This is a genomic window from Yoonia sediminilitoris (assembly GCF_003058085.1).
Lineage (GTDB): Bacteria > Pseudomonadota > Alphaproteobacteria > Rhodobacterales > Rhodobacteraceae > Yoonia > Yoonia sediminilitoris.
Genome location: NZ_QBUD01000011.1, coordinates 1 through 110,676, shown reverse-complemented (window position 1 = coordinate 110,676; position 110,676 = coordinate 1). Strand labels below are relative to the sequence as shown.

Here is a 110,676-nt window from a genome sequence, read left to right as displayed (position 1 = left end):
TCCGCTGTGACATGACGGTCTTGACCGTCGCCGACCAGCAGTGCTGCAAGCGTCAGTCGCTGGCGGGTCGGACGCAGCCCCGCCCCTGCAAGCCAATGCGCACTTCGCTCTGTTTCAACATCCATCATGGGTCGCCACTCTCTTTGATTTGGCACATATAGCGGAAAAGACACCCGAAATTCAATTGCAATTCGCGCATGGCAAGGTACGTAGAGCCCGCGCTTGCTCTTTCAAACCCCTCGATGATAGACGTCGTAAAATTTAGTTCAAGAGAATGAGACCAGCACCATGGCGGACTTTCCATCCAGTTTCACTAAGGAAGACTTGCTCAAATGCGCCGCAGGCGACCTGTTTGGCCCCGGAAACGCGCAATTGCCAGCCCCCCCGATGCTCATGATGGATCGGATCACCGATATCTCTGGTGATGGTGGTGCGCATGGAAAAGGACATGTTGTCGCAGAGTTCGACATCACCCCCGACCTTTGGTTTTTTGAATGCCACTTCCCCGGCAACCCGATCATGCCCGGCTGTCTGGGGCTTGATGGCCTGTGGCAGCTGACCGGTTTCAACCTTGGCTGGCGCGGCTGGCAGGGGCGCGGCTATGCGCTGGGTGTCGGCGAGGTCAAGCTGACCGGCATGGTCCGCCCTGATCGCAAAATGTTGACCTACAAGATTGATTTCACCAAGGCGCTGCAAACCCGCCGTCTCACCATGGGCGTGGCCGATGGCATCGTTGAGGCCGATGGCGAAGTCATTTATCAAGTCAAGGACATGAAGGTCGCTTTGTCTGAAAACTAGGCACCTGAACGAGCTTAAACGAAAAGGAGTGCGCCCATGCGCCGCGTCGTCATCACCGGTCTTGGCATCGTATCGCCCATTGGCAACAATGCGGCAGAGGTCACGGCCGCCCTCAAGGCGGGCCAATCGGGGATCGAAGCCTCGCCCGAGATGGCCGAGCACGGCTTTCGCAGCCAGATCGCAGGCACGCTCAAGATCGACGTGGCCGACCATATCGACAAACGCACGCTGCGCTTCATGGGGCCCGGTGCAGCCTATGCCCATATCGCCATGCAGCAGGCGATCGCTGATTCCGGACTGGAAGAGGCCGTGATCTCGCATCCGCGCACCGGTTTGGTCGCGGGTTCCGGCGGGCCGTCCACGTCGGCGATGCTGGCGGCACATGAGGTCGTCAAGAAAACCGGCGCGACCAAGCGAATCGGCCCGTTTGCAGTGCCCAAATGCATGTCGTCGACCGTGTCGGCCAACCTGTCGACGGCCTTCAAGATCAAGGGGATCAACTATTCGATCACCTCGGCCTGTTCGACAAGCCTGCACTGCATCGGTAACGCGGCCGAACAGATCATGATGGGCAAGCAGGATGTGATGTTTGCAGGTGGCGGCGAAGAGTTGGACTGGACCCTGTCGTGCCTGTTTGACGCCATGGGGGCCATGTCATCGAAGTATAACGATACACCTGAGAAAGCTTCCCGCGCCTTCGACGCCAACCGCGACGGTTTTGTGATCGCGGGCGGCGGCGGCATCGTGGTTCTGGAGTCGCTTGAACATGCACAAGCACGCGGGGCCAAGATATATGCCGAAGTGACCGGCTATGCAGCCACATCGGACGGGCACGACATGGTGGCCCCTTCCGGCGAAGGCGGCGAACGGGCGATGCGGCTTGCTCTGCAAACGATCCCCGAGGGCCGCAAGGTCAGCTATATCAACGCACATGGCACATCGACCCCGGTGGGCGATGTGGGCGAAGTCGAAGCGGTGCGCCGGGTCTTTGGGCAGGGGGCGACACCGCCGATCAGTTCAACCAAATCCATGACCGGACACTCCCAGGGGGCAACCGGCGCGCAAGAAGCGATCTATTGCCTGTTGATGCTGCAGGATGATTTCATCGCCCCATCTATCAATGTGGAAACGCTTGATCCCGCCCTTGATCCGTCCGAAATCGCGACGGTTCTGGTCGAAGATGCGGGCCTTGATACGGTGATGACAAACTCTTTCGGGTTTGGAGGCACAAACGGGTCGATGTTGTTGTCCAAGTTTCAGGAGTAAGTCGTCATGACCATTTCAATGCAAGGCAAACGCGGTCTGGTCATGGGCGTGGCCAACGAGCGATCCATCGCATGGGGCATTGCAAAATCCATGTCGGAAGCTGGCGCCGAACTTGCCTTTTCCTATCAAGGCGAGGCCTTTGGCAAACGGCTTGAGCCGCTGGCCCAGTCGGTCGGATCCGACATGATGGTCGATCTGGACGTCACAGACGATGCCAGCATGGACGCGGCGTTTGGGATGCTCAAGGACCAATGGGGCAAGCTGGATTTTCTGGTGCATGCCATTGCCTATTCCGACAAGGAGGAATTGAAGGGCGGTATTTCACAGACCTCGCGCGCGAATTTCCAGAATTCACTGACGATTTCCTGCTATTCCTTCATTGATGTGGCGCGGCGCGCGTCCGAAATGATGCCCGACGGAGGCACCCTGCTGACCCTGACCTATGAGGGGTCAAACCGGGTGACGCCCTTTTATAACGTCATGGGCGTGGCAAAGGCCGCGTTGGAAAGCGCCACCCGCTATCTGGCAAATGATCTGGGGCCCCGCGGCATTCGGGTGAATGCGATCAGCCCCGGCCCGATGAAAACACTGGCCGGGGCCGCCATCACTGGCGCCCGCCGCACCTTTCGCCATACGCAGGAGAATGCCCCGATGCGGGCCAATGCGACACTGGAAGCGGTCGGTGGCACGGCTGTCTATCTGGCATCCGACGCCGGTGCCTGCACCACTGGCGAGATCATCCGCGTTGATGGCGGCTTTCACGTTCTGGGCATGCCCCAGATCGAAAATATGTCCTAAGCACGGGATGGGTTAAGACCCATCTTACGGTCTGGCAAACTCACCCCGCATCAATTCCGACGATTTCGATGGCAAAGGTCAGATCCTGGCCAGCCAGCGGGTGATTGGCGTCCAGCGTCACCTCTGCTTCGGTCACTTCGGCCACGACGACCGGCACGACCTGCCCTTGTGGCGTCTGCATTTGCAACTGCGTTCCCGGTGTGACCGGAATATCCTCGGGGATTTCACTGCGCGGAATTGCCTGACGCGCATCTTCATTGACGGGGCCGTAGGCCTTGTCGCAGTGCACTTCAACTGTCTTGGTGTCCCCAACCGCCATGCCGGGAATAGCCGCATCCAGACCCGGAATGATCTGCCCGCCACCTACAACAAACTCCAGTGGTTCACGCCCTTGCGAGCTGTCAAACACATCTCCGCCCTGCAATGTGCCGGTATAGTTGATACGAACTGTGTCGCCTTCTTTTGCCTGTGTCATCGCTGATTGCCTTTCCTTTTTCGGATTCGTCAACGGGCATACGTGCCCAAACCCGACATTGCAAATCTCTTTCCCCCTTTCCCCCCCAACGTCGCCATGACACCATCTGAATCGCGAGAGGGGACAGCGATGCCGATGACAACCTGTGTTTTTGATGCCTATGGCACCTTGTTTGATGTTGGCGCCGCCGCGGCCCAGGCGGCGCGCGAACCGGACCATGCCGCATTGGCCGACGTCTGGCCGGCCATTGCCCGTGACTGGCGACTGAAGCAATTGCAATATACGTGGCTGCGTGCTGTCGCAGGCCAGCATTGCGATTTCTGGCAGGTCACGCAGGATGGTCTTGATTGGGCATTGGAGGCCAGCGGGCTTGACAATGCAGCGACCCGCGCTCGTCTGCTGGAGCTTTATTGGGAATTGCGCGCCTACCCCGAAGTCCCCGCCATGTTGCGCAGCCTGCGCGACCGCGGCATGAAGACCGCCATTCTGTCTAATGGATCACCCGCAATGCTGGAAGGCGCCGTTAATTCCGCCGCGCTCGGCCCGCTTTTGGATGCGGTCCTGTCTGTCGAAGATGTGCAGGTTTTCAAGCCACACCACTCTGTCTACGATCTGGTCGGGGATCATTTCCAATGTGCCAAAACCGAGGTGTTGTTTGTATCCTCCAACGGCTGGGACGCAGCAGGTGCCGCAGGCTATGGGTTCCAGACCGCGTGGGTCAACCGCGCGGGGGAACCGATGGACCGGTTATATGCCACACCGCATCACATACTGCCTGACCTGACCACCATACCGGAGCTGATTTAATGCCGACTTTTCAAAGCACTGACGGGCTGACACTGAATTACAGTGACGCAGGCACAGGCACGCCAGTGATCGCGCTGGCAGGCCTCACCCGCAACGGGCGCGACTTTGATCATGTGGCTCCGCTCTTGCCCGTCCGGCTGATCCGGCCGGACTATCGCGGACGCGGGCAATCCGACTGGGCAGACCCCGCCAGCTACACCATCCCGCAGGAAGCCGCTGACGTGTTGGCCCTGATGGATCATCTGGGGCTGGCGCAGGCTGCAATCCTCGGCACGTCGCGCGGCGGGCTGATCGGGATGATGCTGGCCGCAACCGCCAAGGACCGCCTGCTGGGTGTCGCCCTGAACGATATCGGGCCAGAGATCGCGCCCAAGGGTCTTGACGTCATCATGGATTACATCGGGCGCAACCCCGCGCAGAAAACCTATGCCGAAGCCGCCAAATTCCGCGACCAGCAGTGGACCCATTTTACCGGAGTCCCGATGGACCGCTGGCTGGCCGAAGTCACGGCCCATTACCGCGAAACACCCGACGGGCTGGTCATACGCTACGACCCCAAATTGCGCGACGCGGTGGTCGCGGCGGGGGCGCAACCGACCCCCGACCTGTGGCCACTTTTCGATGCGCTCGACGGTCTGCCGATCGCTCTGATCCGGGGGGCCAATTCGGACCTGTTGACCGCGGAAACTGCCGCCGAAATGGCCCGCCGCCGCCCTGATATGATCAGCGCAGAAATCCCGGGGCGCGGCCATGTGCCTTTTCTGGATGAACCACAGGCAGTTGCCGCGCTGCACCAATGGCTGGAACTGATCAAATGAACATCGACATGATTCGCGCCGCAGCCACCCGGTTGCAGGGCCACGCACGGCGCACGCCGATCCTGACCTCGCCGTTTCTGGACGACATCGCGGGGCGCAGACTTTTCCTCAAGGCAGAGTGTCTGCAACACACCGGGTCGTTCAAGTTTCGGGGCGGCTGGTCAGCGGTGTCGGCGCTTGGCGACAACGCGCTGAAAACAGGGGTTATCGCCTTTTCCAGCGGCAATCATGCGCAAGGGGTCGCACTGGCGGCCCGCGAACACGGCGCACCCGCCGTCATCATCATGCCCGCAGATGCGCCGACGATCAAAATCGAAAATACGCGGGCATTGGGGGCCGAGGTTGTGCTGTACGACCGCGCCACCGAAAACCGCGATGCTATCGGCGCACGGCTGGCACAGGAACGCGGACTGGTCCTGATCAAACCTTTTGACGAACCGCAGGTCATCGCAGGGCAAGGTACCTGCGGTCTGGAAATCGCCAAAGACATGAACGCCTTGGGCGTAACAGACGCCGATGTGGCGGTGTGCTGCGGCGGCGGCGGGCTGACGTCGGGGATTGCGCTGGCGCTAGCGGCAGACGCGCCCACCCTGCGGGTCAGACCGGCAGAACCCGCAGGTTTTGACGATGTCACAAGGTCGCTGGCGTCTGGCAGGATTGAAAGAAACAGCCGCATGTCAGGCTCGATCTGCGATGCCATCATCACACCGCAACCCGGCGATCTGACCTTTCCGATCATGCAGGCTCACTGCGGCCCCGGTGTGGTGGTCACAGAGGATGAATGTCTGGCCGCCATGGGGCTTGCGTTTGAACGGCTCAAGATCGTGATTGAACCGGGCGGTGCGGCGGCGCTGGCCGCTGCCCTGTTTCACCCCGATGCTTTTGCGGGCGATGCCATCGTGGCCGTGGCCACCGGCGGCAATGTCGACCCGGCAGTTTTTGCCCGCGCGTTGGACACCCTGACATGACACGTTTCACAATTGCCAGTTTCAACGTCAAAAACCTGATCGAGGCCGATCAGGAATATTACCGGTTCGAGGAATACACACCCGAAGAATACGCGTGGAAACGGGCGTGGCTGGCCGATCAATTGCTGACCATGAACGCCGATATCGTCTGTTTCCAGGAGATTTTCAGCGAAGCATCCCTGCGCGATCTGGTGATTGAAACCGATGAACTTGGACAGGCGGCCAATGATGCGGTCATTCCCGACAGGTCCAAGCGCTATGCGCGCAAGGCAATCTTTCGCAAACTCGCGTTTGAACCCTATACCGAGGCCGCACTCGCGTTTGCCCCCAATCTGCTGGACGGTGGGCCGGGGCAGCGCAGGCCCGGTGTCGCCATTTTGTCGCGCTTTGGATTTGCGGGCGCTCCAGAGATCATTCAGGACCTGCCCGAACCGCTTGATATTCCTTTTTCAGACCTTGATGGCAGCGACGGCGGGCACTACCGGATCAAACGGCTCAGCCGCCCTGTCCTGAAGGTCAAAATCCCAGTTGGCGATACCATTGTCACCGTCTTTAACTGCCACCTGAAATCCAAATTAGGCGAATTGCCCCGACCAGAAGGCGCACCCTTTCCGCCTGCGGCCGATCTGGTGAATTACGACCCTGCCGCGCGTGCGATGGGATCACTGCGCGCCGGTCTGCGCCGGATGGCAGAGGCCTGGGTCTTGCGGCGTGCCATCCTGTCCGAGCTTGAGACAGGGCATCCTGTCATGGTCCTTGGCGATTTCAACGATAGCGAACATGCGGTCAGCTCAGAGATCATCAAGGGAGAAACGCCTTTCAAGAACTACGCATGGATGCGACGGCACGACGCGCAGACCAAGCGTGACCGTTATTCCGACGCCGAAAACGAAGTGATTCAAGAGGCGATTGGCAAAGTGCTGCTGTACTCTGCCGAAAAGCTTTTCGTGCGCAAAAGCCTGCGCGATATGGTCTATACATCGGCCTTTGGTGGCGTTTTTGAGAGTATCGACCAGATTTTGTTGTCCCGCCATTTCCACCCTGACAGCCCGGACAGGATCGGCGAAATGGAGTATTTCAGTGTGCTGAACGACCATTTGACCGATGGTTCTCATCCCGAGGCGCCCTATAACAAACTGGCGTCCGATCACGGGCAGATCATGGCGCATATGGTATTGGGGACCGCTGCACCATGATCCTATCCAAAAGGGCAGGTTGTCCAGAACCACAAATGTCAATTCTCTGCGTCGCGGGAGGGTTGTCGCTGACCCGTGACGGTAGTGTGCGACAACGAGTGAAAGCCGCGCCGGGTTGGGACAACCAAGCGCGGCTTACGCTTTTTCAAAGGAAATTTTCATGAAAATAGACCGTGATGGCGTGAACCTGCAAGTCGAGGTTTCAGGCCCCGAAGATGGACCTGCTATCGTTTTCTCAAACTCATTGGGAACAACGCTGCACTTGTGGGATCAGGTGATCCCGCTTTTGCCAGAGGGGCTGCGTCTTGTGCGCTATGACATGCGCGGGCACGGGCAATCGGACGTGCCCGACCCGCCCTACACGATGGGCCAGCTGGTCAGTGACGCCGAAGCGGTGTGTGACGCGCTCAATGTTCGTGACTGCCTGTTTGTGGGCCTGTCGGTCGGCGGCATGATCGCGCAGGGACTGGCTGTCAAACGCCCTGACATCATCCGCGCGATGGTCTTGTCAAATACCGCAGACAAAATCGGTAACAAGGCGCTTTGGGAAGACAGGATCAACGCTGTGACCCAACAGGGGTTGGCAGCGATAGCCGACGGCGTGATGCAGCGCTGGTTTGGCAGTGATTTCTACGGCACACCTGCAATGGCCCAATGGCAGCAGATGCTTAGCGACACGCCCGCCGCCGGGTACGCAGGTGTCTGTGCGGCCATTGCGGGCACTGATTTCTATACACCCACAAGTGGGTTGCGCATCCCGACACTGGGCATTGCTGGGTCGCAGGACAAAAGTACGCCCCCCGATCTGGTCCGCGAAACGGTTGACCTGATCCCCGGATCGCAATTCGCGCTGATGCAACGCGCAGGCCACCTGCCCTGCGTCGAGAACCCCACCGCCTTTGCGGAATTACTGAACAAATTCATCGCCGACACAGGGCACCTTTGATCCCTGATGGCGGCGGGCAAGACAGGACTTGCATAAGCCCTGTGACCGTCTAATTTCGGCCCATGAAAAACTTGCCCGTCACCTTCATCCTGATCACTGTGGTCATCGATTCCATGGGAATCGGCCTGATCATGCCGGTGATGCCGGAACTGATCAAAGAGGTTGAAGGCGCAGACTTGAGCACCGCCGCCGTCTGGGGCGGGGTTCTGGCAACAGTCTTTGCCGCGATGCAGTTTTTATTCGGGCCAACCGTGGGCAGCCTGTCTGACAGGTTCGGTCGCAGGCCGGTTTTGCTGTTCTCATTGGTCATCATGGCATTTGATTACGTGTTGATGGCCGTCGCGGGCACGATCTGGCTGCTGATCATCGGGCGGATCATCGGCGGCATCACCGCTGCCACCCAAGCCACCTCCGCCGCCTATATGGCCGATATTTCCAGGCCCGAGGACAAGGCCGCCAATTTCGGGCTGATCGGGGCCGCCTTTGGGGTGGGCTTTGTGCTGGGGCCGCTGCTGGGTGGGGTACTGGCCGAATTGGGGACGCGCGCGCCCTTCTGGGCCGCGGCGTTCCTTGCTGCTGCCAATGCCGTCTTTGGCTATTACGTCCTGCCCGAAACCGTGACCGACCGGATCAGGCGGCCATTCCTGTGGCGGCGCGCCAACCCGCTCGGGGCATTCACCAACATCGGCAAGCTGCCCGGCCTGAATCGGCTGATGCTGATCACCTTTGTCTATACGGTCGCCTTTTTTGTCTATCCCGGCGTCTGGGCCTATTTCGGGGTCGAACGTTTCGGCTGGAGCCCGGGCATGATCGGCCTGTCGCTGGCGATTTTCGGCATTGGCATCGCAATTGTGCAGGGGTTCCTGATCAAACCGATCATGAACCGGATTGGCGAGCGGAATACTGTGATCTTTGGTCTTTTGATCGACGTCTGTGCCTTTGTGGCCCTTGGGTTCGTGACAAATGGCTGGATCGCGCTCGCGCTTACCCCGCTGACGGCGCTTGGATCGGTCGCCGGGCCTGCCTTGCAAGGGATCATGTCGCGCACCGCATCCGACGATCAACAGGGTGAATTGCAGGGGACGGTCACGTCGATCAATGCCGTGGCAACCATTGTCGCCCCTCTGATCGTGACCCAGACCTTCTGGTATTTCACCGCCCCTGAAAACCCGTACTACCTGCCCGGCGCGCCGTTTCTTTTGTCTGCTCTGCTGACCATCGGCTGCGTGCTGGTGTTCATCCAGACGCCGCACCCTGCGAAACCGCGTGTCGTCGCACCCTAACCTCAGAGGAAATTCATGACCCACATCAAAGCCGCCGTTTGCCGTGAATTCGGCGCACCACTCCGGATAGAGACGATCCAGCTTGCGGCCCCGCAGATGGGCGAAATCGAAGTCACGCTGAAAGCCTGCGCCGTCTGCCATTCCGACATTTCCTATGCATCAGGTGCCTGGGGCGGGACCCTGCCAGCCGTCTACGGCCACGAGGCCGCGGGGCATGTCACAGCTGTCGGAGACGGCGTGCGCGGGCTGGTGGTTGGCGATCCGGTCGTCGTGACCCTGATCCGGGCCTGCGGCACCTGTCCGTCGTGCGGCGGCGGCAATCCGGTGATCTGCGAAAGCGGCGAGACCGGCAATCCGCTGACAACGCCAGATGGCGCGCCGATTGAGCAGGCAATGAACACCGGCGGTTTTGCTGAAAAAGTGGTCGTGGACCAAAGCCAGGTGGTCAAACTGCCCGAAACCATGGCGATGGACGCAGCCGCCCTGCTGGCCTGCGGTGTCATCACAGGCGTGGGGGCCGTCGTGAATGCGGCAGGTCTGCGCCCGGGTCAGGACGTTGTAGTGATCGGCGCAGGTGGCGTCGGGCTGAACGCCATTCAGGGCGCGCGCATCGCCGGAGCCCGCCGCATCGTTGCGGTGGACATGTCAGAAGAAAAACTTTCCATTGCGCGCGAATTCGGGGCCACGGACGGGGTTCTTGCCACGGACGACAAACCATGGCGCGCCGCCAAAAAGGCGATGGGCCGGGGTGCTGATGCAGTGATTGTCACGGTCGGGGCGATCCCCGCCTATGACGCCGCCGTGCGTTATCTGGCCAATGGCGGCAAGGTTATCATGGTCGGCATGCCCCATTCCGGCGATATGTCGTCTTATGAACCGGTGATGTTGGCCGCCACTGGCCAGGGCCTGGTTGGCTCAAAAATGGGGGATGTGGTGATTGCGCGTGACATCCCGTGGATGGTGGACCTCTACCAGCAAGGACGCCTGAAACTGGACGAGCTGATCTCGGGGCGCTGGACGCTTGACCAGATCAACGAAGCGATTGCCGACACCAAAACCGGCAGCGCCAAGCGCAATGTCATTGTCTTTGAGTGATAAATCCTGATCGGAAAACACGGTAGACCAGCGCGCACCGGCATGCTTGTGTGCCTTTTGACATCAACGAAAGCGACGCCATGAAACTCGCCGACCTCGACATTATCGTGACCGCCCCGCCTGCCCCCGGCTGGGGTGGGCGCTATTGGATCATTCCCAAGGTCACGACGGACACAGGCATTGTCGGCTACGGCGAGTGTTACGCCTCTTCCGTCGGGCCAGAGGCGATGAAGGCGGTCATCCGTGATGTGTTTGAACGTCATATGGCGGACGAAAACCCCGAAAACATCGAACTGATGTTTCGCCGTGTCTATTCGGCGGGGTTTACCCAGCGCCCTGACCTGACTGTGATGGGCGCGTGGTCAGGTCTGGAAATCGCCTGCTGGGACATTCTTGGCAAAGACCGTGACAGGCCCGTGCATGCGCTGATCGGCGGGCGCATTAATGACCGGATCAGGGCCTATACCTATCTTTATCCCCGTCCCAGCCATCCACTGCCAGACTTCTGGGCCAGTCCTGACATGGCCGCAGAGGTGGCGCTGGATATGGTCGAAAAGGGCTACACGGCCGTCAAATTCGACCCCGCAGGTCCCTACACGATCCGTGGCGGCCATATGCCGTCGATGCATGATATTTCGCTGTCAGTTGCTTTTTGCAAAGCCATTCGCGAGGCTGTGGGCGACCGCGCTGATCTGCTTTTTGGCACGCATGGCCAGTTCAGCAGCGCGGGGGCTATCAGGCTGGGGCAAGCCATCGCCGCCTATCAACCGCTCTGGTACGAAGAACCGGTGCCGCCCGATAGTGTGAACGACATGGCCAAGGTCGCGGCAAAGGTCGGCATTCCCGTTGCCACCGGTGAGAGGCTGACGACCAAGGCGGAATTCGCGCCAATCCTGCGAAGCGGTGCCGCCAGCATTCTGCAACCGGCCTTGGGCCGCGCAGGTGGTATCTGGGAGGCCAAGAAAATCGCCACGCTGGCCGAGGTTTATAATGCGCAGGTGGCCCCGCATCTTTATGCAGGCCCCGTCGAATGGGCCGCCAACATCCAGCTTGCTGCTGCCATTCCCAATATCCTGATGGCCGAAACCATCGAAACGCCGTTTCACGACGCGCTGATCAAAGGGGCGATCAAGGTGGAAGGCGGCTATATCCCTGTCCCTACCGCCCCCGGTCTGGGCATCGACTTTGACGAGGACCTCGCGCGCGCCCATCCCTTTACCGATGACGGCTTGCATCTTGAAATGCAAAGCGACCCGATTGGCTATCACAGTGTCAACAGCTTTGGCGGCGGCGCGCCGGTGAAGCAGTAGGACCGGCGTTCCATGCGCCCGCCAGCAGGCTAAAGGGTTTCGCGAAAAAAGCGTCAGTCGCAAGATTGGCGGGGTTCACTCTTTTCAAAGCTCTTTCCCTCGGCCAATGTTGGTTGCATGAAATTCCTGCGTCAGTTCGCCGCCCGGATTGTGGGCCAGTCCATCCGTATTTTTGCGCGGGCCATCACCGCAGTGCGCGCCGATTGGCAGGGAATCGAACCTGTACCCAAACAGCGCGTCTATTTCGCCAACCACACCAGCAACGGTGACATGCCGATGATCTGGGCCTGCCTGCCGCCTGCGATGCGCCGCACCGTGCGGCCGGTGGCGGCTGCGGATTACTGGCTCAAGAACAAGATCCGCGCCTTTGTCGGGCCAGAAGTATTCAACTGTGTGCTGGTGGACCGCCGACCCGAAGTGAAAGACAAACCGATGGACAAGATCATCGCGGCACTGGACGAGGGGTCATCGCTGATCATCTTTCCCGAAGGCAACCGCAACATGACCGAAGATCCGCTGCTGCCCTTCAAGGCGGGGCTTTACAACATGGGGGTCGCGCGGCCCGATGTTGATCTGGTGCCCACATGGGTCGCCAATCTGAACACGATCATGCCAAAGGGCGAAGTGATCCCCCTGCCCCTGATCTGCACCGTCACCTTTGGTGCGCCGATCCATGTGCAGGACGGCGAAAGCAAGGATGATTTCCTCAGACGCGCGTCCGATGCGCTGGTGGCCCTTGCGCCGAACGTGCCATCATGAGCACGACCGTTAATGATATCCTGCTGCTGGCTTTCGCCAGTTTTGGCATTCTGGTCACGATGACATTCGTCGGCGAAGTGTTACGCGCCAAGCTCGCCCCGGGCGAGGTCAACCCGGTCCTCGATACCTACATGACCCGCGTTCAAAGCTGGTGGGGCATGGTCGCCTTCATCGGGCTGGCCCTGCTGATGGGCAAGATTGGCGTGATGGTCCTGTTTGCCTTTGCGTCCTTTGCCGCCTTGCGCGAATTCCTGACCCTGACCACCAAGGCGCAGGCGGATCACATGTCACTGGCGCTGGCGTTTTTTGTGGTTCTGCCGTTGCAGTATGTGTTCGTGGGCTTCGGTCTTGACAGGCTCTATACTGTTTTCATCCCGGTCTATGCCTTCTTATTGCTCCCGATCGTGTCCGCCCTGCGCGGCAACGCCGAACGCTATCTGATCCGGGTCGCAGAAACCCAATGGGGCCTGATGATCGCTGTCTTTTGCGTCAGCCATGTGCCCGCATTGATGACAATCGACATTGCCGGATACGCAGGCCGCGAAGTGCTGATGATTGCTTTTCTCGTGATTGTCGTCCAGTTGGGTGACCTGCTGGAATATTTCTTTGGCCGCCGCATTGGCAAGACACGCATCGCCCCCGGCCTATCCCCCAAAACATGGGAAGGCGTCATTTGCGGTGTGGTCTGCGCGATGCTGATCGGGGCGCTGATCAACTGGACGACCCCGTTTGGCGTTTTCGGGGCGATGGCGATGGCGGGGCTGGCATCGACGGTGGGCATGTTCGGCAGCCTTGTCTTTGCCGCGATCAAGCGCGACCGCGGCGTCAAGGACTGGTCGCACCTGATCCCCGGTCAGGGAGGGTTTGTCGACCAGTTGGACAGCGTGATTTTCGCGGCCCCGATTTTTTATCATGTGACAAAGTATTTTTACGGTTAGCGTCGCGCACCGAATTGTGGCAGCTTTGACAAGTTTTTGGCGACCAGCGTGCCGACACCGCCCACCTTGTGCCGCCGGATGGCGCGGTAATCCTCGCGGCTCTTGCGCAGCATTTGCGCAAAAGACTTGTTGCTTGTGCCACCGATACGCATCCGCACCATGACATGCGGGATATAGGCCAACCGGACACGGCCTTGGGTCAGCCAGCGCAGCATGCTGTCATAATCCCCCGAAATCCGGTAGCTGGTGTCATAAAGTCCTGCCTTCTGGAACACGCGATAACGCAAATACAGCGTCGGATGCGGCGGCATCCAGCCGCGTTTCAGCCGCTGCTGCGCAAATTCGCCCGCCTTCCAATAGCGGATCACCCGGTTGGCATCCTCGCGCGACACATATTCCAGATCGCCATAGATGCCATCAATATCGGGGTCCGCGAATGCGTCTGTCACACGGGCCAGCACGTCTGGGCCTGCCAGATAATCATCAGCATGCAAAAGGCCAACGATGTCACCTTGCGCGCGGGAAATGCCCATGTTGATCGCGTCATAAATCCCCGTATCGGGTTGCGACAACAGCGCCATGCTTGGATGGCCATGGTCGCGCAGATAGTCCAGCGTGCCGTCAGTGGATCCACCATCCTGCACCACATGTTCAATATCACGGTGGGTTTGGGCGCACAGGCTTTGCACGGATTGGGCCAGTGCATCGCCGCCATTTCTGACGGCTGTCACAACAGAGATTTTCATGCGGCAACCTTTCTTTGGATGTCAGCCTCGACCGCGATACCCAGCACGGTCCGGATTGCGTCGGGGGGGCTTGCGCCCGTGGTTTTCATATGGGCGCGGACCTCGGACAGCTTGGCATCGACCAGATAGCGGTACCAAAACCCTTGCAGCACATGAAACGACCGGCCCTGCGGCCCGTCGAGAAAACCCAGGCGGGCAATGTAGCGGTACAAAAAATACAACCCCGCACGCAGACCACCGGGCAACCGCCCATAGATATGGTCCTTGACCCAGCGTTTTGCGCCCGCTTGCCCGTCATTGAGACGGTCGCGACCGACCTGCGGCAAAAACCTGTATTGACAATTGAGAATATCAACGACCTCGCGGCTGGCATATCCGTTGTGCTTGTCAATCCACCAATCAAGCGGCTTGCGGTTGTCATCAATGATACAGCCTGACCATGCCACCGTGCCCCCGGTGACAATGATATGTTCATCCATCCAGCGGTCTTCGCAGCGCCCGCGCCCATTGCGAAAAAGGCGCAGCATCGCAGTCGGAAACAAACCACCAAACCTGATAGGGCAGCCCTGAAAACACATGCGACGGCCCACATGGACCCCGTCAACCGCGTCAGAAATTTTCGCCAGACCATTTTGGATTTGCGCGGCAAGCTCCGGCGTCACGATTTCATCGGCATCAAGCCGCAAGACCCAGCCTGATGCGCCCCCGATCTGATCAAGTCCCCAATTGAACTGTGATGCATAGTTCCGCCATGGGTTCTGCAAGACGCGGGCACCTGCCTGCTGCGCCAGTGCAACCGTCTGGTCGGTTGAGCCGCTGTCAACGACCAGAATTTGTGTCGCAATTGCGCGCACCGACGCGATCGCGCGGGCGATGTGCAATTCTTCGTTCTTGGTCAGGATGATAGCGGTCAGTTCGGTCATAACTTGGCCCGCACCTGCATCGGATTACCGACCCCAAGCTGTCCTGCGGGCAAATCACGCATCGCCACGGCACGCGCCCCCAGAATGGCCCCGGCCCCGATCCGCACATCAGGCCCGACAAAGGCATCGGCGCAGACCCACGCATCGGCCCCGACAAAAATCGGCAGACGCAGAAGTGGTCGCGCGGGGTCGCGATGGTCGTGACTGCCCGCGCACAGATGCGCATATTGCGATACGGTCGCGCGGGCCTCGATATGGATCATTCCCAGCGCATATAGAATGGCCCGGTCGCCTACTGCGGCCTCGTCATCAATGCGCAGATGCCAAGGCATGGTAATCCGCACAGTGGGGTGGATATGGACCGCCCGCCCGATCTGCGCACCAAACAGGCGCAACAGCCATACCCGCCAAGCCCAAAGCGGGCGCGGGCTGAACCGAAACAGTGGCAAGGACAGGCCCCAGCACAGGCGGGCCAACTGGGTTTGGAAGGACCAGACGCGGGTGCTTCGGTTTGCGCGTATGTCCGCCTGCGCACTCATGCTGTCACCAGTGCTGAAGGTGCCACCAGAAGGCGCTGGTAAAGGGCGCAAAAGGCGGCAGTCATGGCCGAGGAGGAAAAGCCGCGGCGCATCCAGTCGCGCCCGCATCGCCCCATCGCAGCAAGGTCCTGCCCTGCCAGTTGCGTAATCTCGTCCCGCAAATCATGATCATACAGAGACATGCAGCGGCCACACTGCATGCGCTGTAATCCCGTCCAAGGGGTCGCTGTTGTGGTCAGGACGGGTACGGCGTGCGCCAATGCCTCTGCCACAACGATCCCGAAGTTCTCTGAATGACTGGGCAGCACGAACAGGTCAGCGTTCGCAAAGGCCGCGGTTTTCTGTTCCCGCTCTACATGGCCGTGAAAGCGGATGCGCGCCCCCATGGGCTGCGCAAGACTGCGAAGCGCTTGGACATAATCGGCATCGCCTGTGCCGTAGATGTCCAAAGTCACCGCCCCGGGCAAATGCGCCAGCGCGTCAATCAGCAGGTCTATACCTTTTTTGGGGTGTATCCGCCCCAGACAAAGCAGGCGCAACCCGTTGCCTTTTCGGGGCGCGCGCAGCTGCAAGGTCGGAATCGCCACACAATTGGGGATCATCGCTGTCTGAATATCCGGCAGGCGGGTCACACTTTCTGCGGCCTCTGCGTCAGATGTCACATGCAACACCGTATCGCGCGGGCGCAGCAGCTGTGCCAGACGCTCAAACGTTGCCTTCGCACCTTTGCGCGGGGCATCCTCCCAGCTTGCCGTCGCCTGAAGCGCGCCGCGTGGCGACCAGACCAGCGGTTTGCCCAACGTGCGCGCAATAGCCATCGTTGGCAGCGTCGGGAAATTATAGGTGGCGGTCAGATGAACCACGTCGGCCCATGCAACAGCCGTCGGTAATCGCGCCAAAAGGCCGGGTGCAATGCTGTGGCCCGCCACCCGTCGCGCATAGTCCACCCTATAGGGCAATTCTGCCGGTGCCACCCTGTCGCGCGGGGCGGGGCTGGCCGCATCCGTCGTCAGGACCCGGACAACAAAGCCCGGCGTCTGGTCGAGCCCGTCGCAAATCGCCTTTGTTGACCAGATTGGCCCACCCCATTTTGTTGCAGGGAAATAAGACGGTGCAACATGGAGGATTTTCACGCGCGTGCCCCTATCACAGAGATATAATCAGGCTCCTCGGATTCGTCGCGCATATCATCGCGATAGCGCAGGATGCGCGCCGGATTTCCCCCGACAATCGCCATTTCGGGCACATCATGCACCACCACGGCACCCGCCCCCACCACCGCACCGCGCCCGATGCGGCGGCATTGCGGCATAATGACTGCGCGCATGCCGATCCAGACATCCGCGGCAATGGTTTTGGGCAGCATTCGTGGGGCTGCGCGTGGGTCGAGCCCGTGATCATGGGTGTAAATCACCACGCCTTCCGAAATCAGCACGCCTGCCCCAAGGGTCAGCCCGCCAGTGGTATCCAGATGCACATCGCGGTTGATCTGCACACCGTCCTCGATAATTAATGGCGCGTCCGACAGTTCGGCAGAGGCATTGCACCCGCGCCAGAAATAACAATCCTCGCCCACGCTGACCCTGTCCGGGCTGGCAAAGCGGACCCCGGGCTGAAACCGCGACCCCCGCCCGACAGTGGCAAGGGTGGCCCGATGCATCCGTGTCGCGGCAAGCAGGCGGATGCGGCGCAAGGCAGTAGCACCGGCCCGACCCGCCCAATAGACCGATTTGAGTGTTGATCTAAGCAACATAGAGACGGCTCCGATTTTGGTGAAAGGGGGGAATCCAAAGGGCATAGCGGACCATGAAAATCCGGATCATCGCAATGATAAGAACGCTTTGCGCAGCCGCCCCGACGATGAACGCACTAAACGAGGATTGCAGCGTCGCCTGAACGAACGGGTAGAAAACCAGTGGGTAGAACACAAAAGCGCCCTGCCGGAATGCGGCGAGGGGCGAGAGCAGGAATTCTTCACCCTTGCGGTAAACCCAACCAAGGATGAAGCCCACACAAACACCTGCCCAGCCAAAGTTGATATAGGCTTCACCGGGGCCGGTGACGTTATGGGCACCGCCGGTATAGACCTGCATCACCTCGCGCTTAAAGAATGCACCCAGGTCAATCGCAGGCTTGTCAATCCAGATTGCCCGCGGCACCCAGCCAAAGCTCCACCAACCATAGCTTTGCCCCAGCAGCATCTGGCCGGTTTCAACGCGGTCTGTGACCATGACAGCGGCGTTGATATCCAGAAAATAGGTGGACCCCACGATTTGACGCAGCAACAGCCCACTGGTTGACCCGATCTCAACACCAAGGCGCAACTGCGTCATATATCCCGACACAGCCCCAAGGCAGAGCAGCGCCACACCCGCCGGTACCAGTCTGCGCGCAGACAGACGCATGCCCAAAATCATCGCTGTGGCAAGTGCGAAAATCATCAATTCTACCAGTTCGAACCGGTCGCCGGACAAAAGCGCGATGAAGACCAACAATCCACCCAGACACAGCGCCAGCGCGGCAATCCAGCGGCTGCCGGTGACAATCGCGTGCGCCAGCAACATCACAAAGGCGCATTTGGGCACAATAAAGAACGTCTTGATCCCCGCCAGCGTCGCCCCGACGCCATTTGCATTGACGTTGATCTGCTTGTCGCTGTTCAGCGCCGTGACCACCCCCGGATCAAGCGCAGAGACACCCCGCGCCTGCAAGATGACGGCGATGGTGCCCGCAGCAAACCCCACTGCGACAGCAACCAGCCAACCCGTCCCCTGAATATGTCCCGCCATGATGCGCGCGGCGGCAGCGGCATCGGCCCGGCTGGTGCGCGCGCACGCCACCCGGTATCCTGCGCACAGCATCAACACGAACAGCGTCAGATAAAGCGCACCAAGCTGGTCCCCCCAAGAGTTTTCCACAAAACGCCGGAAAAACGCGAACTGAGGGAAAATAGCATATGTGCTGACCTTCAGCAGGAACCCGAAAAAGCAGAAGTAAGCAACCAGATGCATTGGGGATACCAGACGGATGATCCCGTGCCTTTGCCCTAAAACCAAAGGCACCCAACAGGCCAGCACGCCCAACGCAATAATCAGGAGGTTTTCCATACCGCCCCCTTTTTCCGCGTAAAAAGCGCCATCAGTGATGTATCAATCCCACCCCTTTGCAGCACGATCCACCATAAAAACAGCCCGCCTGCTGTCACGCCAGTCACATAAGCCAGCCCATTGGCCATCAGCCCAAGCGGCGCGGCCAGAAGGGCCACTAAGAGGTAGATCCCGATGCTCAGCATTCGGGACAGGACAGCGAAATGCGCCAACTGGCAAAGCGTGGCGACGGTAAAGCTTGCCGCAAAGCTAATTTGTACAAGCGCACTGCCCAGCAAGATCAGGAACAAGTGATCGCCCGCGTTTTCCCATTGCTGCAATCCAAAGGACCGCAGCAAAAACATGACCAGGACCGCGCCAACCAACAGGCCAATCCCGGGAATGATCGCAATCTGACTGGCGTGAGCGCTGTGTCGCGCAAGCGCTGTCCGGTCGCCCGCCCCGTGCGCCGCGGCCACTGGCACCGATGTCACCCATGTGGCCACGCTGACGGGCAACACCACCAGATTGGTGATCCGGCGCAGCAAGGCATAAAGCCCGATCTGTTCAGGTGACAAAAAGGCACCGCCGACGATGATGTCTGCCTGCGCGGCCCCCATACCCAACACTGAATTGGCCCAAAGTGCATTAGGAAACGGCCGCGCTTGCGCGCCTCCGATAACCTCGGCGCGTTTTGGATGGCGCAAACACCAGATTCCCGCCGGAATGATCGCGCCACCCAGCAGGAAGGCTGCTGTGGCCACGATTGGCGCGCTTTGCGCAGCAGCAGCAAAACCGGCAACCCCGAGGGCAAGCTGCGGCCCACTGTCGCGCAGGAACATCGACCATGACACGCTGCCCAGCGCGCGCATGACGCTGGCCAGACATTGAGAAAGATGAACTGCAAAAGCTGCGCCAAAAATGACGGCCCACTGCATTGTGGGCAACAGGACTGACATCAGCCACCAGCCCGCCAGACACATGCCCGCCGGATAGACCAGTGTCATCATCCACAAACGCCCTATCGGGATCTTGTCGCCATCGGACAAGGCGCGCAGCAACAACAGCGGCGCACCAACGCCGATGATGCCCGACACCAAAAGCGCCAGCCCCCATGTCACCGCCAACTGACCATAGACACCAAGACCCAGCCACCCGGCCAAGCCCACCATGATAGCAAAATTGATACCCACGATGACGCCACGCAGCGCAATCAGCGGGGCTGCACTGGCCTTTGCCAATCTCGACAGATAGGACAATATCATTGATGTGACGCTCGCTTTAGCACGCCGTTCTGACGCTACACTCAAGCTTCATTCGTCATTCATTGTGATTAACATGAGGTTAACCCTTGCGTGGTGAATTGGCCCTAGTGCAGCAAAAGGCGAAGCCATGGCAAAGTTGGTCGAAGATACCACGCTCAAGATTCAGAACCTGTCCGCGATCGAGGTCGAGCGGATCGAGCCGCTGGACGTGATGCAATTGGTGCGCAGGGTCTGGCAGGGCAAGCTGCTGATCACCGGCACGACGTTGCTGGCTGTGGTCGCGGCGGGCTATTACGCTTTTGCGATTGCCAGCCCCCGTTATGCGGCCACGGCAACACTGGAAATTGATGCGCGAACAGGGCCAATGTCGGCAGTCGAAGATCTGGCGCGCGGGTTGACGACAGACCAAAGCAGTCTGAATACCGAAGTGGCGATCTTGCGGTCGCGGCACCTGTTGGAACAGGTGATTGCCGCGTTGGACTTGCTGAATGACCCCGCATTCAACCGGCATCTGACGCCGATTCCCCGCTGGTCGGTCACGGGCATGCGCAATCAGGCACGCAACCTTCTGACCGGACAGGTCCCGCCGCCGCCCACCAAAGCGGCAGTGGTGGACAAGACCGTCGAAAACCTGACCAACGCGCTGCGCGTCGATGTGCTGCGCGACACCTACATTTTCCGCATTACCGCCCAAACCGGCGATCCGCAAAAATCGGCAACCATCGCCAATACGCTGGCCCAAACCTACATCGCCGACCAGATCACATCAAAGCAGCAGGCAACCGAATCGGCGGTGAACTGGCTGTCTGAACGGGTCTATGACCTGCAAATCGAACTGGAGGCCAAGGAAACCGCCGTCAACGATCTGATCATGTCGCACCAGGCCAACGATACCGCCGTGCTGGAAGCTCTCAGCCGTCAGTCCATTGAAACGCAAAACCGTTTGCAGGACACCCGCCGCGCCATGCAATCCACGCAAGGCAAGCTGCTTGACCTTGGCGCAGAGCCCGCAATATCGCCCATATCCACCGGGAACGAACGGGCGCGACTGGCCGCATCACTGTCACGGTTTGCCGAACAGGAGGCGGCCCTGAAGTTGTTTCAAGACAGTATCGACCAGCAATTGGACGAACAATCCGCAACGCTGGTAAGACAGCAACAATTGCGCCGCGAAGCTGACGCAACACGGGTGCTTTATGAAACATTTCTGGCCCGGCTACAGGAAACCAGCATCCAGCGCGGCTTGCAGCATGCAGACAGCCGCATCCTGACGCATGCCACCGCTGGAACGTATGTCGCCCCGCGCAAACTGTTGATTTTGCTTATGGCGACACTTCTGGGCTCCGCGTTGGGGGTGGCAATTGTGCTGCTGCGTTCGGCCCTGCGCAAGGGGTTTGTGAGTGCTGAAGGGATGGCATCAACGACCGGGGAACAGGTCCTGACGCAGGTGCCGCGCCTGAAAATCCGCAAGCCCGGGCAACTTCTGGATTACCTTAACGCCAAACCAATGTCGGCGGCGGCAGAGGCATTCCGCAATCTGCGCACGTCACTGCTTTTGTCTGATCCGGACCGGGTTCCGCAGGTCATTTTGTCCACATCCAGCGTCGCGGGCGAGGGCAAGACAACCCAGTCCATCGCGTTGGCACATCACCTTGCCAGCCTAAAGAAGAATGTCCTGCTAGTGGAAGCGGATATCAGGCAGCCCTCGTTCCTGCGTTACCTCGATTGCAACGGGCATGATTTTGGGCAGGTCGTCGCGGGTCAGATTCCACTGTCTCAGGCCACATCGCGCGACCCCCGGCTGGGTGCGGATATCCTTGCCAGCACGTCGATGCGTCAGAACCCCGCTGATCTGTTTTCCAGCGACGATTGCGGCGCATTTCTTGATGCATTGCGGGCGCAGTATGACTTCATTATTCTTGACGCGCCTCCTGTGCTGCCGGTTCCAGACGCGCGTTTGCTGGCCCAACATTGTGACGCGGTGATTTATAACGTGCGGTGGGAAAGGACCGACAAGCGGCTGGTCGCATCAGGTCTGCACGCGCTTACGGCAGTGCGTGCGCCCCTCGCGGGGCTTGTTTTGTCACAAATCGACGCAAAGCGGGGGCGCCATTATGGCGGGGTGCATCTGGCAGATTATGGGCGGGCCTACTACCAGAATTAGGGGCGGATCAGCGCGAGATCCAGATAGCCCAGATCAGGACCGATCCATTGCCGGCTGGTCCAGATTGTCCCATCCGGCGCACGCCCGTATAGGTTCACAAATATAGCGTCGCCGCCCGTACAGGTTTCTTCGAACCGGATCACGGACACCTGCGCCAATGGGGTCTGCACAACATCGGGGCCAAGAGTGCGAAGCTGGCATGACCACGCCTCAAAAATGGTGCCGAAATTGCCGTCAAGCCTGCTGGTGTGGCGCAAATATTGCCCGCCGCCTGCTGGCAATGCCCGCAACAGGGCCGATGCATCGGCTGACATCAGATCATCACCCAGACCGCGCGTTGCGACAACGATCCCCTCTGCGGTTGATATCTGGACCGCGTCCGCCGTGCGCCAGGTCCGGACAGGGCCGTTTTGTGCAACAGGGACAAGGGTTGCGCCCAGATTTGCGCGCGTGGACACGGAAAACAGCAAGGGTACATTGATCGCCGCGACGCGCACGGGCGTCAAAGCATCGCGTATGGCGGCCGCATCTGAACCTGAATGGCCTGCGCATCCGGCCAGAAGCAGGCCAATCAGGGCATGACACTTCATCGCAGCACCCGCGCCCAGCTTTGGGTCAGCGCCGATGCGGTCAGCGGGCGCGTCAGGTCATAAAGGCGACCGTCGATATTCAGGCGCGCGCCGCCATCGCGGGTGACCGGCCGGATTGTGCGGTGCAGGGTCTGGCGCGTGGGCTGCCCGGATATCCACGACAGCGGAATGTCGACGGTGATGCCTTTGTCGAATGATCCCTCGCCAAAGTCGTCAAATGACACATCGGTGAATGTCGCAAACGCCCCCAGCGACCAGCCGTTGCGAAACCGGCGCGCGAAGTGCAGCGTGCTGCCCCAGTCACCGGCAAGATAGCGGCCCGCATCTAACTGCGCCTGATAGCCTGCGCCCATGTCCCAATAGACCGACGCGTGGCCGGTCGTCACCTGATAGTCCAGAAAGCTGAAATCACTGTTATATCCGCGCTGGCGGACCTCGTTCAACTCAACCCCGAAGGCAAAAGCACTGCCGGGTGGCCGCCACAGGATTTCTGCCGAAAGCCCGCCGAACATTTCCTCCAGCAAACCAGCGGTCAGCCGCGTCGTCACCGTCGGGCCGGGCTGCGCAAACCAACTGGCCGTCAGGTCAATCAAATCGGCATCGCCTTCGCGGTCATAAAGCGCAAAATCGCTGCGCACATGCGGCAGCACAGATTCAGAGCGTCGCGTTGTCTGGTCCAGATTGCCTGCAATCCGCTGGCGGAGCGTTCCTGAAAAAACGACCCCCGGCGCTGGTTCATATCGCCCGCGAAAGGCAATCCCGACATCCGCACGCAACGGATCATCGGGGTCAAAAATGTTGGGGGTGACATAAGGGCTGATTTGCCAGTCAGGTCCGACAGAGGTTCCTTGAAAAGGTTCAGAGGCAGGCCGCATATTGGCCGCCTGCCACAGCCGCGCTGCACCATCATAAGCAAACTCCTGTTGGGTCAGCGCTGCCCGTTGAAAGGTCACAGTCTGCCCGGCGATGCCATGGCTCACGAGCGTGATGGTAAACCGTCGGACCTCTGTGGGGGCATAGGCTGCCATCACTCGCGCCGTGCGCCCGACAGCCTGTGCCGGAGCAATGTAAATCATGTTTTCGACCTGTACCTGCAAAGTCGCGCCATGACGTTGTTGCCCCTGCAACCGCAGACCCTGCTTTGCCAAGGCGCTGGCCAGACCGCGTTGCGACATTGCTGCGCCCAGTGGCAGTGGACCCCGGTCCAGCCCCCCTGCAAAGGGCGGATCGGTTGGGTTGACGGTATAGGTGGCAAGCGCGCCCAACTGCGATCCGTACAGATACTGGGCGCTCAGATGCAGATTGGGGCGCGGGCTGTAGGTGAGTGCAACATTCCACGGGCTGCGCCTGTGAAATGCGCCTGCATCCTCATTTGGCAGGGCATCGGATGAATATTCGAGCGTGGCGCCAAACGTCTTAGTTGCCTGCCACTGGACACCTCCAAAAAGCGCGGCATCCCCATGAAAAAAGGCACTTGGCGCGACAGCACCACCTTGCCCGATATCGCGCGCAGGGCGCTCGGCGAATGCAGCCCCAAGCGGGTTGGCGAAACTGCCGAAACCGGCCAAGCGACCCCATCCAAGCCCTGCGGTAATCGCCAGATCAGGGCGAAAACCCTTGGTCGCCACAACATATTCGCCGCCATAGATCCCGGTTCCAACGAAATCATTCACCCCGATGGCTATCGCAGGCCAATGCCGGGTTTCGTCCAACACACGAAAATGCAGGGCAAATCTGCGGTCAAGAACGGTGTCATAAACCTGTCCGCCCTGCCCCAGAACATTGTCAAGGCTTGCATAGCCAAAGCTGCCCGAGAGGCCGCTTGATATCTGGAATGTGGCGGAACTGCGGATCTGGCCTGCGAAATGGCTGACTGAAAAGGCCAGTTCAGCATCCGGCGCGGATATAGCCGCTGGCATATCGATCAGCCCCGGCGCGCCGTAGCTGTTGTAACGCAATGCGACCCCGTCTGCCAACAGCGCGGTTGCCCACATCAATCCGATCAGCCAGATTGCACAGCTGCGCATCGTCCCACCTATCTTTCCGCCCGATCCCGATCAGGAGCCCGGGCGGAAAACCGTCCCGGGTGTCAGGTCGTGCCAGTCTCGACCCGCATCACATGACGGCTGAAAAATCCCAGCGCATCGCCCGACCCCAACTGCAAACCACCCGCGGCGCTGCCCGTGATGTAGGCCTTGGCCTGCCAGTCAAGACTGCCACCCTTTACGGTCGCGTTCAGATTTGGCCGCAGAAAAGTGTCAAATTGGTTAACGATATTGCCAGCAACCAAGGTAGCTCCGGCTTCGTGACCATAAATCAGGGTATCGTCCGCAACAGTTGCTGCAATGCCAAGCCGATCAGCACCCGCAAAGTCGATGTTAGGCGGATTGACCCCGGCATAATCATCCATGACAACAGGCGCATAGCCAGCCGCGGTCACCGTCTGCGCAATCGTTCTTCGGCTTTCACCGTCCCATGCCACCAGCGGCAGCATCCCGGCATAAAGCCAGTCAAAGTTCACGTCCGGTCCTGTGCCCGTGACGGCAACACCGTGGCTGACGGTACCGGGGGTAATGGCGCGACTAAGGGTGCAATCTGCAAGATCAACCCCTGTGCTGCTGCGCCACTTGGTCTGTTCGACCAGATTTGCCTGTGTGCCGACACTCAACCCGTTGCCAGTCGTGACAGGAACCCATGGCGCACCATCCAGTTCAATTGTGCGACTGTCCAACGCGTCAAACCCGTGGGTCTGCCCGCCCAAAACCGTCGACGCCCCCCCTGATGTGACACTGGCGGCATATTCACGTTCTGACGCATAGTCGATGGACACGAATTTGGGATAGGTCGGACGATGATCCACCCGCCAATCCAACGCACCGTCGGATGCAATGCCCGATACGTGGGTCGGGCCCACAACTCCGCTTTGACCATTCGCGCGCGCTGCATAATAGCGCCCGCCGAACTGCACCTCATCGCCCATTTCATAAGTTGTTCCGGGCTGCCACAGTGGCGGCAGGACCTGCGGGCCCGCAAGATTGCCAGTGATTGCAACCGCCTCAATCAGGATATTGCCGCCGCCCGGCGTCGCGGTGCCGCCGTTGCTTATGGTGACCACGTGATCCCCGGTTAGGCCACTGGCGATCTTGACACTTATCCGGCGCTGCAAGTCAGTCGCTGAAAAGGTCGAAAACGCCTTGAAGCCCACGGCATCGGGATCGGTCAATTCATTGACCAACACCTGATCGCCATCAATATCAACCCGAGCGTAGCCGCCATTGGTGCGGCCGGTGTAATAAATCCACACATCATAGGGGTCAGCACGCCCCACGATCACATCAGCAGTCGCCGTGGCTGATGAGGTGCTGATCGCACGATTGCCGATGTAGCTGCCTGAAAGACCGGACCCGGACGACTGCAACTGGGACCAGCCGCTGGATAGCGTCAATTCACGGACGGTGTAGATGTTGCGCAACTCTGCCACCAGCGTTTCACGCCATGACAAACGGGTTGCCGGATTGTTGTTATCCAACTCCATCCAGACCACATGAGTCGGACTGATTTCGGTAAAGATCGACAGGTTTGCGTCCACCCCCTGTGCAAGCGCAACCCGCTGACCGCCACCGGAGACGAAGAATTCTGCCAGCGGCGCGGTGTGGCCCACCCCACCGTCCTGCCCTTGCGCGCGGCTGGTTAAGGACCCAAGCCCAAGCCCCAGCATCTTAGTACCACGCGATCAGTTGCGCGGTCGTGCCTGTCGCCAGCACACGGGTCGCCCGCAATGTCAGAATGGCACCTGCGGCCACCTCATAGCTGACCGCATCACCTGCGCCGTCGCGCATTACAGCCGTGCCGCCAGTGTTGACGTAAAAGGCACGCGGACGGGTAGGCAAATCAACCATATCCGACGGAGAGACAACATAATGTGCAACGGCAGGCGAGGTCAGGTTTACATAATCGGAATCAAAGAGATCAGGCATCAGGTTCTCCAAAATGAACGAGGAAACACCTGATTAAACCGGCTTGCTTACCAAGCACTTTGACCAGCGTACGCTGGCTGGGCACTCGCGCAACACAGATCACCTGTGCTAAGGCGCGTTCATGTCTATTTTTCCGTGGCCGTCGCTTTACCGAACGTCTCGATTTAAAGGGGGGCCACCTGCCCCTGACCAGCCGTTTTTTGCGATTGGCGATGTGCACGGGCGTCTTGACCTGCTTGATCCGCTGCTGGACAAACTGCTGCGGCAACCCGACCCAATCATCCTTGTCGGCGATTACATCGACCGGGGCGATGATAGCGCGGGTGTGGTGAAAAGGTTGCATGATCTTCGCAATAACAAACAAGTCATCTGCCTGCGCGGAAATCACGAGGAAATGCTCCTGAAGTTCATCGACAAACCGCGCAAAAACGGGCGCATCTGGCTCCGGCACGGCGGACTGCAGACGCTCGCCAGTTTCGGAATTGGCGGGGTCACGGCCGCTTCTGGACCCGACGCACTGATGCAGGCGCACAGCGCCCTTTATGAAATTCTGGGTGACCAGATCGCGTGGTTGGCCGGGCTGCCCTACCTGTGGCAAAGCGGAAATATGGCCGTGACCCATGCTGGTGCCGATCCTTTGTCCGCACTTGATGCGCAATCACACCGCGCCATGGCCTGGGGGCACCCTGCGTTCCTCAAGACAGCCAGAACCGATGGAAACTGGATGATTTACGGACATAAGATCATGCCAGAGGTGACAATACATGAAGGCAAGGTCGCCATTGACACAGGCGCCTACCTGACTGACAGGCTGTCTGCCATCCATGTCACCGCTGGCGCAATCATGCCGGTCAAGGCTTAGGGTCAGGACCCTAGGCGCCACGCCGCATTGCAACGATGACCAACGTTCGCCAGACAATCCAAAGTTCAAGCCGCAGCGACAGATCGGCGATGTAACGCAAATCGGCGGCGACTTTGCGATGCACGCCCTCGCGACCGTCGACATAACCTACCTCGGTCTGTGCCAGACCGCTGATACCGGGCATGACGTCATGGCGTTCGCGATAACCTGGAATGGTTTGCAGATAGATTGCGGCGTGCTCATAAGCATCCGGGCGCGGGCCAATCAGGCTCATCTCTCCACGCAGCACATTGATCACCTGCGGCAACTCATCTATGCGCATTTTGCGCAAAATCCGCCCCAATGCGGTAATTCGGTCGGTTTCAAGCCCGTCAAAGGCACCGCGATGCCCGGATTGCTCGACCGTCATGGTCCGAAACTTGATGGCACGAAATCGACGACAACGATGCCCCATGCGGTCTTGGACGAACCAGAGCGGCCCGCGATTAAAGAACCTGTTCAAGACCAGAAGTACAACCGCCACCGGTATCAGGATAATCAGCAACAGAACCGCGCCGCCATAATCCAAACACCGTTTTGAAAGGGGGCGGTGGTAGGCATCGCCCCATATATTATCATGAGCTTCATCACCTAAAAAACCCGCTTGTAATTCCAGCACGCGCGCAACCCTTTCCCAAAAGTTAACGTAATTTCAGCGCCTTACACGGCGCATCTGTTAACCAAACTGAAACCAAGCGGTTAAAGAGAGATTAAGTTTCGGTCCAATTTTCGATCAAATTGAATGGATTTTGCCGAAAAGTCGCAAAACGCATTAACGATCACCCGCAATGCGTGCATTTAAGTGGATCCGTACTTTTTTATGCGAAATCAGTTCCAGTTTTACAGACAACCCAATGTTAACGGCTGTCCCCTTCTAGTTGACCACAGGGCGGTTTTTTCCGCGTGGCCAACAAGGAGTGGATCATGCACATGTCTTGCAGGTTAAAAGCGCCTGCTATCTGGGCTTGCCTGTTCATGATTGCACTGTTGCCTGCCGGGCTTGGTCACAAGGTTTCTGCACAACCAGCCGCCATCAAGGTGGTGCAAAACGACCGCGGTGGTCTGATTGGTGCGCGTGCAATGGAAATCGCGGATCTCAATGCAAAACGGACCCGTATCGAGTTACGCGGCAGGTTCTGCTATTCGTCCTGCACCATGTACCTTGGGGCTGAAAACCTTTGTGTCAGTGGCTATACGATCTTTGGGTTTCATGGACCAAGCCGCAACGGAAGGGCCCGGCGCGCGCGCCAATTCGAACATTGGACGGCTGTTATGGCGCAGCACTACAACCCGCCCTTGCGTCAATGGTTCATGCGCGATGCCCGTCACCGGATTGCAGGCTACTACCGGATCACGGGGGAACAACTTATCCAGATGGGATATCCGGCTTGTTGAAACACCGCTGCAATTGCGCGCGTCATCAGCTTCAACCGCACGCAGCGTACTATGTTCAAAAGGCCTGTGTTTACCGCGTGTTCGGCGTTGCATTGCCGCCAGAAATCGCTGCCGCAACCGTCGCCACGGCACCAAGCCCGACCAAGGGCGCAAGCCCGCCCAAAAGCGGCACAAAGGCCGTCGCATCCTCGTTGCATGTCACGCGGATCGATCCCTGATCATCAAAAATGGCAGTCTTGACCCCAAATGGCGCGCAAGCACCTTGGGCCTCGGCGATCGCAATTGGATCTTGCAAGGTCTGCGCCGATGCAGAACCGCACATCAAAAGGATTGCGGCAAGTCCCGTTAAATGGCGAATCGTCATCATTTCCCTATCGGCAATCACAGTCATCATCAGCCAATTTTGACACGGCGGCTCTTAAGGCTCCGTGAACCCTTGGCCTGCTGACGCAACCCGCTTTGCAGGCAAGGTTTCATCAAACTTGACAGGGGTCATGCTTGGCGACCGTATTACTCAGCGAACGTCAAAGAGAAAATCCGCGGCGCTAAGGTCAGGACCCACGCGCATTTGTTGTTTGCTTTGAGCGACCTCTTAAAAAGTCTTCTCTGGTCCGCTGAAACACAGCAACCAACCTTGGGTCATGTGCAGTCATCGCACTGATCTCTTTGGCAAATTGGGCTGCATCCTGGCCATAAAAGGATTCCGCAGCCTGATCAGCCACCATATGTGTATAATCTTTCATATGCTCCAGATCACCTCAAATTCTGGCCAAAGTGGGGCTATAGTTGGTCATATATACTAAAGAACAGGTCCTCTAAAGTCACTGGTTTGACGGTAATTGACCGCCATCCAATACACGATAACCGCGCTGCAACCTATCAAGGATTGCGCGTTCAACGCGATAAACGACTCTCAATTCGAAAATCATAGCATCCTTGTCCAGTCTAAGACGTACAATCGCCAAGCGCAAACTGGCAGACGGTTACTGACACAGACCGGCAGCACCCCCCCTTGAACAGGCCCCCAATCATCACAATTATAGGCCTAATCAAAGGAACCCGCGCATGGCCTATGCCCAGACCGACAAATCCGATCCCCAGCACTATCTTACCAACCCCGCCCCCGACGTCAAAACTCGCGAAAAGCTGGAAGGTGGTAAAAGGTTCGTGCTGCAAACAGAGTTTGCACCGGCGGGCGATCAGCCGACCGCGATCAAGGAACTCAGCGAAGGTATCCTGAGCGGAGAGCGCGATCAGGTGCTTTTGGGCGCGACCGGCACCGGCAAGACCTTCACCATGGCCAAGATGATCGAGGAAACGCAACGTCCTGCGATCATCCTTGCCCCGAACAAGACGCTTGCGGCCCAGCTCTATGGCGAATTCAAAGGCTTCTTTCCCGACAACGCAGTCGAATATTTTGTCAGCTATTATGACTATTATCAGCCAGAGGCTTATGTCGCCCGCTCTGATACTTACATCGAGAAAGAATCACAGATTAACGAACAGATCGACCGGATGCGCCATTCGGCCACCCGTGCGCTGCTGGAACGTGACGATGTCATCATCGTGGCGTCCGTATCATGCATCTACGGTATCGGGTCGGTCGAAACCTATGGGGCAATGACACAGGATATCCACGCCGGTCATTCCTATGACCAACGCCAGATCATCGCGGATCTCATTGCGCAGCAATACCGCCGCAACGATCAGGCCTTCCAGCGTGGCACCTTCCGGGTCCGCGGCGACAGCCTCGAGATCTGGCCGGCGCACCTTGATGACCGCGCATGGAAACTGTCTTTCTTTGGTGAAGAACTGGAAACGATCACAGAATTCGACCCGTTGACCGGCACCAAGACCGATACGTTCGACAAGGTGCGCGTCTACGCCAACTCGCACTACGTGACCCCCAAGCCCACTATGCAGCAGGCTATCATCGGCATCAAAAAGGAACTGAGACAACGGCTGGACCAACTGGTCAGCGAAGGTAAGCTGCTCGAAGCACAGCGGCTTGAGCAACGGTCCAACTTTGATCTGGAAATGCTGGAGGCCACGGGTGTCTGCAACGGCATCGAGAACTATTCACGCTACCTGACCGGGCGCGCACCGGGTGAACCGCCGCCCACCCTTTTTGAATTCATCCCAGACAATGCCATCGTTTTCGCCGACGAATCCCACGTCTCCGTGCCGCAGATCGGCGGCATGTATAAGGGTGACTTCCGGCGCAAGATGACCCTGGCCGAACATGGGTTCCGCCTGCCGTCCTGCATGGATAACCGGCCATTGAAGTTTGAAGAATGGGACGCCATGCGCCCGCAATCGGTCTTCGTCTCCGCAACGCCTGCAGCGTGGGAACTGGAACAGGCTGGCGGCGTGTTCACCGAACAGATCATCCGCCCTACCGGCCTGATAGATCCCGAGATTGAGATTCGCCCGGTTGAGATGCAGGTTGACGATCTGCTGGACGAGGTGCGCAAGGTTGCCGCCAACGGCTACCGCACGCTGGTCACAACGCTGACCAAGCGCATGGCGGAGGACCTGACCGAATATATGCACGAACAGGGGATCAAGGTCCGCTATATGCACAGCGACATTGATACCATTGAGCGCATTGAAATCCTGCGCGACCTGCGGCTCGGCGCATTCGACGTGCTGATCGGGATCAATCTGCTACGCGAGGGGCTCGACATTCCTGAATGCGGGCTGGTGGCCATTCTGGATGCGGACAAGGAAGGGTTCCTGCGGTCAGAGACATCGCTGGTGCAGACCATCGGGCGCGCCGCCCGTAATGCCGATGGCCGCGTCATCATGTACGCCGACCGGATCACCGGCAGCATGGAACGCGCCATGAAGGAAACCGAAAGGCGGCGCGCCAAGCAACTGGCCTATAACGAAGAACACGGTATTACGCCGCAGACCGTGAAAAAGAACGTCGAGGATATTCTCGCTGGTCTCTACAAAGGTGACGTGGACATGAACCGGGTCACTGCCAAGGTCGATAAACCACTTGCCGGGGCAAACCTGCAAGCCGTGCTGGACGGGCTGCGAACGGATATGCGCAAGGCCGCCGAAAACCTCGAATTCGAAGAGGCCGCGCGACTGCGTGATGAAGTCAAACGACTGGAAACCGTCGAACTCACCATCGCCGACGACCCGCTGGCACGACAACAGGCCGTGGACAAGGCAGTGGATGACGCTGCAAAAGCTTCGGGCCGCAGCACCGGCGGCCGCGGCGGGATGCGTGGGGGCAAAAGCAGGTATGGGGGGAAGCGCTGAAGGGGCTATGCTATCGCGGCACGTGACAGCGGGGAAAATTCAAAAAAAGGGCGTACCCTTCAAGCCAGTCAAGGTATGGTCTCGGTATCGCAGGCAGACCATAGGCCAAGTGGCCCGCGATGATGACCCAGCCATCAGAAAGGACAGAAATCACCTGCCCGGTCTCAATCATTAGGACGGCAACATGGACCGCTTCGAATATGGTCCCTTCGGCCCAGCGCCCAAGACTACCAACCGCAGCTTGCACGCCATCGCGCACGATTAGGCGCGCTTCACACCCCCCAAGTCGATAACAATCAAAAGCAGCAACAACGGACCAATGAGGTCAAATATCAGGTTCATCAAGATGGACGACAGCAAAGTCAGCCTCTTCTCGGAACGATCCTCCTCTGGATCTTGACGGCGGGGCAAGGCCCAATCAACGCCTTCTTGGTAGATCGGACGCAGGTAGGCGGCAAAAGCCAACGTCACGAAAATAGCGGCACAGGCATAGATGAAATCCAGACTGAGGCCGGTGCCGGTCTCAAGCGTGGGGCGCGAAGCCGCGGATTCAAGTTTCTGAGACGAACGCATCGGCTCAATTGGAGTGGCGCTGCCAGCCGTCAGATCAATGCCGCCCAAGATGGTCGCAACACAGAGGATCACCATTGAGTTCTTGGTGCGAACGGTGATTAGTTGTTCTTGGGGGCGCAAAAACCGACAAAAGCCAAAAAGATCGCGTAAGGTTGCCAAGCCACAGCAAAGAAAAGAGCCACGGCGGCGGCAATCGCTGCGTAAAAGGTAGCACCAAAAGAAAAGACGCCGACAGCCACCCCGGCTGCAAGAATGACCCCAACGACGACCAAGACAGCCAGCCCCGCATAGCGCAGATACTGCCACCAATACTTTCCTAAATGTGCCGCAATCGTAGCAAAAACACGCTGCATGACAATATACCAACGAAATACACTGACATGCTGCCGCACGCGAACAATCGGTATAAGAGAAATTGCCATCCCGGCAAACGAGAAATGACGCGCTGCATTTTATGAACGAAGATAATGCGCTACTCTACCAGATCATTCTCAATCGACGATCGGCTCTCCGAGTGCCCAATAATTGTTATGCTTGCCGGCGCAGCCGCGCATAGGTTTCGCGGTTTGGGCAAAAATCAGGTGTATCCGGCAGCTTTCGCACCCGGTCCAAAATCACACTGCATTTTTCCGGCTGCGGACAGCGCTGGCACTTTGTAATCAAGTCAGCAAAGTCTGCCGATCCCAAATCGCCATCCTCAAACGCGGCTTGCAAGGGTGTGCCGGTGGCATTGGCCATCTTCAAGACCTGCCAGTAATGTTTGCGCGGTTCGCCCATTGGTTTCATTTGCATCGCTCCCTGCTGGTGGGAAAACGATAGAGCACCGGCGACGGCCGGTCTTTGCGCCAGATCAAAGCATGGGTCTACAGCGGGACCAACGCACCACGTCCCTTGATGACCCGGCGGGCCACGTTGCTGGCCGCATGAATCGCCAGATCAATGCTGACGCCACCGACAAACTGGCTCAAAAAACCGGCATTGAAGCTATCGCCAGCCGCCGTTGTGTCGACGACATCGGACACGATGGCTGGCTGCATGACACCGGACTTGCCAGCATGTCTGTAGTGAATCGTGCCCGGCCCGTTCTTGACGACGACGGTTGTGGCCCCCAAGGCTGCGTAACGCTCGCACGTTGCCTTAGGTCCGGCATCACCGAAATGGACCGCTTCGTCATCGTGGGACGGCAGCACAATATCGCTGGTCTCGGCGGCTTTCGTTACCCAGTCGCGCATATGGTCGTCGCTTTCCCAAAGGCGCGGACGCAAATTGCTATCAAAAGCCACCAACTTGCCCGCAGCACGCGCGCGTGCCAGCGACCGCAACAGGCGCGCACGCCCATTCCCTTCTAGGATCGCAAGCGTGATTCCGGAAAAATACAATACGTCAGCATTGGAAAATGATCGGTCCAGCGTACCAGGGTCCGCAGCAAGTGCGCGCGCCGCAGCTTGACCCCGCCAATAAGAAAAATGCCGCTCGCCATTCTTAAGCGCAATCAGATACAGCCCCACCGTCCGGTTGTTGAGGCGCTGGATGTACTGCGTATCAATCCCGGTGTCCTGCAAGAAGCTGACCATCTGGTCTGACATCTGATCCTGGCCGACTGCCGTCACATAACTAACATCCCACAGAGGCTTGAGCTGGCGGACATACCACGCGGTGTTCAACGTATCCCCCGCGAAAGACATTTGAAATTGGCCGCTCTTTGCCAACGGTGCCATTTCCACCATGGCCTCACCAATCGAAACGAAGCGCGTCATGAATTGTCCCCTACTTGTCCAACGCCCTTTAGCACAAAGCGCGTCCGGGTCTCAATTGACGACTTTCAGGCGGGCGAGCTTTAGATGATCAAGCACTGAAAAAGCTCCGTTTCTGCACCCGCAAGACATTATCTCGGCAGTTTCCAGCCGACCGCGCTGCGGCACCCAGTCCGTCCGTGCCCCGATTGAGAGTTGCCCTTCCCACACAGTCGGCTAGGTTTCCAGTCAATCTGGTAAAAACAGGAGCCGCACAAATGTCGCTGAAGTACCTTCACACAATGGTTCGCGTCAAAGATCTCGAAAAATCAATGGCCTTCTATAGCTTGCTCGGCCTCAGGGAAACCCGTCGCTACGACAGCGAAGCGGGCCGATTCAGCCTGATTTTCATGGCACCCGAGGGGCAGGAAGAATGCCCGATCGAACTGACCTACAATTGGGATGGTGACGACGGCCTGCCCTCTGACGGGCGCCATTTCGGGCACCTCGCCTATAGTGTGCCCAACATCTACGAAACCTGTCAGACCCTGATGGATAACGGGGTGACAATCAATCGACCGCCGCGCGACGGGCACATGGCCTTCGTACGCTCACCTGACAATATCTCGATTGAGTTGCTGCAAGCGGGGGAAAATCTGCCGCCCGCCGAACCCTGGGCCAGCATGGAAAACACTGGCCATTGGTAAAAACCGGGATCATTCTGGCGATCACCTTGCTGGCGGCACCTGCCAACGCCTGCCGTCTGGCACTGGTGCTGGCCCTTGATGTGTCATCCTCGGTAGACGCGGACGAAGACCGCCTGCAACGACAGGGTTTGGCTGCTGCGCTGCTGGCACCGGACGTGCAGGCGGCGTTCTTTGCCGGCCCCGACCCGGTCGCCCTCTCCATATTTGAGTGGAGCGGGCGCTACAATCAGGCAGGTTTGGTCGACTGGACAATGATTACCAGCCCTACCGATCTGGGAAATATCGCGGGCACAGTGGCGAAAAGCCAACGCAGTCACAATGAATTTCCGACCGCCATGGGCTACGCACTAGGCTATGCCTCAGGACTTTTACAGCAAGCGCCCGCGTGCCTGTTCAAGACCATCGACCTTTCCGGGGACGGCGAAAACAATGAAGGGTTCAGCCCGAAAGCAGCCTATGGGGCCTTTCCTTTGGACGATGTGACTGTGAATGGCCTTGTCATCAATGCCGCCGAATTCGAATCCGAAACCGAGTTGGTCCCCTACTTTCGCGATCAGGTCATCAAAGGCCCCAATGCCTTTATCGAAATTGCCAATGGGTTTGAAGATTTCGCACAGGCAATGGAACGCAAACTGATCAGAGAACTTTCAGCAATTGTGATTGGTCAGGCGGACATTCTGAAAAGGGCTCCAGAGCGATGATCAGAGCGGCAGCCCTTTGCGCCTTTGTTCCTCTACAGGCAGAGGCGGCCTGTCGCCACGCGCTGGCCTTGGGGCTGGATGTGTCGGGGTCCGTGGATGCGACCGAGTATCGGCTGCAACTGGACGGTCTGGCCACCGCGCTTGATAGTGAAGCGGTCAGGCAGGTTCTTTTCGCCCAACCCGACGCACCGATCCGCATTTTCGTCTTTGAGTGGAGCGGGCCGGACCACCAACGTGTGATCCTGCCCTGGACCAGCATCAACACGCAAAGCGACCTCACCGAAGTTCTGACCCGATTGACCAGCACCTTCCGCGTTGAGAGCTCATTGACCACCGCAATCGGGTCTGCACTGCAAGTGGGCTTTGCAGCGCTTGGGTTCCAATCCGAGTGCTGGCAGCGGACGCTGGATCTTTCCGGCGATGGCCCGTCCAATACAGGCCCAAGGCCGCAGGATATTGCCCCCGATTCCTTGCCCGCGGGCACCACAGTCAACGGGCTTGTTGTTGGCTCGGGCAACATGCGGGGCGATGACGCCCGTTTTGCGGACATCAAGGAACTCTCGGCCTATTACAGGAACTACGTCATTCGCGGCCCGGGCGCGTTTGTTGAAACCGCACTTGGATTCGAAGCCTATGCCGACGCAATGGAACGCAAACTGCTCAGAGAACTGCAGAGCCTTGCAATAGGCATGGCTGGTCCAGCGCGAGAGTAGGGCAATTTTGGCACTGCCGCAGTCAACTGCAAAAACGGAATACACCAGGGGCGGCAATTATGATGCGGCCTCTGTAGGCAGGCATAGGGCGGCGATTCTGTGCCAAACACGCCGCTTCGCCTTCAATGCATTAGAGCGTATCGCACTTCGACGCCACAACAGACAAAAGCAGATATCTCGCGACATATGCACGGTGCCGGCGCTCCCCCGCAAAGCTGTTTGTCTGGTTTTCGCGAAGCGCCTCGAAAGGCGACTATCACGCTGATTTATCGGGTCGGCGCATTGCTGCGCCGACCGATCTGACGCGTTACCAATTATCCACACATTGCCCCCGGAACGGGGTCAATAAATGTAGCGAATTTGCTCTGTCCAGTATCGTTCAACACGGCGCAATGCCGTGGTGATATCGTCAATTCCGTTCTGATCCAGAACGCCGCGAGCAACCAATCCGCTCGCATGTGTCGCAAAAAGCTTTGCAACCACATCACGCACGCCACGTCCCTTTTCAGACAGTCGCACGCGGACCGAACGGCGGTCGATTTCACTGCGCTGGTGGTGCATGTACCCCATGTCGACAAGTTTCTTGAGATTGTAGGACACGTTGGAGCCTTGGTAGTAGCCCCGTGTCTTCAACTCACCGGCTGTCACTTCATTGTCGCCCACGTTAAACAGCAACAGGGCCTGAACCGGGTTGATCTCAAGTATTCCGACACGTTCAAACTCGTCTTTGATGACATCCAGAAGCAGCCTGTGAAGCCGTTCCACCAATGTCAGTGAATCAAGATAAGACGCCATGAACGCGGCACTGCGCGCTGATGACATTCCGCCGTTTTCAGGACCGTCGAGATCTGTATGAATACTCATTTTTAGTCACTCCGTCTTCCGCTCGACAGGGTTTGTACGGGGAAACTAAAAAAATTTAGTTAAGCTGAGGCGTTAGCGACAATTATCCGCTATTCAGGTCGGACGCGTAACGCCGTCTGCACCAAGTCTGATGCGTGCCAGCAATGATTTATAACGCGTGGGACAGGCAAATTGTTCCCCGATCCAGCCATAAATATCATGATCATTCTCCGCGAGCAGGCTGTCATACAACTGCAGCGTGTCATCCGTCATGTCATCAAGGTGCGTTTGCGCAAAGTCAGAGAGGATCAAATCCATTTCCTTGATCCCCCGTCGCATTGACCGCATGCGCAGGCGTTTGATCATCGTCTCGCGGTCTTCGGTCATGCACTGTCCCTTAGCGCGGCACGCAGGCGCTTTTCGAGCTGGCCCAGCTTCTCTGATGATTGGCTTATATTCGTGCGCAGCAAACGCATCTCGGCCAGAATGTCGGTCACGTCCTTGGGGATCGGATCGGACTCTGCGGGCGCGGTCGGTCCTTCGCCATTCCCGGTCAGCAACCAACTGAGCGACACGCCAAGCAACCCCGACAACATTTGTAGTCTGTTGGCGCGCGGCTCCTTGAGGTCGTCTTCCCATGCGGCAAGCGTTGCCGATTTTACACCCAGCTTTGCGGAAAGCGCCTGCTGGGTCAGGCCGGCATCCTGACGGGCCCCTGCGAGACGATCACCGAAAGTCGCCGCATCATCACTGTACCAGTCTACGACATCTGTCATTTTGTATCCCTTGCGTTGTGCATGTCGTGCGTTCTATGTCACGAATGACCCAAACTAGCCACCGGATGCACATCATGACTTTTCTGTCTGCGACACTTGATCGCGTGAAACCATCACCGACGATCGCGGTGACGACAAAAGCAGCCGAACTCAAAGCCGCCGGGCGGGACGTGATCGGGCTGGGCGCGGGCGAGCCTGATTTTGACACCCCGCAGAATATCAAGGACGCAGGTATAGCAGCGATTGCCGCAGGCAAAACGAAATACACCGCCGTTGACGGCATCCAGGAGCTCAAGCAAGCGATTTGCGACAAGTTCAAACGCGACAATGACCTGATCTATGTGCCGGGCCAGGTGACGGTTGGGACAGGCGGCAAACAGGTTCTTTACAACGCCTTCATGGCGACCCTGAATCCGGGGGATGAGGTGATCATCCCTGCACCCTACTGGGTCAGCTATCCTGACATGGTCTTACTGGCGGGCGGCACCCCTGTGACCGTAGAAGCCACATTGGACGCCAATTTCAAGATCACGGCAGCCCAGCTTGAGGCCGCGATCACGCCGCAGACAAAATGGTTTTTGTTCAACTCGCCTTCGAACCCGACAGGGGCGGGCTATCGTTGGGATGAATTGAAGGCACTCACCGATGTGTTGCTGCGCCATCCTCATGTGTGGATCATGACCGATGATATGTACGAGCATCTGGCATATGATGATTTCGAATTCTGCACGCCAGCGCAGGTCGAACCCCGACTTTATGACCGGACCCTGACCGTCAATGGCGTGTCGAAAGCATATGCGATGACAGGCTGGCGGATCGGCTATGCCGCCGGACCCGAAATGTTGATCAAGGCGATGCGCAAGGTGCAGTCACAATCGACCTCGAACCCCTGTTCGATCAGCCAATTCGCGGCGGTCGAGGCGTTGAACGGACCGCAGGACTTTCTGGCCCCAAACAACCGGTTGTTCACGGGCCGCCGCGACCTTGTGGTCGACATGCTGAACAGGGCTCCCGGGATCGTCTGCCCGAAGCCCGAAGGCGCATTCTATGTCTACCCCTCTATCGCGGGCTGTATTGGCAAGACATCTGCTGCGGGGACCTTGATCGAAAATGATGAAGTCTTTGCAACCGCCCTGCTGGAAGAAACCGGCGTTGCGGTGGTTTTTGGTGCAGCTTTTGGGCTGTCACCCAATTTTCGGGTCAGCTATGCGACGTCGGATGCAGCACTTGAAGAAGCCTGCACCCGGATCATCAGCTTTTGCGAGGGGCTGGAATAGCGGGTTTGCTGCGGGGAGATGGATTAAAATCCATCTTACGGTCTGGCCACGCCCATTCTGCAGATCAGGACCTAGACAACCTGTGGCAATGGCTTGCCATCGTCCCATGCATTGATGTTTTCCAGCGCCATCTGACCCATCGCCGCGCGCACTTCTAGCGCTGCGGTGCCAAGATGCGGCAGCAACACGGCATTTTCGAGCGCGCGCAACGCTTCTGGCACGACCGGTTCCTTGGCATAGACATCAAGGCCGGCACCTGCAATCCTGCCCGCCTGCAAGGCCGCAATCAAGGCCTCTTCGTCCACGACATCGCCCCGCGCGATGTTCACGAACACACCTGTTGGTTTCATCTTGGCCAGCGCGGCGGCGTCGATCAGGTTTGTATTGCTTCCCCCACCGGGCACCGTAACCACGATGATATCCGCCTGGGCCATCAGATCGCCAAGCTGATCGACCTGCCTTGAGGGTACATCGCAACTCTTGCGCGACCTGTTGAAGAAAATCACAGGCATATCAAACCCGTAGTGGCAGCGCCGGGCCACGGCCTGCCCAATCCGACCCATCCCGATGATGCCCACGGTCTTGCCTGTCACATGGGTTCCAAGCATCTGCGTGGGCTGCCACCCTGTCCATGCATTGGCCCGGACCAGACGTTCGCCTTCGCCAGCGCGGCGACAGGTCGCCAGGATCAAGGTCATGCCAATATCGGCGGTCGCGTCGGTCACGACGTCGGGCGTGTTGGACACCTGAACGCCCGCAACCTTCGCCGCTGCAACATCAATATGGTTGTACCCGACTCCAAAGTTCGCAAGCACGCCGCAGCGGATGTCGCCAGCGAACGCATCAGCAGAGAACTGGTCGCCCAAAGTTGGCAGGATTGCGTCATATTTGGCGAGGGCAGCGGCGGACTCGGGCACAGTCAGCCCACAGGTTTCGGTCCTCAGCGTGACGTCATAGCGCGCACGCGCTGCGGCAAGGTTGGCCTCTGGCAATAACCGGGTGATCAGCAAGGTTTTCAATGCAGGCGCCCTCCTACGGGTACGGGGTGGTCCGGGCCGACAAGCACAATATCGCCACTTGGGTCAGGCAACCCAAGAACCAGCACTTCCGACATGAATTTTCCGATCTGGCGGGGCGGGAAATTCACCACTGCCATGATCTGTTTTCCCAAAAGTGCGGCCGGATCATAATGGGTTACGATCTGGGCAGAGGATTTCTTTTCGCCGAGATCATCCCCAAAATCGATCCAGAGTTTGATCGCGGGTTTGCGCGCTTCGGGAAAGGATTCGGCGCGCACGATGGTGCCGACACGGACATCAACCTTGGCGAAATCCTCAAAATCAATCTTATCCATTGGCAAGCTCCCTTGAACGGTCTGCGGCAGCCGCAACAGCGCGGGTCAGCAGAGCGGGAAATCCTGTGTCAGGGTCCATCAAGACAGCCAGCGCCGCCTGTGTTGTCCCGCCGGGAGAGGTGACATTGACGCGCAACTGGGCGGGGTTTTCGTCGGCTTGCTGGGCCAGTGCGCCCGCGCCTGCCACAGTGGCCTGTGCCAATTGCAGGGCTATTGCATCGGGCAGGCCCTGGGCTGTGCCAGCGGCTGCCAATGTCTCGATCAGATGAAACACATAGGCCGGGCCTGATCCGGAAACAGCTGTCACCGCATCCATCTGTGCCTCAGTCTCCAGCAACACCGTCTGCCCCACAGCGCCGAGCAATGCCTGGGCCAAGGCCATCTGATCCGGACCAACGCGGCTATTGCCAACCAGCGCAGTGATCCCCTGGCCAATGGCGGCAGGGGTATTGGGCATTGCGCGAACAACAGGTGTCCGGGGGCCAAAAGCCTCTTCAAATCGGGCCAGCGGGGTACCTGCCGCGACGGAAATGAACAGCGTTGCGCCAGTTCCCAGCGCGCGCAATGCAGGCAGGGCATCTCCCATCATCTGCGGCTTGACGGCAATCAGAACAATTGCGGGGTCTGCGGGTAATGGGGCGTTCAGATGCAATCCCTGCGCTTGCACCCAGTCCGACGGGTGCGGGTCAATCACCCAGACCGACGTCGCAGGCAGACCATCAGCCAGCCAACCTGCCAGCATGGCAGAGCCCATCTTGCCACAGCCCAGCAAGACCAGGCCGCGTGCGGCAACATCTGACATATCCATCCGAAACACCCCCGCTATTTCTGCGGAAGGTTAAAGCACCGTAAGATGGGTTTAAACCCATCCCTGCTGAAAAAGATCACGCGCGCCCGTATGCGCCGCCAATCGCTGTCTCGACGGCTGACTTCGGGGTTTGATCGGCCCAGGTGACAAGCTGGATGGCAGGATAATACTGCTCACATGCATTCACGGCAGCAGATATCATCGTATCCACCTGATCAGGGCCTGCAACCTGATCGCCCGCCAACATCAATCCATAGCGGTAGACCATCAGTTTCTGTTCATCCCACCAGGTGAATGACCCGGCCCAGCAGCGGTCATTAATGATATTGAGTGTCTCGAACAACGCCGGTTTGCGATCATGGGGCGGGTCCATATCAAAGGTACAGATCAACCGCAGCGTTTCGTCGTAGGCAGACCAGGCCAGCGTGATGGCATAGGTGCGCCACTGGCCTTCGACTGCCATGGCAATCTGATCATCATGAATACGATCAAACTCCCATGCGTGATGCTCTGCGATATGTTCGACTAGATCGATCGGGTGAAGATCGTCCCCGTCCAGGTACTGCTCGGAATATGCCATTGATACCGGCCTCGCTACATTGGCGCCGGGTCATGGCAGTGCCCGAGCGCTAGTTGCCTGCTCTAGGGGCAGTGTTCGCCACTCTTGTCCCCTACCACATATCGTGGCGGCTGTGGGCGCTCCTGTAAAGAGGATTCGGGGGTGTCTCGTTGGATCACGTGCAGATTCATGTGGATAAACACAATAAATGGTCGGTTTTTGCCAGAACCGTCAGATCAACTTCATGACCTCAATCAAGTTGTGCTGCACATCAACCCGTGTATCTTCGGCCCAAACAGACTGACGTCAAAACAGGAGCTGCCCCATGAACGCTGACCTTCTCAAACGCCTGTGCGAAACACCCGGCGTACCGGGGCATGAACATCGGGTCCGCGATCTGATCACGGCCGAGGTCGAAGACATGTTCGACGAGGTGCGGGTTGATACGCTTGGTTCACTGCTCTGCCGCCGCGATGCGAACAAGGCAGATGCACCGAAAATCATGCTGCTGTGCCACATGGACGAAATCGGGTTTCTGGTGAGCCACATCAGCAAAGAAGGCTATTTGTACCTGCAACCGGTTGGCGGTTTCGACCCGCGCAACCTGTTTTCGCGCCGGGTTCTGGTTTGCACGGATGACGGGGATTTCAAAGGTGTGATGAACCCCGGCGGCAAACCGATCCATATTTCGGCACCCGAGGACCGCAAGAAAGTGCCACAGGTCGGCGAATTCTTTGTCGATCTGGGCATGGGAAAGGCCGCGCATGACGTGGTCAAGGTCGGCGATTTTGTGGTGATGGACGAGCCCTTCATGGAAATCGGCGAAAAATACGTCTCCAAGGCACTGGACAACCGGATCGCCTGCTGGCTCGGGATCGAAGTGATGCGCAAGCTGGGCGATGCGGGACGCGGGGCGGAAATTCACGTGGCCTTCACCACGCAAGAAGAAGTCGGGCTGCGCGGGGCGCGCACCGCCGCCTATGCAGTGCGACCCGACATCGGGCTTGGAATCGACGTGACGCTATCATGCGACACACCGGGCATTCCCGAAAAAGACGCCACAACCAAGCAAGGCGAAGGGTTCGGGCTGCATGTGCGCGACAGCTCCTTCATCGCGGACAAGGCTTTGGTGAAAGACATCGAACAACTGGCGATCAAAAATGGCATCCCCTACCAACGCACGATGCTGGCCTCCGGCGGTCAGGACGGGGCGGCAGCACAACAGGCCGCCGCAGGGGCACGGGCCGTCGGCATTACCGTCGGCACGCGGTATATCCACACCGTCACCGAGATGATCCACAAAACAGACTTGCAGGCGGCATTGGACATCACATCGGCCTATCTGGCTGAATATTGAACGCGATCCGTTGCGCATGAATTCTGCGTCTATTTGGCAAGGCCCCATCATCGCGTCGCAAACACAGACGACACGTGCAGCGAACCCATCAAGTATGCCCGAAATGGCACAATAAACCGGCATTTGGACCCGCAAGCAAAAGCCACGAAAGGGGGGAAACCGCTGCATGGGCGCCGCCGGATATTCCATCGCATTTCCGCGCGTCATCCCATCCAAGACCGCATAGGCGGCAATTTCCAGCAACCTCTTTTTTCCGACGACCTGAGAACCTAGGTTGCTAGAAATCAGTGGGCGCTCCGCCTTCGGCTTTGCGCCTTGCCACGAAATCGCCCAAGGCCTCTTTAATGCCATCATCCATGGGCGGTTCTTCGAAGCTGCCGATGATCTCTTTGAAGATCCGGTGCGCGCGTTCTGCGGTCCAGACGCTGCCTGCCGCTTCCCATGCCTCAAAATTGCGCCAGTCTGATAGAAACGGCTGGTAGAACGCCGCTTCATAGCGGTCTTGGGTATGTGTTATGCCAAAGAAATGGCCGTTTGGGCCGACCTCCTTGATCGCGTCAATGGCGATATCATCGGGGCCGGTGGCGGTAATGGCAGGGTCCATATAGCGTTGGATCATCTGCAAGACCTCACAATCCATGATGAACTTTTCGGGGCTGGCGACCAGCCCGCCTTCCAGCCAGCCCGCAGCGTGATAGACAATGTTGGTACCGGACTGCACCGCCGACCACAGCGCATTCGACGTCTCCCACATCGCTTGCCCATCTGGGACATTGGCGGCACATGAACCGGAGGCGCGCATCGGCAACCCGTAAAACCGCGCCATCTGCCCGGTCATCTGGGTGGCGCGCATGTATTCAGGGGTGCCAAAAGCGGGCGCGCCTGATTTCATGTCTACGTTGCTGGTGAATGTGCCGATGACACAAGGCGCACCGGGGCGGACATATTGAAACAGGGCAATCGCACTCAGCGCCTCTGCAATCGACAGGCTGACGGCACCTGCCATTGTCACCGGCGCCATCGCTCCGGCCAGGGTAAAAGGCGTCACAATCACCGCCTGGCCGCGGCGGATGCAGCGCAGACAGCCATCAATCATCGGCACATCATGTTTCAGCGGCGAGGTCGAATTGATGTTGGTATACATATGCGGGGCTGCGGTGAATTCTTCCTCTGTCAGACCGCCTGCGATCTTGATCATTTCCATCACGTCCTCGACCCGCTCTTTGCCCAGCGAATAGGCGTGCGGCACTTTGTCGGTCAGCACCATCTTGTCATAGACCACATCCAGATGGCGCACAGAAGGGTGCACATCCACAGGTTCCACCGGATAGCCGCCCGCGAAATGGATACAGTTGAAATACTGCGTCAGCCGCAACAAATCCGCACATTGCGCGCGACTGCCTGACACCTTCTTGCCGATCTCAAGATCAAAGTAGTTGGGTGGTGAGGACACATTGCCAAACAGGATATGTTTGCCCCCAATTGTGATCTTGCGATCAGGATTGCGCGGCGTGATGTCGAATTGGGCAGGCGCGTGACCAAGCATTTCCATTACCCACTCGCGGCCCATACGCACGTTGGACCCGTTCACAGTACAGCCCGCCTGTCTGAATAGGGCAATCGCTTCGTCGTTTAAGAACTCAATCCCGATCTCTTCGAGGATACGCATCGCGCCGTCGTGAATGGCCTGAACGCCCTCTGTCGGCAGCGGTTCTGTCGGGCGGTCGATGTTGACGGGCGGCTTCCACGGCATCTGGTCAATCGCGGCCTGTCCACGCCGTGCCGCATTGCCTGCGCGCCCGCCGCTGCGTCGTCTTGGTTTGCCAGCCTGATCCATGCGCCCGTCCCTTTTGGCAACAGGTTGACAGAGTGGCGCGCATGAAAATGAGAAGTTACCGACAAAAAATCGCCCGAAAACAACGTTGCGGCTTTGCGCTGATCCATATGCAGTCACTCATCGACTTTCCCTCATTGATCAGCACTGCGCAATCCACGCGGGCAGTTCCGCAATGCTGTCCAATACGACATCTGCGTGATTTGCCAGTTCCTCCCGCGTTGCAGGCCCCGTCAACACCCCAACAGTGCGCATCCCTGCCGCCTGCCCTGCATGGAGATCGTGCAGGCTGTCACCGACCATGACGCAATTCGCAGGTGCAAGGCCCGTCACTTCACAAAATCCCATCAATTGCCCAGGTGCCGGCTTGCCGCCGTAGCCGCTGTCATAGCCTGCAATGAAATCCAGATGCGCTGTGACGCCCGCCCGACCAAGATGCGCGCGGGCGGGCGCTTCGGCATCATTGGTCGCCACGCCAAGCTTCAGACCAAGGGCGCGCAATTGGGCAAAAAACGGCACTAGCGGCGTGGCTTCGATTTGCGGCACATTTGCTGCCGTGGCATTCATTCGCCCCAACAGGCCCAGATGATTTGTGTCCGGTACCAATGGCAGCATGATTTGTGCAATCTCATCGGCGGTACTGGCGATGACCGGACTGTCCGCCTCAAACCTACTGTCGGTCAGGCGAAAGCCAAGCGCTGCCGCCAGCCTATCCATTTGCGCGGGATCATGACCCAACTCTGACGTGATCATCGCGCGGGTCCATGCCCCCCAAGTGGCATTGAAGTCGAACAGCGTGCCGTCCTTGTCAAAGATGATGCCTTTTATCATACGCGTGATCCTTCGGTTATTGACAGTCCGCGGCGCAGGTCCGACCCTGCCGTATGCTCAAGTTACGGTCGTACAAAACCCGCCCCATGCATCTGGGTCCCTTTCCACTGGAAGGGCTGAAACGTCAACCAGTCACTGACATGTCAGGCTTGCCCACCTTCGCAGGGATCTCGTTTCGGCGGCCTGACGATCCGCAAAGCATCGTGAATGCGATGCAGGATTATCAGGCAATGCTGGATGCTACCCGCGACGGTATGGTCAAACGCGAGATCGCCGAAATCCCTGATAATCCGCAGGATCGGGCCAACCACTTGAAAGCGTTCGGTTATTACTGCGATGCCAGCATGGTGGGCACCTGTCTGATCCCTGATGCCGCGTGGCTGGACAGCCCCGTTGCCAACCCTGACGTGGACCGATTGGCAGACAAACTGCGCACCATGCAGCCCAAAACCCTTGCCGCCGGCATTGACGTGATTATGGCGGGCCTGCGCGAAAGCATGGCGCTGCCCCCCGTGGATTGCCGCCACCATACGCACGCCATCGTGTTTCTATATGACATGCCCCGCGACCCCAAACCGGACGAGGCCGGGAGCGACTGGATACAAGACGCCCAAGACCAGCGCGCCTGCCTGCGCGGCATGGAAACCGCCGTGACCTTTGCCAGCTATATCCGCACCTTGGGGTATGATGCCCGCGCCCATTCGATGGCCGCGTCTGACGTCGATCTGGGTGCACTTGCGATGCAAGCGGGGCTTGTCACGCTTGAGGATGGTACTTTGGTCAATCCTTTCACCGGCGACCGTTTCGGACTGGCGGCAATCACGACAACGCTTGAATTGGCACCCGATCAGCCGCTTGTGCCGGGCCAGACACCCCCGGCAAGTTACCAAACCGGGCTTGGCACACACGCCAAGTCGGCACGCACCCGCGACCCCTTTGCCAAGCGCGACTACGCCAAAGGTCCGCACCCGTTCGAGACGCTCAAGCGGGTCGATGAGCCGACGACATATATCGACCGGCCTAATGTGGCGCGTGTCCCCAAGCGCGCCAATATGTTTGCGCGCGGTCTGTTCGGCGACATGGGCAAACACGTGCAAGAGGCCACCAAGAACGGCAACTACGTGCGCAAGTCCGCCGCTGCCTTTGCCTTTCGTCCGTCATTGGGAGCCTTTGTGCTGTTGCAGGATGGCGACGCGGCACCTGTCCATGACAGCACCCATGATACCCAGCGCAATGCGGAAAATATCAAGGCTGCACTCTATTTCCTCGGGGTCGATGCGGTGGGCCTCTCCGCCTGTCCCGACTGGACCTATTACAGCCACGACGCCGCTGGTGCCCCGATCACCCCCTACCACGAAAACGCGATTTCCATGATCATCGATCAGGGGCACGAAACGATGGAGGGCGCGTCCGGCGACGACTGGATCGCCTGTGCACAATCGATGCGGGCCTATTTGCGGTTTTCGCTGCTTGGGGGTGTATTGGCCCAGCATCTGCGCAACCTTGGCTACACTGCCCGCGTCCATTCGGTGATGGATGATGAGGTGCTGCACCCGCCTCTGCTTCTGCTGTCAGGTCTGGGCGAGGTCAGCCGGATTGGTGAGGTGATCCTGAACCCCTTCCTTGGTCCGCGCCTGAAATCCGGGGTGGTCACAACCAACATGCCAATGACCCACGACAAACCGATTGATTTCGGGCTGCAGGCGTTCTGCAATGCCTGCAACAAATGCGCGCGCGAATGCCCGTCAGGGGCAATCACGGCGGGTCCAAAGCTGATGTTCAACGGCTACGAGATTTGGAAATCCGACAGCCAGAAATGCACAACCTACCGGGTCAGCCAGAAGAACGGAGCCATGTGCGGGCGTTGCATGAAAACCTGCCCGTGGAATCTAGAGGGGCTGTTTGCTGAAGCCCCTTTTCGCAAGCTGGCTATGTCGGTGCCACAGGCGGCCAAAGCCTTGGCCAAGCTGGATGACAGGCTTGGCAAAGGCGCCATTAATGCGGTCAAGAAATGGTGGTGGGATCTGGAGATGGAGGACGACGGCGCCTACCGCCCGTCGCGTCACCCGGTTAACCAGCGCGACCTGCAAACCGACCTTGATCTGCAATTCGCCGACCAGACACTTGCCGTCTATCCCGCGCCTCTGGCACCGCCACCCTACCCATGGCCCGCACCGATGGACCGCGAGGCGGGGATCGCAGCCTATGAGGGCATGATTGATGCGGCTGAACACATGCGTCGTCGCGCCGCAGGGCAACCGCCAGAGCATATCTATACCGCCACGCAAGGTGACGCTCCAGTGATCAACGCGGTTATCAGCAAGGTCACAAAGATGACTGACGCGGTAACGAAATATGCATTCACGGCCGCAGACGGGTCACGGTTGCCACAGGCGACAGCTGGCGCACATATTGATGTGGTCGTGGCCCCGGAATTCTTTCGGCAATATTCGCTTTCAGGCGACCCCGCAGACCGCAGCCAATACGAGATTGCCGTGCTGCGCGAAGACGCAGGGCGCGGCGGATCAAAGCTGATGCACCGAATTTTCACCGAAGGACGGCGCGTTTTTATCTCTCCTCCGATCAACCATTTCCCGCTGGACGAAGACGCTCCAATGTCCCTGCTGATGGGCGGTGGAATCGGGATTACCCCGATGATCGCCATGGCGCATCGGTTGCACGCCATCGAAGCCAATTTCGCGCTACACTATAGTTTCCGAAACCGGGCCAGCGCCGGATTTCTTGACGATCTGGCCGCTGTTCCCTGGGCCAACAACGTGCACCTGCATATCACCGATGAAGGAACACGCGCCAACCTTGCGGACCTCACGCACTACGCGGCGGGCGCGCATATCTATACCTGCGGACCTGATAATTTCATGGCGGCGGTGATGGATGCCGCGACAGCGAACGGCTTTCCCGAAGAAGCCCGGCATCTGGAGTATTTCGCTGTGCCCGAAACGCCGGACTATGAGAACCACCCCTTTACGCTGGCCTTGCGCGACGGGCGCAAGGTGACTGTGGCGGCCGACCAGTCTGCATCTGACGCGCTGATTGCGGCGGGCGTGCACGTTGATGTCAAATGCGCCGATGGACTGTGCGGCGTCTGCAAATGTGGCGTTGTTTCGGGCGCGGTTGAACACCGTGATTTCGTGTTGTCCAAAGCGCAACAAAAAGACGCAATGATCTTATGTCAGAGTCGCGCAAAGGACCCTGGCGGCACGCTTGAAATCAACCTTTAGGTCCAGTGGACATTCTGCGCGCCCGGCAGGGCTTGTCGGGCAAAAAGTGGTTGTTCGTAATCTAGGCCCTCTTTGTCGCAGAATGCGACCACCCACGCATCATCCATCGTAATGAAATCCAGCACCGCCCCTAAGAAACTTATATCATTCACCTTTTCTCGCATGTCATCAATTGACGCGCCTGTTGCGCCCAAAAAGACCGGGCAAAGCTCGTCGTTATTTACCAACCAACCCAACGCCGTGAGCGCAATTATTTCGGCTTGTTCTTGATTCATCAAAAATCCTTACGCAAAGGGAAACCGTTTATTAACTATTCCGCCTGAAATTGAATTAACCAGTTTGAACAAACTACCTCCAGAAGGATCCCGTAATGTCCGGTCGCATTCTCATCATCGATACTGTCGCAACCAATCTTATCGTTCTCAAGGTGAAAATGCTGTCGGCACAGTTCAATGTGGATGCCTGTTCAAGCCGGATCGAAGCAGAGGCCATTATCACCACAAACCGCCCTGACATGATTCTGATTAACCTGTCTGATCCGGTCGAAGACAGGCACGAATTTTGCCGGGCCTTGAAATCCAGCCCAGCGACTTCAGAGATCGCTGTGATTGCGGTTGGGGTTGCCGATACGGCGCGAGCGCGATTCGCTGCACTTGATGCCGGCGCGGACGACGTTTTGCCCCATCCGACGAACGACACATTTCTGTTGGCGCGTATCCGCAGCCTCTTGCGGGTCCGCAGTACCACGCAAGAGTTGCTGTTACGCGAATCCACCAGCCGTGTGTTAGGCTTTGAAGAGGCCGCAACAAAGTTTGAGACCGCAGTTAATGTCGCACTCTTGTCGCCAGCCCAGACGATGGAACCGGGTTTCTCCACGCTTCTGCAGGGCGGATTGCGGCAACCCATCCGCCATATTGCGATCCGTGATGTACTGAAGGTAACAGCGGTTGCCGCGATACCTGATCTTTTTGTCATTGACTGTACCAGTCCTGATTTGCCCGAAGGCCAGTTGTTCGGGCTGGTATCCGACCTACGGTCGCGGTCGGAAACAAGGTCATCGACCCAATTGGTCATCATGCCATCGGGCCAGCCCCATATCGCGGCAATGGTCCTTGATTTGGGCGCTGATGACGTTGTGGATTGCGGTGTGACGGGGGGCGAACTGACATTGCGCGCCAAGGCGCTGATCCGCCGCAAGCTACACAATGATCGCCTGCGTGTTACCTTGCGCGACGGGCTGCATGCTGCAGTGACGGACCCACTGACCGGGCTTTACAACCGACGCTACGTTGAATCGCACCTGCCCCGGCTAGCGCAAGAAACGCATGAAGATGGGAGTGAGCTGGCAATCATGATGCTGGATATTGATCACTTCAAGTCGGTTAATGACACTTATGGGCACACGGCCGGTGACAAGGTGCTTGTGCAAATGGCCGATCGGTTGCGCCAGAATCTACGCGGTATCGATCTGGTTGCACGGGTCGGCGGGGAAGAATTCCTTGTCGCCTTGCCCGGGACGACCCCGAGACAGGCGCATGTTGCCGCCGACCGGCTGCGTCGTCTTGTCAATGCGCGCCCGTTCCAATTGGGTAAAGGGCAGCCGCCTCTGCGCCTGACTGTTTCAGTGGGCGTCGCCATAGGAAGCCGGAGTGAAGGCAAGAAATGCCAACTGGATCAGATGTACGACGAGGCTGACGCAGCGCTCTACACTGCGAAAACTTCGGGCCGGAACCGCGTTTCAATGAGCCTTTCAGCCGCCTGAACGCCCGTCACCGCGCCGGCGGGGATTGTCCAATTCTCGCTGGAGCCGGTCTGCAAACTGCAAGCGACGCGCAGGGTCCATCGCGGCGATCTGGTCAATCAGGGCGGCCTGCGCCTTTTGCTGAAGCGTCGCCAGTCGGTTACTCTGTTCTGCCATGATTGCCCGTAGCTGATCTGGATCAAAGGGGTCCTGCCGCAAGGCTGCAACCATCGCGGCCAGTTGCGCACGCACCCCCATGCGGCGTACATCGGGATCGCGGCGCAATGTCCGTCCGATGGCGCGACGCTCTTCGCGTTCCAGTGTCCGGGCCAATGGCCCCAACCCCAGATCAAACGACCGGGGCGCATCGCCGCCGATCCGCCCTGTCACAATGGCCCCGCCAATGACGCCAACAACCAGCAGGTTCAGCGCCAGCGACACGACCAGCACAGTGCGCCAGACCCAACCGGGTCCTGGCTTCGCAGGATCAGCCATCAGCCAGACCCTCCTCAAAATAAAAAGACGTTTGGTCGAACAGGGTGAGTGACAAAACCTCGCCCGATAGTCCCGCTGCGACATCGTCCAGAACCTCCGGAGGTGCGGCGCCGATCCAGACCCCGATCAGCGTAGCCGCGGTCAGACCACCAACAGCAGACCAGCCACCCAGACTCTCCATGATGCGCACCAGATAGCCCTGCCTTGCAATAGGTGCGGCCTGCGGTCCCGCCTGCGCCTGCGTCTGATCGGCATCGGCCAACACCCGCCCCATCAGATCTGCACCAACCTGTGGCGGCGTCGCGCGTGCCTGCGCGAACAGATCGTCCAGCACATCATCTTTCGGGTCAGTCATCATCGTACCCCAATTCTGCCTTTCGCCCCGCCAGAATATCAGCCAAGGCCCGTTTCCCGCGTGCGGTCAGACTTTCCACTGACCGCACGCTGATGTCCATGATCTGTGCAATCTGTGGATTGGACAGCCCTTCCAGATGACGCAGCGCGACCGCCTGTGCTTGCCGATCAGGCAATTGCGCCAGCGCATCCGACAGTGCCCGCATACGAGCATCTGTCTGCATTTGCGCGCCCGCACTCGGGGCCCCATCCGCAGGTTCTGCAACCTGATCCAGCGCCACCCGATCACGCCTCTTGCGCAAACGGTCAATGCAAAGATTGGCGACGACGCGGTACAACCAGGTGCTGACTTTGGCCTCGCCCTGACGCCATTCCGACGCGACTTTCCAAAGCCGCATCATGGCGTCCTGCGCGACGTCTTCTGCCTCGGTCCGATCCGACAACATCCGCGTCGCCTGCCCCAGAACGCGTGGCAGCACCCTGTTCGCCAAATCGCGTGCGGCATCCTTGTCACCATTGGCAAAGGCAACGAGAAGCGCGCCATCATCGATACCGCAGACATGATGCATGGACGCTTTCATTTGACGCATTGCTACTGGCATCACCGATCCTTGGCAACAATAAGGGATGCCAAGGCACCCCTGCTGCCGGCCTATCCGCCGTGACGCCCGCCACGTCCGCCATCATGCCGTTTGCCGCGATCACCACCGCGACGGTCACGCAAGTCTGCGAATTCAGATTCTGTTACCAAACCGTCATCGTCAGAATCAGCGCGCTCGAACATCCGTTCCATCCGCTCACTGCCACGCGCGGCAAGTTCCGCTTCCTGCAACAGGCCGTCACCGTTTTCGTCGAGACGTTCAATCATCCTGGCCACGCGCGAGGCATGGCGTTCTTGCGCTTGTTGACTGACAGAGGCTGTCAGTTCATCGATAGACAGGGCGCCATCGCCGTCACTGTCCGCATCGCTGAAACGGGCGGTCTGCCGGGCCTGTAGTTCTGACAGGCTGATGGCACCGTCGCCGTTCCCATCAAGTGCTGCGAAATCCAGCCCGTTGTGCCGCTGATCTGCTGTGGCCGCAGTCATGGTCAGAACGGTCAGAACTGTCGCCGTCAGGATTGTCTTTTTCATTGTCGTGGCTCCTTACCTCTGTATTGGCAGCGCTGTTTCGCTGCTGACCCTCATTCAACGCGGCAACGCCCATATTCCGTCGCAAAAACCCCCAAAAATTTCTGCGCCTGCCGCGTGACCGGGTGACAGGATGCCGCAAATTCGAAGGAAACTCTTTCAAAATGGGGCCAGATAGCCCATGTGACAATCACCAGACTCGGAGTCACCGCTATGTCAGACGCACAAATCATCAACGATACGCGACAGCTAAAGCCCGCCATGTGGCGCGGCATCAGGCGCTGCTGTCCTAACTGCGGCGACGGTGCGCTGTTTGATGGCTACCTGTCTGTTTCGAAAACCTGCCCGTCCTGTCAAGAGGAGCTGTATCATCACCGAGCAGATGACGGCCCGGCCTATCTGACCATCTTGCTGGTGGCGCATGTCATCGGCTTTGCAATGCATTTCATGTGGGCCCAGTTCCGGCCAGAGCCGTTGCTGATGGCCGCAATCCTTGGGGTTGGCGCGGTCGCCTTGTCGCTTTACCTTCTGCCAAGGCTCAAAGGGATGATCGTGGCCATTCAATGGGCCAAACGCATGCACGGGTTTGGACATAACGCCTGATCCTGACAAGAGGGGTGACAGCTTGGACAAGACAAGTCTTCGTGACGCGGCAACGATTATCGTGCTGCGGGACCCTGACACAAAGCCATCGGTGCTCATGGGCCAACGGGGGAAGAAAGCGGCATTCATGCCGGGCAAGTTTGTCTTCCCCGGTGGCGCAGTAGACCCCGAAGACAAAGACGTCCCCATGGTGCCGCCCGGCACATTGGCCCGGACCCGATTGGTGGAAGAAAGCGAGCTAGACCCCAATACGCTTGCCGCTGCCGCGATCCGCGAGTTATGGGAGGAAACCGGCCAGGTGATCGGTGTGCCCGGAAAATGGAAGAACCCATCGCCAAACTGGGCCAGTTTTGCAGCAACCGGGCACCATCCCAATGGGTCAGCGCTTGAGTTCTTTTTCAGGGCGGTCACGCCAGTGGGGCGCCCACGCCGCTTTGATGCGCGCTTTTTCCTGACCTACGCCGACGCGCTGACGACCAAGCCTGATGATTTTCGCCACGCGTCGGATGAGTTGTCGCACGTGCAGTGGATTCCACTGTCACAGGCGCGCCAATTCGATCTGCCCTTCATCACCCAAATCGTGATGGCCGAACTGGAAACCCGCATCAAACGGGGGGAGCCGTCTTCAACCGTTCCGTTCTTTCGCAACGACGACGAAGCGCATGCGGTCGCCCGCATTGGCGGGCTGACGCCGCAATAGAGCTCGTGCAAGGTTGTTGCCTTGGATTTCAGTTCTCTTGAAAAGGCATGGCAATATTCATGCAATTCCACGCAGGCGCGGTCCAGCGCATGGACATCTATCGCGTTCTGATCGGGATCAACCCGCGGTGACAATTGCCGGATAAGGCGCAGCATCCGTGAACGTTTGGGCCGCATACCATTAATCGCAACGTCATTGGCAACACACATCAATACCTCTGTCTGCGCCTGCACTTCCACCTCGGCGTGTTTTGCCGACGCGAATTGATGCATGGCGTCCTTCAATGCCTCGCGCAATCTCTCAATCGAAAGCTTTTCCTTGCTCAACACATCGGTATACCCGTCTTTCATTGCCTTTACGGTGATTTCTGGCGTGATATTCCCGGAAATCAGAATGGGAACGGTCTTGCTTGCGCCGGGCAGCGTTCGCAGGATTTCCAAAGCATCAAATCCTGTGCCGTCGCATAGGTTGAAGTCGATCAGCGCAAAATCAAACGCCCCCTTTCGACTTGATCCTTGAACGCCGCAGGTGTTCCGACGGAATGGGTTTCAGCTGTGATGCCTGTACCTTTCAGAAACCGCGACACACGTTCGCGATCAAATGCGTTGTCATCAAGAATGACAATGCAACTTCAGGTTAAGTCACCAGCCGTCACAATCGAAGCTTCTCAGCCGGTATTTTCTGCGCATTTAGTGACATCACAACCCCCTTTTTTTCTATACCACCGCGGCTGGCTGTATAAATAACGGGTGTACAATACTTTAGGGTACCCAAAGGATTGTGCGCGAATGGTTAACAGTGCGACCCGGATTGTCCCCGAGATGGGGTCAAAGCCGCTACGTCACCAACACCAGCATCCCGATACTGCTTGTGAGTAGAAGCAAGCCCTGCCATTCGCGCAGCCCGACTTTTTCACCAAAGACGAATGCGCCGATGATGAGCGAAAAAAGCAGCTCTATTTGGCCGACTGCGTTGACGTAGGCCGCATTTTGAAGCGTGAAGGCGGTGAACCAGCAGATCGACCCTGCCATACTGGTCAGCCCCACCAGTCCGGCCACGCGCCATGCGCCAATCACCTTGGTGATTTCCCCCCTTTCGCGCCAGACCAGCCACACCGCCATGGTTAATGTCTGAAAAGCCGTCACACAGGCCAGTGTGATGATCGCCCGATAGAAAACGTCGCCATCGCCCAACGACAGGGACGCACCCCGGTAGCCGTTGCCCGATATCCCGAACAGGATGCCTGACCCCAGACCCAGTGCGGTGGACCGGCTGAGGATGCGCTTACGCCACGGCCCGTCACCGCCCGGCGTGTCGGCTAGAAGCAACACACCGACGAATCCGATACAGATGGCAAGGATCGCGGGCCAGGTAAACATATCTCCCAGGATCAAAAAGCCGAACAGCGCGCTCAGCAGGACTTCGGTCTTTTTGAAAGTGATGCCAACCGCGAAGTTCCGATGGGCAAACAGGGCAACCACACACATCGTTGCCAAGATCTGCGATGTGCCGCCCATCAGCATATAGGGCCAAAAAGCGGCTGGAATGTCAGGGCTGCCCTGCCCGCTGATCTGCGCATAGATTATGGCAATGACAGCAACCAAAGGGGCAGAATAGATGAACCGTGCAAACGTCGCACCTGCTGTCGACAGGCGCGTCGATTTGAGGTGCTTTTGCAGCATAAACCGGAGCGTTTGCGCAAACGCAGCCCCGAGCGTGATGAGTATCCAAGGTTCCATATGCCCCCTATGGCAGGGAAATCAGCGGATGCCTACTGCGGCCCCCGCACCTTCCGGCCGTGGCAGGTCCGCGTGAGCGGCGGCTACGCGCGCCATAGGAACTGCAACTCGATCGTCAGGGTCGCAGGCCTTGCGGGTTTCAAGGTTCACATGCAGCAGGAAATGTTCACCGGTGGCCAATTCGCGCGTGTCTGCAAACATCCGGTGGAAGACATGCAGTTTCTTACCCGTTCCTTGCAACACCTGCGTTTCCACCCGGATACGGGTGCCCGCGTGGACCTCGTCCAGATGCCTGATATGGGTTTCGGCAGTGAAAAAGCTTGATCCGCTGGCAATGTAATCCGCATCGCAGCCCACAAGCCACATCAACCGGTCAGTGGCATCGCCAAAGGCCTGCAAATATTTCGCCTCGTTCATGTGCCCGTTGTAGTCTGTCCAGTCCAGCGGCACGACACGGTCAATGGTGACAATCGGTTTGCTTAAGTCATCGGGCAGCCGAATGTCGCCTTGCAAGCGCGCATCGTGGGCGTTCAGCAGCGCCCCTGCCCCGTAATCCTGCCCTTTGAGCCCGCGTAGGATCGTCACAAGGTTATTGTCGCGCGCGCGCTCAAGCTGACGAATGGTGTACTGACCCGACTGCGCATCGGATTGCCCTGCGATCTTGTCAATCAGGTCATCGGTCAGCGTGGGGACATCCATCAGCTTGGTCCACGGCCATTCAAGACAGGGGCCGAATTGTTCAATGAAATGGCGCATCCCGGCTTCGCCACCCGCAATACGGTAGGTTTCAAAAAGCCCCATCTGCGCCCAGCGCAAGCCAAAGCCGTAACGAATGGCATTATCGATTTCTTCTGTGGTGGCGATCCCGTCTTTGATCAGCCACAGCGCCTCACGCCACACGGCTTCGAGGAAGCGGTCGGCGATGTGGGCGTCAATTTCGGCGCGCACATGCAGCGGGTACATGCCGATGCCGGTCAGGATATCCTTGGACCGTTCGACATGGGCGGGCGGAGTTTGATCAGAGGGCACCAATTCAACCAAGGGCAGCAGGTAAACAGGGTTGAAGGGGTGCGCCACTAGGATTTGCGCTGGCCGCGTCGCGCAGCCCTGCAACTGCGATGGCTTGAAGCCACTGGTTGACGACGCAATCACCGCCGAAGGATCGCAATGTTCCTGTATCGTCTGGTAGACGCGGCGCTTGAGCTCAAGCCGTTCTGGCACACTTTCCTGTATCCATACCGCGCCTTCCACGGCCTCTGTCATGGTGTCATGAAAACTCAGCCTGCCTTCGTCCGGCAACGCCACATCGGAGATACCGGGCAGTGACCTGCGGGCGTTATCCAGCACTTCATGAATTTTACGTGTGGCATCCGGGTCAGGGTCAAAGACCCGCACGTCCCATCCCATCAGCAGGAAGCGGGCAGCCCAGCCGCCGCCGATGACGCCACCGCCAATGATCGCCGCGGTTTGTGTCATCAGGCTTTTGCCGGATTGATGTCAGGGTGGTTGAATTCATCTGCTGGCACAGGTTCACCGCGCACTTGCGGGTCGCAGGCCACCATATTGGTGTTGCTGTCCCGAATGATCAGCCCGCCCAAGGACCGGCACCGTTCGAACCCCATCGAACTGCCGATCACCATGAATTCCCGCATGCCGCCGTCACCGGAGGGGCCACCAAGCCCGCCGCTGCCGCCTTCACAAGCGGCGCACAGGATCGCACTACTCAGGATCAAACGCTTCATTGGCTTACCTCCATCAGACGGCTTAGATCATAGCCGTTGAATTCCAGAATATCACGTGCCGTTTGCAGACGATCGGCGCGAATGTCCGGTGTTCGGTTCAATATCCAGCCTGACCGCCCGTTGGGCGCGCCCACGACTGCTGTGCGATATGCATCGTCTGTCCACAAGACCCAATAGTCAGCCCTGACAAAGGGCACTGATGCAAACTGTACCTTCAGCCTTCCGGCGCCGACAATTTCAGCCGTTCCGCTGATGCGGGATTTCTCTGAGCCATCGGCGTTGCGGCAAATGTTGAGCACTGACAAAAGCCCGTCGTCGCGCAAACCGTAGGTGGCGGTGACACCCACACAGCCAGCCTCGAACGGGACCGGATAGCGGGCGACTTCGTGCCATGTCCCAAGGTAGCGCGCGGGGTCAAACACTGCTTTGGACGCAATCGGCGCGGCGGTATCGCGGTAGACCGAAAAGAGACCACCGCTATCTTGGGTCGCGCAGCCTGCAAGGGCTATCAGAAAGACGAGGGCCTTCACGCGGGGACCTGTTTGGTCAGACCCAGTTTTGCGCGCACCGCGGCGGGACCAATGACTTTGGCGCCCAGATTTTCGATGATGGTCGCGGCCCGTTCCACCAGTTGCGCGTTGGTGGCCAGCACGCCGCGATCCAGCATCAGATTATCCTCCAGCCCCACGCGCACATTGCCCCCCGCCAGGACCGACGCCGCTACAAAAGGCATCTGGTGGCGGCCCAGGGCAAAAGCCGAAAAGGTCCAGTCGTCGGGAATATTGTTCACCATTGCCAAAAAGGTATTCAGATCATCAGGCGCCCCCCACGGCACTCCCATGCAAAGTTGAACCAACGCGGGGCTGTCCAATACGCCGTCCTTGACCAATTGCTTGGCGTACCACAGATGGCCCGTATCGAACGCCTCGATCTCCGGTTTGACACCAAGGTCGGTCATCATGCGACCCATGGCCACCAGCATGCCCGGTGTATTGGTCATGACATAGTCGGATTCCGCAAAATTCATCGTCCCGCAGTCGAGTGTGCAAATCTCGGGCAGGCATTGGGCCACATGGGCAATACGTTCTGTGGCGCCCACCATATCGGTGCCCGCGACGGTCGGCAGGGGTGCCTCCACCCCGCCAAAAACGATATCGCCGCCCATGCCCGCGGTCAGGTTCAAGACCACGTCAACCTCGGCCGCGCGAATGCGGTCGGTCACTTCGCGGTACAGATCAAGCCGGCGACTGGGCACGCCAGTTTCAGGGTCGCGTACATGACAATGGACCACTGCGGCGCCCGCCTTGGCCGCGTCAATGGCGCTATCGGCAATCTGCTGCGGTGAACGGGGGACATGCGGGCTTCGGTCTTGCGTCGCGCCTGATCCAGTGATGGCAGCGGTAATAAAGACCTCGCGGTTCATTGACAGTGGCATAGGCGGTCCCTTTTTGTTTTCAGGCAGACTTTTTCTGAATCCAGCGACGCAATCAAGCCAGAAAACTTGACAGAGAATGACGCAGTCAGGCATCGAGCCGCCTTTGATTTGCCAAGCACACATCACAACGATGTATTTTGCGCGGCCCAGATAGCGGCGGCTGGCTCTTTCCTGACATCAAAAGACATCCAATCGCCTGCGAGGGCGAATGTGATGCGCGGTCCATGCGGGCTCTTCAAACGCAAGGACACGACAATGACTGAAATTTCAAAGCCAACACCCAAGGACATACATGCCCTTTTGGGCATGATCGCCAGGCTCTGCGCGCAGAATGGCGATACCTCGCAACTGGGGATGGCGCAGGCACAGGCACAACTGATTTATGGCCCGCTTGTGTGTTTCATCGTCCACAAGGTTGGCAAACGGGTTGGCTAAGCGGTACTCGAACCACACTGGCAACCGATGCGCACCGGCCCCTGTTTCGATATCGCGCATTTGTTCGTGGAAGAGGCCCAGCGCGGTCAAGGGCTCGGCCGCGCCCTCATCGACGCTGCCAAGGGTTTTGCAGACGGGCAAGGTGTTGTCCGCCTGACCATCGGGACGTCGCCTGACAACCCAAGTGCCGCTGGCACCTACCGTGCCATGGCGCTGGATGAAATCGCAAGCAGCCTGGCCCGCGTTTCAGCATCCCGCTTTAGCCAAACCGTAAGATGGGTTTGAACCCATCTTACGCTGCATCGCACTGCGGTCTAATAGGGCATCGGGTTCGCCCGATGCGTCTGATCGATCTCATTGATGACAGCCTCATCCAACGTGACATCCTTGCCCGCGAGGATGTGCTCAAGCTGGTCTGATGTTGTGGCCCCGAAGATCGCAGACACCGGGAAGGGCCGGGTAGCTTGCCACGCCATCGCCATATGCACCGGGTCCAGCCCGTGGTCTGCCGCAAGATCAAGATAGGCCTGCGTCACAGGCAAGGTCCGGTCCGTCATCCGTCCGCCCAACTCGGGCCCGATCGACATCCGGCTGCCGTCGGGAACAACACCGCCCTGATACTTGCCCGTCAGCAGCCCGCAGGCCAATGGCGAGAAAGACAATAAAGTCACATCTTCGTTCACCGCCATCTCGGCCATGTCTGTGTCGTACAAGCGGCACAGCAACGAATATTCATTTTGCACTGATGCCATGCGCGGCAGACCAGCCGCCTCGGCCTGATCAATCCACCGGGTCATGCCCCAAGCGCTTTCGTTGGACATCCCGATGGCGCGGATTTTGCCAGCCTTGACCGCGGTCCCCAAGGCCTCAAGCACATCCACCATGTGATCCAACGTTTGCTGACGGTTCTGCCCAGAGGGGTCATAGGTCCAGTTCTGCCGGAACATGTAAGATCCACGCACCGGCCAGTGCATCTGGTAAAGGTCGATGACATCGGTCTGCAACCGCTTGAGCGACGTCTCGATCGCCTCCGTGATAACGGCCCCGTCATAACCGCGCCCATCGCGCACCCAGCCCGGATTGTTGCCCGACACTTTGGTGGCGACGACAATATCATCACGGCGCCCTGTTTTCGCAATCCAGTTCCCGATGACCTGTTCCGACAGCCCCACGGTTTCCTTGCGGATCGGGTTGACCGGATACATCTCGGCAGTGTCCAGAAAGTTGAGCCCGGCATCCAGTGCCATGTCGATCTGGCGATGCGCGTCGTCCTGAGGCGTCTGGTTGCCAAAAGTCATTGTGCCAAGGCACCAGTCGCTGACCTGTATATCGGTGCGGCCAAGGGGGATCATTTTCATATGCGAAACCTCATCTATCTGCTCAAGCCGGACCCTAATGCGCAAACTGACAGAGGCAAGCGCACATTGCGATATGTTGCGATCAGGACGCCGGGGTTCAAAGATCAGCACATGCCTCTGCCGGCGGGGCAACCACGCAGTCCAACGCGCATGCACGCCTGACCTATGTCATTTCCAGCACGCGACTGAGCCGCTATCGTTGCGCAAATAATCTGGCAAATGCATATGAAGCCTGTCTTATTAATTATCGCCTACCTTGTTGCTGTCACGCTGCCACTAACCCTTTCGTGGCTGCTCGGCTTTCCGCCGCGTGCCTTTCATCTCGAACTTGCCTCTGGGCTTGGAATCCTCGCGTTTTCAATCATTTTGATGGAATTCGTCCTGTCCGGCCGTTTCAGGGCGATATCGCGCGGCGTCGGCATGGATGTTACGATGCGGTTTCACCAGATCACGGCGCGGATTGCGCTCGCGTTTGCCATGTTGCACCCCTTTTTGTTCCAAGGCGCGTTTTCTGGCGCCCCGCGTCCGTGGGACCCAAGCCGTGAATTGACGATCACCACTGATTTCAGTGCCCTTTCCACCGGCATTTTGGCCTACCTTCTGCTTGCCAGCTTTTTTCTGCTGGCAATCGGACGCACTCAGCTGGACTATAAATACGAGACATGGCGCCTAATGCACGGGATTGGCGCAGTTCTGATTGCAGCGCTTTTGCTGCATCACACGATCTATGCAGGGCGCTACGGCTCACAACCCGTGATGATCGTACTTTGGTTTACCATGGCGGGGCTTGCGATCGGGTCGCTGATCTACGTCTATCTGCTCAAACCGTTGCGGGATCAGGCCCGCAAATGGCGTGTGCAGTCCGTCACCCAGCTGACCCCGAAACAATGGGAGCTGGCCGTCACACCCGATGGTCATTCCGGGCTTAACTACACGGCAGGGCAATTTGCTTGGTTGAATGTGGGCCATAGCGCCTTCTCGATCAAAGAACACCCCTTCTCGATTGCCTCTGCGCCAGCCGCCGGGCCGCAGATTTCTTTCATGATCAAAGAGCTTGGCGACTTTACCAGTACCATCGGCCAGATCACGCCCGACACGGTCGCATATCTTGATGGCCCATATGGCAGCCTGTCCGTTGATGGGCGCAGCGAACCCGGCGTTGGCTTGATTGCTGGCGGAGTGGGGCTGGCCCCGCTTTTGGGGATATTGCGGCAAATGCGCCTGACGGATGATCCCCGCAAAATCAAATTGATTTATGGCAACCGGTCGCAGACGCAAATCGCCCACAAAGACGAACTGGACGAAGTAGACGTGACCTATGTGTTGTCTGAACCGGCAGATGATTGGCAGGGCGAGACAGGGTTCATTGATCCACCGCTTCTGGATCGTGTTTTCTCGGACGCGGAAATCAAGAACTGGGTCTTTGTCATGTGCGGACCACCCATCATGATGGATATTGTAGAGGACTATCTGATCAAACGCGGCACCCCATCTGACCGCATCCTGTCAGAGAGGTTTGTATATGATTAAGACATTTCGCCACTCAGGCCTGCGGCAGCGCGTTTCCATCGCGCTGTATTTGGTCGGTTTCATACTGTGCGTCATCTTGCTGGCGTTTGCTCTACGGTAGCGCAGCGTTCCGCAGGCAAGCTGGGGCATATCGGGCCGGAAACGACATGCGCGTGTCGTGGCTGTGCGGGCACAAGGCGAGGTAGCGGGCATAGGTAGCCCCATGCGCATGCTCATTTCCTTTACCGCTCTTTTTCTATCGGTGGCCCTGCTTCAGCTATCGTCTGGTGGCGTTGGCCCGCTCGACGCCCTCACCGGGCTGAATGCAGGCTTTTCTACAGCAGAGGTCGGCTTCTTGGGGTCGGCCCATTTCTTTGGCTTCTTCATCGGTTGCTGGTGGGCGCCGCGTTTGATGGGCGATGTCGGCCACAGCAGGGCCTATGCCAGCTTTACCGCGATGGGCGCCATCGGGTTAGCCGCACATGTATTAACGCAAGACCCATTGATCTGGGCGTTGTTCCGCGTGGCCACCGGGGTCTGTGTTGCGGGTTGCTACACGGTGATCGAAGCGTGGCTGCAAGCCAAGGTCACGAATGAAACACGCGGGCGGGCCATGGGCAGCTACCGGATTGTGGATGTCTGTGCGTCACTTGTTGCGCAATTCATGATCGGGGCACTGGCCACGGTCGAAACCTATATCGCCTACAATCTACTGACCATACTATGCTGCGCATCTTTGTTGCCGCTGGCGGTCACCAAAATAGAACAACCGATCACGCCCCGCGCCACCCGGCTGCGCCCCGGCCTTGCGTGGGCCTGTTCACCGCTTGGGGTCGCCGCGGTCCTTGTGGCCGCGCTGTCCAGCGCATCATTTCGGATGGTCGGCCCCGTCTATGGCCAGGAGGTCGGGCTGACACCCGACCAGATCGGCTATTTTCTGGCGACCTATGTAGCCGGCGGGGCCATCGCACAATACCCGATGGGCTGGCTGGCCGACAAATACGATCGCCGCTGGGTCATGATAGGATTGTCCGTTGCTGCCGTTCTCGCCTGCGTCGTGACTGTGGTCGCGTCGGGGAATGGCGCGAACAGCGTCTATCTGGCAGCGGTCTTTTTCGGATGTACGACATTCCCCATATATTCTGTCGCAACAGCGCACGCCCATGATTTTGCGACCACCGAACAGCGTGTCGAACTATCGGCAGCGATGATGTTTTTCTATGCAGTTGGCGCCATTGCGGCCCCCTACGGCACGGCACAATTGATCGACAGCTTTGGGCCATCGTCCCTGTTCTATGCGCTATCTGCGGGGCATGTTCTGCTGATTGTCTTTGGGCTACGACGGATGCGTGTGCGCGCCACGCCCGATGCGCGCACGGCCTATGTCTACGCGCCGCGCACCAGCTTTTTTATTGGGCGGCTTCTGCGGCGCAGCCGCGAGCGTGGCCCTTAAAAGTTGAACAGAACGCCAATCCGGGCCGTGGTTGCATCCGGCACATTGTCACTGCTCATGTTGTCGCGAATGAACTCGGCGCGCAGGATCGTCCAGTCGCTATAGTCGCGCTGCACACCCAATCCAAAATTGACGCCATCTTCGCTGTCGTCTGCCAGCCCATAGCGGGTGAAACCCGCAGCCCCCAGAACTTCGTAATCGCCCAGATCATAAAGGCCAATCGCGCGAAAACGGGTCGTGTCGTAATCTGTGTTTCCGCCCAAGGGAACGCCTGCTTCGGCCTCGACCCCATAGGTCAGGACGTCACGGCCAAAGGTCACGCCCGCGATGCCGGAAATGGCGGTTTGCGAGTCGCCCTCGGTCGGGCTGGCATAATCCAACGAAAATCCAGCGTGGAATTCCTGCGCCCATGCCGCGGTCGTGGCCCCGGTTGCGGCCATTGCCAGCGCGCCTGCTGCCAAGAGATGCTTCATTTTGTTGCCTCGTATCTTTTCTTGTTTGATTACTCTCATCGTACACAACAATTGATTCGTTGACCAGCGCGAACAGGTGCCTGACCCAGTGTGACATCTGCGGGTTTGATCTGCCCGCAAAGGAAGGATAGAGGAAAGGCCAGACTAATTTCTTGCGCAGGACAGACATGGCCCGTCATCTGATCACTTCCGCCATTCCCTATATCAACGGGATCAAACATCTGGGCAATCTGGTGGGCAGTCAGTTGCCCGCCGATCTTTACGCCCGCTACCTGCGCCAGCGCGGGCACGAAGTTCTCTTTTTGTGCGCCACCGATGAACATGGCACACCCGCCGAGCTGGCTGCGGCCAAGGCAGGCAAGCCAGTGGCGGACTATTGCACCGAAATGCATGATGTGCAGGCAAATATCGCCGAAGGTTTCGGGCTGTCCTTTGACCATTTCGGGCGGTCGTCCAGCCCGCAGAACCATAAGCTGACCCAAAGTTTTGCAACGCGTCTGGCCGAGGTGGGGCTGATCAAGGAAGTGACTGAAGAACAGGTTTATTCCGTCGCCGACGGCCGTTTCCTGCCCGACCGCTACATTGAGGGCACCTGCCCGAACTGCGGGTTCGAGTCCGCGCGCGGCGACCAGTGCGACAATTGCACCAAACAGCTGGACCCGACCGACCTGATTGATGCCCATTCGACCATATCCGGCGCGACCGATTTGCAAGTGCGCGAAACCAAACATCTGTATTTGCGCCAATCCGAATTGAAAGATGACCTTGCCGCGTGGATCGACAGCAAGAAAGACTGGCCGATCCTGACCACGTCCATCGCCAAGAAATGGCTCAATGACGGCGACGGTCTGCAAGACCGGGGGATCACCCGCGATCTGGATTGGGGCATTCCGGTGATGAAAGGCGATCAGGTCTGGCCTGGGATGGAAGGCAAGGTGTTCTATGTCTGGTTTGATGCGCCCATCGAATATATCGCCTGCGCACAGGAATGGGAGGACGCGGGCAAAGGCACAGACTGGGAACGCTGGTGGCGGACCGACAAGGGTGCCGACGATGTGACCTACACCCAGTTCATGGGCAAGGATAACGTGCCGTTTCACACGCTGTCCTTCCCCGCGACCATCCTTGGCAGTCAGGAACCGTGGAAACTGGTCGATTACATCAAGTCGTTCAATTACCTCAACTACGATGGCGGTCAGTTCAGCACCTCGCGTGGGCGCGGCGTATTCATGGATCAGGCGCTGGAGATTTTGCCCGCGGATTACTGGCGCTGGTGGTTGCTAAGCCATGCGCCTGAATCGTCGGACGCGGAATTCACATGGGAGAATTTCCAGACCGATGTGAACAAGGACCTCGCGGATGTGCTGGGCAACTTCGTCAGCCGGATCACGAAATTCTGCCGGTCCAAATTTGGCGAAACAGTCCCCGAAGGCGGTAACTTTGGTCCTGCCGAAGAACAGCTGATCGCGGACCTGACAACCCGCATCCGCGCGTTCGAGGGGCACATGGACGCTATCGAGGTCCGCAAATCCGCAGCGGAACTGCGCGCGATCTGGGTGTTGGGCAATGAATACCTGCAAGCCAACGCGCCATGGACAACCTTCAAAACCGACCCGGAGACTGCGGCGATGCAGGTGCGGCTGGCCCTGAACCTGATCCGGATTTATGCGGTGCTCTCTGCATCATTCATCCCGGACGCTTCGGCAAAACTGCTGTCGGCGATGCAAACCGATGATGACAGCTGGCCCACGGATGTCAGAGCAGCCGTGACCGCGCTGCCCGCTGGCCATGCTTTCACGGTTCCGGAAAACCTGTTCCGCAAGCTAACTGACGAAGAGCGCGAAGAGTGGGCCGCGCGCTTTGCAGGAACACGGGATTAAGGGCAGATTTGCAGATCGGCTACGCAAGGGTCATACTACGCCTCGATTGCAGCGGTACTGCGAAAGAACATCGCCTGACTGATGGCGGACTCGACCTGCTCTTCGGTATAGGGTTTGGTGATGACAAACGCGGGTTCCATGCGCTCCCCCGTCAGCAGCAGTTCGGGAAAGGCCGTGATGAAAATCACAGGGATTTCCGCAGCTGCCTCAAGAATCTCGTTAACTGCATCAACACCGGATGATCCGTCGGCCAGTTTGATGTCGGACAGGATCAAATCAGGCAGCTCACCCTGTGCAAGTGCCACCGCTTGCGACCGGGTCGGCGCTGTGCCTGTCACGTGGTGCCCCAGATCCGTGGTGATGTCATCCAGATCCATGGCGATCATCGCCTCATCTTCGATGATCAACACGCTGCCTTTGACGTTTTCCCTGATTTCATTGCGTGCCTGCAAAATCAGATGGTCGGCGTCATCAACTGACAAGCCCAAAATCTCTGCCACCTCTGGCACGGTGAATTCTTCATTGGCATGGAGCAACAACGCCTGACGGGCCTCTGACGTCAGCTTGCGCAGATAGGACTGGGCGACAGCCGCCTTCAGCTCTGTTTCAATGACCGCGTCAAATGCATCACTATGCCAGACCGACATGAACGCTTTGAACAGTCTGATTTTTGGCGTCGATGCATCCTCACCCGCCTGCTCCCCATCCATAATTGCCTGCAAGGCCCGCAGTGCAAACCAATCCCCTTTGGCCTGCTCACCGCATAACGCGCGCGCATATCTGCGCAGAAAAGGAAGATCGGCAGCCAATGCTCTGGAGATGTCTGGACTTACCTGCGCACGCCTCATAATAACATCCTATACCTGAATTCATGGAACTTAACACAACCCTATGGCGTTTATCTCGTAGGTTGTTACAATAATCCAGCCCCCTCCAATGGGAATTTTTGATGTCGAAAGCGCCGAAGAAACCAAGTGTCGAGCGTATTATCGACGAGAACCTGCGCAGGGTTTACCAACGTATGGTCAAGGAGGACGTGCCCGACCGCTTCATTGATATCCTCAACCAGCTTCAACAACGCGAGCAGGGCAAAAGAAACGATCCGGAGCAAGACGGATGAGCAATATGCTTGGCCGGCCCGATCCCCGCGATGCCATCCTACAACACTTGCAGGAGATGCGCGCATTTGCGATGAGCCTCACGCGGAATCCGTCTTCTGCTGACGATCTTGTTCAGGATTCAATCGTCAAAGCATGGCGTAAGTTTCACCAATTCGACCAGACAACAAATCTGCGCGCCTGGCTCTTTACGATTGTTCGAAACACTTTTTATTCGGACTTGCGCAAGTCACGGCGCGAATTGAGCAACATCGAAAATACCGATGTGGAAGAGTACAGCGACGGTGGCGGGACCGACCAGATAATCGCTGTGATGGACTTCGAAAAGGCCTTTTCAATATTACCGACAGAGCAGCGCGAAGCGCTTACGCTTGTTGCAGCATCTGGGATGTCCTACGAAGAGGCTGCAGCAACATGCGGTATCGCGATTGGCACGATCAAAAGCCGGGTCAACCGCGGCAGGAAGCGATTGGCCGATATATTGGAGCGTAATGGGCTTTCAGACATTGGCTAAAGCGTTCGGTCTTTCACCTGTGGCTTCAGATACAGGCGAAACGCCCATTACACACCAACTTTGCAATGCGTTTCCCGAAAAGCTGCAAACCGGTCATTGCCGCTCACATGCGCATTGATGATCTTGCGGGACAGTCGGCTGATTTCGATATCGATGCAGGAAATGTGGCAAAAGAGTGGCGCTCTTGGCGCGAACTCCCTATCGCGCCGACTGAAAAGTACAAAATTTATGCAAATTGGTGCCGATAGTTGCGCACGCAATGGTTGCAACAACGAGTCAGGCCTGATTTCCCAGTTGACGCTACAAAATGCGAAGCACTCACGCCCATGATTTCGGCTCGGCGAGGGGCAAACGCATGCCAAGAGAGCATGTTATGTCATTGATTTTGAGAGATTTATCAAAAATTATAGGTCTACGCTGCTTTGAAGAGATATCCAAATTCGCAACAATTCCCTCATTTCGCACGCGTTTGCCCCATTTTGCACACAATCGGACCGCAATCACGTGGTGATTAGGCGGCATTAAGAAAAACGTCTCGAATTGAGTCAACGTTGAGTTTTCAACTTGCCGTTGACGGGTAGAAATGAACGGAGAGTGAAGAAATGAAAACCACGATGAGCTGTAGCGCCAGAGCGCTCGCTTCAATCGCTTTCGCAGCGACGATGATTCTCCCCTCTGCGATGAGCGCGGGCGAAATCCAGCTGACATCAAGCGATGGCACTGTGAACATGCGCGGTGAATTCATCGCGTTTGAAGATAACGCATACATCATCGGCACAGCCCTTGGTGAACTGCGGGTCTCTGCAAGCCGGGTAAGCTGCGCTGGCGACGATTGTCCCCAGCTTGAAGTCGCAACTGCTGACGTCAGAATTGCCGGGTCAGACACAGTTGGGCTTGGTGTCATGCCACTTCTTCTTGAAGGTTACTCCGGTGCACTTGATGCGGCCGCAACGATCGGAAACACGTCAGTGAACGGTGAAATCCTTGCCAGCATCGTTGCTGAGCAGGGCTTTGGCGACGAGGTTGCAACGTTCCTTGTGTCGTCCACGGGGTCAAGCGATGCCTTCTCCAACCTCTTGGATAAATCCGCAAAGGTCGGCATGTCATCCCGCCGCATCACCCCAAACGAAGCGCGCGAACTGCGTGACAACGGGGCAGGCAATATGATTGCCCCTGATCAGGAACACATCATTGCGGTGGACAGCCTGATCGTCATGGCACATCCATCCAACCCGATCACCGAACTGAGCACAGACCAGCTGCAAGGGATCTACACCGGCCAGATCACCAACTGGTCCGAAGTGGGCGGTGCAGATGCCCCCATCAATCTGGTTACGCGCGCGTCAGGGTCCGCTACGAGGTCGGTGTTTGAACAGCGGGTTTTTGGTGGTGATGCCCCAAGTGTCGCAGCCAATGCCATCATCGCAGAAACCAGCAGTGAAGCGTCACAGATTGTCAACGAAGACCCCAACGCGATCACTTATGTGGGCTACGCATTCCAACGTGGGGCAAAGCCGCTCACCCTGATCAACGAATGTGGAATCCGGATGACGCCTGATGCATTCTCTGCACGCACGGAAGAATACGCATTGCAGCGCCGTCTGTATCTCTACAACCGTGCAGACAACATGGACCCAGCGACAAAGGGCTTGCTTGATTTCGCCACATCAGACGCGGCCGACAACCTGATCGGCAAAGCTGGCTTTATCGGCTTCGGTGTAGACCGCCGCGAGCAATCGCCAGAAAGCGCACGCGGTCTGATGCTAAGGGACCCCGATGCTGACCGCTACGAAGCAGGCTTTATGCGTGATATGCTGGACACCATGGTGGATTATGACAGGCTTTCCACCACCTTCCGTTTCCGGACAGGCTCTGCACGGTTGGACGAACGTGGCCGGATCGATATGGGACGCCTTGTCGATTATCTTGCTACCCAGCCGTCCGGCAGCGAAGTTCTGATCGTTGGTTTCACCGATGATGTGGGCCAGTTTGACGGCAACCGCCAACTCTCTGAAGTCCGCGCCGCACAGATCCTGCAAGAGCTTCAGACCGCTGGCGGCGACCGGATCAGCGAAATCAGCCTGTCGTCCGTAGGATACGGTGAAATCGCACCTTCAGGTTGCAATATAAGTGACGAAGGCCGTCGCATTAACCGTCGTGTCGAAGTCTGGATCAAGAACCCGGCCTAACCCGCCAGCTTCGGATTTTGAACAGACCGGGTCAGGACGGCGAAGCCTCAACATCAAGATAAAATCTCAGATTGACAGGATTTCGCCCTCCCGCCCCGACACGATAGAGGAATGACAATGTCAAAGTTACAAACACAACTCAGAAAGAGCGTCGCACATTGCGTCTTTGCTATCCGCAACGGGCTTGGCGTGTTGACGATCGCCACGCTTGGTCTGGCCTCGGCCGCTTCTGCACAGAATTTTGCGACTGACGTCGGCTCGAGCGAGCGGATCAACCTTGCAGGCCAGTTGGGCACACTTAGCCAGCGGATCATCGCGTCAGCCTGCAATCTGAATGCGGGTATCGCCGTGCGCGAAAGCAACGCTGTCTTGCAGATTTCGGCCAACCAGTTTGAGCGGATCAACGATGCCCTGCTATACGGTAACCGCGGTTTCGGCATTCTGGGCGAAGAAAGCCGCCCCCGGACGCTGCGCGCGGTTTCGGAACTGGCTGACGTCTGGCAGCCATTGCAGCGAGAAGCCCTGACCGCCGAAGTTGGCGCAAATCAGAGCGACATGATTGCATCAATCGCCGTCCAGTCCGTCCCTGTGCTTGACGAGGTGAACATCCTCGTCAGTGAAATTACTGCGCAATATGCTGATCCGGTGGCGCTTTTGCACGCAGATGCCCTGCTGATCGACATCGCTGGCCGCCAACGAATGCTGGCGCAACGCATGTCAAAGAACGTCTGCCTGATTACATCTGGCATCGAAGTCGAAGCCGCCCGCGAAGAGCTGGCCGCCACGATTGAACTGTTCGATACATCGCTTTCAGCTCTTCGCAACGGTCTGGAAAGCGTGGGCGTCCGTCCACCGCCAACCAAACGTATCGAAGAAGGTCTTCAATTCGTTGTAGACGAGTGGACTGCCATCCGCCCGGTCCTTGACGCGACCCTGATCGGGACCCAATTGGACGAAAACACACGGACCCGTCTGTTTGGTGCTTTCCTCGGTATGGAAGCACGCATGAACAACGTGGTGTTCATGTACGACAAAAATTCGAAGCTCGGTCTGTAAGCCCCGACCACATCAACTCGAATAAGAGCGTTGCGCAAGCAGCGCTCTTTTTATTTTGGACAGCCCCGATTTGCCGGGCAGGGAAACCCTTGTCCCCTTTAAGGCCGCAAAAAAACGCCAGCACAAAAGCCCTTAGCCAAATTAGTAAGATGCTAATATTTCCTCGCTATGGCTCGTAGCAAGTGAAATCACGGGTTCTCTCTCATGCAGAATGAATTAAAGAAGAAGCTGGATCAATTTGATCTGAACGATTGTAACTATCTGAAGGAAGTAGGCCGGCATTTGCTTCCCCAACTGCAATCAGTTCTTTCCAGATTTTACGAGCGCGCACTCAAAGACCCCGAAACCACGAAGTTCTTTGCTTCGAAGGATAGGGTGGACGCTGCGCGGAGTGCCCAGCACAAACACTGGGAACGCCTGTTATCAGGTGACTTTGGTTCAGAGTATGTAGCGTCGGTAGAAAGGATTGGCCGCACCCATGCCCGGATCAACCTACCGCTTGATACGTATTTGTCAGCTTACGCTTGTGCCGCATCGCATTTGACCGAGCTTTTGATGGAAAAACTCTCCGGCGGCCTGTTCCGCCGAAAGAAACGGAATAGCAGCAAGATTGTCAGCGCTCTGCAACGTGCGCTTCTGCTGGACATTGAACGGGTCGTCGACATCACCTTCACCGTTTGGGGTGAGGAACAGAAAAAAGCCTTTGACGCACTGGATTCCGCAATTATGGAACTTGCCAACGGAAATCTGGCACATGTTATCGCTGGCCCAGATGAAAGCGATTACCCGGTCAGGTACGATGCGGTCAGGGTAAAATTCAATGCCGCGACCAGTCAATTGGGCGAGGTCATTGAAAACCTTGTCATCTCTATGAGCGACTTGCGCAGCATGATCGCCGAGATCACGCAAGCCACCGATGAATTGTCAAGACGGACGGTCAGTCAGGCCGCATCACTGGAAGAAACTGCTGCTGCGTTGAGTCAGCTCACGGAAAGCGTTTCTTCATCTTCTGAAAACACAAAGGCAACCAACGAAGTCGGTCGCAAAGCGCAAGGAGAGGTAACCGAAGGCGCTGCTCTTATTGGTAATACCGCCGATGCGATGCACACGATTCAAAGCTCCTCTGACAGCATTTCACAAATCACGGTTCTTATTGACGATGTCGCCTTTCAAACCAACCTGCTGGCCCTGAACGCCGGGGTCGAAGCTGCCCGTGCAGGCGAGGCTGGCAAAGGATTTGCTGTCGTAGCCTCGGAAGTCAGATCATTGGCCGTTCGAACCTCGGATGCCGCACGCGATATCAAGAAACTTATCGAAGAAAGCGGCGCAACCGTTGGGCAGGGTGTCGCTCTGATTGAAAAAGCAAAAACAACATTCGCCGATATCGTCACCCGCTTTGAAGAGGTGTCTGATCTTACCGGTAATGTTGCAGCAGCATCGGTAGAACAGTCGCAAGGACTGTCTGAGATAAACGTTGCCATCGCCGAAATGGACAAAATCACACAAATGAACGCAGGCATGGTCGAGAAAACGATTTTGGCAATGCAAACGATGGAGAATAAGTCAACAGAACTGCAAGATCTGGTTTCGAACCTCAGATATGCCGGGTCTGAACATGACGCGGACCAGTCATTTGAACGGGCTGCCAGAGCGGGTCATGCAGCCTGAAGTACGACAATTTTGTGCTGCCCACCTTGCACTCCGATGCGCAACGAAAAGCTTGTTTGTTGCGCTTGCTATGTATTGAACAGAAAATGCATCACATCACCGTCCTTGACGATGTACCCTTTGCCTTCCGCGCGCATCTTGCCCGCTTCCTTTGATGGACCCTCACCGCCAAGGCTGACGAAATCATCATAGCCAATGGTTTCTGCCCGGATGAAACCACGTTCGAAATCACCGTGAATGACGCCCGCTGCCTGAGGAGCAGAGGTGCCTTCCTTGATCGTCCATGCCCGCGCCTCCTTTGGGCCGACGGTGAAATAGGTTTGCAGATGCAGCAGTTCGTAGCCCGCGCGAATGAGACGATCTAAGCCTGCCTCTTCCAAACCCATTTCGGCCAGAAACATCTCGGCCTCGTCAGCGTCAAGCTGGCTGATTTCTTCCTCGATCCGGGCCGAGATGACGACATGTGAATTGCCCTGTGCGGCAGCCATTTCCGCAACACGCGCCGATTGGCTGTTGCCCGTCCCTGCGCTATCCTCTTCGACGTTGCAGACGTAAAGCACCGGCTTCGTGGTCAAAAGCTGGAGCATTTTCCATTGCTTGGCGTCGTCGGCATCAACGTCAACCGTGCGTGCGGGCTTGCCATCTTCCAGCGCTGCTTGTGCCATTTCCAGCAGGCGCACCTGTTGTACCGCCTCTTTGTCACCGCCACGCACTTTGCGTGTCAGGTTTTGCAGGCGCTTTTCAATACTCTCAAGATCGGCAAGCATCAGTTCCGTCTCGATCACCTCGGCATCTTCGACAGGGTCAACCCGGCCTTCAACGTGGGTAATATCGTCATCTTCGAAACAGCGCAGCACATGGGCAATCGCGTCGCATTCACGGATGTTGGCCAAGAACTGGTTACCCAGCCCCTCACCTTTTGACGCGCCTTTCACCAGACCGGCGATATCAACAAAGGTCATACGCGTGGGAATGATCTGCTTTGAACCGGCAATCGCTGCCAGCTTGTCCAGTCGCCCATCCGGAACGGCGACATCGCCCACGTTGGGCTCGATCGTGCAAAAGGGGAAGTTGGCCGCTTGCGCCGCTGCTGTTTTGGTCAGCGCATTGAACAGGGTCGATTTGCCCACATTCGGCAGACCCACGATACCCATTTTGAAACCCATGACCGGTACTCCTTTGACGTTTGGCATGCTTTAGGCCGCGCGGGCACACATCGCAAGCAGACTTGCGAAAAAGCGCAAAGTAGAAGCAAAGGTCATCCCCTTTCAGCTCTGCTCCGGATCAGGCGTGCAAACAATTGACTTCACTTGCCCGCTCAGCCAAACCTCTGCACGAAATTGCCGTTCAAAGGAAACTGCCATGTCGCGGATCGATGCCAAATTTGCCCAACTGCGTGCCGAAAATCGCAAAGCGTTTGTGGCCTACATCATGGCGGGCGATACCGATTATGACACCGGGCTTGCCGTGACCAAAGGTTTGCCCGCCGCAGGCGTCGACATCATTGAATTGGGCCTGCCCTTTACCGATCCGATGGCGGATGGGACGACGATCCAGTTGGCGGGTCAGCGCGCTTTGGAAGGCGGCCAGAACCTTGAAAAGACGCTGCATTATGCGCGTGAATTTCGCAAAAGCGATGACACGACCCCCATCGTCTTGATGGGTTATTATAACCCGATCTATTCGCGCGGGGTTGATCGCTTTCTGGCAGACGCGGTAGCCGCCGGCATTGACGGTTTGATAATCGTCGATCTTCCCCCCGAAGAAGACGAAGAATTGTGCATTCCCGCGCAAGCTGCCGGGATCAACTTTATCCGCCTTGCCACACCCACTACCGACGACAAAAGGCTTCCGACCGTGCTCCAGAACACGTCTGGCTTTGTCTATTACGTTTCCGTCACCGGCATCACCGGTACGGCTGCTGCGCAAACCGCTGACGTCGCACCCGAGGTCGCGCGCATCAAAGCGGCGACCGACCTGCCCGTCATCGTGGGTTTTGGGATCAGAACACCTGACGCGGCCGAAGCCATTGCAGGCATCGCGGACGGGGCAGTTGTTGGCTCCGCAATCGTGGAAAAGATAGGTGCGGGCGACTCCGTCGAGGATGTACTGGCTTTCGTCAAGGCGCTGGCCGACGGCACGCACCGCGCCTAGCCTTGCAATGCGCCCCATGAATTGGTAAATAAAAATTACCAAATCAGGAATTTCCACATGCCAGTGATTACCACGATTGATGACCTGAAACGCATCCACAAACGGCGCACGCCGAAGATGTTTTATGACTACGCCGAAAGTGGCAGTTGGACCGAACAGACATTTCGTGAAAACACGTCTGATTTTGACCAGATACGCCTGCGACAGCGCGTCGCTGTCGATATGACTGACCGCACGACCAAGACCCAGATGGTCGGGCAGGATGTCGCCATGCCCGTGGCGCTGGCACCTGTCGGACTGACTGGCATGCAATGCGCCGATGGGGAAATCAAAGCAGCGCGCGCGGCCGAAAAATTCGGCGTACCTTTCACGCTGTCAACGATGTCGATCTGTTCAATTGAGGATGTTGCCGCCAATACCAGCAAACCCTTCTGGTTTCAGGTCTATACACTCAAAGATACTGATTTCATGACCCGACTGTTTGACCGCGCAAAGGCGGCAAAATGTTCGGCACTTGTGATCACTCTGGACCTGCAAATCCTGGGCCAGCGCCACAAGGACCTTAAGAACGGGTTGACTGCCCCGCCGAAGTTCACAATTCCCACAATAATGAATCTCGCGACAAAATGGGCTTGGGGCATGGAGATGCTGCAAACAAAGCGGCGTTTTTTTGGTAATATTGTTGGCCATGCCAAAGGTGTCAGCGACCCCAGTTCGCTATCCTCTTGGTCCGCCGAAGCGTTTGACCCAGCGCTGGATTGGGATCGCGTCGCAGAACTGATGAAATTGTGGGATGGCCCGGTTATTCTCAAGGGCATTCTGGATGTCGAGGACGCCAAGAAAGCAGCAAGTCTTGGCGCGGATGCGATCATAGTGAGCAACCATGGCGGGCGGCAATTGGATGGAGCACTGTCGTCTATTCGAGTCCTGCCACAGATTATTGATGCCGTTGGTGATAAGGTTGAGGTCCATTTCGACAGCGGCATTCGTTCAGGTCAGGATGTGCTCAAGGCAATGGCGATGGGCGCAAAGGGTACGTACATCGGTCGCGCGTTCGTCAACGGACTGGGCGCGATGGGGGAAAAGGGCGTAACCCAAGCGCTTGACATCATCCACAAAGAGCTGGATCTGACGATGGCTTTTTGCGGGCATCGGGATATTAACGAAGTTGACCGTGACATCCTTTTGATCCCCAAAGATTTTTCTGGCGACTGGACTTGATCTGTTTCGCCAACCGCTCAGGTGACGGCAGCCGGGTGTTTGGCAACCGATGAGGCCAAGGGAATTGCACTGAGCAACAGCACTGCGACAGCAGCAAACGCGACCCTTAGGCCAAAAAACTCTGACAAAAGCCCCATCAACATGGGCGCAAAAAAGAAGCCCGAAAAGCCAATGACAGCGACGCGGCTGATGGCTTCCGTGCGCAGATGCGGGGGCACAAGTTTGCCTACCAACGCAAGCCCCATAGGGCCGATGACAGACACGCCTAGTCCCAGGATGCCGAACCCCAGATAGGCCATAATCGGGCTGGCCGCGACTGCGGCAATGACGGCTCCCGTGGCTGACATCGCGGCCGCAACTTTCACAACGGTGACTTCACGCAAGTGCTCTGACACCATCTGCCCGGAAAAACGCCCGATAGCCATGGTCAGCCCCAACATCGCAGGGCCCAGCGCCCCTTCTGCAGCGCCGCCACCAAGAGTGCGTTCAACATGAAGCGCCGACCATGCTTCCACCGTCGCCTCCGACATAAACGCCACCAGCGTAACGGCCCCGCAAAGCGCGATCGGCCAAAACGGGTAGTGCCCGGCGTAGGTAGGGTCAGCATCGACTTGCATGACACCCATGCGCATCATCGGCACGATTAACACACACAGAACAGCCAGACCGGCAAAAACCAAGGTCGGCGAAATGCCCGCATCGCGTGTCGCACTTGCAGTCAATGCCGCCACCGCGTAACCGACAGAAAACATCGCGTGGTTGGCATTCATCAACGGCCTTCGGTGTGTCGCCTCCAATTCGCTGACGCGGGCATTCATGATCACGTCCAACATACCTGACGCCAGCCCGACAAGGGCCATCGCGCCAGCAAACAGCAACGGCGTGGTCACATGGGCCGGTAGGGTCCACGCCAAAGCCAGAAAGACCACTCCGACCTGCATTCCTGCGGCGCCAAGGACCTTGTCCGCCTTAGGCGCCAGCCACATGGACGAGACCAAGCCCGTTGCAGATCCCAAAAGCAGAAGGCCAAACAAGCCGTCAGACGCCCCGAGTTGCGCCTTAAGTACGGGGACATGCGCCGCAAAACACCCCCAAAACAGCCCAATCACAACGAAGGCAGCAGCAGGACGACGCGACAAGGACACAGCATTCAAAATCGACATAGCGGCATGCGTGCCCGCGAAGACCACCCAAAGCAAGTCCCAATTCTATATGTGCCGTAAATGCAGCCCCATTTGATTACATGCAACTGGATAAACTCACTCTTTTCAGTCCCTTTCAGTGCCTCGTTCCATGGCCGGCCATGGCCTGTCTCGAAGCAATCTGGACGTGCAAAAGACCTCTGCATAAGCGTTTGAAGTTTCCTTCTACTCCGTCTTTTGGTATGAGTTTGTCCAGCTCACCCGATGACTTCTCAATCCGCGTTCATCGCCTCGCTGACGACTGTGCCGCTCTCTTCCGCGCCGTCGCTGGCTTGCTTTGCCTTTTCATTGGCTGATCGCGCCCGTTCAACCATGTCATCCAAAGACTGTTTCAGAGCTTGTGTGGTCGAGGATGCGTTTGCATAATACGCCATCCTGATGCTGCGTTCTATCGGCAAGACCAGTCGTCGCGCCGACAAGTTCCTCTGACCGGCCGCCAAATTCGACCAAAGAAATCGACGCATCGGAAATCATCCCCCGCAGATTGACGACCAAACTGTTGAATTCCATGCGCAAAGGATCGAACCCTTGCTTAAAAGCTGTGTCAATCTACCAAGACTACCCGGCAAAGGCCGCAGAAAGTGCTATCGTGATCCTGAATGACAAAAGGTCGTCGTGCACATCTGTCGGCAGGTTTCCCGCTATCCATCGCAATCGGCGCAACCAGCAAGTTTCACGCAAGGCACAAGACCGAAACACAGTTGGTTCATAGACGTATCCATCCAATGCAGAATATCTTCTGTCAGACAGAAATTGACAATCAATGACGTTACCACAGCTTTAACTCCGGAAACGGACCGTTCGGACGCCGAAAGTGAGCTGTTGGGGGAGAAACAGTCAGAACAGGTCAAGCTGCCCTGTGATGCCAAAAAACGCTTTTCAACGCATTGATTCCCCCCTATAGCGCAATCTTCATCGGGCTCGGACACCCTTGGAGGCGGGCCCCTACATCAAAGGACTATACTTATGGCTGGAAAGATCCCTGATCTTAACGCCAAGGTACGCGCGGGGACAGGCAAGGGGGCCGCCCGCCAAGCTCGCCGTGATGGCGACGTACCTGGCATTGTTTATGGTGGCGGCGTTGACCCGCAATCCATCAGCATCCCATTCAACTATCTGCTGACCATGCTGCGCAAGGGGCGCTTCATGTCGACCCTGTTCAACCTCAAGGTCGAGGGTCAGGAAGACGTGCGCGTTATTTGCCGCGGCGTGCAGCGCGACGTGGTCAAGGACTTGCCCACACACATCGACCTGATGCGTCTGAAGCGCACCAGCCGGGTGAAAATCTTTATTCCGGTTGAATTCCTGAATGCCGACACATGCCCCGGCGTGAAGAAAGGTGGCGTTCTGACAATCGTACGCAACGAAGTCGAACTCGAAGTGCTCGCAGGTGATATCCCTGACCACATCACGGTTGATCTGGCCGACGTACAGTTGGGCGACACCATCTCGATCAGCAGCGTAACCCTGCCTGAAGGTGCGAAGTCAGTCATTTCCGATCGTGACTTTGTTATTGCCAACATCGCAGCGCCACGCGCGTTGGTCGCCGATGACGAGGAAGAAGAAGAAGTCGCGGCTGACGCCGTCCCAACCACGGGCGATGCAGACGCAGAATAAGCAAACCTGCTGTTGCAGCATAAGGGCACCCTTTTCTGGGGTGCCCTTCTTCGTTGGCAATGCAAAGTCCGCCCATCTTTGAAATTGCCAGCCCAGCTTGCCCGACCGCCGACCCGTCCTGCCGTCGGTATGGCGCAGTAAGCCCCTAGCGCCGCACTGCGGCACGCGCTAAAAGAGTGCCATGAAACTACTTGTTGGCCTTGGTAATCCCGGTGCGAAATACGCGCATAATCGTCACAATATCGGATTTATGGCGATGGACCGGATTGCATCGGATCATGGTTTTTCTGCATGGCGGAATAAGTTCCAGGGTCAGATTGCCGAAGGGCGCATCGGATCAAACAGGATCACCCTGCTCAAACCCCAGACCTTTATGAACAAGTCCGGCCAGTCAGTGGGCGAAGCGATGCGCTACCTCAAACTGGAGCCCGCGGACGTCATTGTATTTCATGACGAAATTGATCTTGCGCCGGGGAAGGTGCGGCTCAAGTCCGGTGGTGGACATGCAGGGCATAATGGCCTGCGGTCGATCCACGACCATATCGGCGCAGATTATGGCCGGGTGCGCATGGGTGTCGGACATCCCGGCCATAAGGATGCGGTACCCGGCTATGTATTGCGCGACTTCCCCAAGGCCGACGCAGATTGGCTTGACGATGAATTGCGTGGCGTCAGCGACGGCATCGCGCATCTGGTTGCTGGCGATGGCGGCAAGTTTCTGAACGCAATCGCACTGCGGGTTGCTCCTGCGCGATCATCGACAAGCACACCAAAGCCCAAAGCTGCCCCACGCCCCCCGGAATCGCCGGTCGACACACGCAGCGCCATGCAAAAACTCGTCGACAGGTTCAAATGACCCCGTCGCGCATCCGCGAGGCATTTCAATTCCAGTCCGAATCCTGCGCAAGCCTTGGTTCTCTCTTCATGGGGCAATTGATGCGCCTGTGCGCCACCAAGGATTGGCCGGACGGTGCAATCAAGACCCGCATTTTCAATTGGCAGGGCGATCTTGGACCCCGGGCGCAATCTGTTCCTTTGCGGCTTGCAGGGGCGTTACATGCGCTGCGCCTGAACGGGCATGACAGCCTGACGCGGGTCTATCCGCCGCATGTGACGGATGATAATTCCCTTTGGTCCGTGGTCTGTGACGCGCTGAGACAAGAGGCGACCTTCATCGGCACATGGATCGACAGCGCGCCCCAAACCAACGAAGTACGCCGTTCCGCGCCTTTGATTGCGCTGGGGCACTGGCTGGCTGGCCGCTATGATATGCCACTGCGGACGTCAGAGCTGGGGGCCAGTGGCGGACTGAACCTGCACTGGGACCGCTACGCACTGGAGATCGGCGACCATAGTTTTGGAGCGGGAGATCCGGCGATGACACTGCGTCCGGAGTGGCGCGGCCCCCTGCCTCCACAAACGGCCCCGAATGTCGTTGCACGGGCCGGGGTCGATCTAAACCCGCTGGACCCGTCCGACCCGGCTGACGCACTGCGGCTGCAAGCCTATCTCTGGCCCGACCAGCCAGAGCGGTTGGCCCTCACGCGGGCAGCGATCGCTGCGGCAATGACCCAGATTGATCAGGGCGATGCGATTGACTGGCTCGCTGGCAGACTGACGCATACCCCAAACACAGTACACCTGATCTACAGCACAATAGCGTGGCAATATTTCCCAGTCGAAAAACAGAAAATCGGGGCCGGCATGATCGATGCTGCGGGCGCAAAAGCAACGATGGCCCATCCGATGGCCTGGTTTTCGATGGAAAACGACGGCGGCACCAATGGGGCAGCCCTGACAGTCCGGTTATGGCCGGGCAATCACACGGTCAAACTGGGGCGGGCCGATTTCCATGGGCGCTGGGTCGATTGGAACGGCTGAAGCACAGTCTTAAGACACGTGATGATGGGGTTTGGGGTAATGCCCCAAGGCACGCGCGGCCCAAGCGCAAAAAATCATCTGCGGCGCAAGCCGCGCCAGGCAACAGATCATCCGTTGCAAGGCAACAAACCTCAGGTCATGGTGGCGGGCATGGAGGAATACCACGATACCAGCCCTGTCTTGGGCATTGCGCCTGATCTTGCTGCTCTTGCTTGTTGGAGGTGGCATAGCAATGTGGAAAACTGAAGAAATCAAGAGACTGGCAGCCGTGCTGACACTTTTCTCCGAGAAGAAAATTGTCAGCAATTTCTCTGACATGGACCGGATCTTTCTCAACACTCCATTGAAAGATGGAAAAGCAGTGGCAAGTGAATTGCTCCAAGGACAAGCCGCCCACTTGCCACAGCAGGCCGCCCAATGGATCAAGGAACGCGCAGTAACGGGCCTTGTCATCCTCAAGAACGGACAGGTCGCACATGAAGATTACTTCCACGCGACCACCGCCGCAGACCTGCGGATCAATTGGTCGGTATCAAAAAGCTATTTGTCTGCCCTGTTTGGCATCCTTCTGGATGAGGGGGTCTTTGACAACATCAATGCCCCCGTCGCGTACTATGTGCCCGCACTGCGCAATACCGCCTACAAAGACGCTACAATCAAAGATGTCCTGCAAATGTCGTCAGGCGTACAGTTTGACGAGGACTACCTCGCTTTCTTTTCTGATATCAACAAGATGGGGCGGGTACTGGCGTTGGGTGGCTCCATGGATGCCTTTACAACCAAACAAAACAACAGTTTCGCAGCTCCCGGCGCGGGCTGGAAATATGTCTCTATCGACACCCATGTCATCGGCATGGTGATTCGGGGTGCGACAGGCCAGGATATTCCGGAACTGCTGACCGAAAAGATCATTGGGCCGATGGGGCTGGAGGCTGATCCGTTCTACCTGACAGATGGCCACGGCACTTCCTTTGTGCTGGGCGGGCTCAACACCACCACGCGGGACAACGCCCGCTTTGGACAGATGTTTGCCAACGGCGGGCGCTGGAACGATCAACAGATCGTCCCGGCGGAATGGGTTGAAAACTCGACAACCGCCAGCGCCAAGACAGCACCGGGCGAGATTGGCTATGGCTATCAGTGGTGGATTCCTGTGGGATCAAAACCGGGGCAATTCATGGCCCGTGGCATTTACGGGCAATATATCTACATTGACCGTATCAACAACGTGGTCATCGCAGTACATGGTGCCGACCGGAACTTTCGCGACCCGGGCGTAAACGAACAAAACGAGGCGATGTTCCGCCTGATTTCAGAAAGCCTTTAGCAGTATGGAAAAAGATCCGTCATTCAACGTTTTAGGCAGCAGCCTGCAAACCTGCTCAACCGATCCGGTGACAGGATTCTTCCGTAATGGGGCCTGTGATACATGTGCGCAGGATGCAGGCAGCCATACGGTTTGCGCAGTCATGACCGATGAATTCCTGGCCCTGTCCAAATACCTTGGCAACGACCTGAGCACACCGCGCCCCGAATATGGGTTCGCTGGCCTGAAAGCAGGGAACAGCTGGTGCCTGTGCGCCAGCAGGTTTCTACAGGCCCACGAAGAAGGGGCCGCCCCGCAAGTCAACCTGCATGCTACCCACGTCAAAGCACTTGAGATCGTACCAATTGATATCCTCCGCAAATATGCAGAGGATTTGCCTGAATAGGTGCCTTGCCTCTTCTCGGTCTTGGTCCTTGCTATTCCGACAATGTCAGCAAACTTGCCCAAGGCCAGTCACGAGATGCTGTTTGGGCCTGTCACGGTTTGATGTCGCTCCTGAGCGATCCTATCCCTTTAGGATCCAGGGTCCTGACCCGACCCTTCCCGTTGTCCTGACAGACGCTGCTCAAACACCGCTGCGCGTCACCCGCGTTGACCTTATCCCAGGGCACCTATCATAAGTGGTCGAAGGACGTCATGGAGGCCATGAGGCGGCGTCTGGCCGGTGAAACAGCCCGTGCTGCAAGCGCCGACGAGGTCAGGGAGCTGCGCTGCCAAGCAAACGATCTCAAGGAGATGGGCGCGGAACAGACTCTCGAACTGCGTTCTATCAAAAAAAGCATGACAGGCGATGGAGGCGACCACGAATGAGGTATCCCCCATCAGAGAAGCGGGAGATCATCCGGCTGGTGGAAGAAATCCATTTTTCAGCGCGCCAGACATTGGCCAAGTTGGGCATTCCGCGTACCTCATTATATCGCTGATATAGGAGCCCGTTTGCTCAAAAGTGACCAATTAACCTGTCTGTGCAGCAAGATTTGAGGTTGAAGCAGTTGATATAAATCATTGCCATATTGACGCTTGAGGCGCAGTCTAAGGGTGCGAGGGGCTGATGTTTGCCCTTGGCTGTGAACAGTAATCTCATAGGAGAGTTGATATGAACAAGACCAAAATTACAGCACTGAGCGCAATTGCTGTTGCGATGCTAGGAACAGCCAGCTTTGCTGATGGTGAGCCGCCAGTTGATTGCGAGTGCGAAGAACCAGCGGGCGGTAACCCTGGCAACGCTAAGCCTGTAGGCAACAGTCCTTGGGACGGCATCACTGGCAATAGCGGAAAAAATCGAGAGAATACGCCTCGCGCTACTCCAATGGATGGTCAGGAGGACGACGAATATGAGCAGCCCGGCGGTAAGGGCGTGGGTCCTAGCCCGCTTTAGATTGATGAGCAGCAATTGAGCCGCTTGTGCTATCTTCTGCTTGCGTGGAATTAGATGAATTAGTCTCGATGTGATCTGACACCGCCCCCTTCTCAGCAAGCTGAAATGGGGACGGTGCATCTCTTACAGGAGATGATGGTTGTCCGTTTTGATGGAGGTGCAAACCGAACCATCAAACAAGGAAACCACAATGTTGAACTCTACCGACAAGATCATCCAACACAAAACCGGATTGCTGAACCTGGCCGAGGCGTTGGGCAACGTGTCGAAGGCCTGTCAGGTCATGGGCTACAGCCGGGACAGGGTCTGCCGTTGCGCATCAGCGGTCGAGGACGGCGGCGTCGAGGCGGTGTTCGAGCGCACGAGGCGCAAGCCCAATCTCGCGAACCGGGTGGATCAGGCAACCGAGGATGCGGTGATCAAAACCGCCACGGATTTCCCGGCCTATGGCCAGGCCCGCACCGCGAACAAGCTGCGCAAACCGGGGGTCTTTGTCTCACCCTCCGGTGTCCGATCGATCTGGCTGCGGGACGATCCGGCCAACTTCAAAACCCGGCTCAAGGCGACGGTGGCCGAAGAGGGCGCCATCCTGACCGAGGCCTAAGTGCAGGCGCTTGAAAAGAAGAAACTGGATGATGAGGCCTGCGGTAAGAGCGAGACGGCCCATCTCCGCCACGATCCGAGCCTTCAAATCCAATGGCCAATCCCGCTTCCCATCCGCCCGACGCGGAACCCTTGCCAGTAACTCGCTTTTAGCTCCCATCAAGAAACTCCCCACAAATCAAAGAAGCCTCTGAATCGCAGATCACGCGTCATGCCGTAAGTGTGGGGCGGCGCTCCACTTACGCTCTTCCGGGGAGCTGAGTTGGAACGCTTTCAAACCAGCCAGCGGACCAACAGCGGTACGATCAGGCTTGTGAGCAGAGCGTTCATTGCCATGGCGATACCGGCATAGGCGCCTGCCACCGGGTTTACCTGAAAAGCGCGGGCGGTGCCGATTCCATGTGCGGCAACGCCGACGGCAAACCCACGCGCGCGCCAGTCGGTGATCCGCAGCATATTCATCAACGGCGTGACCGTCACAGCCCCGATGATTCCCGTCAAAATAACCAACACGGCGGTCAGCGCCGGAACCCCTCCGATCGCTTCGGAGATACCGAGGGCGACGGGCGCGGTGGTCGACTTTGGCGCCAGGGACAGCAGGACCTCCATCGGTAGACCGAAGGCACGCGCCAGCAGAATCGCCGAGCCTGCCGCGACGAACGAGCCTGCAATCAATGCCAGAAGGATCGGCGCGACCGAGGCCCGGATTGTGTCGCGATTGTCCCAAAGCGGCAAAGCCAATGCCACCGTCGCGGGACCGAGCAGGAAATGGATGAACTGAGCGCCTTCGAAATAAGTTTTGTAATCTGTCTGTGTCAACCAAAGCACGGGGGCGATTAATAGCACCGACATCAGCACGGGATTGGCCCATGGCGGATTGCCCAGCCGCCGCGCCACCCCGTCTGCAACCAGATAGGCGAGGATGGTTGTCGTGAGCCATATGAGCGGGGTGGTTGCCAGGTAACTCCAGAGGCTTGCAACGTCAGTCATGCCGTCCAGCGTTCAGTTACATGGCGAACACCGATGAAGGTTCCCACGGCAGCCAGCATCGAGAGCACCGTCGAAAGGATCAAGATAACCAGCAGTACAATCCCGTCTTGGGTCAGAACCGCGAAGTTGCTGATCACGCCGACACCCGCAGGTACGAACAAAAAAGACAGGTTCGCCAGGATGATCATGGTAGTCGGCCTGAGCCGTTCAGCCAGTGCGGGTATCGCACCGAGCAACAGCACAAGCAGGACAAGACCCAAGACCGGGCCAGGTATCGAGAGGCCAAAGCCGCGAACAGTTATTTCTCCCAGCAGCTGGCAGCCCAAGAGAAGGCCAAGTGTCTGAAGCATATGTTTTCTCTCCTGAAACGATGATCGACGTCTTTTTTGGACGCTAAACAATTTTCAAGACCAATGGAAAAGTTCTTCTCAGATGCAGCAAGAGAACGGCGCGCCCGCGCAAGATTTATCTGGAAGGATCAGGCACAGGGTGGCTACAAGCTCGACCTATACCGCTGAAATTTGTTCTGGCAGATTGCGTTCGGGAAGCGGCGCAGTGGCATAGGATAAGGTGCCATGGATCATTGCCTTGAATGCAAAACCCTCCGAGTACAGGGTGCTCGATTATGGAATGCTATGGGGTATTGAGGCCATGTTCTACGACTTCAAAACCCGGGGCTTTGGAATTACCCAAAGCCAGATCAAAAAGCCGGACTGACTGGCCCGCCTCATCTTGGTTTTTGGCAATCGCCATGTACTGGGCTGTTTCAACCGGAGCAAACGAAGAGCACCAAGTCGCACTACGCGGCGAAAAAAGGGGATTCAAAAAGCCCGTCGATCCTTTTGCTCTCTCTTCAAAGCAGGACTTTGTGCTATCCGGCGAGCCCTCGCTGGCTATCCCAAAATCCCCAAACTCCGGGAAATATGGATAATTGAAACGTGGTAAGCGGACGGAGACACCAGCATTGACTATATCATGAGGAACAAAGCATGATGAATGACCGGGTCAGTTCTCAGTGACATTCAAGAAATTGATCACGGCGCGTTCGATTGTGCATAAAGTGCATCGTGAATTGTATCTGCACACTTAAGATAAATACAAATATATATCAAAAACAGTACTTTAAGTGACTATTATGGCGGTGCTGTCAGACGAATTCGAACCAGTCTCGGTTTGCCGCAAACAGGGTGAACTTAGCTGGAACAAAGCTGCGGCATGATCGAGCGTGCCACCCGGACATCCACTCCGTACAATCCAATCATTGCAACGTCCCTTTGGGCTGGGGCAAGCGTCCGGGATCAGGTGGTGATACGGGTGAGGTAATCTGCCACCATCGGACCAAAGCTTTGCTCGACCGCGATGTCGAAACCGCCTTTGCAGTGGGTGACAAGGGACCTGAGGCCGAAGGCTTCCGTAAAGCTCGCAGCGTCTGCACCGAAACAGCTCTCGTGCAGGTCCATCGGGCAAGCAATGGCCAGAACCTCAACCGCGTCAGGCCCGGTGATGCGGAAAACGGCCAGCGTGTCGGACACCCGGACGATGGAGATCTCCGGCGGCGCATCAGCCGGGCGGAGTGCGGCTTCCAGTGCGTCCTCAGCATCCAGCTCGGCACGCAAGATCCAGTGGTCCGGGCCGATGAACATCAAAGCCGCTCCCCCGGTCTCGGTTTTCGAATTGGGGCGGTTCGGGAAGTCAGGCAGCGCGTCGCCCGCCCAATCGCGCAAGGCGGCTTGCGGACCCTTGAGGTCATAGAGCGCCTGCGTTTCAAGCCGGGTGAATGTAACGTCATAGGGCATTGATCAGGACCTCAGCTTTTCGCCGTCATGGTCGTAATGGCAGGGAACCGTCACTCGCACAGGAATCACCTCGCCCCCCTTCAGGCGCACATGCGCGGTTTCACCATGGCGGGAATGCCCCCCTTCCAGCAAGGCAAGCCCCACCCATCGGTCATGCACCACGCTCCAGACGCAGGCGGTGACGAAGCCCTCTGTCTTTTCCTTGCGCCCGCCGGGCGTCAGCGGCGCGCCTTCGGGTATCTGGCGGTCGGATTTGGAGATCACACCAACCAATTCACGCCGCACGCCGCCGGTCTCGCGCCGGATATGAACCGCGCGTTTTCCAAGGTAATCGGGCTTCTTCTTCGACATGGACCAGCCCATACCAAGATCATAGGCATCGACCGTCCCATCCACCTCGTGGCCGAGCGACAGGAAGCCTTTCTCAACCCGCAGCACATGGCTGGCCTCGGATCCCACGGGAAGGATACCGAAGGGCTGGCCCGCCTCCATCACCTTGGCCCATAGATCCCGCATATGCCGGGGCGCGACGTTGACCTCATAGGACAGCTCGCCGGTGAAGCTGACGCGCACTAGGCGGACGGGCAGGCCTGCAACGGTGCCATCGCGGAGGGACATGAACGGGAAGGCGTCGGGCGACAGATCGATGTCGGTGCCGAGCGCTTCCATTACCTCCCGCGCCTTCGGGCCGCAGATCGTGGCGTTGTTCCACTGGCTGGTGACCGCCGTGATGAACACATTCCACTCGGGGAAGCGGGTTTGCAGCATCTCTTCCATATGGCCGTTGATCGCGTCGGCATGGCCGGTGGAGGTCGAGACGATCCAGCGATGGTCATCGAGCCGGAAGCACACCCCGTCATCTATAATGAGCCCGTCATCGGACAGCATCAGCCCGTAGCGTCCGTTGCCCGGTTTCAGTGAGGACATCACGTTGCTGTAGAGGTAATCGAGAAACCGTCCGACGTCGCGGCCCTTCAGCTCGAAAGTACCGAGGGGAGATCCGTCATAGACCCCGACTCCGAACCGAACCGCGCGGCATTCGCGGTTGGTCGCCTCTTGCAGGCCCTCCCCGCCTTTCGGGAAATAGCCTGGCCTGCGCCAGCGCGCGCCGGATTCGTACATGAAAGCCCCTTGGGCGAGGTTCCAGTCGGTGATCGGGGTGTGGCGATAAGGCAATGCAACGGTTTCCTCGCGCAACCCGCCAATGGCCCCGAAGGAAACGGGTGTATAGGGCGCGCGGAAGGTGGTGGTTCCGACCGCGTCAATGGTAACGCCCTGCGCCAGAGCCACGGTGCCAATGATGTTGATATTGCCGGTCTTGCCCTGATCGATCCCCATCCCACCGGTAGTGTAGCGCTTGACGTGCTCAACATTGGAATAGCCCTCGCGCAGCGCAAGGTGCACGTCATCGACGGTGACATCGTTTTGCAGATCAAGGAACGACTTGCCGCGGGCGGTTTCCACCCGCCAGATCGGCTCGATGGCATAGGGCAGATCGGGCGCGTGGGGAATTTCCGGCAGTTCGGTGTCGGTCAGCCGTGCGACGGCCTCTGCGCCGGATCGCAGCGCCTGTTGCAGAGCAAGCGCGCCGTCCGCCGCGCCCACTGCGCTGACCGCCTGCGCCGGTGTGTCGGGCAGGAACGTCGACAGTGTCTCATCATAGCGCAGCGAACTGCGCGACTGGGACCATAGATGCACAGTCGGGTTCCAGCCGCCTGTGATCGTCAGCAGGTCGCAGGAGAGTCTCCGCGCCGAACCACCGGTTTTCCCGGCCACGACCACGCCGCGCAACCGGCGTCCCCCCCGCGCCTCGGTCACGACCTTTCCGGCCATGACCTCGACACCGGGAACCAAAGCGCGGGCTTCCTCTGGCACGCTGTCCCGGCTGTCTATGATTGCTACGATCGTTATGCCCGCTGCCACCAGATCGGCAGCCACGGCATAGGCAGAGTTGTTGTTGGTAAAGATCACAGGCCGCTTGCCGGGGACCACGCCGTAGCGGTTGACGTAGGTCTGCACGGCCGATGCCAGCATCACGCCGGGCCGGTCGTTGTTGCCAAAGACGAGGCCGCGCTCAATCGCGCCCGTCGCGGTAATGACATGGCACGCCCGCACCCGCCACGTGCGTTCCAGCAGGCTGGGATTATCCGGCGAACGTTCGGTGACCATCAGGTAATTGTGTTCGCGATAGCCCCAGACGGTCGCGTTTTGCAAATGGGTAACGTTGGGCATTGCCACCAGTTCCGCGACCACCTCGGCCACCCAGTCCATCGCAGGCGCCCCACCGATGGTGAGCTTGCGCGATAGCAACGCCCCGCCCGCCTCGCACCCTTCATCCGCGATTATCACCCGCAGCCCGGCCCGCGCGCTCGTCAGCGCGGCCATCAGGCCCGACGGACCCGACCCCGCGATCAGCAGGTCGCAATGGCCATAGCGGGCTTCGAATTGGCCCGCTGCGGGCGGTTCTGACGGCGCGGCGGAGAGGCCGGCAGCCTTGCGAATGGCCGGCTCATAGAGATGCCAGTTCGGCCATTTGAAGGTCTTGTAATAAAACCCTGCCGGTATGAACCGGGCGGCCAACTGGTTCACGGCCCCGATGTCAAACCCCGGTGACGGCCAGCAATTGACAGATTTGGCCACCAGCCCTTCGGATAACGTCACAGTCGTCGCAGGCTGGTTGCCCGAGGCGTCCGCGTTCATCAGTTCGACCAGCGTAGAGGGCTCCTCCACCCCTGCCCCAACGATCCCTCGCGGGCGGTGGTATTTGAAACTACGCGCCGTCAGCCGCACGTCATTGGCCAGCAAAGCCGAGGCCAGCGTGTCGCCCTCATAGCCCGAATAGCCCTTGCCGTTGAAAGTGAAGGTCAGAGGGCGCGAGCGGTCGATCCGCCCGCCCCTGTCCAGCCGTTTAGTTTCCATCACCCGGCCCCTCCACAATGTCATGGCTGCGCGTATCGCGCCATATGGTCAACCAGGTGCCGCAGCCGCGCACATGCCACCACTGTTCCTGAACGGGGCCGAGCGGGTTGGGCACCTGCGTTAGCCACGCCGTCCAGTCCGCATCACTGACCGCCTCAGGCTCGGGGCGTGGAGGCTTCACCGGGCCGCCGAAGGAAAACTCGCTTTCATTGCGCGCCCCGCAGAAGGGGCAGGGAATCTGCATCATGGCTTACGTTTACCTCGCCGTAGTCGTGCCGGTTTCCATCACGTAGTCGAGATGACGGAAGCGGCTGATCGTGAAAGGCTCCATCAATGGATGCGGCCGCCCCTTCGCCACCAGATGCGCCAGCGTCAGACCGCCCGCCGGAATCGCCTTGTAGCCGCCCCACCACCCGGCGGTGATGAACAGCCCCGGCACGTCTGTTTCATCCTGAATAGGCGAGGCATCATGAGCGATATCCAGATGCCCGCCCCATTGCCGCATCAGCTTTAACCGCTTGAAGGCGGGGAACAGTGACAGCATCGCTGCGACAGTATCCTCGAACACGTTCTGCTTGATGTCGCGTCGAAAGCTCTGGCCCGGATCAGGCGCGCCGCCGAGCACCAACTCACCCTTGTCGGACTGGCTGAGGTAGAAGCCCGCGTCGGGGCAATTGACAATGACGTCAATCAGCGGCTTCACCGGTTCCGATACAAAGGCCGTCAGGTTCATGCTGCGCAAGGGCAGCTTAAGCCCGACGGTTTCGGTGAGCGTCGTGGTGTGGCCGGACACCGCAATCGCCACCTTCGGCGCGCGGATAATTCCACGAGGCGTCTCTACGCCCTTGATTCGCCCGTCTGGCCCGCGCAATAGCTGCGTGACCGGCGTCTGCTGGTGGATCTCTCCGCCCATGGAATCGATGGCGCGGGCATAGCCCCAGGCCACGGCGTCGTGACGGTTCACGGCGGCATCGGTGTGGACGTAGCCACCCACCACCGGCAGCCGTGCATCAGGGCCACCACCTGTCAGCGCAGGGATGCGGCTGCGAATCTCAGCCTCTGATATCTGTTCATAGGTGGACCCGTAGATATCCATGATGTGCTGGCGCCGCCTGCGATCGCGCATCATCGGGTAATTCTGGATTACGTCGATCATGCTGCGCTTGGAATGCATCGTGTTGAAATTCAGTTCGCGCGTCATCTCCTCGTAGAGCGCCACCGATTTCACATAGAAGGGAATCGACGCATCGCGCATGTAGTTCGAGCGGATGGTGATCGTGTTGCGCGCGATATTGCCACCGCCAAGCCAGCCGCGTTCCAACACCGCGACATTGGTCAGCCCGTACTCCTTGGCAAGGTAATAGGCCGTCGCCAGCCCATGCCCGCCCGCGCCGATGACGATCACGTCGTAGCGATCCTTCAATGGCGGGCTGCGCCAGGCGGGGGCCCATGTGGTGTGCCGGTTGATCCCGTGGCGTAGAAGGGAGAGAGCAGAATAGCTTTGCTTCATGGTCACATGATTTACTATAGGTAAAAACTCGTCAAGTGATTCCAGAGGGCTGAACACCATGATAGACAAACCGGCGATCGACCTTGCAGTCGGGCAGGCCCTGAACCGTCTACGAATGGAGCGAGGGTTGACCGTAACGTCGCTGGCCACCAGAGCCGGGGTCTCGCCCGCGATGGTCAGCCGGATCGAAAAAGCGCAGGTCTCGCCCTCGCTTGCCACTTTGTCGGCGCTGGCGGGTGCCTTGTCAGTTCCGGTGATGGCCCTCTTGGCTGAGCACGAGCAGGCGGCAGACATTTACTATGTCAAGGAAGGCCAAGGCCTGCCTTCGCGCCGGGTGACGCCGGACCACAGTCATGATTATCTTTTGCTTGGTAAGCATGGCGGGCCGGGAGGCCGGTTCGACGCCGCACGCATCCGGATCGAGGCGGCGGATGCCGGTACCCTGCCCGGCTATCAGCATGAGGGCTATGCTTTCATCCACGTGCTTTCGGGCGCGGCCACCTATCGCTGCGGCGGCGAGGTAATCCCGCTTGGCCCCGGAGATTCCGTAAGCTTTGATGCGAAACTGCCGCACGGATTTGCCGAGATCACCGGCGATCACATCGAGTTTCTGACCGTCACGTCGCGGCCCGCGTGACAGAAGAACTGGCCCAGAACTGTCGCCCGCGCAAGTCGGCGGTACGCAAAGCGCGGGCGAAGGCCGCAAAACGACCTTCGCCAATCCCCGGTCAACCAGCGCCGATTGGCTCGAGCTTGCCCAGAAGGTCATCGACCTCCTGCCGCTTGGTAAGCTTGTCGATCCAGTTCTGCGGCAAGCCGTTGTCCGTATCGACGCCATACAACGCGGCCAGAATGGCACCGACCATGATCGACCGGCCCGCATTGTCACCGCCAACAGAGATATTCATCCGAACTCCGTCCACGTAGCTGTTGCAGTTCGCAATCAGATGAATGGTCTGCGGCAGCCCATAGGGCATGTGACAGCTTGGCCCGAAGTACCACCCGATTTCCCTGTGGGGCTTGTCCAGCAACGAAAGGGCCTCGTTGATCGCATCCGAGATCTCCTTGTTGAGATCTTCGTTCGCACTGGCGCTCGCCTGGGTTTTCGCCGCCGCGATAACGGCGTCCTTGTCCTGCGTCTCGATCGCGGCTCTCAGCATTGCAGCATATACTTTTGCGTAGATAACCGCCTTGTCATTGTGGTTCGTGATCCGAACGGCCAGTTCGACCATCTCGTCGTAATCCTCTTTGTCGCGATAGAGCGCAACAATCGGTGGCAACTTTGCGATGGCGGGGAACTGGTCATCACCGATATCTCCGCACAGGTCCTTTTCGCAATTGCGCACGGTGTGGAACATGTTGCGGCAGTAGTCGATCTTCATCTGGTCTTTTTTGGGGTCTCTTTTGTAGTCGCTCTTGCGGAGGACCCAACCGTCGAGAACTTCCAGATTGTAATCGACGCTCTTCGTATCGTCGTAGAACTTGAAGGAGACCCGGACTTCATCGTCCAGGACGTCCTTTTCGCTTTCGGTCAGACCATTGTCGAAGCTTCTCGCCTGAAGGTAGGCATCGCGGTTGCGCTTCTCCAGATTGTACAGCACGCGTCCAGTCGGACGGTCGATATACCCCACCCAGGGGCCACCCGGGCCGAAGAAGCTTTTGAATTCCTGCTCGTACTCGGTCTGGATGAGTTTTCCGTCATTCTTGGCCAGTGCCTTAATGATGACCAGCAACTGCTCACCATATTGCGTCATGTCGCCGGGTTTCTTGCCGGCATGAACGAAAGTCGATTCAAGTTCGGCGCTGCGCGTATAGGCTGAAGAGGACGCCGTCGGGTCGAAGAATTCGGGCGTATCGGCACCCAGTTTCTGAATCTTTTCCTGATCGTACATCCAATGAAAGCCCATTGCCGCCGCATCCGCGACCAGGCCGCCCAAACAAACCGTTTTTACAGTGTTCATGAGTTTACCTTTCTCTATTTGCACTTTGTTCACGTCGCCCGCACCCCACGACAGGATTCAACGTCGCCGAAGTAAGAAATTGCTAGCCGGCCGCACGTCATCACGCCGGATCAGACGAGGCTTCGCGACCTATTGCTTGTCGGACCGCTTTTCGAGACGCGCGAAGATGCGGCTGAGCCCGAAACAGACGACGAAGTAGAACGCCGCGGTCGTGATCCAGGCTTCGAAGATCATCCGCGACGAGGCCACCAGTTCGACCGTTTTGTAGGTCAGTTCCTGAACCGAGATCAGCGACAGGATGGCGCTGTCCTTGATCAGTGAGATGAATTGGTTGGCCAATGGCGGGACAACTTTCTTCATCGCCTGTGGCAGGACGATGTAGCGAAGTTCCTGACCATGGCTCATCCCGATCGAGCGGGCCGCTTCGCGCTGCCCCTTGGGAATTGACTGGATGCCCGCTCGGATGATCTCGCCGACGAAGGCGCTTTCGAACAGTGCCAGCACGATGACGCCCGAGATCAACGACGGGAAGCGACGCATTTCGCCGAAGAAGAATTCCCATACGGCGTTGTTGTCCTGCCGCGCGATGCCGCGCGCCCATCTTTCGAGGTTCAGGAAATCGATCAACTGCTGCGACAGGAAAAAGAAGAAGATGAAGATGACGACGACAGGCGGAATGTTGCGCAGAAATTCAAGATAGGTGCGCGCCAGCATCCGGATCGTCAGGTTCGAAGAACAGCGTGCAATGCCCAGGATCGTGCCGAGGATCAGCGCCAGAACTGAGGCATAGATCGAAATGCGAATCGTCGCGGCCAAACCCTGAAGGAGGATGTTGGCGAAGTATTCTTCGCGCGTCGTGTGCCATCCCAGAATGTAGTTGGGAATCAGGTGCCAGCGCCACGAATAGTTCAGCGTGCCTTCGATGGTGAACCAGATATACCCGAAAAATGCCATCAGGACACCAAGGATCACCCAGTCGGGCCATCTGAATTTCTGAAAAAAACGGAACACGATGCGGGCCTGCCTGACGGGATAGGGGAAGGGGCAGCGATGCCGCCCCTTCGCGTGATTTGGTTACTGCGCGACCTGGTCGGACCAGTCGTCACCCACGAACCAGTAGTCGTGACGCTCTTCCAGCCAGCCGGAGCGCCATTGCTGTGCGATCCAGTTGTTGAAGAAGTTCAGTGCGTCCGGGTCACCTCTGCGAAGCGCAAAGCCCTCGCCGCGGGCGTCAAACAGCTGGTCGCCCATGACGTAAACCACGCCGGGGTTGCGCGCGGCGTCCTGGTCCGGGCCGGGCTGCGCCGACATGCTGGCGTGGGCGTTGCCGTTCAGCACCTCTTGGGTTGATGCGCCATCTTCGTCGAACAGAAGCAGTTGGGCTTCGGGGAATTTCTCTGCGATTACAGCCGCCGGTGTTGCGCCGCGGCGTGCGGCGAATGTCACGTCCGGAGAGTTCATGTCTTCCAACGACATGCCTTCCGTCAACTCAGTATTGGCAAGGACTGCCAGGCCCGAAAAGGCGTAGGGATCGCTGAAGTTAACCGACAGGTTCCGCTGAGCGGTCACGGACATGCCGGAGATGATAACGTCGAAATTGCCAGCCAGAAGCGAAGGGATGATGCCATCCCAGGCGGTCGGCACGAATTCCACTTCGACGCCCATGTCTTCTGCCAATTGGCGGCCCACGTCGAGTTCAAATCCGATGAGTTCGCCGTTCACGTCGCGCATGGACCACGGCACGAAGAGTGAAAGGCCAATGCGGATCACACCCTCTTCCTGGATTTGGGTGATGACACTTTCTGCGGTCAGCGCCTGCGACGCGCTTTGTGCCGCTGCGGGCAGGGCTATGCCTGCCGCCATGGCCGCGCCAATGGCGGCCCCGAACAGTCTGCGTGTAATTCTCATGTCTTGTCTCCTTGTTGGAACTCTAGGGCCTCGGTGTTTTTTTATTGGTCTACGATGTATCTTCGTTCGAGATAGCTGACGCCGAAGGACAGGATCAGCGTGACCACCATGTAGACAATGGCCACCGTGAACCAGATTTCGAAACTCATGAACGTGTCAGAAATGATGTTGCGCCCGACCGTAGTCAGTTCCGCCACTGCGATGACGCTGACGATAGCCGAGCTTTTTATCAGATGCACCGCCTCGCCCGTCATCGGGGGCAGCATGAAGCGGATCGATTGCGGCAGGATGATGTAGCGATAGATCTGGCCGGTACTCATCCCGATGGATTTCGCAGCCTCCCACTGGCCTTTGTCCACGGCGTTGATGCCGGCACGAAATATCTCGGAAATCAGGGCAGAATGGAACACAGCCAAGGTCAGGATCGAGGCCGAATAGCGGTCAAATCCGAAGATCGGGCCAAGCACGTAATAGAAGAGGTACAGCAGTACCAAAAGCGGGATGTTGCGAATCAGCTCCAGAAAGCCGATCGACACCGCCGTGCCCATGACCAGCCCCGATAGTCGCAGAAGAGCGACCAGCAGGCCAAGTGCGACGGCCAGCGCGAAGGCCGTAGCCGACAATTGAATGGTGGCAAAGAGACCGTGAAATATCTCACCTAGCTGAAAGCCCTCATCTGTAAAACTGTACAAAAACTGGGGAACCCGGTGCCACTGCCAGCTATAGCCCATGTTCTGCGCACCGGAGAACGAGCCGTAGACAATCAGCAGCATCACCGCAACATAGATTGCGACCGACACCGCCGTGGACCCGAGAAACCGTTGGAACGGTGGTAGTTGCGGCAGCGGTTGGCCTCTCAGGCTGGACAAATCTGGTACGCTCATCACCTAATGATCCAGAATCTGGTCAAGGAACAGGCGGCAGCGTTCGCTGGACGGCTTGGTGAAAAACGTGTCGGGGGGCGAAACCTCGACGATCTCTCCCGCTTCCATGAACACCATCGTGTCGGCCACCTTGCGGGCAAAGCCCATTTCATGCGTCACCACGACCATGGTCATGCCCGAATGCGCCAGCTCGACCATGACGTCTAGCACCTCGTTGATCATCTCCGGGTCCAGTGCAGAAGTCGGCTCATCGAACAGCATGATCCGCGTCTCCATGCAAAGCGACCGGGCTATGGCGACGCGCTGCTGCTGGCCGCCCGACAGAGCCGACGGATACTTGTCGGCCTGTTCGGGGATATGGACACGGTCCAGATATTTGCGGGCGGTTTCCTCGGCCTGGGCGCGGCTCAGCCGACGCACCTTCATCGGGCCGATCATCAGGTTTTCCAGAACCGTCAGATGCGGAAACAGGTTGAACTGCTGGAATACCATCCCGACCTCTTGCCGAAGCCCGCGCATCAGCTTGGAGTTCTCGTGGACTTCGACGCCGTCGATGACCAGTTCACCGGAATTGTGCCATTCCAGCCCGTTGAAACACCGGATAAGCGTGGACTTGCCAGACCCCGAAGGCCCGCAAATCACTATTTTCTCACCCTGACGGACGGTCAGGTTTACGTCTTTTAAAGCGTGGAAAGACCCGTAGAACTTGTCAAGATGAGTAGCCTCTATTATCGGGCTTCCTTTGGTCATCGTGCGGGTCCGATCAGCTGAACGTAGACGAACAGCGGCCGACTGCGAAGCAGGTCACAGGTCAGGGCACGAAATCGGTCCTTCCCTATGCCGGTCGGCGCGGTCACTTCCGATCCTGTCCCGTTGCCCAGCTTCGCCAATTCTTCGGCTCCTGATTTTGTTGTGCGTCGTTGAATTATGTTGCGCGCCACGCAATAATTCGTCAATAAAAAATATAGACCAAATTAACATTGAGGCCGCAGCGCACATTTTTTGAGCGCAGAAACGGGAGGGTGCGACCATGTCCGCCTGGATTAGAATGCTTTCGGATGACGAGGCCGACGAGCCTCTGAAAACGGCCCTCGACTTCGCCAGGACGCCGCATGGCACCGTGGACAACGTGATGCGTGTGCATTCCCTGCGCCCCAGCACCATGAACGGCCATGTGGTCCTGTATCGCGCCTGCCTGCATGACGACAGCAACACCGTGCCGATGTGGTTTCAGGAGGTAATCAGCTCCTATGTCTCGACGCTCAATGAGTGCCCCTATTCCTACGCCAATCACTGGACAAACGCCCGTCACCTGATCGGCGATGACGCCCGCGCCGACGCGATCGAGGCCGCGTTTCAGGCGCGTCGACCGGAGGATGCGTTCAACGGGGCCGAACTTTCCGCCTTGAACTATGCCGCCAAACTGACGCTGCATCCGGGCAAGATCGAAAGCGCGGATGTGGACAGCCTTCGCGACACAAACTGGAACGACGGAGAGATTCTGGAGATCAACCAGATCGTCGGATATTTCAACTATGCCAACAGGTTGCTCAACGGCCTTGGGGTTACGACCGAAGGCGATGTGGTCGGCTACTACAAGAAAGATTGAGGGGCGCGGCGCATGCAGACGGACCCCCCGGGCAAGCTGATCGACAGGGCCATCGGCGCGTCTCTGAAAGAGCTGCGCCGCCAACGGGGCCATTCTGCACGGTCCCTTGCCGATCTGTCGGGCGTCTCCGCCGCCATGATCAGCCGAATCGAAAACGGCCTCGTCTCTCCCTCGATTGGCACCCTCGCTGCATTGGCCGAAGCGCTGGAGGTGCCGGTCATCTCGCTCTTCCGCGAAGCCCGGACCGAGCATACCGATTTCACGCTGGTCCGCCACGGCGAAGGGCTGAAATCGACTCGAATCACGGATGACCACCAACACGAATACATCAACCTCGCCATCCATGCCCGCAAGGACCTGCGCTTTCAGGCTAGGCAGGTGACGCTACTGCGCCAAGGCGGTCCACCCCCTAGCTATGTCGGCCATGGCGTCGTCTTTGTACAGGTGATGGCCGGCGAGGCCGTCTATTGCTATGGGCAGCAGCACCTGATCCTGCGCGCGGGCGACAGCATCAGCGTGGACGCGGAACTCAACCACGGATTCGTAGAGGTTCTGACTCCGGAATTCACCTTCCTGACAGTTCAAGCCGAAAAACCGTGAGCCCCTGACATGGCACGCCCCGTCGACAATAATCTGACCGAGGGGGCGATTGCCGGCCACTTTCGCAGCCTCGCCATTCCCGGCGCTATGGGGATGCTGTTCAACACGCTCTACAATATCGTCGATATGTATTTCGCGGGTCTGCTGGGGACCAGCGCGCAGGCGGGTATCGCGCTCGGGTTTCAGGCGTTTCTCATTGCCATGTCGGTTGGCTTTGGCCTCGGGGCTGCCATGGGGGCGCTGGTGGGCAACGCGCTTGGTGCACGCGACCGACGGCAAGCACGGCGCACCATTGCGCAGGGTATTGTCTATGGTGTGACGGCGGCATGCCTGTTGGGGGTTGCGGGGCTTTGGTATGGCCCTCTGATCGTCCGGCTGGTGTCAGATTCCGGTCCCTATCAGGATGCAGGCATTCGCTATTTCCATATCCTGTCATTGGCGCTTCCCGGCTTTCTGGTGTCATTCGCATGCAATGGCGTGTTGCAGGCGCATGGCGACGGCCGATCAATGCTGCGCGCGTTGATGCTGGCCTTTGTTGCCAATATCGGCCTCAACCCGCTGTTCATCTACGGCATTCCCGGCCTTTGGGATGGCATCGGGTTCGACGGGCTGGCCGCCTCAACCGTGGTCAGCCAGACCGGGGTGATGTTGTTCATGCTGCGGAAGGTCTTTCGTCTGCGCGCCATGGCGCGGCTGAGGGCGCGCAATTTCCACCCCCGCGCCGACAGGTTCCGCGAAATCTCGTTCCAGACGCTGCCCACAGCCGTGTCGATGCTGATCCTGTCGCTGTCCGGTTTCGTCGTGCAATACGCGCTGAAAGGCTTTGGCGAACATGCGGTGGCCGGGTTTGGGCTCGGGATACGGCTGGAACAAATCCTTCTCCTGCCGATTTTCGGGGTGTCCGGCGCTCTGCTGCCCATTGCCTCTCAGAATTTCGGCGCCAAAGACTTTCAACGTGTGCGCGACGCACTGCGCTTTTGCTGGAAGATCGGCTTTATTATGACAGCCATCGCTGGGCCGGTCCTGTGGGTCTTTGGCGGCACCGTCCTGTCCTTCCTTACCGATGACCAGGAGGTGATCCGCGTGGGCGTCATTTACCTGCGAGTCAGCGGCGTCATTCTTCCGTTCTACATGATGCTGTTTTCCATCAACGGGCTGCTTCAGGCGCTCAAGCGCCCCTTGTCAACGGTCTGGATCAGCCTCTACCGTCAGGGATTCGGGGTGGCCTTTTTCATCTGGTTGTTCGTGGGGGTCTGGGGCTTCGACGAACGCGGCGTCTGGTTAGGCGTCGCCTGCGCCGTCATATCAGGTTTCGGCCTGTCGCTATGGATTGCAACCCGCGTCGCCCGTCAGGAAATGGATGGGCTGTTTCGCAGGTCGGCGGAGCCAGTGCAGGTGACTTAAACCGCCCCTGCCCCGTTCTGTTGTTCAGCCAGCAACCGGTTTCTTTCCTGTCAGCGGCACCGATTTCTTTCGGTGCCGCACCAGGTATTTCCAAGCTGACCGCAACAACTTGGCAATACCTGATCTGCAATCTTGTGTGAGCGGCTTTCAACCTTCCGCCTTTATGGCCCTGTCCAGCATCAGCCGAAACGCCTTTGCCCCGGCATCAAGCCCTAGGTCAATATGGGGCGTTGCAGGGGTCTTCATGCCCTTGTGGACCTCTTCCAGAACCTCCTTGTCCTCCAGGAAGGCCATCCTGGCCCCGTCATTCATGTATTCAGAGATTGCCTCATCCCCGGCGTGATCATTGCGGTGCTGGAACCAGAAATAGCGGGTCCGGTCCTCATCTATGGGGGTCATGAAATTGTAGGAGATGTTAACGAAGGTTTGATCCACCTGCGGCTTGTCATAGCCCCCGGTTCCAACGGGCGTGTAAATCGACTTGTTCACCCCGATTGCGGGCATGCACATCTCGTAGTGCTGCAACCGGTCGCAATTGCCTTCGAAGCGCACCAGATTGGCGTAGTAGGGCGAAGGGGGCTTGCCCTCGATCCAGCGGGACACGACGACGCCATTGTCATGCCGGTCGATATTCAGCTGCTCGTCGTCCGTGCCGGCCCCTGCAAAGGAACTGACATGCACCCAGGCCACATGGCTGGGATCTAGCAGGTTGTCGCAGACCCAAAGGTAGTGGCAGTCGATATCAATGACGCCGCCGTCGGTCTTGCCCCATGTGGCGTCGTCGAAATTGGGAATCGGAAAAATAGTGTCGGGGTCTGCCAGTTCCGGGGCGCCCATCCAGATCCACAGGAACCGATAGCGGTCCACCACCGGGTAGGATTTCACCACCGCCCTGCGCGGGGTCATGCCGCGCTGTGTGGGACTGTCGGTGCATGTGCCGGTGCAGTCAAAGGTTAACCCGTGATAACCGCATTCCACCGTGTCCCCGATCAGGTTGCCCTTGGACAGCGGCAGCTTGCGGTGCGGACAGGCATTTTCCAGCGCCACAGGGCTTCCGTCTTCCTTGCGATAGAATACAATGCGTTCGCCCAGAATGGTCTCGGCATTCAACTCGCGGGCCACATCCTTGCTCCAGGCGGCAACATACCAGCAGTTTTTCAGATACATGGGCGGCGTCCTTCCTTGGTGGTTGCGGCCCATCCTGCCGAAAAACGCAAGCTCACGCCATGGGGCAGAAGTAATGCCCCCATTAGACAGGCTAATCCGATGGCGAAACAGCGTCCGGCAGGTCCGGTTCAGACGCAACTTCGGACTTGATCCATGACATGAAGCTTTGGACCCTCGCGCGGTCCATCCGGTCGTGGCGCAGCACCAGCCAGTAAGAGAGCGGCGATTGGGTGATTTCGGGGGAAGGGCGCACCAGACGCCCATCCAACAACGCGTCGATCAACTACGGTTTGCGCCCAAGGGCGACGCCAAGTCCCTGAATGGCCGCCTGCACCACAATGTTCGACTGACCGAAACAGCGCGTTTTCGCAGGCTTCGGCAGGGTCAGCCCGCAGTTGCGGGCCCAAAAGTCCCATGTCGGCGCGGCAGAGAAACCCGACAGGCATACAACGGCCTCGAACGCGCGCAGGGCCGAGAAAGGGAGATTGATGATCATATAAGCCAACCTAATGAAACCTATTACGGGAATCGAATAGCAGCACGCACCAGTGATCAACTAGGCTGTATTTACGATCCGTCGATCTTTTGGTGTAGATCAGCATAGGAGCCTGCCAGATGCCGACCCCGTCCCCGGAAAAAGGCGCGCTCAACCTGTTGCGCAACTGCGCCCATGCGGTAGCGGGGGACAGGTTGCTTATTGCCTACGAGCAGCCTGAGTATGGCTATTTCGATGCCAAGGCCGTGGAGGTCGTGACCCACGCGGCAGAGAGCATCGGGCTGCGGGTGGACTCGATCGATGTTGGGTTCAACCCTGACAACCCGCATCTGCCCGCCGACCTGCTGGCGCGTATCGAGGCCGCCGACATCACCCTTTTCCTTGCCCGGCTCGGTGATCAGCTGCGCTTTACGGAGATGTCGCAAGGCAAGACAATCGTCGTGAGCTTCGCCCTGACGCGGGAACTGTTCGGGTCAGGTTTCGCCAATGGCCACCATGCAGCGTTTCTGGATTTGAAAACCGCCGTGAACGAGGCGCTCGACCGGGCCGATCATGTCCGCTTGACCTGCCCGGCCGGGACCGAGATCACCGGGCGGCCAGAGATGAACCTCACACCTGAGGGCGATACCAGCATCCTGCGCTTTCCCATGTCGGTCTTCACGCCGGTGCCCGCGCATTCCTTCACGGGGCGGGCAGCGATGACATTCCTTACCGGAACCGGATCGAAATACTACGACGACTATTCACCCGAATTCAGCGCACCGGTCTTCGCTTTGATGGAAAACGGCCGCCTGACCGGCTTCGAGGGCGATCCCAAGGACGTCGCCCGCGCCAATGCGCAATATGACCGGGTTTCGGGCATGTTCGGGATTGATCGGAATTTCGTTCATTCGTGGCACGCAGGAATCCACCCCGGCTGTGGCTACCCCTGGGACATGCGGCAGAATTACGAGCGATGGGGCGGCGCGGCCTTTGGCAACCCGCGCATCCTGCATTTCCACACCTGTGGTACCTATGCGCCGGGCGAGATCAGCTGGAATATCATCGACCCCACGATCAAGGTCGATGGCGTGATGCTGTGGGAAGCGGGTGAGTTCCGGGCCGACCGCCTGCCCGGCGGGTCTACGATCCTCGCCCGCTATCCGGACGTTGCGGCGCTCTTCAATGAACCAGACCGCGATATCGGCCTGCGGGAGGTTGAATGAGGGGCTTGATTTTACCGTCAGGCACTGCATAACTTTCAATGATGGAGCCGGGATGAGGCGGCTCCATGGTGCGGAGCACCCCCGTCTCCGGCGCCGGCAATGACTGAGATGGCACCTCCAAAGGCCCCAGCACCGGCATAACTCATGGACCACCAACAATGACACAAGGTATTGTCACGCCCCTCACGCAGGCGCTTGCCGAGGGCAAGCTCACCCGGGAGGAGTTGAAATCCTTCATGCAACGAGCCGACGGCCCGGCACTGCGGCGGCTGGTGCTGTGGGTGCTGGTGCTGGCCGGAACTACAACGCTGATCACGCTTGCCTGGGACAGCTGGCTGATCTGGCCCGCCATGTTCGTGCAGGGCATCGTGCTGGTGCATCATTTCTCGTTGCAGCACGAATGCGTGCATTACACCGTGTTCCGCACCCGCAAACTCAACGATATCGTCGGGCAGATCTGCGGGCTGATCATCCTGCTGCCGCATCGTTTTTTCCGGTACGAGCATTGCGACCACCACACCTATACGCAGCTGAACGGACAAGACCCCGAGCAGATCCCGATGCCGAAGACCTATGGCGGATACCTACTGTATCTGTCGGCACTTCCCTACTGGAAGGCCAAGTTCACCGAGGTCGCCCGTCACGCAATGGGGCAGCTGTCAGACGTGGAAAAGGGCTTTATCCCGAAAGAGGAACACGCCGCAGTCTATTGGGACGCGCGGATGATGCTGGGGGTCTACACGCTGATCTTCCTTGCTATGGCCGTGAGCGGCTGGTGGGGGCTGATCTGGTACTGGATCATTCCGCTTTTCCTTGGCGAACCCGTGATGCGCTTCATCCGGATGACGGAACATGTGGGCCGCCCCACTGTGGCTCAGATGAGTGACAACACACGAACCAACCTCGTCTCGGCGCCGTGGCGTTTCTTGTGCTGGAACATGAATTATCACGCGGAACACCACTACGTGGCCTCGGTTCCCTACCACGCCCTGCCACGCCTGCACGAAAAACTGCGCGATCATATCCACGTGGAAAGGCGCGGCTATCTCGGCGCGCACCTCGACATTCTGCGCCAGATCCGCGAAGCGCGGGCATGAGCGGCAAGGACTGGCACGACGTGATCGCGTTGGCGGATTTGGAAAAGGCTTGGGTCACGCGAGTCCAGGTCGGGCGCCGTCTGATCGCTGTCTATGACAGCCCGAGCGGGGTCTATGCCTCGCTGGCGCTGTGCAATCATGGCGGCGCGGATCTTTGTGACGGGTATTTTGACGGCCATGTCATCGAATGCCCTCTGCATCAGGGCGCCTTCGACGTGCGCGACGGGCGGGCGGTGGCCGCGCCCGCGACAAGGTCAATGCGGGTGCTGGAGGTTCAGGTGCGAGACGGAATGGTACAGGTCAGGATCTGAGACGCTGCCTTGCAACAGTCCCAGCTGGCAGTGCTTGAAGCCCAATGCGAACCAGTCTCCACTGAAACGGTGAAACGCGAGAACACGCGGCGAACTCTGGGCGATTTCCTAACTTTCTGAATTTTATCGGTTCTGATCGAGAGAAGCGATGTCGAACTGAAAGTCGCTCTGCTCAGGTTCTGCAGGCTCTCGTGATAGCGGCGTTGTTGAAGGCGGCGTCAAGTTAATGTGTTCACAGACTGTGTGGAGTCAGTGTGTTCCCGTTTTGAAGAAAAGCCGTCATCGCGGTGAAAGTTAGGAGGGTGCCTATTCGGCACCCTCTTCTTCTTCGATCATCTTGGGATCAAATTCCCGCAGGACGATGCGACCTGCTGCGACGGGAACCAGATTGAGCTGGAGGGTAAATCCGCGCTCGTCTTTGTGGTCCCAAGCGGCCCCGATGCGGGTCCAGGGGGCCTTATCGCGCTCGGGAACATGATAGGCGATCAGGGCCGGTGCTTTTGCTTCCTGAGCTTGCTGTTTTTGGTTTGTGCGTTTCATAGGTCTTCTCCTTTTCAAGGTTTCTTCGTTTCAAGATGACCTGCACCGCACGTCAGGGCGTCAGAGGCGGTATGCACCGCGATAGCGGGGAACCGGCAACACGGGAGCGTAGCGAATGGAGCGGGCAGCCGGTTGCATGACGCCGCGCCCTGCGTAAGCGTCACTGGTCGTTGAAACGAAACCTTGGGAAGAGACGTGAAGACCGGTCGCACGAACCTTACAGCAGGAATTCGGAAGAACCACGGCCCTCGCAACGCCATGTCTTGATCCAAGCGAATGAAGGACTCGGCCCGCATTTACTCGCTCTTTTTTGGGTCAACAGAATCGAAGCTGAACACACGCTCTTGCTTTCATCCAGCGCCGCAGGAAGCCAAACCAGAGCGAATCTGATACCAAGTGACTCGGAGAGAAAGTTGTGAAGACTAAAAAAGAACTGATAACGGCAGATCGGGAAATGAGTATCTTCGTAAGTCGATCAAGGCTTGGGTCGAGAGAACTCGGCATTCGGTGGAGCTCTACTAAGTCTGGAATTCTGCAGACATGTCTATTGCTTGCAGTAATACTCAACCCAACGACCGCTGATGCCGTCACTGTTGATGAGGCTTTTGATATGACGGTTTCTGAGTATTCAGACGCAAGTCGAGATGATCAGGCTGATACAATAGGTATGAATTTGAATGCCATTCACAATTACTACACCAGCAATCAACTCAATGATCAGGCTCAATGTATGATGGATTTATACAAACCTGCAGTTGAGGGTGGCGCACCTGTTCTGATGCATCGTATTCTTGATGGCATTGATGCTGCTCGCAACGATCAAAAAGTCTCCAATGTTATTATCACGGTTGTCGAGAAGAATTGTGGCCAGCCTGCTTCTGAGGAGGCCTCTGAATAATTTGTTTGCGTGTGGATAATCCTAGCTGATTAGAGCAAACTGTACTGCCGTGCTTCCTGCTCACGGGCTTTCCATGACCGGCAAGAGGCGGCCTCGTCGAGCGCCTGCTCGACATAGGCAAGCGGCCCGCCGCCTTCGATGACTTCCCGCTCCGGCGCAAAGTGTGAGCGATAGCCGGTCTCGGTGATCGGCAGCATGGCGCGGGCGGGCTCGATGGTCTTGATCTCGATATGCGCCATGTGAAACTCATCGGGCTGACCGCTATGGAGCTTGGTCCAGCTTCGGCAGTAGCGGACTTCAATCAGGACACCGCGCCAATCCAGCGTGTGATGTTCATAATGTGCCATGATGCCCTGCTATGCTTTGATGTGACCGGCAGCCCGCGCCTCATCGGCATAGGCACACAAGGTCTTATCTGCGGTGAAATGAAGATCACGCTCGACCGGCAAGCCGAAACGGCCACGGACTGCCTCCAGTTCGCTGATGCAAACACTGCCAAGTTCGGGAGAGCCCATGCCGAGATCGCAGAGACCAAAGGCGATATCGGGACAGTTAGGATCAAGCTCGGTGAGCAGCCAGGTACAGGCGGCATCAGGCGTGAAGAGCTTTACGACCGGCATCAGGTCCGGCTCATCTAGCCCCTGCTCCTGCCGCTCAAGCCGCAGCTGGCCATTGCTCAAGAGCTGCTCGTGAATGGATTTGGTGAAGAGTTTCATTGGTATGTCTCCTGTTTGTTGTTTTCGAAAGGACGCGGGAGACACTCGGCGGGGGTATCAGGCGGGCCGGTCATGCCCAACACGGCCTCGCTGCAGCGAAGCAAAAGCGAGGTTGGTGCGGGCAGCGGCATTGACCGGTCGCCGTCCCCGCCGACACGCGGCCAGAACTTTCGAAAACGAATAGGAAGACGGACCAAAAGCGCTCACGCACCAAAGCGCGAGGGATGGATGCCGCAAGGCCAAGACCGCACCAAAAGCGGGCTTGGTTCACGACAGCCCGGTCCTGCATCGCCATAGGCTACGCTGGACGCGCCCCTACCGGATTCACCCGCAGAAAGTATCAGAATCTGATACTTTTCGAGTTCGGATCAGGATTCGTCCAGTGAATCATCTAAAAGCTGCTTTATATAGCCACTTATGGCGTCCAAGATGCTTTTAAAAGCAGATTTCTTGACAGCGGCTCTTACTGAGTGTATGCTTTAAAAAGCAGAAAAATAACGATAAGAGGCTTTAGAAAGCACATGGCAAGAAAGAATCTTCTCCTGGAAGCACCGCCCTATGAGGTCGAACAGGCCATCAAGCGGCTGGGTAAGAATCTGCGTACGGCGCGACTCCGCCGCAATCTGACCATCGAGCAGGTTGCCGAGAAGATCGGCACCGGCCCGCGCGCTGTTATGGACGCAGAAAAAGGCAAGCTCGCGACCGGCATGGCGGTCTATACCGCCCTGCTATGGAGCTACGATCTGTTGCGCCCGTTCAAGGAGCTTGCCGACCCGCTAACCGACAGCGAGGGCCTAGCTCTTGACCAACTAAGTGGCCGCGAGCGGGCACGCTCCGGCAAGGGGCTCGACAATGACTTCTAAGCCCGGCGCAAGCGAATGCTTTGTCTATATCATGCTGCCCGGAACGAACAGCTTCGTAACGGCGGGGCGTTTCGTGCTGGAACCGGACCGGACAGGTGTGCCGGTCGGTCGCTTCGTCTATGGCAAGAGCTATCTTGATAATCCCGATGCCGTACCGATCGATCCGATCGAACTCAAACTGACGGGCACGACCTACCAGACAACGGCCCTCAAGGGTGTATTCGGCGCGCTCCGCGATGCCGGACCCGATTATTGGGGACGGCGCGTTATTGAAAAACACGCGGGCCTGCCGCAGCTCGGCGAGATTGATTATTTGCTCTATGCGCCTGATGACCGTGCCGGAGCGCTCGGCTTTGGTCTGGGAGCAAAACCGCCCGCCCCGCAAAGAAAGTTCAACAAGACGGTGGGTCTGGAAAAGCTGATCGGGCTCGCCGATGCGATCATAGACGGCGAAGACGTTCCTGACGGCCCGGAAGCCGGACAGGTCGAAGACTTGATGTTGATCGGCACCTCAATGGGCGGTGCCCGTCCGAAGGCCGTCGTCGAAGATGATGAGGGCCTGTGGATCGCAAAATTCAACAGACCTGATGATAAATGGAACTATGCGCGCGTCGAGCACGCGATGCTGGAGCTCGCCCGTGCCTGCGGTCTCCAGACAGCACAAAGCCGCATCGTCAGCGTTGGTGATCGCGATGTTCTGCTGGTCAAGCGCTTTGACCGCGAGCGCACCGATCAAGGTTATCTGCGCGCCCGCATGATGAGCGGCCTGACGATCCTGCGCACGGAGGACACGCATCAGCATCGTGACCGCTGGTCCTATGTACTGCTTGCCGAAGAGCTGCGCCGCCTAAGCGCGCAGCCCAAGGATGACGCGCGCGAGCTATTTACGCGCATGGTCTTTAACGCGCTGATCTCGAATACTGACGATCACCCGCGCAACCATGCGGCGATTGCGAGAGAGAAGGACTGGCGGCTTTCACCGGCCTATGATCTGACGCCTTCGATGCCGATCAGCGAAGAACGGCGCGATCTTGCGATGACCTGCGGTGACTATGGCCGGTACGCGAATGCGGAGAACATGCTTTCGCAAGCTGCCCGCTTCCACCTCACCCCGGACGAAGCCACGGTGATTATCGACGGGATGGAAGAGCAGATCAAAGCCACATGGTATGAGACGGCCCGGCGGGAAGGTGTTCCTGAAGCGCACTGCGAAGCCATTAGCACAGCCTTCGCCTATCCGGGGTTTAGGCTGAAACCACAGGAAAGCTGATAGGTACTCACAGCAATGTTTGAAGAAAAAATTCCGCCGACCTTCTTGCAATACGCGACCAAGACACTCGGCGACACCAAGCGTGGCCTGACAGGCTCTGTCATTGTCGATGAAACTGCGGCCTACGCGGCAGAATATGATGTGCAACTGCCGCACCCCGTCTATCCGTTTGAGGCATCCAGCAAGCGCCAGGCCCTGCTTGAAAACCTGATGGCGTTCGATGGTCCGCAACAATACCGCATCATCAAAGAGTTGTGTGATCATAGCTCTTTTGCCCCCATCCCGAACAAGGACCGGCAAGAGCTCAAGATCAGGCTCACGACGAGGTTTCCGCAGTTTACAGGCGGCGCGCCCGCCTCCGACATCAACGAGACGCTGATTGAGGAAACACGGCACTGGCTCGACAATCACCCTGACGCGCTTGAGCAATATAACAGCGCCCTGCAAAAATACGAAGCGGGCATCTTCCACCGGAACCTGATCGATGATCTGCGGCTTGCGCTTGAACTCCTGCTCAAGGATTTGTTCGCCAACAATAAATCCCTTGAAAACCAGCTACCCGCTTTGGGCGGTTTTATCAAAGAGCGCGGCGGCTCGAAGGAGCTGTCGAACATGTTTGTGAAAATCCTCGACTACTACACGAAGTACCAGAACAACTCCGCAAAGCATGGATCGGCTGTCATCGAAGAAGAGATTGAGTTTGTGTTTGAGCTGAGCTCATCGATGATGAAACACCTCGTCAGATTGAGCGCGGAGGAAGCATGACAGAACGCTTCCTGCTCTATATCGATTTGCTTGGCTTCAGCGATATCGTTCATTCAAAGAGCGATTTGCTGCCCGATCTGTTCCGCATTCTTGATAAATCCAATGCCCACAAGCATGGAGACTTCAGCGTCATCCAGTTCTCGGACACGCTGCTAGTCTACAACGTACCGGAAGTGACGAGCGAGCACGACCGAAGCTACGTGGCGATGTATCTTTGTGAATTCGCCCAAGAAATCCAATACATGCTTCTCGGACGCGACGTCTATCTGCGCGGCCTCGTCACCTGCGGCCAGTTCGATGATATCGCCCGCAACACAATTAGACGCGACAAAAGGCGCTCCAAACCATAGCCATCCATTAAGGCTACATGCGTCTTCATGTCCGACATTGATATCTCATTGTCGAATTTAAAGTATTTCATCGGGATATGTAGGACCGATGCGTCGAACAATGGCCACGTTCGCGTTGCAAAGTCCCAAATGAACTTGGTGAGAGCGGCAAAATCCCTGACCGGGTCGTGTTCAAACGTATCGTCCACCAATTGAAGAAGCGATAGCATTCCCTTTTTATCCAGAGGAGTTGAAATGCTTCTTCGGGCTAAGACTTCGTCGTAGCACCGACGTTTTTTCCTTTCAAATCCGTCAAAAACTATTGGAGAAGACGCAAGGAACTTGTCGCAGTAGTGGGTTAGATGGCTCTGTCGCACCTCTTCGCCCTCCAAGACCACATTGGCTGGACCCAGAGCGTCTTTCGAGAATCTTTGAACGACCTTGGCGGCGACCTCCTGACCATCGAACCTCGCGACTCTAAGAGCGACCTTTGTTAGCGCGACATCAAACGGTTCGTCTTCCGTGTCTGACCTGAAACTTCTTAAGTATGCAATACTAAAGGATTTTTTCAGATCACGATAATGATGCGAGCTCAGATCACCCTCGATTGAAGAAAATCTCCTCAAGAGGCTGGCGCGAAAAACAGTGTACTCAGACGGCAAACAGCAACTCCAAATTTTTTTGATAGTCCAAGCTGCGACTACTGTGATCAAGCAAAATCTCGAGCTCCTCTTAACTTTATATCTGTCTGACGTCAGCGCCTATGGGTCCAAATAGCTGTATTTGCTAAGGGAGGGTTTGTTGCTCATCGTAGCCACTGAGGAGTGGACGATGAGAAAG

Annotated in this window: 116 protein-coding genes and 3 pseudogenes (1 of these 119 only partly in view); 58 read left to right on the top strand and 61 right to left on the bottom strand. The window is 57.9% G+C overall.

Going from position 1 to position 110,676, the window contains the following annotated elements:
• Positions 1-128: the 5' portion of an iron response transcriptional regulator IrrA gene (irrA, locus tag C8N45_RS17325; protein WP_108387516.1), read on the bottom strand. It extends 289 nt beyond the left edge of the window; 128 of the gene's 417 nt are visible here — the first part of the coding sequence; its start codon is at positions 126-128; its stop codon lies beyond the left edge, outside the window.
• Between the two features lie 160 nt (positions 129-288).
• Between irrA and fabA the strand changes: the two genes are divergently transcribed.
• From fabA to C8N45_RS17310, 3 genes are read left to right on the top strand one after another with little or no spacing between them, the layout of a single operon-like run.
• Complete coding sequence (fabA, locus tag C8N45_RS17320; protein WP_108387515.1) at positions 289-798, top strand: bifunctional 3-hydroxydecanoyl-ACP dehydratase/trans-2-decenoyl-ACP isomerase; 510 nt, start codon at positions 289-291, stop codon at positions 796-798.
• A 36-nt stretch (positions 799-834) separates the two neighbouring features.
• Complete coding sequence (fabB, locus tag C8N45_RS17315) at positions 835-2,064, top strand: beta-ketoacyl-ACP synthase I (protein WP_108387514.1); 1,230 nt, start codon at positions 835-837, stop codon at positions 2,062-2,064.
• A gap of 6 nt (positions 2,065-2,070) precedes the next feature.
• Positions 2,071-2,862 (top strand): enoyl-ACP reductase FabI, encoded by a 792-nt coding sequence (locus C8N45_RS17310; RefSeq protein ID WP_108387513.1) that lies wholly within the window; start codon positions 2,071-2,073, stop codon positions 2,860-2,862.
• 40 nt (positions 2,863-2,902) lie between these two features.
• On the opposite strand, the gene C8N45_RS17305 is transcribed toward C8N45_RS17310, so the two are convergent.
• Entirely contained in the window at positions 2,903-3,337 is a 435-nt protein-coding gene (locus C8N45_RS17305) for an FKBP-type peptidyl-prolyl cis-trans isomerase (RefSeq protein ID WP_108387512.1), read from the bottom strand.
• Positions 3,338-3,466: 129 nt separating this feature from the next.
• Between C8N45_RS17305 and C8N45_RS17300 the strand changes: the two genes are divergently transcribed.
• From C8N45_RS17300 to C8N45_RS17255, 10 genes are all read left to right on the top strand, one after another.
• Positions 3,467-4,144, top strand: coding sequence for a haloacid dehalogenase type II (locus C8N45_RS17300; protein WP_108387556.1), 678 nt, complete (start codon positions 3,467-3,469; stop codon positions 4,142-4,144).
• Complete coding sequence (locus tag C8N45_RS17295) at positions 4,144-4,962, top strand: alpha/beta fold hydrolase (RefSeq protein WP_108387511.1); 819 nt, start codon at positions 4,144-4,146, stop codon at positions 4,960-4,962. The genes C8N45_RS17300 and C8N45_RS17295 overlap by 1 nt, the downstream gene beginning before the upstream one ends.
• Positions 4,959-5,930, top strand: coding sequence for a threonine ammonia-lyase (locus C8N45_RS17290; protein ID WP_108387510.1), 972 nt, complete (start codon positions 4,959-4,961; stop codon positions 5,928-5,930). Before C8N45_RS17295 ends, C8N45_RS17290 begins: the two co-directional genes overlap by 4 nt.
• Positions 5,927-7,126 (top strand): endonuclease/exonuclease/phosphatase family protein, encoded by a 1,200-nt coding sequence (locus C8N45_RS17285; protein ID WP_108387509.1) that lies wholly within the window; start codon positions 5,927-5,929, stop codon positions 7,124-7,126. Before C8N45_RS17290 ends, C8N45_RS17285 begins: the two co-directional genes overlap by 4 nt.
• Before the next feature lie 160 nt (positions 7,127-7,286).
• Complete coding sequence (gene pcaD / locus C8N45_RS17280; protein WP_108387508.1) at positions 7,287-8,072, top strand: 3-oxoadipate enol-lactonase; 786 nt, start codon at positions 7,287-7,289, stop codon at positions 8,070-8,072.
• A gap of 62 nt (positions 8,073-8,134) precedes the next feature.
• Positions 8,135-9,355: a TCR/Tet family MFS transporter gene (locus C8N45_RS17275; protein ID WP_108387507.1), complete on the top strand. Its 1,221-nt coding sequence runs from the start codon at positions 8,135-8,137 to the stop codon at positions 9,353-9,355.
• A gap of 15 nt (positions 9,356-9,370) precedes the next feature.
• Entirely contained in the window at positions 9,371-10,450 is a 1,080-nt protein-coding gene (locus C8N45_RS17270) for a zinc-binding dehydrogenase (RefSeq protein WP_108387506.1), read from the top strand.
• 80 nt (positions 10,451-10,530) lie between these two features.
• Positions 10,531-11,760 carry a mandelate racemase/muconate lactonizing enzyme family protein gene (locus tag C8N45_RS17265; protein ID WP_108387555.1) on the top strand — a complete coding sequence of 410 codons (1,230 nt, stop codon included), beginning with the start codon at positions 10,531-10,533 and terminating at the stop codon, positions 11,758-11,760.
• 117 nt (positions 11,761-11,877) lie between these two features.
• Entirely contained in the window at positions 11,878-12,519 is a 642-nt protein-coding gene (locus C8N45_RS17260; RefSeq protein ID WP_108387505.1) for a lysophospholipid acyltransferase family protein, read from the top strand.
• Complete coding sequence (locus C8N45_RS17255; protein ID WP_108387504.1) at positions 12,516-13,457, top strand: phosphatidate cytidylyltransferase; 942 nt, start codon at positions 12,516-12,518, stop codon at positions 13,455-13,457. The genes C8N45_RS17260 and C8N45_RS17255 overlap by 4 nt, the downstream gene beginning before the upstream one ends.
• On the opposite strand, the gene C8N45_RS17250 is transcribed toward C8N45_RS17255, so the two are convergent.
• Genes C8N45_RS17250 through C8N45_RS17220 form a run of 7 tightly spaced genes read right to left on the bottom strand, consistent with a single transcriptional unit; the run spans position 13,454 to position 20,016 of the window.
• Complete coding sequence (locus tag C8N45_RS17250; RefSeq protein ID WP_108387503.1) at positions 13,454-14,203, bottom strand: glycosyltransferase family 2 protein; 750 nt, start codon at positions 14,201-14,203, stop codon at positions 13,454-13,456. The genes C8N45_RS17255 and C8N45_RS17250 overlap by 4 nt on opposite strands.
• A complete protein-coding gene (locus C8N45_RS17245; RefSeq protein ID WP_108387502.1) occupies positions 14,200-15,126 on the bottom strand; it encodes a glycosyltransferase family 2 protein in 927 nt (308 codons plus the stop codon). Before C8N45_RS17245 ends, C8N45_RS17250 begins: the two co-directional genes overlap by 4 nt.
• On the bottom strand, positions 15,123-15,665 hold the full coding sequence (locus C8N45_RS17240) for an LbetaH domain-containing protein (RefSeq protein WP_108387501.1): 543 nt from the start codon (positions 15,663-15,665) through the stop codon (positions 15,123-15,125). Before C8N45_RS17240 ends, C8N45_RS17245 begins: the two co-directional genes overlap by 4 nt.
• Positions 15,662-16,798, bottom strand: coding sequence for a glycosyltransferase (locus C8N45_RS17235; RefSeq protein WP_108387500.1), 1,137 nt, complete (start codon positions 16,796-16,798; stop codon positions 15,662-15,664). Before C8N45_RS17235 ends, C8N45_RS17240 begins: the two co-directional genes overlap by 4 nt.
• Complete coding sequence (locus C8N45_RS17230; RefSeq protein ID WP_245882722.1) at positions 16,795-17,418, bottom strand: acyltransferase; 624 nt, start codon at positions 17,416-17,418, stop codon at positions 16,795-16,797. Before C8N45_RS17230 ends, C8N45_RS17235 begins: the two co-directional genes overlap by 4 nt.
• A complete protein-coding gene (locus C8N45_RS17225; protein WP_108387499.1) occupies positions 17,408-18,772 on the bottom strand; it encodes an oligosaccharide repeat unit polymerase in 1,365 nt (454 codons plus the stop codon). Before C8N45_RS17225 ends, C8N45_RS17230 begins: the two co-directional genes overlap by 11 nt.
• Positions 18,757-20,016 (bottom strand): lipopolysaccharide biosynthesis protein, encoded by a 1,260-nt coding sequence (locus C8N45_RS17220; RefSeq protein WP_114427856.1) that lies wholly within the window; start codon positions 20,014-20,016, stop codon positions 18,757-18,759. Before C8N45_RS17220 ends, C8N45_RS17225 begins: the two co-directional genes overlap by 16 nt.
• Before the next feature lie 127 nt (positions 20,017-20,143).
• Here C8N45_RS17220 and C8N45_RS17215 point away from each other — a divergent pair, with 127 nt between their 5' ends.
• The gene (locus C8N45_RS17215; RefSeq protein WP_108387497.1) at positions 20,144-22,180 is read left to right on the top strand and encodes a GumC family protein; all 2,037 of its coding nucleotides are present in this window, start codon (positions 20,144-20,146) and stop codon (positions 22,178-22,180) included.
• Here the strand turns inward: C8N45_RS17215 and C8N45_RS17210 are convergent.
• From C8N45_RS17210 to C8N45_RS17195, 4 genes are all read right to left on the bottom strand, one after another.
• Positions 22,177-22,770, bottom strand: a complete 594-nt coding sequence (locus tag C8N45_RS17210) for a YjbF family lipoprotein (protein ID WP_108387496.1) — start codon at positions 22,768-22,770, stop codon at positions 22,177-22,179. The genes C8N45_RS17215 and C8N45_RS17210 overlap by 4 nt on opposite strands.
• Positions 22,767-24,797, bottom strand: coding sequence for a YjbH domain-containing protein (locus tag C8N45_RS17205; protein ID WP_108387495.1), 2,031 nt, complete (start codon positions 24,795-24,797; stop codon positions 22,767-22,769). The genes C8N45_RS17210 and C8N45_RS17205 overlap by 4 nt, the downstream gene beginning before the upstream one ends.
• A gap of 62 nt (positions 24,798-24,859) precedes the next feature.
• A complete protein-coding gene (locus C8N45_RS17200) occupies positions 24,860-26,488 on the bottom strand; it encodes a hypothetical protein (protein ID WP_245882721.1) in 1,629 nt (542 codons plus the stop codon).
• 1 nt (position 26,489) lies between these two features.
• Complete coding sequence (locus C8N45_RS17195; RefSeq protein ID WP_108387494.1) at positions 26,490-26,747, bottom strand: spike base protein, RCAP_Rcc01079 family; 258 nt, start codon at positions 26,745-26,747, stop codon at positions 26,490-26,492.
• Between the two features lie 121 nt (positions 26,748-26,868).
• Here C8N45_RS17195 and C8N45_RS17190 point away from each other — a divergent pair, with 121 nt between their 5' ends.
• Positions 26,869-27,609, top strand: coding sequence for a metallophosphoesterase (locus C8N45_RS17190; RefSeq protein ID WP_108387493.1), 741 nt, complete (start codon positions 26,869-26,871; stop codon positions 27,607-27,609).
• A 10-nt stretch (positions 27,610-27,619) separates the two neighbouring features.
• Here C8N45_RS17190 and C8N45_RS17185 read toward each other — a convergent pair whose 3' ends face one another.
• Positions 27,620-28,267, bottom strand: coding sequence for a sugar transferase (locus C8N45_RS17185; RefSeq protein WP_108387492.1), 648 nt, complete (start codon positions 28,265-28,267; stop codon positions 27,620-27,622).
• 305 nt (positions 28,268-28,572) lie between these two features.
• Between C8N45_RS17185 and C8N45_RS17180 the strand changes: the two genes are divergently transcribed.
• Positions 28,573-29,043, top strand: a complete 471-nt coding sequence (locus C8N45_RS17180) for a hypothetical protein (RefSeq protein WP_133176002.1) — start codon at positions 28,573-28,575, stop codon at positions 29,041-29,043.
• Between the two features lie 70 nt (positions 29,044-29,113).
• Here C8N45_RS17180 and C8N45_RS17175 read toward each other — a convergent pair whose 3' ends face one another.
• On the bottom strand, positions 29,114-29,410 hold the full coding sequence (locus tag C8N45_RS17175; protein WP_147271824.1) for a hypothetical protein: 297 nt from the start codon (positions 29,408-29,410) through the stop codon (positions 29,114-29,116).
• Positions 29,411-30,108: 698 nt separating this feature from the next.
• Here C8N45_RS17175 and uvrB point away from each other — a divergent pair.
• Positions 30,109-32,316: an excinuclease ABC subunit UvrB gene (uvrB, locus tag C8N45_RS17165; protein ID WP_108387488.1), complete on the top strand. Its 2,208-nt coding sequence runs from the start codon at positions 30,109-30,111 to the stop codon at positions 32,314-32,316.
• 261 nt (positions 32,317-32,577) lie between these two features.
• On the opposite strand, the gene C8N45_RS17155 is transcribed toward uvrB, so the two are convergent.
• From C8N45_RS17155 to C8N45_RS17140, 4 genes are all read right to left on the bottom strand, one after another.
• A complete protein-coding gene (locus C8N45_RS17155; RefSeq protein WP_108387486.1) occupies positions 32,578-32,964 on the bottom strand; it encodes a hypothetical protein in 387 nt (128 codons plus the stop codon).
• A gap of 23 nt (positions 32,965-32,987) precedes the next feature.
• Positions 32,988-33,242 carry a hypothetical protein gene (locus tag C8N45_RS17150; protein WP_114427855.1) on the bottom strand — a complete coding sequence of 85 codons (255 nt, stop codon included), beginning with the start codon at positions 33,240-33,242 and terminating at the stop codon, positions 32,988-32,990.
• A 175-nt stretch (positions 33,243-33,417) separates the two neighbouring features.
• Positions 33,418-33,681, bottom strand: a complete 264-nt coding sequence (locus tag C8N45_RS17145; protein ID WP_133175999.1) for a DUF6455 family protein — start codon at positions 33,679-33,681, stop codon at positions 33,418-33,420.
• 71 nt (positions 33,682-33,752) lie between these two features.
• A complete protein-coding gene (locus tag C8N45_RS17140; protein ID WP_108387483.1) occupies positions 33,753-34,646 on the bottom strand; it encodes a sugar kinase in 894 nt (297 codons plus the stop codon).
• Positions 34,647-34,900: 254 nt separating this feature from the next.
• On the opposite strand from C8N45_RS17140, the gene C8N45_RS17135 reads away from it, so the two are divergent.
• The 3 genes from C8N45_RS17135 to C8N45_RS17125 are packed head-to-tail and all read left to right on the top strand — an operon-like array spanning position 34,901 to position 36,743.
• Entirely contained in the window at positions 34,901-35,329 is a 429-nt protein-coding gene (locus tag C8N45_RS17135; RefSeq protein ID WP_108387482.1) for a VOC family protein, read from the top strand.
• On the top strand, positions 35,323-36,030 hold the full coding sequence (locus C8N45_RS17130; protein WP_108387481.1) for a DUF1194 domain-containing protein: 708 nt from the start codon (positions 35,323-35,325) through the stop codon (positions 36,028-36,030). The genes C8N45_RS17135 and C8N45_RS17130 overlap by 7 nt, the downstream gene beginning before the upstream one ends.
• Positions 36,027-36,743 carry a DUF1194 domain-containing protein gene (locus C8N45_RS17125; protein ID WP_108387480.1) on the top strand — a complete coding sequence of 239 codons (717 nt, stop codon included), beginning with the start codon at positions 36,027-36,029 and terminating at the stop codon, positions 36,741-36,743. Before C8N45_RS17130 ends, C8N45_RS17125 begins: the two co-directional genes overlap by 4 nt.
• Before the next feature lie 342 nt (positions 36,744-37,085).
• Here C8N45_RS17125 and C8N45_RS17120 read toward each other — a convergent pair whose 3' ends face one another.
• The 3 genes from C8N45_RS17120 to C8N45_RS17110 all read right to left on the bottom strand — a co-directional run bounded on the left by C8N45_RS17120 (position 37,086) and on the right by C8N45_RS17110 (position 38,362).
• Positions 37,086-37,607 (bottom strand): MarR family winged helix-turn-helix transcriptional regulator, encoded by a 522-nt coding sequence (locus C8N45_RS17120; protein ID WP_108387479.1) that lies wholly within the window; start codon positions 37,605-37,607, stop codon positions 37,086-37,088.
• A 93-nt stretch (positions 37,608-37,700) separates the two neighbouring features.
• Positions 37,701-37,973 carry a succinate dehydrogenase assembly factor 2 gene (locus C8N45_RS17115; protein ID WP_108387478.1) on the bottom strand — a complete coding sequence of 91 codons (273 nt, stop codon included), beginning with the start codon at positions 37,971-37,973 and terminating at the stop codon, positions 37,701-37,703.
• The gene (locus C8N45_RS17110) at positions 37,970-38,362 is read right to left on the bottom strand and encodes a helix-turn-helix domain-containing protein (protein ID WP_108387477.1); all 393 of its coding nucleotides are present in this window, start codon (positions 38,360-38,362) and stop codon (positions 37,970-37,972) included. Before C8N45_RS17110 ends, C8N45_RS17115 begins: the two co-directional genes overlap by 4 nt.
• Positions 38,363-38,436: 74 nt before the next feature.
• Between C8N45_RS17110 and C8N45_RS17105 the strand changes: the two genes are divergently transcribed.
• Positions 38,437-39,639 carry a pyridoxal phosphate-dependent aminotransferase gene (locus tag C8N45_RS17105; protein ID WP_108387552.1) on the top strand — a complete coding sequence of 401 codons (1,203 nt, stop codon included), beginning with the start codon at positions 38,437-38,439 and terminating at the stop codon, positions 39,637-39,639.
• Positions 39,640-39,710: 71 nt separating this feature from the next.
• Here the strand turns inward: C8N45_RS17105 and C8N45_RS17100 are convergent, their stop codons facing one another.
• From C8N45_RS17100 to C8N45_RS17085, 4 genes are all read right to left on the bottom strand, one after another.
• Complete coding sequence (locus C8N45_RS17100) at positions 39,711-40,658, bottom strand: 2-hydroxyacid dehydrogenase (RefSeq protein ID WP_108387476.1); 948 nt, start codon at positions 40,656-40,658, stop codon at positions 39,711-39,713.
• The gene (locus tag C8N45_RS17095; protein WP_108387475.1) at positions 40,655-40,993 is read right to left on the bottom strand and encodes a tRNA-binding protein; all 339 of its coding nucleotides are present in this window, start codon (positions 40,991-40,993) and stop codon (positions 40,655-40,657) included. Before C8N45_RS17095 ends, C8N45_RS17100 begins: the two co-directional genes overlap by 4 nt.
• Complete coding sequence (proC, locus tag C8N45_RS17090) at positions 40,986-41,801, bottom strand: pyrroline-5-carboxylate reductase (RefSeq protein WP_108387474.1); 816 nt, start codon at positions 41,799-41,801, stop codon at positions 40,986-40,988. Before proC ends, C8N45_RS17095 begins: the two co-directional genes overlap by 8 nt.
• A gap of 76 nt (positions 41,802-41,877) precedes the next feature.
• Positions 41,878-42,381: a type III secretion system chaperone family protein gene (locus C8N45_RS17085; protein ID WP_108387473.1), complete on the bottom strand. Its 504-nt coding sequence runs from the start codon at positions 42,379-42,381 to the stop codon at positions 41,878-41,880.
• Between the two features lie 304 nt (positions 42,382-42,685).
• On the opposite strand from C8N45_RS17085, the gene C8N45_RS17080 reads away from it, so the two are divergent.
• Positions 42,686-43,717 (top strand): M42 family metallopeptidase, encoded by a 1,032-nt coding sequence (locus C8N45_RS17080; protein WP_108387472.1) that lies wholly within the window; start codon positions 42,686-42,688, stop codon positions 43,715-43,717.
• A 277-nt stretch (positions 43,718-43,994) separates the two neighbouring features.
• Here the strand turns inward: C8N45_RS17080 and C8N45_RS17075 are convergent, their stop codons facing one another.
• Together C8N45_RS17075 and C8N45_RS17070 are read right to left on the bottom strand one after the other, a co-directional pair.
• Entirely contained in the window at positions 43,995-45,554 is a 1,560-nt protein-coding gene (locus C8N45_RS17075; RefSeq protein WP_108387471.1) for a trimethylamine methyltransferase family protein, read from the bottom strand.
• A 138-nt stretch (positions 45,555-45,692) separates the two neighbouring features.
• Positions 45,693-46,382, bottom strand: coding sequence for an HAD family hydrolase (locus C8N45_RS17070; protein ID WP_108387470.1), 690 nt, complete (start codon positions 46,380-46,382; stop codon positions 45,693-45,695).
• A gap of 53 nt (positions 46,383-46,435) precedes the next feature.
• Here C8N45_RS17070 and C8N45_RS17065 point away from each other — a divergent pair, with 53 nt between their 5' ends.
• Entirely contained in the window at positions 46,436-49,624 is a 3,189-nt protein-coding gene (locus tag C8N45_RS17065) for a 2Fe-2S iron-sulfur cluster-binding protein (protein WP_108387469.1), read from the top strand.
• Here the strand turns inward: C8N45_RS17065 and C8N45_RS17060 are convergent.
• Positions 49,621-49,899, bottom strand: coding sequence for a DUF3572 domain-containing protein (locus C8N45_RS17060; protein ID WP_108387468.1), 279 nt, complete (start codon positions 49,897-49,899; stop codon positions 49,621-49,623). The two genes, C8N45_RS17065 and C8N45_RS17060, sit on opposite strands and share 4 nt — an antisense overlap.
• 95 nt (positions 49,900-49,994) lie before the next feature.
• Between C8N45_RS17060 and C8N45_RS17055 the strand changes: the two genes are divergently transcribed.
• Positions 49,995-51,386, top strand: a complete 1,392-nt coding sequence (locus C8N45_RS17055) for a diguanylate cyclase (protein WP_108387467.1) — start codon at positions 49,995-49,997, stop codon at positions 51,384-51,386.
• Here the strand turns inward: C8N45_RS17055 and C8N45_RS17050 are convergent.
• Genes C8N45_RS17050 through C8N45_RS17035 form a run of 4 tightly spaced genes read right to left on the bottom strand, consistent with a single transcriptional unit; the run spans position 51,375 to position 53,346 of the window.
• The gene (locus tag C8N45_RS17050) at positions 51,375-51,860 is read right to left on the bottom strand and encodes a periplasmic heavy metal sensor (RefSeq protein WP_108387466.1); all 486 of its coding nucleotides are present in this window, start codon (positions 51,858-51,860) and stop codon (positions 51,375-51,377) included. The two genes, C8N45_RS17055 and C8N45_RS17050, sit on opposite strands and share 12 nt — an antisense overlap.
• Positions 51,853-52,215 (bottom strand): hypothetical protein, encoded by a 363-nt coding sequence (locus tag C8N45_RS17045; RefSeq protein WP_245882720.1) that lies wholly within the window; start codon positions 52,213-52,215, stop codon positions 51,853-51,855. Before C8N45_RS17045 ends, C8N45_RS17050 begins: the two co-directional genes overlap by 8 nt.
• Complete coding sequence (locus C8N45_RS17040) at positions 52,208-52,816, bottom strand: RNA polymerase sigma factor (RefSeq protein ID WP_375342481.1); 609 nt, start codon at positions 52,814-52,816, stop codon at positions 52,208-52,210. Before C8N45_RS17040 ends, C8N45_RS17045 begins: the two co-directional genes overlap by 8 nt.
• A 50-nt stretch (positions 52,817-52,866) precedes the next feature.
• The gene (locus C8N45_RS17035; RefSeq protein WP_108387464.1) at positions 52,867-53,346 is read right to left on the bottom strand and encodes an EF-hand domain-containing protein; all 480 of its coding nucleotides are present in this window, start codon (positions 53,344-53,346) and stop codon (positions 52,867-52,869) included.
• Between the two features lie 210 nt (positions 53,347-53,556).
• Between C8N45_RS17035 and C8N45_RS17030 the strand changes: the two genes are divergently transcribed.
• Complete coding sequence (locus C8N45_RS17030) at positions 53,557-53,946, top strand: DUF983 domain-containing protein (RefSeq protein ID WP_108387463.1); 390 nt, start codon at positions 53,557-53,559, stop codon at positions 53,944-53,946.
• A 22-nt stretch (positions 53,947-53,968) separates the two neighbouring features.
• A complete protein-coding gene (locus C8N45_RS17025; protein ID WP_245882719.1) occupies positions 53,969-54,646 on the top strand; it encodes an NUDIX hydrolase in 678 nt (225 codons plus the stop codon).
• Positions 54,647-55,482: 836 nt separating this feature from the next.
• On the opposite strand, the gene C8N45_RS17015 is transcribed toward C8N45_RS17025, so the two are convergent.
• The 5 genes from C8N45_RS17015 to bcoG are packed head-to-tail and all read right to left on the bottom strand — an operon-like array spanning position 55,483 to position 59,562.
• The gene (locus tag C8N45_RS17015) at positions 55,483-56,385 is read right to left on the bottom strand and encodes a DMT family transporter (protein ID WP_108387461.1); all 903 of its coding nucleotides are present in this window, start codon (positions 56,383-56,385) and stop codon (positions 55,483-55,485) included.
• Between the two features lie 21 nt (positions 56,386-56,406).
• On the bottom strand, positions 56,407-57,861 hold the full coding sequence (locus C8N45_RS17010) for a carnitine 3-dehydrogenase (protein WP_108387460.1): 1,455 nt from the start codon (positions 57,859-57,861) through the stop codon (positions 56,407-56,409).
• Positions 57,861-58,127, bottom strand: a complete 267-nt coding sequence (locus tag C8N45_RS17005; protein ID WP_108387459.1) for a hypothetical protein — start codon at positions 58,125-58,127, stop codon at positions 57,861-57,863. Before C8N45_RS17005 ends, C8N45_RS17010 begins: the two co-directional genes overlap by 1 nt.
• Positions 58,124-58,657 (bottom strand): lipocalin family protein, encoded by a 534-nt coding sequence (locus C8N45_RS17000; RefSeq protein ID WP_108387458.1) that lies wholly within the window; start codon positions 58,655-58,657, stop codon positions 58,124-58,126. The genes C8N45_RS17005 and C8N45_RS17000 overlap by 4 nt, the downstream gene beginning before the upstream one ends.
• Positions 58,654-59,562: a 3-dehydrocarnitine:acetyl-CoA trimethylamine transferase BcoG gene (bcoG, locus tag C8N45_RS16995; protein ID WP_108387549.1), complete on the bottom strand. Its 909-nt coding sequence runs from the start codon at positions 59,560-59,562 to the stop codon at positions 58,654-58,656. The genes C8N45_RS17000 and bcoG overlap by 4 nt, the downstream gene beginning before the upstream one ends.
• Positions 59,563-59,817: 255 nt before the next feature.
• On the opposite strand from bcoG, the gene C8N45_RS23020 reads away from it, so the two are divergent.
• Both C8N45_RS23020 and C8N45_RS16985 read left to right on the top strand, forming a co-directional pair.
• Positions 59,818-59,997, top strand: a complete 180-nt coding sequence (locus tag C8N45_RS23020) for a hypothetical protein (RefSeq protein ID WP_133175998.1) — start codon at positions 59,818-59,820, stop codon at positions 59,995-59,997.
• Positions 59,998-60,021: 24 nt separating this feature from the next.
• Positions 60,022-60,282: pseudogene (locus C8N45_RS16985) on the top strand (GNAT family N-acetyltransferase); the annotation flags it as partial.
• A gap of 29 nt (positions 60,283-60,311) precedes the next feature.
• On the opposite strand, the gene C8N45_RS16980 reads toward C8N45_RS16985, so the two are convergent.
• Positions 60,312-61,355 carry an aldo/keto reductase gene (locus C8N45_RS16980; protein ID WP_108387548.1) on the bottom strand — a complete coding sequence of 348 codons (1,044 nt, stop codon included), beginning with the start codon at positions 61,353-61,355 and terminating at the stop codon, positions 60,312-60,314.
• A 225-nt stretch (positions 61,356-61,580) separates the two neighbouring features.
• Here C8N45_RS16980 and C8N45_RS16975 point away from each other — a divergent pair, with 225 nt between their 5' ends.
• Positions 61,581-62,885, top strand: a complete 1,305-nt coding sequence (locus tag C8N45_RS16975) for a ferredoxin reductase family protein (protein ID WP_168769513.1) — start codon at positions 61,581-61,583, stop codon at positions 62,883-62,885.
• A 202-nt stretch (positions 62,886-63,087) separates the two neighbouring features.
• Positions 63,088-64,317: an MFS transporter gene (locus C8N45_RS16970; protein WP_108387454.1), complete on the top strand. Its 1,230-nt coding sequence runs from the start codon at positions 63,088-63,090 to the stop codon at positions 64,315-64,317.
• On the opposite strand, the gene C8N45_RS16965 is transcribed toward C8N45_RS16970, so the two are convergent.
• A complete protein-coding gene (locus tag C8N45_RS16965) occupies positions 64,314-64,790 on the bottom strand; it encodes a hypothetical protein (RefSeq protein ID WP_108387453.1) in 477 nt (158 codons plus the stop codon). The two genes, C8N45_RS16970 and C8N45_RS16965, sit on opposite strands and share 4 nt — an antisense overlap.
• 167 nt (positions 64,791-64,957) lie before the next feature.
• Between C8N45_RS16965 and metG the strand changes: the two genes are divergently transcribed.
• Positions 64,958-66,670 (top strand): methionine--tRNA ligase, encoded by a 1,713-nt coding sequence (metG, locus tag C8N45_RS16960; RefSeq protein WP_108387452.1) that lies wholly within the window; start codon positions 64,958-64,960, stop codon positions 66,668-66,670.
• Positions 66,671-66,705: 35 nt separating this feature from the next.
• Here the strand turns inward: metG and C8N45_RS16955 are convergent, their stop codons facing one another.
• Positions 66,706-67,518 (bottom strand): response regulator, encoded by an 813-nt coding sequence (locus C8N45_RS16955; RefSeq protein WP_108387451.1) that lies wholly within the window; start codon positions 67,516-67,518, stop codon positions 66,706-66,708.
• A 101-nt stretch (positions 67,519-67,619) separates the two neighbouring features.
• On the opposite strand from C8N45_RS16955, the gene C8N45_RS23310 reads away from it, so the two are divergent.
• The 5 genes from C8N45_RS23310 to C8N45_RS16930 all read left to right on the top strand — a co-directional run bounded on the left by C8N45_RS23310 (position 67,620) and on the right by C8N45_RS16930 (position 73,215).
• The gene (locus C8N45_RS23310; protein ID WP_168769512.1) at positions 67,620-67,790 is read left to right on the top strand and encodes a NepR family anti-sigma factor; all 171 of its coding nucleotides are present in this window, start codon (positions 67,620-67,622) and stop codon (positions 67,788-67,790) included.
• Positions 67,787-68,302: a sigma-70 family RNA polymerase sigma factor gene (locus C8N45_RS16950; protein ID WP_245882718.1), complete on the top strand. Its 516-nt coding sequence runs from the start codon at positions 67,787-67,789 to the stop codon at positions 68,300-68,302. Before C8N45_RS23310 ends, C8N45_RS16950 begins: the two co-directional genes overlap by 4 nt.
• A gap of 662 nt (positions 68,303-68,964) precedes the next feature.
• Entirely contained in the window at positions 68,965-70,491 is a 1,527-nt protein-coding gene (locus C8N45_RS16940) for a phosphate ABC transporter substrate-binding/OmpA family protein (RefSeq protein WP_168769511.1), read from the top strand.
• Positions 70,492-70,608: 117 nt separating this feature from the next.
• Positions 70,609-71,547, top strand: a complete 939-nt coding sequence (locus tag C8N45_RS16935) for a type IV pili methyl-accepting chemotaxis transducer N-terminal domain-containing protein (protein ID WP_168769510.1) — start codon at positions 70,609-70,611, stop codon at positions 71,545-71,547.
• Between the two features lie 204 nt (positions 71,548-71,751).
• On the top strand, positions 71,752-73,215 hold the full coding sequence (locus tag C8N45_RS16930; RefSeq protein WP_211095482.1) for a globin-coupled sensor protein: 1,464 nt from the start codon (positions 71,752-71,754) through the stop codon (positions 73,213-73,215).
• Between the two features lie 68 nt (positions 73,216-73,283).
• On the opposite strand, the gene ychF is transcribed toward C8N45_RS16930, so the two are convergent.
• On the bottom strand, positions 73,284-74,381 hold the full coding sequence (gene ychF / locus C8N45_RS16925) for a redox-regulated ATPase YchF (RefSeq protein WP_108387447.1): 1,098 nt from the start codon (positions 74,379-74,381) through the stop codon (positions 73,284-73,286).
• Between the two features lie 196 nt (positions 74,382-74,577).
• Between ychF and trpA the strand changes: the two genes are divergently transcribed.
• Together trpA and C8N45_RS16915 are read left to right on the top strand one after the other, a co-directional pair.
• Positions 74,578-75,369: a tryptophan synthase subunit alpha gene (gene trpA / locus C8N45_RS16920; RefSeq protein WP_108387446.1), complete on the top strand. Its 792-nt coding sequence runs from the start codon at positions 74,578-74,580 to the stop codon at positions 75,367-75,369.
• 57 nt (positions 75,370-75,426) lie between these two features.
• Complete coding sequence (locus C8N45_RS16915) at positions 75,427-76,590, top strand: alpha-hydroxy acid oxidase (RefSeq protein ID WP_108387445.1); 1,164 nt, start codon at positions 75,427-75,429, stop codon at positions 76,588-76,590.
• A gap of 17 nt (positions 76,591-76,607) precedes the next feature.
• Here C8N45_RS16915 and C8N45_RS16910 read toward each other — a convergent pair whose 3' ends face one another.
• Both C8N45_RS16910 and C8N45_RS23305 read right to left on the bottom strand, forming a co-directional pair.
• Positions 76,608-77,753: an MFS transporter gene (locus C8N45_RS16910; protein WP_108387545.1), complete on the bottom strand. Its 1,146-nt coding sequence runs from the start codon at positions 77,751-77,753 to the stop codon at positions 76,608-76,610.
• Positions 77,754-78,004: 251 nt separating this feature from the next.
• A complete protein-coding gene (locus tag C8N45_RS23305) occupies positions 78,005-78,166 on the bottom strand; it encodes a hypothetical protein (RefSeq protein ID WP_168769509.1) in 162 nt (53 codons plus the stop codon).
• 592 nt (positions 78,167-78,758) lie between these two features.
• Between C8N45_RS23305 and C8N45_RS16900 the strand changes: the two genes are divergently transcribed.
• From C8N45_RS16900 to C8N45_RS16865, 8 genes and pseudogenes are all read left to right on the top strand, one after another.
• On the top strand, positions 78,759-79,409 hold the full coding sequence (locus tag C8N45_RS16900) for a 50S ribosomal protein L25/general stress protein Ctc (protein ID WP_108387443.1): 651 nt from the start codon (positions 78,759-78,761) through the stop codon (positions 79,407-79,409).
• A gap of 181 nt (positions 79,410-79,590) precedes the next feature.
• A complete protein-coding gene (gene pth / locus C8N45_RS16895) occupies positions 79,591-80,265 on the top strand; it encodes an aminoacyl-tRNA hydrolase (protein ID WP_108387442.1) in 675 nt (224 codons plus the stop codon).
• Complete coding sequence (locus C8N45_RS16890) at positions 80,262-81,290, top strand: DUF2332 domain-containing protein (protein WP_108387441.1); 1,029 nt, start codon at positions 80,262-80,264, stop codon at positions 81,288-81,290. The genes pth and C8N45_RS16890 overlap by 4 nt, the downstream gene beginning before the upstream one ends.
• A gap of 232 nt (positions 81,291-81,522) precedes the next feature.
• Positions 81,523-82,617 (top strand): serine hydrolase domain-containing protein, encoded by a 1,095-nt coding sequence (locus C8N45_RS16880; protein ID WP_108387439.1) that lies wholly within the window; start codon positions 81,523-81,525, stop codon positions 82,615-82,617.
• 4 nt (positions 82,618-82,621) lie between these two features.
• The gene (locus C8N45_RS16875; protein WP_108387438.1) at positions 82,622-83,002 is read left to right on the top strand and encodes a DUF2237 family protein; all 381 of its coding nucleotides are present in this window, start codon (positions 82,622-82,624) and stop codon (positions 83,000-83,002) included.
• Between the two features lie 227 nt (positions 83,003-83,229).
• Positions 83,230-83,537: pseudogene (locus C8N45_RS23740) on the top strand (IS3 family transposase); the annotation flags it as partial.
• Between the two features lie 176 nt (positions 83,538-83,713).
• The gene (locus C8N45_RS23015; protein ID WP_133175997.1) at positions 83,714-83,995 is read left to right on the top strand and encodes a hypothetical protein; all 282 of its coding nucleotides are present in this window, start codon (positions 83,714-83,716) and stop codon (positions 83,993-83,995) included.
• Positions 83,996-84,185: 190 nt separating this feature from the next.
• Positions 84,186-84,662 (top strand): annotated as a pseudogene (locus tag C8N45_RS16865) (helix-turn-helix domain-containing protein); the annotation flags it as partial.
• Positions 84,663-84,871: 209 nt separating this feature from the next.
• Here the strand turns inward: C8N45_RS16865 and C8N45_RS16860 are convergent.
• From C8N45_RS16860 to C8N45_RS16835, 6 genes are all read right to left on the bottom strand, one after another.
• Complete coding sequence (locus tag C8N45_RS16860; RefSeq protein ID WP_108387436.1) at positions 84,872-85,588, bottom strand: LrgB family protein; 717 nt, start codon at positions 85,586-85,588, stop codon at positions 84,872-84,874.
• The gene (locus C8N45_RS16855; protein ID WP_108387435.1) at positions 85,585-85,938 is read right to left on the bottom strand and encodes a CidA/LrgA family protein; all 354 of its coding nucleotides are present in this window, start codon (positions 85,936-85,938) and stop codon (positions 85,585-85,587) included. The genes C8N45_RS16860 and C8N45_RS16855 overlap by 4 nt, the downstream gene beginning before the upstream one ends.
• 948 nt (positions 85,939-86,886) lie before the next feature.
• On the bottom strand, positions 86,887-87,384 hold the full coding sequence (locus tag C8N45_RS16850; protein ID WP_108387434.1) for an aminomethyltransferase family protein: 498 nt from the start codon (positions 87,382-87,384) through the stop codon (positions 86,887-86,889).
• A gap of 3 nt (positions 87,385-87,387) precedes the next feature.
• Positions 87,388-90,303, bottom strand: a complete 2,916-nt coding sequence (locus C8N45_RS16845) for a sarcosine oxidase subunit alpha family protein (RefSeq protein WP_245882716.1) — start codon at positions 90,301-90,303, stop codon at positions 87,388-87,390.
• The gene (locus C8N45_RS16840; protein ID WP_108387432.1) at positions 90,293-90,550 is read right to left on the bottom strand and encodes a sarcosine oxidase subunit delta; all 258 of its coding nucleotides are present in this window, start codon (positions 90,548-90,550) and stop codon (positions 90,293-90,295) included. The genes C8N45_RS16845 and C8N45_RS16840 overlap by 11 nt, the downstream gene beginning before the upstream one ends.
• A gap of 9 nt (positions 90,551-90,559) precedes the next feature.
• Positions 90,560-91,813 carry an FAD-dependent oxidoreductase gene (locus tag C8N45_RS16835; protein ID WP_108387431.1) on the bottom strand — a complete coding sequence of 418 codons (1,254 nt, stop codon included), beginning with the start codon at positions 91,811-91,813 and terminating at the stop codon, positions 90,560-90,562.
• A 58-nt stretch (positions 91,814-91,871) separates the two neighbouring features.
• Here C8N45_RS16835 and C8N45_RS16830 point away from each other — a divergent pair, with 58 nt between their 5' ends.
• Positions 91,872-92,450: a helix-turn-helix domain-containing protein gene (locus tag C8N45_RS16830; protein ID WP_108387430.1), complete on the top strand. Its 579-nt coding sequence runs from the start codon at positions 91,872-91,874 to the stop codon at positions 92,448-92,450.
• Positions 92,451-92,541: 91 nt separating this feature from the next.
• Here the strand turns inward: C8N45_RS16830 and C8N45_RS16825 are convergent, their stop codons facing one another.
• The 5 genes from C8N45_RS16825 to C8N45_RS16805 form a co-directional block, all read right to left on the bottom strand.
• The gene (locus C8N45_RS16825; protein WP_108387429.1) at positions 92,542-93,774 is read right to left on the bottom strand and encodes an ADP-ribosylglycohydrolase family protein; all 1,233 of its coding nucleotides are present in this window, start codon (positions 93,772-93,774) and stop codon (positions 92,542-92,544) included.
• Between the two features lie 129 nt (positions 93,775-93,903).
• Positions 93,904-94,785, bottom strand: a complete 882-nt coding sequence (locus C8N45_RS16820) for an amino acid ABC transporter permease (RefSeq protein ID WP_108387428.1) — start codon at positions 94,783-94,785, stop codon at positions 93,904-93,906.
• A gap of 63 nt (positions 94,786-94,848) precedes the next feature.
• Positions 94,849-95,682, bottom strand: coding sequence for a transporter substrate-binding domain-containing protein (locus C8N45_RS16815; protein WP_108387427.1), 834 nt, complete (start codon positions 95,680-95,682; stop codon positions 94,849-94,851).
• Between the two features lie 41 nt (positions 95,683-95,723).
• Positions 95,724-96,566 carry an amino acid ABC transporter permease gene (locus C8N45_RS16810; RefSeq protein ID WP_108387426.1) on the bottom strand — a complete coding sequence of 281 codons (843 nt, stop codon included), beginning with the start codon at positions 96,564-96,566 and terminating at the stop codon, positions 95,724-95,726.
• A gap of 3 nt (positions 96,567-96,569) precedes the next feature.
• Positions 96,570-97,316 (bottom strand): amino acid ABC transporter ATP-binding protein, encoded by a 747-nt coding sequence (locus C8N45_RS16805; RefSeq protein ID WP_108387425.1) that lies wholly within the window; start codon positions 97,314-97,316, stop codon positions 96,570-96,572.
• A 280-nt stretch (positions 97,317-97,596) separates the two neighbouring features.
• Between C8N45_RS16805 and C8N45_RS16795 the strand changes: the two genes are divergently transcribed.
• The 3 genes from C8N45_RS16795 to C8N45_RS16785 are packed head-to-tail and all read left to right on the top strand — an operon-like array spanning position 97,597 to position 100,179.
• A complete protein-coding gene (locus C8N45_RS16795; protein WP_108387423.1) occupies positions 97,597-98,175 on the top strand; it encodes a carboxymuconolactone decarboxylase family protein in 579 nt (192 codons plus the stop codon).
• Between the two features lie 12 nt (positions 98,176-98,187).
• Positions 98,188-98,775, top strand: a complete 588-nt coding sequence (locus C8N45_RS16790) for a helix-turn-helix domain-containing protein (protein ID WP_108387422.1) — start codon at positions 98,188-98,190, stop codon at positions 98,773-98,775.
• Positions 98,776-98,784: 9 nt separating this feature from the next.
• Entirely contained in the window at positions 98,785-100,179 is a 1,395-nt protein-coding gene (locus C8N45_RS16785) for an MATE family efflux transporter (protein WP_108387421.1), read from the top strand.
• A gap of 147 nt (positions 100,180-100,326) precedes the next feature.
• On the opposite strand, the gene C8N45_RS16780 is transcribed toward C8N45_RS16785, so the two are convergent.
• From C8N45_RS16780 to C8N45_RS16770, 3 genes are all read right to left on the bottom strand, one after another.
• Positions 100,327-101,346: an aromatic ring-hydroxylating dioxygenase subunit alpha gene (locus C8N45_RS16780; RefSeq protein WP_108387420.1), complete on the bottom strand. Its 1,020-nt coding sequence runs from the start codon at positions 101,344-101,346 to the stop codon at positions 100,327-100,329.
• 91 nt (positions 101,347-101,437) lie between these two features.
• Entirely contained in the window at positions 101,438-101,629 is a 192-nt protein-coding gene (locus C8N45_RS16775; RefSeq protein WP_108387419.1) for a hypothetical protein, read from the bottom strand.
• Positions 101,630-101,842, bottom strand: a complete 213-nt coding sequence (locus C8N45_RS16770) for a hypothetical protein (protein WP_108387418.1) — start codon at positions 101,840-101,842, stop codon at positions 101,630-101,632.
• Between the two features lie 119 nt (positions 101,843-101,961).
• Here C8N45_RS16770 and C8N45_RS16765 point away from each other — a divergent pair, with 119 nt between their 5' ends.
• From C8N45_RS16765 to C8N45_RS16755, 3 genes are all read left to right on the top strand, one after another.
• Positions 101,962-103,047, top strand: coding sequence for a hypothetical protein (locus C8N45_RS16765; RefSeq protein WP_108387417.1), 1,086 nt, complete (start codon positions 101,962-101,964; stop codon positions 103,045-103,047).
• A gap of 158 nt (positions 103,048-103,205) precedes the next feature.
• A complete protein-coding gene (locus C8N45_RS16760; RefSeq protein WP_108387416.1) occupies positions 103,206-104,144 on the top strand; it encodes a fatty acid desaturase family protein in 939 nt (312 codons plus the stop codon).
• The gene (locus tag C8N45_RS16755) at positions 104,141-104,455 is read left to right on the top strand and encodes a non-heme iron oxygenase ferredoxin subunit (RefSeq protein WP_108387415.1); all 315 of its coding nucleotides are present in this window, start codon (positions 104,141-104,143) and stop codon (positions 104,453-104,455) included. Before C8N45_RS16760 ends, C8N45_RS16755 begins: the two co-directional genes overlap by 4 nt.
• A gap of 306 nt (positions 104,456-104,761) precedes the next feature.
• Here C8N45_RS16755 and C8N45_RS16750 read toward each other — a convergent pair whose 3' ends face one another.
• The gene (locus tag C8N45_RS16750; protein WP_108387414.1) at positions 104,762-104,995 is read right to left on the bottom strand and encodes a hypothetical protein; all 234 of its coding nucleotides are present in this window, start codon (positions 104,993-104,995) and stop codon (positions 104,762-104,764) included.
• A gap of 415 nt (positions 104,996-105,410) precedes the next feature.
• On the opposite strand from C8N45_RS16750, the gene C8N45_RS16745 reads away from it, so the two are divergent.
• Complete coding sequence (locus C8N45_RS16745; RefSeq protein WP_114427854.1) at positions 105,411-105,893, top strand: hypothetical protein; 483 nt, start codon at positions 105,411-105,413, stop codon at positions 105,891-105,893.
• 29 nt (positions 105,894-105,922) lie between these two features.
• On the opposite strand, the gene C8N45_RS16740 is transcribed toward C8N45_RS16745, so the two are convergent.
• A complete protein-coding gene (locus C8N45_RS16740) occupies positions 105,923-106,240 on the bottom strand; it encodes a hypothetical protein (RefSeq protein ID WP_245882714.1) in 318 nt (105 codons plus the stop codon).
• Between the two features lie 9 nt (positions 106,241-106,249).
• A complete protein-coding gene (locus C8N45_RS16735; RefSeq protein WP_108387412.1) occupies positions 106,250-106,609 on the bottom strand; it encodes a DUF2958 domain-containing protein in 360 nt (119 codons plus the stop codon).
• 521 nt (positions 106,610-107,130) lie between these two features.
• Here C8N45_RS16735 and C8N45_RS16730 point away from each other — a divergent pair.
• Genes C8N45_RS16730 through C8N45_RS16715 form a run of 4 tightly spaced genes read left to right on the top strand, consistent with a single transcriptional unit; the run spans position 107,131 to position 109,857 of the window.
• Positions 107,131-107,472 carry a helix-turn-helix domain-containing protein gene (locus tag C8N45_RS16730; protein WP_108387411.1) on the top strand — a complete coding sequence of 114 codons (342 nt, stop codon included), beginning with the start codon at positions 107,131-107,133 and terminating at the stop codon, positions 107,470-107,472.
• Positions 107,462-108,742, top strand: coding sequence for a type II toxin-antitoxin system HipA family toxin (locus tag C8N45_RS16725; RefSeq protein WP_108387410.1), 1,281 nt, complete (start codon positions 107,462-107,464; stop codon positions 108,740-108,742). The genes C8N45_RS16730 and C8N45_RS16725 overlap by 11 nt, the downstream gene beginning before the upstream one ends.
• Before the next feature lie 15 nt (positions 108,743-108,757).
• Positions 108,758-109,507: a hypothetical protein gene (locus C8N45_RS16720; protein ID WP_108387409.1), complete on the top strand. Its 750-nt coding sequence runs from the start codon at positions 108,758-108,760 to the stop codon at positions 109,505-109,507.
• Positions 109,504-109,857, top strand: coding sequence for a hypothetical protein (locus tag C8N45_RS16715; RefSeq protein ID WP_108387408.1), 354 nt, complete (start codon positions 109,504-109,506; stop codon positions 109,855-109,857). Before C8N45_RS16720 ends, C8N45_RS16715 begins: the two co-directional genes overlap by 4 nt.
• The last annotated feature ends 819 nt before the right edge of the window (positions 109,858-110,676 follow it).

Excerpts from the sequence above, each read along its gene's own strand:
- C8N45_RS16940 (WP_168769511.1), top strand. The coding sequence starts at position 68,965 with ATGATTCTCCCCTCTGCGATGAGCGCGGGCGAAATCCAGCTGACATCA.
- C8N45_RS16855 (WP_108387435.1), bottom strand. The coding sequence starts at position 85,938 with ATGCTTCAGACACTTGGCCTTCTCTTGGGCTGCCAGCTGCTGGGAGAA.
- C8N45_RS16910 (WP_108387545.1), bottom strand. The coding sequence starts at position 77,753 with ATGTCGATTTTGAATGCTGTGTCCTTGTCGCGTCGTCCTGCTGCTGCC.
- C8N45_RS17050 (WP_108387466.1), bottom strand. The coding sequence starts at position 51,860 with ATGGCTGATCCTGCGAAGCCAGGACCCGGTTGGGTCTGGCGCACTGTG.
- C8N45_RS16750 (WP_108387414.1), bottom strand. The coding sequence starts at position 104,995 with ATGAAACGCACAAACCAAAAACAGCAAGCTCAGGAAGCAAAAGCACCG.
- C8N45_RS17290 (WP_108387510.1), top strand. The coding sequence starts at position 4,959 with ATGAACATCGACATGATTCGCGCCGCAGCCACCCGGTTGCAGGGCCAC.
- C8N45_RS17110 (WP_108387477.1), bottom strand. The coding sequence starts at position 38,362 with ATGACAGATGTCGTAGACTGGTACAGTGATGATGCGGCGACTTTCGGT.
- bcoG (WP_108387549.1), bottom strand. The coding sequence starts at position 59,562 with ATGCCACTGTCAATGAACCGCGAGGTCTTTATTACCGCTGCCATCACT.
- C8N45_RS17200 (WP_245882721.1), bottom strand. The coding sequence starts at position 26,488 with ATGCTGGGGCTTGGGCTTGGGTCCTTAACCAGCCGCGCGCAAGGGCAG.
- C8N45_RS17295 (WP_108387511.1), top strand. The coding sequence starts at position 4,144 with ATGCCGACTTTTCAAAGCACTGACGGGCTGACACTGAATTACAGTGAC.
- C8N45_RS17300 (WP_108387556.1), top strand. The coding sequence starts at position 3,467 with ATGCCGATGACAACCTGTGTTTTTGATGCCTATGGCACCTTGTTTGAT.
- uvrB (WP_108387488.1), top strand. The coding sequence starts at position 30,109 with ATGGCCTATGCCCAGACCGACAAATCCGATCCCCAGCACTATCTTACC.
- C8N45_RS17070 (WP_108387470.1), bottom strand. The coding sequence starts at position 46,382 with ATGATAAAAGGCATCATCTTTGACAAGGACGGCACGCTGTTCGACTTC.
- C8N45_RS17035 (WP_108387464.1), bottom strand. The coding sequence starts at position 53,346 with ATGAAAAAGACAATCCTGACGGCGACAGTTCTGACCGTTCTGACCATG.
- C8N45_RS17260 (WP_108387505.1), top strand. The coding sequence starts at position 11,878 with ATGAAATTCCTGCGTCAGTTCGCCGCCCGGATTGTGGGCCAGTCCATC.
- C8N45_RS17210 (WP_108387496.1), bottom strand. The coding sequence starts at position 22,770 with ATGAAGTGTCATGCCCTGATTGGCCTGCTTCTGGCCGGATGCGCAGGC.
- C8N45_RS16735 (WP_108387412.1), bottom strand. The coding sequence starts at position 106,609 with ATGAAACTCTTCACCAAATCCATTCACGAGCAGCTCTTGAGCAATGGC.
- C8N45_RS17125 (WP_108387480.1), top strand. The coding sequence starts at position 36,027 with ATGATCAGAGCGGCAGCCCTTTGCGCCTTTGTTCCTCTACAGGCAGAG.
- C8N45_RS17040 (WP_375342481.1), bottom strand. The coding sequence starts at position 52,816 with ATGCCAGTAGCAATGCGTCAAATGAAAGCGTCCATGCATCATGTCTGC.
- C8N45_RS17095 (WP_108387475.1), bottom strand. The coding sequence starts at position 40,993 with ATGGATAAGATTGATTTTGAGGATTTCGCCAAGGTTGATGTCCGTGTC.
- C8N45_RS17065 (WP_108387469.1), top strand. The coding sequence starts at position 46,436 with ATGCTCAAGTTACGGTCGTACAAAACCCGCCCCATGCATCTGGGTCCC.
- C8N45_RS16880 (WP_108387439.1), top strand. The coding sequence starts at position 81,523 with ATGTGGAAAACTGAAGAAATCAAGAGACTGGCAGCCGTGCTGACACTT.
- C8N45_RS16900 (WP_108387443.1), top strand. The coding sequence starts at position 78,759 with ATGGCTGGAAAGATCCCTGATCTTAACGCCAAGGTACGCGCGGGGACA.
- C8N45_RS17220 (WP_114427856.1), bottom strand. The coding sequence starts at position 20,016 with ATGATATTGTCCTATCTGTCGAGATTGGCAAAGGCCAGTGCAGCCCCG.
- C8N45_RS17190 (WP_108387493.1), top strand. The coding sequence starts at position 26,869 with ATGTCTATTTTTCCGTGGCCGTCGCTTTACCGAACGTCTCGATTTAAA.
- C8N45_RS17270 (WP_108387506.1), top strand. The coding sequence starts at position 9,371 with ATGACCCACATCAAAGCCGCCGTTTGCCGTGAATTCGGCGCACCACTC.
- C8N45_RS17155 (WP_108387486.1), bottom strand. The coding sequence starts at position 32,964 with ATGGTGATCCTCTGTGTTGCGACCATCTTGGGCGGCATTGATCTGACG.
- ychF (WP_108387447.1), bottom strand. The coding sequence starts at position 74,381 with ATGGGTTTCAAAATGGGTATCGTGGGTCTGCCGAATGTGGGCAAATCG.
- C8N45_RS17010 (WP_108387460.1), bottom strand. The coding sequence starts at position 57,861 with ATGACACAAACCGCGGCGATCATTGGCGGTGGCGTCATCGGCGGCGGC.
- C8N45_RS16975 (WP_168769513.1), top strand. The coding sequence starts at position 61,581 with ATGAAGCCTGTCTTATTAATTATCGCCTACCTTGTTGCTGTCACGCTG.
- proC (WP_108387474.1), bottom strand. The coding sequence starts at position 41,801 with ATGGATATGTCAGATGTTGCCGCACGCGGCCTGGTCTTGCTGGGCTGT.
- C8N45_RS16915 (WP_108387445.1), top strand. The coding sequence starts at position 75,427 with ATGCCAGTGATTACCACGATTGATGACCTGAAACGCATCCACAAACGG.
- C8N45_RS16760 (WP_108387416.1), top strand. The coding sequence starts at position 103,206 with ATGACACAAGGTATTGTCACGCCCCTCACGCAGGCGCTTGCCGAGGGC.
- C8N45_RS17180 (WP_133176002.1), top strand. The coding sequence starts at position 28,573 with ATGCACATGTCTTGCAGGTTAAAAGCGCCTGCTATCTGGGCTTGCCTG.
- C8N45_RS17015 (WP_108387461.1), bottom strand. The coding sequence starts at position 56,385 with ATGGAACCTTGGATACTCATCACGCTCGGGGCTGCGTTTGCGCAAACG.
- C8N45_RS16875 (WP_108387438.1), top strand. The coding sequence starts at position 82,622 with ATGGAAAAAGATCCGTCATTCAACGTTTTAGGCAGCAGCCTGCAAACC.
- pcaD (WP_108387508.1), top strand. The coding sequence starts at position 7,287 with ATGAAAATAGACCGTGATGGCGTGAACCTGCAAGTCGAGGTTTCAGGC.
- C8N45_RS17150 (WP_114427855.1), bottom strand. The coding sequence starts at position 33,242 with ATGCAGCGTGTTTTTGCTACGATTGCGGCACATTTAGGAAAGTATTGG.
- C8N45_RS17085 (WP_108387473.1), bottom strand. The coding sequence starts at position 42,381 with ATGGCATATTCCGAGCAGTACCTGGACGGGGACGATCTTCACCCGATC.
- C8N45_RS17060 (WP_108387468.1), bottom strand. The coding sequence starts at position 49,899 with ATGAATCAAGAACAAGCCGAAATAATTGCGCTCACGGCGTTGGGTTGG.
- fabA (WP_108387515.1), top strand. The coding sequence starts at position 289 with ATGGCGGACTTTCCATCCAGTTTCACTAAGGAAGACTTGCTCAAATGC.
- C8N45_RS16725 (WP_108387410.1), top strand. The coding sequence starts at position 107,462 with ATGACTTCTAAGCCCGGCGCAAGCGAATGCTTTGTCTATATCATGCTG.
- C8N45_RS16850 (WP_108387434.1), bottom strand. The coding sequence starts at position 87,384 with ATGCCCTATGACGTTACATTCACCCGGCTTGAAACGCAGGCGCTCTAT.
- C8N45_RS16860 (WP_108387436.1), bottom strand. The coding sequence starts at position 85,588 with ATGACTGACGTTGCAAGCCTCTGGAGTTACCTGGCAACCACCCCGCTC.
- C8N45_RS16740 (WP_245882714.1), bottom strand. The coding sequence starts at position 106,240 with ATGGCACATTATGAACATCACACGCTGGATTGGCGCGGTGTCCTGATT.
- C8N45_RS16950 (WP_245882718.1), top strand. The coding sequence starts at position 67,787 with ATGAGCAATATGCTTGGCCGGCCCGATCCCCGCGATGCCATCCTACAA.
- C8N45_RS16890 (WP_108387441.1), top strand. The coding sequence starts at position 80,262 with ATGACCCCGTCGCGCATCCGCGAGGCATTTCAATTCCAGTCCGAATCC.
- C8N45_RS16785 (WP_108387421.1), top strand. The coding sequence starts at position 98,785 with ATGGCACGCCCCGTCGACAATAATCTGACCGAGGGGGCGATTGCCGGC.
- C8N45_RS16810 (WP_108387426.1), bottom strand. The coding sequence starts at position 96,566 with ATGAGCGTACCAGATTTGTCCAGCCTGAGAGGCCAACCGCTGCCGCAA.
- C8N45_RS16980 (WP_108387548.1), bottom strand. The coding sequence starts at position 61,355 with ATGAAAATGATCCCCCTTGGCCGCACCGATATACAGGTCAGCGACTGG.
- C8N45_RS16970 (WP_108387454.1), top strand. The coding sequence starts at position 63,088 with ATGCGCATGCTCATTTCCTTTACCGCTCTTTTTCTATCGGTGGCCCTG.
- C8N45_RS17145 (WP_133175999.1), bottom strand. The coding sequence starts at position 33,681 with ATGCAAATGAAACCAATGGGCGAACCGCGCAAACATTACTGGCAGGTC.
- C8N45_RS16780 (WP_108387420.1), bottom strand. The coding sequence starts at position 101,346 with ATGTATCTGAAAAACTGCTGGTATGTTGCCGCCTGGAGCAAGGATGTG.
- C8N45_RS17310 (WP_108387513.1), top strand. The coding sequence starts at position 2,071 with ATGACCATTTCAATGCAAGGCAAACGCGGTCTGGTCATGGGCGTGGCC.
- C8N45_RS17075 (WP_108387471.1), bottom strand. The coding sequence starts at position 45,554 with ATGGATCAGGCTGGCAAACCAAGACGACGCAGCGGCGGGCGCGCAGGC.
- C8N45_RS17245 (WP_108387502.1), bottom strand. The coding sequence starts at position 15,126 with ATGACCGAACTGACCGCTATCATCCTGACCAAGAACGAAGAATTGCAC.
- C8N45_RS16955 (WP_108387451.1), bottom strand. The coding sequence starts at position 67,518 with ATGAGGCGTGCGCAGGTAAGTCCAGACATCTCCAGAGCATTGGCTGCC.
- C8N45_RS17120 (WP_108387479.1), bottom strand. The coding sequence starts at position 37,607 with ATGAGTATTCATACAGATCTCGACGGTCCTGAAAACGGCGGAATGTCA.
- C8N45_RS16830 (WP_108387430.1), top strand. The coding sequence starts at position 91,872 with ATGATAGACAAACCGGCGATCGACCTTGCAGTCGGGCAGGCCCTGAAC.
- C8N45_RS16770 (WP_108387418.1), bottom strand. The coding sequence starts at position 101,842 with ATGATCATCAATCTCCCTTTCTCGGCCCTGCGCGCGTTCGAGGCCGTT.
- C8N45_RS23020 (WP_133175998.1), top strand. The coding sequence starts at position 59,818 with ATGACTGAAATTTCAAAGCCAACACCCAAGGACATACATGCCCTTTTG.
- C8N45_RS16790 (WP_108387422.1), top strand. The coding sequence starts at position 98,188 with ATGCAGACGGACCCCCCGGGCAAGCTGATCGACAGGGCCATCGGCGCG.
- C8N45_RS17175 (WP_147271824.1), bottom strand. The coding sequence starts at position 29,410 with ATGATGACGATTCGCCATTTAACGGGACTTGCCGCAATCCTTTTGATG.
- C8N45_RS17080 (WP_108387472.1), top strand. The coding sequence starts at position 42,686 with ATGAACGCTGACCTTCTCAAACGCCTGTGCGAAACACCCGGCGTACCG.
- C8N45_RS17105 (WP_108387552.1), top strand. The coding sequence starts at position 38,437 with ATGACTTTTCTGTCTGCGACACTTGATCGCGTGAAACCATCACCGACG.
- C8N45_RS16965 (WP_108387453.1), bottom strand. The coding sequence starts at position 64,790 with ATGAAGCATCTCTTGGCAGCAGGCGCGCTGGCAATGGCCGCAACCGGG.
- C8N45_RS16715 (WP_108387408.1), top strand. The coding sequence starts at position 109,504 with ATGACAGAACGCTTCCTGCTCTATATCGATTTGCTTGGCTTCAGCGAT.
- C8N45_RS17215 (WP_108387497.1), top strand. The coding sequence starts at position 20,144 with ATGGCAAAGTTGGTCGAAGATACCACGCTCAAGATTCAGAACCTGTCC.
- C8N45_RS17005 (WP_108387459.1), bottom strand. The coding sequence starts at position 58,127 with ATGAAGCGTTTGATCCTGAGTAGTGCGATCCTGTGCGCCGCTTGTGAA.
- C8N45_RS17240 (WP_108387501.1), bottom strand. The coding sequence starts at position 15,665 with ATGAGTGCGCAGGCGGACATACGCGCAAACCGAAGCACCCGCGTCTGG.
- pth (WP_108387442.1), top strand. The coding sequence starts at position 79,591 with ATGAAACTACTTGTTGGCCTTGGTAATCCCGGTGCGAAATACGCGCAT.
- C8N45_RS17055 (WP_108387467.1), top strand. The coding sequence starts at position 49,995 with ATGTCCGGTCGCATTCTCATCATCGATACTGTCGCAACCAATCTTATC.
- C8N45_RS17225 (WP_108387499.1), bottom strand. The coding sequence starts at position 18,772 with ATGGAAAACCTCCTGATTATTGCGTTGGGCGTGCTGGCCTGTTGGGTG.
- C8N45_RS16755 (WP_108387415.1), top strand. The coding sequence starts at position 104,141 with ATGAGCGGCAAGGACTGGCACGACGTGATCGCGTTGGCGGATTTGGAA.
- fabB (WP_108387514.1), top strand. The coding sequence starts at position 835 with ATGCGCCGCGTCGTCATCACCGGTCTTGGCATCGTATCGCCCATTGGC.
- C8N45_RS17265 (WP_108387555.1), top strand. The coding sequence starts at position 10,531 with ATGAAACTCGCCGACCTCGACATTATCGTGACCGCCCCGCCTGCCCCC.
- C8N45_RS17030 (WP_108387463.1), top strand. The coding sequence starts at position 53,557 with ATGTCAGACGCACAAATCATCAACGATACGCGACAGCTAAAGCCCGCC.
- C8N45_RS17195 (WP_108387494.1), bottom strand. The coding sequence starts at position 26,747 with ATGCCTGATCTCTTTGATTCCGATTATGTAAACCTGACCTCGCCTGCC.
- C8N45_RS16840 (WP_108387432.1), bottom strand. The coding sequence starts at position 90,550 with ATGATGCAGATTCCCTGCCCCTTCTGCGGGGCGCGCAATGAAAGCGAG.
- C8N45_RS17305 (WP_108387512.1), bottom strand. The coding sequence starts at position 3,337 with ATGACACAGGCAAAAGAAGGCGACACAGTTCGTATCAACTATACCGGC.
- C8N45_RS16730 (WP_108387411.1), top strand. The coding sequence starts at position 107,131 with ATGGCAAGAAAGAATCTTCTCCTGGAAGCACCGCCCTATGAGGTCGAA.
- C8N45_RS17140 (WP_108387483.1), bottom strand. The coding sequence starts at position 34,646 with ATGACGCGCTTCGTTTCGATTGGTGAGGCCATGGTGGAAATGGCACCG.
- C8N45_RS16825 (WP_108387429.1), bottom strand. The coding sequence starts at position 93,774 with ATGAACACTGTAAAAACGGTTTGTTTGGGCGGCCTGGTCGCGGATGCG.
- C8N45_RS16720 (WP_108387409.1), top strand. The coding sequence starts at position 108,758 with ATGTTTGAAGAAAAAATTCCGCCGACCTTCTTGCAATACGCGACCAAG.
- C8N45_RS16795 (WP_108387423.1), top strand. The coding sequence starts at position 97,597 with ATGTCCGCCTGGATTAGAATGCTTTCGGATGACGAGGCCGACGAGCCT.
- C8N45_RS23015 (WP_133175997.1), top strand. The coding sequence starts at position 83,714 with ATGAACAAGACCAAAATTACAGCACTGAGCGCAATTGCTGTTGCGATG.
- C8N45_RS17205 (WP_108387495.1), bottom strand. The coding sequence starts at position 24,797 with ATGCGCAGCTGTGCAATCTGGCTGATCGGATTGATGTGGGCAACCGCG.
- C8N45_RS16815 (WP_108387427.1), bottom strand. The coding sequence starts at position 95,682 with ATGAGAATTACACGCAGACTGTTCGGGGCCGCCATTGGCGCGGCCATG.
- C8N45_RS16845 (WP_245882716.1), bottom strand. The coding sequence starts at position 90,303 with ATGGAAACTAAACGGCTGGACAGGGGCGGGCGGATCGACCGCTCGCGC.
- C8N45_RS17135 (WP_108387482.1), top strand. The coding sequence starts at position 34,901 with ATGTCGCTGAAGTACCTTCACACAATGGTTCGCGTCAAAGATCTCGAA.
- C8N45_RS16835 (WP_108387431.1), bottom strand. The coding sequence starts at position 91,813 with ATGAAGCAAAGCTATTCTGCTCTCTCCCTTCTACGCCACGGGATCAAC.
- C8N45_RS17285 (WP_108387509.1), top strand. The coding sequence starts at position 5,927 with ATGACACGTTTCACAATTGCCAGTTTCAACGTCAAAAACCTGATCGAG.
- C8N45_RS23310 (WP_168769512.1), top strand. The coding sequence starts at position 67,620 with ATGTCGAAAGCGCCGAAGAAACCAAGTGTCGAGCGTATTATCGACGAG.
- C8N45_RS17255 (WP_108387504.1), top strand. The coding sequence starts at position 12,516 with ATGAGCACGACCGTTAATGATATCCTGCTGCTGGCTTTCGCCAGTTTT.
- C8N45_RS23305 (WP_168769509.1), bottom strand. The coding sequence starts at position 78,166 with ATGGCGTATTATGCAAACGCATCCTCGACCACACAAGCTCTGAAACAG.
- C8N45_RS16765 (WP_108387417.1), top strand. The coding sequence starts at position 101,962 with ATGCCGACCCCGTCCCCGGAAAAAGGCGCGCTCAACCTGTTGCGCAAC.
- C8N45_RS17250 (WP_108387503.1), bottom strand. The coding sequence starts at position 14,203 with ATGAAAATCTCTGTTGTGACAGCCGTCAGAAATGGCGGCGATGCACTG.
- metG (WP_108387452.1), top strand. The coding sequence starts at position 64,958 with ATGGCCCGTCATCTGATCACTTCCGCCATTCCCTATATCAACGGGATC.
- C8N45_RS17275 (WP_108387507.1), top strand. The coding sequence starts at position 8,135 with ATGAAAAACTTGCCCGTCACCTTCATCCTGATCACTGTGGTCATCGAT.
- trpA (WP_108387446.1), top strand. The coding sequence starts at position 74,578 with ATGTCGCGGATCGATGCCAAATTTGCCCAACTGCGTGCCGAAAATCGC.
- C8N45_RS17230 (WP_245882722.1), bottom strand. The coding sequence starts at position 17,418 with ATGTTGCTTAGATCAACACTCAAATCGGTCTATTGGGCGGGTCGGGCC.
- C8N45_RS17115 (WP_108387478.1), bottom strand. The coding sequence starts at position 37,973 with ATGACCGAAGACCGCGAGACGATGATCAAACGCCTGCGCATGCGGTCA.
- C8N45_RS17045 (WP_245882720.1), bottom strand. The coding sequence starts at position 52,215 with ATGACTGACCCGAAAGATGATGTGCTGGACGATCTGTTCGCGCAGGCA.
- C8N45_RS16930 (WP_211095482.1), top strand. The coding sequence starts at position 71,752 with ATGCAGAATGAATTAAAGAAGAAGCTGGATCAATTTGATCTGAACGAT.
- C8N45_RS16935 (WP_168769510.1), top strand. The coding sequence starts at position 70,609 with ATGTCAAAGTTACAAACACAACTCAGAAAGAGCGTCGCACATTGCGTC.
- C8N45_RS16805 (WP_108387425.1), bottom strand. The coding sequence starts at position 97,316 with ATGACCAAAGGAAGCCCGATAATAGAGGCTACTCATCTTGACAAGTTC.